This is a genomic window from Bacillus cereus group sp. MYBK95-2 (assembly GCF_051915225.1).
GTDB classification, from domain to species: Bacteria; Bacillota; Bacilli; order Bacillales; family Bacillaceae_G; genus Bacillus_A; species Bacillus_A cereus.
This window is the reverse complement of the sequence record NZ_JBQAEH010000005.1, coordinates 1-113,700: the sequence shown is the minus strand read 5'-3', so window position 1 is coordinate 113,700 and position 113,700 is coordinate 1. Positions and strand designations below refer to the sequence as shown.

Sequence of the window (113,700 nt, the reverse complement as noted above, 5' to 3'; positions counted from 1 at the left end):
TCTTCATTTGTATAATGTTCTTTTAAAATTTGTATAGAATCTTCACCACTAGAATTTAAATGTTTTCTTTCAAAAAAGAAGTGGAATAGCGCATTAGTTTGATTTTTATTAAATTGAATGCTTTGTCCGATCTTCATTTTTTTCCTTGTTACGATATGATATACGAAAAATCCTTGTTCATTCATGGTTCTCCTCCTAGTAGTAATGTTTAAATTTAGTAATTCAACATTGAAATATATAAAACCTTTATAAGTAAAAGTGAGAATTTGATTTGAAAGTAAAGAAAATATATGAAAACGTTTTAAATTTGTTCACAAAATGTTCACTTACGAAGAGGTTTCCAATATCGATATAATGACAAAGACTCAAAGAGAAAGGATGATGAATTTTGCCAACAACAAGAAAGGAAAACCTCCAATTTGGTATGATGATGTGCCTTGGGATGGTTATCGTAATGACGTTTTACAATTTACTAACGAATGGATCAGGAGGGCCAATTCATATTAAGGAGATCGCATTAGAACTACTAATTGGATTTATTATTGCGCTATTAATTGAAATATGTATCGTTGGACCTAGTGCGAAAAAAATTGTATTCATGTTGCCATTTGATAAATCGAAAAAAGTAAATATTATTATTGCGATGGCGACAGCTATGGTTATTGGAATGGTTTTCTTCATGTCGTTTTATGGAATGGCAATGATGTATTTTCATAATGGATTACATGGTGAATCTTTTGTTTCAATGTATTTCTCGATTTTTATTAAAAACTTCATTATGGCGTATCCATTACAATTAATTATTATGGGGCCGCTTGTGCGTTTCTTATTTGGAAAGTTTGTTTTGAAGAATAAACCTATTAATGTAGCGTAATTATAATTATTAAAATTATATATAATAATAAAAAGATAAAAACACATCTCAATTATTTTGAGGTGTGTTTTTTTATGGTCATTCGCAGTTATTTTCATACTGATGTGACATTTGTCCTTTTGTTTATATAGGATTATAGCTTTTAATTAAGTCAGAAATAAAAGATGAGGAGATGATTTTTTGAAAGGCATTGTATTTGCTGTATTTGCTGGCATATTTATTACACTTCAAGGCACATTTAATGCGAAACTTAGTTCACATATTGGTATATGGTCGACAAGTATTATTACGCATTTAATTGGATTCATTATTGCAACAACTGTATTTTTGTTAAAGAAAGAAGAGAAAGTAACAGATTTAAAGAGTGTGAAAAAAGTATATTTAGCAGCGGGTGCATTTGGTGGATTCATTATTTGTGCAGAAACTATGGCGATATATGCATTAGGAGTTACATTGACAGCCGGCACACTAATGGTTGCTCAATTGTTAACGGCAACAGTTATTGAAATGAAAGGACTGTTTCATATAAAAAAGATACAGATGGAGAGATATCATATTGTGGGAACAATAGTAATGATTATAGGTATTGTTGTATTTAATATGTAAATGAAAGGGGAAATGAATATGGAGGATAGATCAGGTTTAATTACGCATTATTTGAAAACCAATAAAACGCTCGAGATTTTTTCAGAAATAGATACAGCATATTTTCAATTAAATCACTTTGAAAAAGGCGAGCTTATTTGCAATATAGATGACGAAATGCATCGTTTATATTTTGTTGTTAAAGGTAAAGTAAAAGTTTATACGATTACACCTGAAGGGAAGAAACTAATTCTTCGCTTTATCAATCCATTGGCCATTGTTGGTGATATTGAATTAATTCAAAATAGCAAAGCACATAATGTCGTTGAAGCTTGTTCAGATGTTGTAGCAATCTCTATTTCTAATACGGTTATTAGAAACAAGTTATTACATGATCCTATATTTATGAAGTTCTTGCTTGAAAACATTGCGAACACATTAAAAATATCGACTCGTTTTACTGCTCTTAATTTACTTTATCCTGTAGAAGTACGTGTAGCTAGTTATTTACTTTCAATTTCAACAGATAGTAACGGAAATATGTATAAAGAGGATTTGGATGCAACTTCGGTAACGAGTATTGCGGATTTTATAGGGGTAAGTTATAGGCACGTAATACGGGTATTACAAAAATTTTATAATGAAAAATTAATTGAAAAGAGGAATGGAGTTATTGTAATTAAAGATTTTTTTAGAATGAAGGAAGTCGCTAAAGATAATATATATGAGCAATGAAAGGGAGAGGAAGATTTTGATTGGATTTAGTTTAGCTACATTGGCAGGAATATTAATTAGCTTACAATCTGTTTTTAATGCAAAAGTAAATGAAAATGTAGGACAGTGGTTAACGACTACATGTGTCCTTGGAATAGGTCTCATTAGCTCTATTCTATTTTATATCATTACAGAAAACAGTATTAACATTAAAGTGTATACTACAAATTATTTGTTTTATGTAAGTGGACTGTTTGGCATCGGGTTAATTATTTGTATAATGGGTACAATAAAGAGCTTAGGTCCAGCATATACGGTGCTAATTAGTCTTATTACTCAATTGGTCGTTGCATTATCCATTGATACATTTGGATTGTTCGGAATGGAGATCGTCCCATTACAAATAAATAAGTTAGTTGGTATAGGCTTATTAATTTTTGGAGTAGGAATTTTTAAAAATATCTTTTCGAATAAGAGAGCTATTAGAATAACTGAGGATGAGATTTAAAGGCTATAAGGATGTTAATAATCAGATTATAGATGTTTATGTATTGGGGAAGGCATTTCATACATGTCTCTGTTAGTGAAGGGTTTATATATATTTGATAAAAAAACGTGAATTAGCCATTAGTGTAGTTGAAAAGAAGACGTCAATAAGTTGAGGTCTTCTTATGTATTGTTCTGAGGTTATCTGAACTTAAGTATAAGGGGATGAGAAGTGGTTTAAGTTAAGAAGAATATGACCGAAAATAAAATATTACTAAACATATATAACTAATGAATACAATGTCTTTTTCAGTTATTAAGTTGTAAATCATTTTATGATAAAATCTTTTACATAATTTAATAAAGGGGTAGTATTCAATGGGTTATTTCTCAAATGGTTTATTAGTTTTGTTTGTGCTAATCGTATGCAGTTGTATATTTTTTGGTTGATAATATAATGAGAGTCTTACATAAAAGAAGTTATCTCAAGTGAGATAACTTCTTTTTATTTTATGTTGAGAAGGAATTCTATCTTTCTTATTGAAGTTTGTTCTAGTTATTTTCACGTCAATCGCAATTTTCATAAGGAGAATTTTATGGAACATTAACAAACTATAGAATAGGGAGTATTTACATGAAAAATAGTATACACTACACAAGTGAACATCCTACAAAATTTAATGAATTATTAGCTTTATATGAATCTTTAGGATGGAATTCTATTAAATTAACAGTGAATGAATTAGAACAAATGTGTAAACAAAGTTGGTATGCAATATACGCATTTAAAGAGCAACAATTAATTGGTATGGGGCGTGTTATATCAGATGGTGTAATAACAGGTGTTATTTGCGGTGTATGTGTAATGCCGGAGTATCAGTATATTGGTATTGGAAAAGACATAGTGAAACGATTAATCCATCACTGCGAACAAAACAAGGTTATTCCGCAACTTATGTGTGTGGAAAAATTGCAATCTTATTATGAATCTATAGGGTTTGAAGCATTCTCTATTGGGATGACAAAACATATTATGAGATAGCGGTGCTTTATATTTTCAGTTTACTCGTACATATTTTCAAACTTCAGTTATAAAGGAGAATTGCTGTATGGAGATTGCTGAAGGGGTAGAAATGTTACAACTTAAATTTCAAGAATTTATCATTCACCCAATTCTTTTATGGAATGATGAAATGGCAGTTTTAATAGATACTGGTTTTCCTGGACAATTCGAAGATATACAAGTAGAGATGGAGAGAGTTGGGGTATCTGTTGATAAGCTAAAAGTTGTGATTTTGACACACCAGGATATAGATCATATAGGTAGCCTTCCTGATGTATTGGAGAATGGTGTAAGCGATATTAAAGTATATGCGCACGAGTTAGATAAGCCATATATTGAGGGAGATTTACCTTTATTGAAAGATGTACATGTAGAGAATCCACCAAAAGGAAAAGTGAGTGGCACAGTGATTGACGGGCAAGAACTTCCGTATTGCGGTGGAATACTAATTCTCCATACTCCAGGGCATACTCCGGGGCATATTAGTTTATATTTGAAACAAAGTAAAACTCTTATTGCAGGAGACTCGATGTATAGTGTGAATGGAAAGTTAGGAGGAATTCACGCCCCAACAACTTTAAATATTAAAGAAGCGCAGGAGTCTTTGAAGAAGTATTTAAATCTAGATATTAAATCTGTAGTTTGTTACCACGGGGGATTAAGTAAGGGGAATATAAAGATTCAACTTCAAAATTTGTAAAAGTCGAAGATAATAATTTTTTGATAATGGATGCTAAAGTGTAGTCTAATTGTTGGTATATACATAAAACACTTAAATGATAAAAAAGCATGTTTGAAGAAATACAAACATGCTTTTTTATTAAAGGAAACCCATGTAATTTTAACGTCCTAATCCGTTCCAATAAAAAGAAACGATTTCTTGTGCTAATTCATCTATATTTGTAAGAATAGGATTGTCATTTTCATCTTTAAAATTCCCAATTGATAATAAATATACGAATGCATGAGCGGCAAATTTAGGGTTTCCTTTTTGGATTTCTCCAAATTGCATCGCTTTAGCGAGTGCTTTTTCTAACACTTCATACATGCTATCTTCAGCTTTTTTTAATTCCTTCAATTGTTCTTCAGATAACGACAGTTTTGCATCTTTCATAAAATTTTTCATATCGATATCCATTGTGGCATGTAAGTAAACTTTAGCAAAGTTTAATAATCTCTCTTCTAAAGTATTGTTTGTAGAGAGTATTTGCCACATATTCTCACGTATACGTACCATCATTTGAATCATAGTAGCGGTAAATAAATCTGCTTTTGTTGAATAGTAATAGTAGACGGTTGCTTTCGTAACACCACAAACTTTTGCTACTTCCTCCATAGAAACGACTTGATAATTTTGAGTAAGAAATAACCGAGTTGCAACTTCTAAAATGGTTTCTTTTGTAGATTTTGTATTTTTATTTTGACGAGGCCTTCCAAGAGTGCGTTGTTTTTGTTCCAAATCCATTCGCTCCTGACATGTATTGTTTAGATAATTATAACATAATTTTTATTCATTCTTGATTAATTAACCGACCAGTATATATAATTAATAGTGGAGGAAAAAAGGAAGGTGGGTTTTTTATGAAAAAGCACCCGTTACATATGTTAGGGAGGCTTGTAGCAGGTAAAAATACGCAATGGATCACTTTATCGGTATGGATTCTTATTACATTATTACTTTCATTTACGTTACCACAAGTAAATAGTACGAAAGAACCGAACCCGAAAAATTTACCCGAAACAGCTATGTCGCAGCAAGCGGAAGCACTTATGAAAAAAGAGTTTCCGAATAATGCAGGGAATCCTTTGTTAGTAGTATGGTATAGAGATGGTGGATTACAGTCACAGGATTATAAACTCATACAAGATGTTTATAAAGAGTTAAAATCTGGTCCTTTAAAAGAACAATCAACGTTACCACCATTTGATACAATTCCAGAGCAAGTATTATCAAAAAGTGCGTCAAAAGATGGTACATCATTTGTTACACCGGTATTTTTTAATAAATCTGCTGGTACGGATATATTAAAAGGAAATCTTGAAGAGTTTAGAAAAATAGTGAATAGTAAGGTGGATGAAGATCCATTTAAACAAAAAATAAGTGAATCTGGTTTACATGTTCGATTATCAGGACCTGTAGGTATTCAAACAGATGCAGTTAGTTTATTTAGTCAAGCAGATGTGAAATTGTTAGTGGCTACTGTACTACTAGTGTTAGTTTTGTTAATTTTACTGTATCGTTCACCAATTTTAGCGATTTTACCTATACTTGTTGTTGGCTTTGCATACGGTATTATTAGTCCTACACTCGGTTTTTTAGCTGATCACGGATGGATTAAAGTAGATGCCCAAGCGATATCAATTATGACAGTATTATTGTTTGGCGCTGGAACGGACTATTGTCTATTTTTAATTTCGAGATATAGAGAGTACTTGTTAGAAGAAGAAAGTAAATATAAAGCATTGCAACTTGCGATTAAAGCATCTGGCGGTGCAATAATAATGAGTGCGTTAACTGTTGTACTTGGATTAGGAACATTACTACTTGCTCATTATGGTGCCTTTCATCGATTTGCAGTACCATTTAGTGTTGCTGTATTTATAATGGGAATCGCGGCTTTAACAATTTTACCAGCACTATTATTAATTTTCGGTAGAATTGCATTTTTCCCGTTTATACCGAGAACAACTTCAATGAATGAGGAGTTTGCAAGAAAGAAAAAGAGGGCTGTAAAAGTTAAAAAATCAAAAGGCTCCTTTAGTAAAAAACTTGGAGATATTGTAGTACGAAGACCATGGACAATAATTATGCTAACTGTATTTGTATTAGGCGGATTGGCTTCATTCGTACCACGTATTCAATACACATATGACTTATTAGAGTCGTTTCCAAAGGATATGCCTTCTCGTGAAGGGTTTACGTTAATTAGTGATCATTTCTCAGCTGGTGAACTAGCACCAATAAAAGTTGTTGTTGATACGAAAGGCAAAGAGCTTCCTATTAAACAAGAACTAGAGAAATTTTCTTTCGTAAATACAGTGAAAGAGCCAAAAGAGGGAAAAGAAAATAAGCAAATACAAATGTATGAAGTTTCTTTAGCGGAAAATCCATACGCAATTGAAGCATTAGATCAAATTCCTAAATTGAAAAACAGTGTGGAAAAAGTATTAAAAGATGCTGGGATTAGTAATGCTGAAGAGCAATTGTGGATTGGTGGAGAAACAGCTTCATTATATGATACAAAGCAAATTACTGAACGTGATGAATCAGTAATTATTCCAGTAATGATTAGCATTATCGCTTTACTATTACTTGTCTATTTACGATCGGTTGTTGCAATGGTTTATTTAATTGTAACTGTTGTCTTATCATTCTTCTCAGCGTTAGGAGCAGGATGGATATTACTTCATTACGGTATGGGAGCGCCGGCCATTCAAGGTGCGATACCGTTGTACGCATTCGTATTTTTAGTTGCTTTAGGTGAAGATTATAATATCTTTATGGTTTCAGAAATATGGAAAAACAGAAAGACACAAAATCACTTGGATGCAGTAAAAAATGGTGTAATACAAACAGGTAGTGTTATTACATCGGCAGGTTTAATTTTAGCAGGAACTTTTGCAGTGTTAGGTACACTTCCAATTCAAGTATTAGTTCAATTTGGTATTGTAACTGCAATTGGAGTATTATTAGATACGTTTATCGTAAGACCGTTACTTGTACCCGCGATTACAGTAGTTTTAGGCCGATTTGCTTTTTGGCCAGGTAAACTTTCAAGAAAGAGTGAAGAAATACAAAAGGTGGATGCATAGTTAAAAAAGCCAAGGATATTTCCCTTGGCTTTTTTCAATGTAGTTAATTAATTTTTTGAAGTCAAATCATCAGCTGCAGCGTGATCAGCATCTTCAATTGTTGTTTCGGGCATCCCGTATAAGCCGTTCATTGCTTGTTCTTCGATAGTAAGATTTGCAGTATTATTATTTTGAATAGATGTAGTGTTTTCAGTAACATTTTCTTTTTTATTCATATTTTTGTTATTCATGTATGGATCCTCCAAATTTCATTTGATTTATCTATAGTATGTGGATGGATTTCCAGAAATATGTGAATTGATTCTTACATATGTTATATAATTAAATAAATAATTAGGGTGAATTGTAAACTGTTAGGAGTGAACAATTATGGTGAAAGCAAGGGGATTAGCCTTCTAAAATAAAAAGAAAATTTTAGGAGGCTATTAGAATGAAGTTTCATGTAATTGATAGAGAAGATTGGAATAGAGAGCGGTATTTTGAGCATTATTTAAAGTTGAAATGTACATTTAGTATGACTATGAATGTTGATATCACGATGTTATTAGAGGAAGTATATCAAAAGGGAATAAAATTTTATCCCGTTTTTATATATTTAATTTCTAGAGTAGTAAATAATCATAAAAAATTTCGAACATGTTTTAACGATGAAGGAGTTTTAGGCTATTGGGAGGAAATGATACCGAGTTATACAATCTTTCATAAAGATGATAAGTCTTTTTCAAGTATATGGACGGATTATTCAGGTGATTTCCGCACTTTCTATAAAAATTATGAAGACGATATGAGATGCTATGCTAGTGTTCATGGTTTTTTCACGAAAGAAAATATTCCGCCTAATGTATTTCCAATTTCTAGCATACCTTGGACTAGTTTTACTGGATTTAATCTTAATATTAATAATGATGAAAATTTTCTATTGCCAATTATAACTTGTGGGAAATATTTTAACGAAGGAAACAAGGTTATGCTACCAGTTTCATTACAAGTACATCATTCGGTTTGTGATGGATATGATGCGAGTCAATTTATAGAAGATTTACAGCAGTTAAGTAATACTTGCAACGAGTGGCTTAAGTAATATCTAATTTTTAATTATATAAAGTGAAACTTTAATCAGTGGGGTGTCAGCCCCCGCTGATTATTAGCCCGAACCCCACCTAACTTCTTTGCTTTCGCTGAATTTTGAGGTGGGGGTCTTACTGCCCGGCAAATAGCGGGATAAAATTGAAAATGAATAAAAGAAGAGAACATGTTTATATTACATGGTCTCTTTTTATTATTCATTAATACTAAGTAATCGTGGAAAATATAGGGTGATTTGTAGTTTAATAGTAAAGAGGGTGATTAGTGTTAATTTTCTTTGTTTTTAAAAATTTAAGGATATAAATGTTTTAATAGGGGGTAATAAAGTGAAATTCATAAGCATTGAAAAAGATGAGATCCTAATTGGGAATATGGCAAATTTGTATTGTAAAGTATTTGAGAAAACAAATTTCAATGAAATGATCGAGCGAATGAATAGGCATATAGAATATACAGGTTTTAAAGGTATAGTAGCAATAAATGATGAAAATGAAGTAGTTGGTTTTACTTATGGTTATCGCTCAATGGAGGGACAGTACTATAATCAATTAATGAGAGAAGCGTTACATCTAGAGCAAGTAGACGAATGGTTACAAGATTGTTTTGAATTTGTAGAGTTAGCAGTCCACCCAGAATATCAAAATGAAGGTCTTGGAACGAAATTACATAATGAATTACTAGAAGGGATTCCAAATAGAACGAGTGTTTTAACAACACAAATAAACAATGAAAAAGCACGTTCGTTATATGAAAGATTAGATTGGGTAAATGTATTAGAACCATTTCATCCAAGTAAAAATGATGTTCCATATGTAATAATGGGAAAAGCATTAAAAACAAAAGTGAATTGATAATTATGCCATTCACAAAAATGGTTGGTTTGTAATAATGAAGGGGAAAACGAAAATGACGAAAATATCTATAGAAAAAGCTACAATTTTAGATGCTGAGAAATTAACAGAAATAATGAAAAGAACATTTGATGCAGAAGCAAAACAATGGCTATATGGCCAAGATGATGTCATTGATTATAACATTCAACCGCCAGGATATTCTTCAGTTGAAATGATGGAATATTCCATTGAAGAATTGGATTCTTTCAAAGTTGTAATGGATAAAGAAATAATCGGAGGGATAATAGTTACGATTTCTGGTAAGTCGTACGGTCGAATTGATCGTATTTTTGTAGATCCTGTTTATCAAGGAAAAGGAATTGGATCACATGTTATGAAATTAATAGAAAAGGAATATCCGAACATAAAGATTTGGGATCTCGAAACATCTAGTAGACAAATTAACAATCATCACTTTTATAAAAAGATGGGTTACCAAATGATTTTTGAATCGGAAGATGAGTATTGTTACGTGAAAAGAATAAAAACAAGCTCAAACAAAGCGAGTGTAGTTACAAATAAAGATATGAAAAATAGTCAATACGAAAACTGTAATTTAGCAAATACAGAGTATTATCAAGTGAATTTAAAAAACAGTTCATTTGTTGGTAGCAATATAATGAATATGAATATGAGTAATTGTAATGTAAGTCAATCCAAGTTTAGAAATATAAATTTTAGATGGTCATCATATGCAGATTTAAATCTTTCTGGTAGTAAATTTAATTTGGTGACTTTAGGTGGAGTGCAATTTAAAAATACAAGTCTCGGAGATGAGAAGGAACCTATTGTATTCGATAAATGTGATTTGGAATGTAGCACTATAAGTAATAGTAATCTGAAAAATATTGAAATAGAAAATTGTGATATAGTCGGCATGAAACTAAATGGTATTTTGATTGAAAATTTGCTTGATTTATATAACAAGGTGAAAAGTTAACCAAATCCATATCCATATAGTCTTTAATCTTTTTGGAAATTAAGTATTATATCGAAATAATTATGTAAAAATGACATAAAGAAATCCGGGCGAGAAGGTCATTCGTGAACGTTTCTAGAATACACACAAATATATTGTTATTTATATGGAGGAGAGAAAGATGGGAATCAACGTTAGAGCAGTAGAAATACAAGATGCTAGAGCAATTCATCGTATATGTATACAGGATGACGTTTTACCGTATATGGTTTTCTTACCTAGCATGCGTGTAGAGGCTATGGAAAATAGAATTCGAAATTTAGCACCAAATCAATTTGAATTTGTTGCAGAATATGATGGAGAAGTTGTTGGGTTTGTAGGTTTAACACAAAGTCCGGGCCGAAGATCTCATTCAGGCGATTTATTCATTGGGGTAGACAGTGAATATCATAATAAAGGAATTGGGAGAGCACTTCTTACGAAGATGCTTGATTTGGCTGATAATTGGTTAATGTTAGAGAGAGTAGAACTAGGTGTATTAGAAACGAATCCAAAAGCAAAAGCTTTATATGAAAAATTTGGATTTGTAGAAGAGGGAGTAAAGATAGGGAATTTGAAAGCTCATGGAAAGTTTATTAATGAAATTATGATGAGTCGTTTTAGACCGAATGGTTTAATTGTACATAATGAATAGTTAAAAGCATGACAGTATACTGTCATGCTTTTTTATTAGAACTTGGCTGCAATAAAAATAATACTAAACCAATAAAAATAACGGTAATTCCTAGTCCTTGTTGTAAAGAAATGGTCTCATGTAATATAAAGTACGCTAGTATACAAGTGCCAATTGTTTCACCTAAAATACTCATTGAAATTACAGTAGCACTCATCCATTTTAATAACCAATTAAAAATGGTTTGTCCTAAAATTGTAGCAATGAAAGCTAATCCAATAAAGCACAACCAAGTTTGTGTAGAGTAATGGATGAAAGATTCTTGTTGCGTGAAAGCAAATATGCCAAGAAAGCCAGCACTACTTCCATAACTAATTACTGAATAGGGTATAAGTGACAAATCTTTACGAACGTGTTGGCTAATGAAAAAATAAGCAGTAATGATACCGGCAGCAATAAATGCTAAAATATCTCCATATAAAGCTTCTCCACTAATTTGGAAATCTTGCCAGCCAATGATGATACTACCTGAAATAGCGATGAGGCAACCAATAACCGCTCCTTTCGTAAATCTTTCCTTAAATAAAAAATAACCACCAATCATTGAGAACAAAGGTTGTAACGTTACGATAACTGTAGAGCTTGCTACAGAAGTATATTGTAATGATTCAAACCATAGTACATAATGTGCAGCTAAAAATAGCCCAGATATGAATCCGAATGTCCATTGTTTTTTCGTTAAAGTTTTTAGCTCATTTCGACTATTTTTATTAAATAGTAATAACGGTAACAGGATCAGTGTGGCAAAGAATAATCGGTAAAAAGCAATGATTGTCGCAGGAGCATCTGCCAATTTTACAAAAATTGCTGAAGTTGATAAGGCGAATACACCAAAAAATAAGATGAAATATGAAAGAATAGGTGATTTCAAAGTTTGTCCCTCCTATAGAGTGTTTATTATAATAAACTTAATACGATATAATGTACAAAGGTAAGTATATAAGTCCCGGAGATAATAGGAAAGGATTATTTGCCTTTGTTTAGTATGTCAGCACAAAGACAATGAAATATGCATTATGATGGATGAAAGGAAGTTTTACTATGATACATGATAGGCTTGGACAAACAGTATTAAGTTATCGTAAGAAAAATAATATGACAATTCGTGAATTCGCTGATTATGCAGGAATTAGTACATCACTAATTAGCCAAATTGAAAGAGGACATGCTAATCCTTCTTTAAATGTTTTGGAGTTAATTGCAAAAGCATTAAATGTACCGCTGTTTACACTTTTTATTAATGATATCGATACAGATTCGCTCATTTCTAAGAAAAAAGATCGAAAAAAAGTATATCGGGAAAACAATGATCACATTGTATATGATGTATTAACACCTGATTTTATGAAAGCACGTATTGAAATGTTAATGATGGATTTAAATAAACGAGCAAACACAACAGAAAGCCATTATTCCCATGAAGATAAGGAAGAGATTGCTGTTATTATGAAAGGGGAAGTGTATGTGGAATTGGAGGGAAAAGAATATTATTTAGAAGAAGGCGATGTTGTACGTATTCCACCGAATGTGAAGCATCGATTTTTGAATAAAAGTGATGAATCGAATCACATTTTATTTGTACTGACACCATCTTTAGGATGAAAATATAGTGATTTTTAATAGGGGAGAAAGAAAATGGAAAAAAGTATTTTGAAAGGCGGTCTTTCAATTATTTCTCAATGTAAAAAAGAAACAAATGATATTTGGCATGCACATTTTGGAGCAGCTGCAATTGCTAGTTATTTTTTTATGAAAGATAATAATATTGATGAAGAAACAGCTCGTAATATGTATTCGCAAACAAGGATGATGCTGAACAAGAAAAAAATTGGTGAGATGATTGATGATAAAAAAGAAATAGATTTTAAAATTGCGGAAAATATGATTATAAAATCTTTAGAACAAACGATTGATGAGCTTCATTGGGTGGGGCATAACGTCATTTATGCGTCATTAAGTTTATTAGCTATGAAAGAGCTACAAAAATGGGGTGATAATCAAGCAATTGAAGGGATTACTACTCTTATTTTATCATTTCGAAAAACAATTCCAGGTAGATCGTGGATTGGTTATACGACGAAAGAAGTAAAACAATTAAGTTTTGAAGAGGAGATACAAAGTGAATTGAGTAATCCAACACAAGTATCTCAGTTCATTTTAAATGAGTTATCGAAATTTAATAGTATTTATCGAGCGGAATCACATCATGATTTAATTGGGCATTTGCTTACATACTCCCACGCAATTAATATAATGTACGATTTAGGACATATAGATATATTTCAACGAGGGATACGTCCGCTGTTAAAACTAGTATACGTACTAAGAGCTAGCCAAAAGCTCAAGCTGAATACGGAAATAACTTTACACTCACCTATAGATCGATTACCTTTAATTCAATCTAAACGTGCAAATATTTTACCAACTGAAAATATATTTTGGATAAAAGACTATAGTGAATTCGATTGGGATTTTGGTCATGTATTTAAATTCTCATATAGTTATTTTAATCATATACAGAGAGCTCCAAATTATAAAGATATCACATTAGAAAAATTCCGTTATGTTATTCATTCTTAATGAACGCTAATGATCTGTAAAAGGATGTTTAATCTAGTTTCTTTTTTTGTTAGTAGTATATTATTTTTTCAAATATGTAAGATTTTACATGCGTATTTTACTTTTACTAATTATGTAAGTAGGCTATACTGAAATACATACATTTTATTTTTGGAGAGATGTAAAACGACATGGAACTAGCGAAATTGGAAAAAGTAATTGAAATAAAAAAAGAAGAACTTTTATATTTAGTATCGGATTATGGAATTCAACATGAAAAAGTATTGGCATTGAGTCAAGAACTAGACAAATTAATCAATTACTTTATGTTTTTAAAATAAAGAGAACTATGACGGGGTTTGTAAATGTTATAGTTCTTTTTTATTAGGTAATTTGAAAATATATTAAAATATATTGTCTAATTTCTTACAGAATGCGCAACTTGCTAGTCGAATATAAGGACTTTTGGTTATAATAAAAAGGAATTATTAATTGTATCGGTTAGGAGCGCAGCACATATGAAAACAGTTGTTGTTATCGGTGGAGGTATAACGGGACTTTCTACTATGTTTTATTTAGAAAAATTAAAAAAGGATTATAATATCGATTTAAATTTAATTCTTATTGAGAAAGAAGAGTATTTAGGTGGTAAAATCCATAGTGTGGAAGAAAAGGATTTCATTATGGAGTCAGGAGCGGATTCAATCGTTGCTCGTAATGAACACGTTATGCCACTTGTAAAAGATTTAAATTTAGAAAATGAAATGGTATATAATGAAACGGGTATTTCTTACATATATTCTGAAAACATGTTACATCCGATTCCTTCTGATACTATATTTGGGATACCGATGAGCGCCCAGTCGTTGTTTAGCAGTACGCTAGTCTCAACGAAGGGGAAAATCGTAGCTTTAAAAGATTTCATAACGAAAAATAAAGAGTTTACGAAAGATACATCACTTGCTTTATTTTTAGAAAGCTTTTTAGGGAAAGAGTTAGTGGAAAGACAAATTGCTCCTGTGCTTTCAGGTGTATATTCTGGTAAATTGAATGAGCTTACAATGGCATCTACATTACCGTATTTACTGGATTATAAAAATAAATATGGAAGTATTATTAAAGGTTTTGAAGAGAATAAAAAACAATTTCAATCAGCAGGAAATAAAAAATTTGTATCATTTAAAGGTGGACTATCTACGATAATTAATCGCTTAGAAGAAGTGCTGACTGAAACTGTCGTAAAAAAAGGTGCTATAACGACGGCTGTAAGTAAACAAAAAGATCGATATGAGATTTCTTTTGCAAATCATGAAACAATACAAGCTGATTATGTTGTTTTAGCAGCTCCACATGATATTGCACAAACTTTATTACAGTCTAATGAGTTAAATGAGCAGTTTAATACATTTAAAAACTCATCTCTTATAAGTATTTATTTAGGATTTGACATACTAGATGAACAACTACCAGCTGATGGTACGGGGTTTATTGTAACGGAAAACAGTGATTTACATTGTGATGCTTGTACATGGACAAGTCGAAAGTGGAAACATACATCGGGTAAACAAAAATTATTAGTTAGAATGTTTTATAAGAGTACCAATCCGGTATATGAAACAATCAAGAATTACAGTGAAGAAGAATTAGTACGAGTCGCTTTATATGATATTGAAAAGAGTCTCGGAATTAAAGGTGAACCAGAAGTAGTTGAAGTTACAAATTGGAAAGATTTAATGCCGAAATATCATTTAGAACATAATCAAGCGGTTCAAGCATTACAAGAAAAAATGACGAATCTTTATCCAAATGTATATTTAGCTGGTGCCTCATATTATGGTGTTGGAATTGGTGCGTGTATTGGAAATGGAAAGAATATAGCCAATGAAATAATGGATACATTAAATAAATAATACTGTAGAATAAATAAAAACTGTCCCTTCAGCAAAATGGAGGAACAGTTTTTATTTATTTTATTTGAATGGAAATTGTATTGTTTTTTACATTGTTTTCTTTTATTGTTAATATTATTTCTCCAGACTCTTTAAATGAATACGGTGATAGTTGATAAATATCTTTTATATCAAGTTTTTCTTGTAATTTATTTACCGGTATTGATACGATATTTGGCTTCCATGTTTCTTGTTTTCCTGAAGGATATTCTATAAGTATTACCGGATTTTTTAACTTTATTGTTTTCCAAGAGACGAAATATAGTTGTACTTCTGTATCTTTTTTTAATAATTCTTCGGAGAAATAACCGAATTCGCCTACATTACCGAAAACAGTATAGTTTTGATTTTTTAATTTAATATCTAAATAACTAGGTTGATATGTTACTGCATGATAAGTTCCATATGAAAGTGAGAGTATGGCAGCGATTAAAATACCGATTGAAAATGTCTTAAAGCTATTGCCTTTAAAGCTAGTCATCATGAATGAGTTTGGTGTAAATTTTTTTGCGAATAAAAAAATAAGTAATATGAGTAAGAGGGATAAGCCGATGAATATATACATAGATTTTTACACCTCCATAGCGTAAAATGGATTAACTATATTTTACCATAAATGTATGGGTTAGGGTGGTTGTTTAGAAGGGAAAAATGAAGAAACAAATTCTTTACAGTTCTTGATAATTTAAAATTTGATTTATGGAAATTATAGCGTCATGTTTGAGTCCCAATCAGAAGGTATCCAATTCGTGTATATAGAATAAAGAGGGAATGCGCCATTAGAAATGTTTGACTTATGGAACAATAAGGACTTTACTAATTATACATATTTTTTCTGATATAATGAATGAGTAGAGAGAAAGGAGTGATCCTATGGCATTTCCTATATTAGAAACAGAACGCTTACGTTTAGTTGAAATAGAACAATCTTATTGTCAAAAAATATATGAAATCTTTTCATTGGATGAAGTGACGTGTTATTACGGTATGAATTCTTTTACGGAGTTTGGACAAGCTTCACGTATGATCGAATCTTTTTCAAAAAATTACTTTGAGAAAAAGGCAATACGATGGGGAATTGTGTTAAAAGAAACGAACGTTTTAATAGGAACAATTGGACTAAACAATTTACAATTATGGAGTAAACGATCTGAGATTGGATATGATCTGCATCCTCGTTATTGGGGAAATGGTTACGCTTCGGAAGCAGCTCGAGAAATTATTGATTATGGATTTAAAGATTTAGGTTTGTTTAGAATTGGAGCTATTACATATCCTGAAAATGATACTTCTTGTAGAATGTTATCTAAAATTGGCTTCCAAAAGGAAGGTCTATTGCGTGGATATATTCATCAAGGAAATAAGCAACACGATGCATTATTGTATTCTATAGTACGAACTGATATTGAGAACATAAATTTATAATAAAAAAAACCTCTTAATTAAAAGAGGTTTTTTTTATTATAAATTAACCTAATTTAGGTAATAAACGTTCTCCGCTTTTCATGCTACTTTTACATAAAGGGCATTTAGGCTCTTCTTCAAATGAAAAGTTCTTTCTCATCCATCCTAAACAATCCTCTGATTCACATTCCCAAACAGGGGTTTGTTCTGGTGGTACTTCTGCTACATCGTTCTTTCGATTGCGATACATGTAACCACTCCTTTTATGTAAAAAATTTTAGTTATATATTAAAAAGGTTGTTAACCTTGCTGGTAACAACCTTTTTATTGTTTGAATTATAGCTTTACAACGTTTTTAGCTTGAGGTCCGCGGTTACCTTCTTCAACTTCGAAGCTAACTTCTTGACCTTCGTCAAGAGACTTGAAGCCGTCGCCAGTGATAGCTGAGAAGTGAACGAATACGTCGTTACCGTCTGCAACTTCGATGAAACCGAAACCTTTTTCGCTGTTAAACCATTTTACTTTACCTGTTAATGTCATGGTAATGCCTCCTAAAAGTAGAAAAATTACAATATGATCGGCCTTATTTGAATGAAAATAAAAGTTCACATATTATCAAAAATCCATAAGGAGTACAAAATGTCCCTGATTGATACTTGATAATATGCAAAGAAAATATAGTGTTAAATTGACCTTAATTACTATCTTACAACAAATGGTTGGAAATAGCAAGTGCTGGTAATACCACTGAGTAATCTGGGTGATAATAGTAAAGGCACAAAGGCACCTCTTTTATTTATATATTATTCCTAATTTGGATTTATGCAAAATCATGTAAGAAAAACTTAGAGTAAATATTAATATTGCATTTTTTATGGTAAAATATGGTTGTTGACTGGTAGTAGTTAAATATTATAAAAGGAGAAAAGAAAGTGAAAAATAATTCATTTATAATAATTGAAGCAGCAAAAGCAGGGAGAAAAAAGGTGCATCCAGTCTTTGCTGTAATATTAGCCATTATATTTTTGACTTTAGGCGAACTTTTTATGTTATTTATGTTATTTTTACCAAAAGCTGAAACGATATTCATGAAAGGTATTTATGACAATGTTAGAATGGTGTTAACGTTTGGCGGAGCTATATTTATTTTATTTATATGGGTTCGTTTTGTAGAAAAAAGACCTTTTTCATCCATTGGCTTTTGGAAAGAGAAATGGATGAGAAAGTATTTAAAAGGTGCGTTAATAGGGTTTGTATTTATTTCAACGCCAGTTATTCTACTATTATTAATGGGGAGTGTGAAATTGCAAGTACAACATATTACCTCAACAGTAATAGTAGGAATAGTAGGATCTCTAGTTGCATTTTTAATACAAGGGGCAACGGAAGAAATTATTGTACGAGGTTGGTTATTCCCGGTTCTTTCTGTTAGAAGTCGTATATGGGTTGGGATTGTTGTGACGTCTTTCTTATTTGGTTTTCTTCATTTACTTAATCCAGGTATTACAATTCTTTCAATATCGAATATAATATTAGTTGGTGTATTTGCAGCTTTTTACGTTTTAAAAGACAGTAGTCTGTGGGGGATTTGCGCATGGCATTCCATTTGGAATTGGGCACAATATAACGTCTACGGTTTTGCAGTTAGCGGGATGACCATATATTCAACTCCGCTATTTAAACCTGCAACAAATGGCCCTGAATTCCTTCATGGAGGCTCGTTCGGAATTGAAGGTAGTATCATTACAACAATCATGCTCACTATCGCTTCAATTGTTTTATGGAGAAAGTTATGGGGAAGAAAAGCGAAACAACGAAATTTTAGTTAATGAAAGAGGGGGAAACTATGGGGATAATAGCATTTGAGGGAGCAAGCGCTGTTGGTAAAAGTACCACGTGCCGTGAATTAGAAAAGAATTATGGTGCTTATATAATACCTGAAGTGAATTCTTTATTTGAAAGGCCAAAAAATGAACATAGAACATGGTATTTTGAAAAACAAGTTGAGCGCTGGAATATAGCTGTTCAGAAGTCAGAGCAATATGAATTAGTAATATTCGATGGGGATATATATCAACCACTTAGTTATAATTGGTGCTTTCATTTTGATATATTTAATCAGCCATTATCTTTAATAGAAAATTTTTATAAAGAAAAGATGATAAATAGGGAAATTGGTTTTCCGGATCAATATTTTTATTTATATACGAACGATGAAGAACTTAGAAAGCGGAAAGTATCTGATGAGACGAAAAGAAGAAGAAACTTTGAAAAACATTTACATATATCAAAATCGTTTCAGCGTTATTATGAAAATTTAAATACTGTTACAGATGGGTATTGTAAATTAATTGAGGCGAAAAGTGTAAGAAATAATGAATTAGAAATAGTGAGAAACTCAAAAAATTTGAATGTGTGTGAAGAAAGACGTTTTGATGTTTCGAGGTTAGATGCTATTACGAAGTGGTTAAAAGAAAATCGTGCATAAAGTAAAAACAACGAGTGTTGTAGAACGCGCTCGTTGTTTTTTTGTTTCTTTATAAATATAAAGGAAAAATTTGTAGAATATTTTCATTATTTAACAGAATAATCTTTCAATTTTAAAGAAAAAGAAATACAATATGAGGAAGTATATATAAATAATATGATAGGGGATGCGATGCGATATTTTGAATGAAGTAACAGTTTTTATATAAGAAATAATTAGGTAGTCAGAACAGAGATATTTGGGAGGAAACAAGCGAGATGAAAACATTTTTGAAAATAATAGGTGTTATAGCTGGTATGGCGGTAATCGGAGTAGGTTTAACATATGGTATGCTGCATTATTTAAATAATAGTAAACCAGCTGCGAAAAAGGCATCACCAGCTGCTCCAGCAGTAGAAGTATTAGCTGATAGTAACGTAAAAGCAGAAGATGCAAAGCTTTTAGAAAATGGCAATTATTCATTGCCAAATAGTGGTTTTAATAAAAATTTTAAATGGACAGATGAGAACATACAGACAGCATTACATGAAATGGCACATCAAAAAGCGAAAGCTGATCAAAAGTGGGGCTATATTTTTATTACACAAGAGCGGATTGAAAGCTTAATTGATATTGTAAAGAGTAATGATCTTGTGCAGGGAAGTACATATGTAGAAATTTTAGAACGATGGAAACAAGGGAAATATGAAAAGGTTGATGGGGATCACAATAAGATTTGGAAATTACAAAGTGGGAATTTAGGAGAAGGAAAAGGAGTAATGTCGGAAGCTGAGCAAAAAGAATTAATTAATCAATTGTTTATGGACAAAGGTACATATTCAGGTAGTAAATTAATTGCAGGTGGGGGACAGACTAATAAATAGTATACTAATTAATGAAAGAGAGTAATTGCTTATTAGGCAATTACTCTTTTTATATGTACGTCTTAATATTTTAGTCTCGTTCAAGTAAGGAAAGAAACGACTGTAACACCGGGGAAATCCATCTAGATTTATGATAGATTACATGACTTTGAATAACTGTTGGAGTTTCGATAGGCTGAAAACATAGTTGTTCTTTTTGACAACTTTCTTGTACAACGATATAAGGAAGAATTGAAATGCCTAACTCACACATAACGGATTGTTTAATGACTTCAACATTGGAAGTTTCAAATGTTTTAGCTGGAATATTCCCGCTTTGACGTAAAAAACGATCTACCATTGGCCTATAGCCGCAGCTTTGTTCTGTAAAAATGAACTGGGTGTCCTGTAATAACTGGAATGGATTTGTATGCGCAGAGGAATAAGCTGGTAAAATCCATCCAAATGTTTCATTACTAAAAGTACGCGTAATAAAATCATTATGTTCTATACTTTCTCCAATTATAAAGACAACGTCTGTTTCTCCTTCACGTAATTTTTGTAATGCTTGTTCATTTGTGTTCGTTTCAAGCATGATATTTACTTTCGGATTTTTCTGTTTATAAGTACGTAATAATTGTGGTAATCGGTATACCGCTAATGATTCATTAGATGTAATACTTAATGTACCTTCTAAATAATCTGTATTTTGGGGGATTTCTTGCGCTTTTTCATATATTGAAAGTAATTCTAATGCATAAGGATGAAATTGATGACCGGCTTTTGTAAGTAGCACTTTTTTCCCTAACCGATCGAAAAGAGGAATATGTAAATCGTTCTCTAAAGCTTTCATATGTGCTGTAACAGTAGATTGCGCATAACCTAGCGCGTGCGCAGCTTTAGAAAAATTACCATACTTCACAATGGCGCAAAATGTTTTAACATGTCTCATTTCCATAAGCGATCCCTCTTTTATTATCATGATTTGTGAATGATTATATCATGTATTTTAATTTTCCAAATGATTAAATTCTGTATAAAATGAAATTGTAGAAATATTCATTCAGGTGATATTGGAGGAGAAAAGATGATCAAAAAGGGCTATCATGTAGCTGTTGTTGGGGCTACAGGTGCGGTAGGGCAAAAAATTATTGAACTGTTAGAGAATGAAATGAAGTTTAATATAGTTGAAGTTACATTGCTTTCGTCAAAACGATCCGCTGGTAAGAAAGTAAGATTCAAAGGACGAGAGATAATTATACAAGAGGCAAAAACAACTAGCTTTGAAGGTGTAGATATTGCCTTTTTTAGCGCTGGGGGAGAAGTATCTAGACAATTTGTAACTCATGCAGTTTCTAGTGGTGCGATTGTAATTGATAACACAAGTGAGTACCGAATGGCACAAGGTGTACCGCTCGTTGTTCCGGAAGTGAATGCGCACACTTTAAAACAGCATAAAGGTATCATTGCAGTTCCAAATTGTTCAGCACTACAGATGGTAACAGCACTTCAGCCGATTCGAAAATCATTTGGTTTAGAAAGAATTATCGTTTCAACATATCAAGCTGTATCGGGTTCTGGCATTCATGCGATTCATGAATTACGAGAGCAGGCTAAGTCTATACTTGCAGGTGAAGAAGTGAAGAGTGATATATTACCGGTGAAAAAAGATAAAAAACATTATCCAATAGCATTTAATGTACTGCCTCAAGTAGATATATTTACAGACAATGATTTTACTTTTGAAGAAGTCAAAATGATTCAAGAAACGAAGAAAATATTAGAAGATGAAAACTTGAAAATGGCAGCTACTTGTGTACGTGTTCCAGTTGTATCGGGGCATTCAGAATCGGTTTATATAGAACTGGAAAAAGAAGCAAGCGTTGTGGAAATCAAGGGAATACTAATGGATGCACCAGGTGTTATTTTGCAGGATAACCCTAGTGAACAGCTGTATCCAATGCCATTATATGCAGAAGGGAAAATAGATACATTTGTCGGAAGAATACGTAAAGATCCTGATACGCCAAACGGATTCCACCTCTGGATTGTTTCCGATAACCTATTAAAAGGTGCGGCTTGGAATTCAGTTCAAATTGCAGAGACTTTAGTGGAAAAGGGGATACTTTAATATAGTTTGAAAAACTGGGGAATCGTTAATGACTCCCCAGTTTGTATTTCATAATTGTTTTCTTTATTTCGGCCGACTTTAATTAAAATTAGTCGTTATTGAATTTTTATAAATGTCTACTTTATGTGCAGTGAAGCGTAAGGTTTTGGATTCTGCATGAATTGTAAGATTAATAATAATCGATAACGGCATTTCGACCGTTTTCACAATATCTTCTATAGCAATATACTCATTTTTTGCTTCCTTATAATAAACAACAGAACGAATTACGGCCTCGTCACCTTCAATATCAATTTCACACATCATAGGGAATTTTTCACCATTATGTAAGAATAATTCGCCTAGTACGATTGAACCGTTTAATTCTTCTGTAAAATTAGTAGTTGCCGCTGGTTTTACCCATATTTCGTCATGTTCTTCGTTTTCCTCTTCATCTATTGCCCATTCCCAAATGGGGTTTTGTTTTAGGTCCTCAATAGTTAATTTATCAATTGGTTTGCAACTACTCATACATAAATTCTCCTTTTATTTTGATAAATAAGTTTTTTGATTTCATGAATTAGATGATTGCTTATAAGTGGGTTTAACAAAGTATTTTGCTCATTTGATATCCAAACTACTTTATTTTGAAATAAAGCTATTACAGCAATATTAACAAAACTTTAATTGTCTAGTAAATAATTATTAGTGGAGATATTAAAATGGGATGGTGTTAAAGAAAGATAGTAAAAAACATCAAGGATGAATGAAATCCATTTGGTACGATATGGATATATCCAATGTGAGGGGGAGTTTGATGTATCAAGTAAAGGGGTATTTTTCATCATTAAAAGGAAGTTATTATGAGATTGGAAAGCAACAAGGGGAATTCGTGAAACAAAATCCGTATCTCATCCCGCAATTTATACACGAAGAAAATGTAATATCTAATAACCATTGGACAGAATCGAGAAATATACTAAACAAACATTGTCCAGGCATAAATGAAGAAATTGAGGGGTTTTGTGAAGTGTTAAAAATTCCTTCAAAAAATATGATGTATTACTATCAAACACTATTGAAAGCAGGTTGTAGTCATTGTGCAGTATTACCTAAAAAGACCGATTTAGAGCACACATATGTATTAAGGAATTATGATTTGTCACCAGTAATAGATGATATGCGTTTTTGTTCAACTCATGTTGAAGGTGCGTATGCACATAGTGGCTTTTCTACTCAATATTTTGGCCGAACGGAAGGGATAAACGAGCATGGATTAGCTGTTACATTTTCAGCATGTGGTCAACCAGTAGGAAATATTGCAGGTTTAAGAAAGCCAATGGTGAGTGGTTTACAATGTTTTGCGGTAATTCGATTGTTGTTGGAGAAATGTAAAAATGTGCAGGAAGCTAAGTTACTAATAGAAGAAATCCCAATTGCTAGTAATATTAATTTAATAATAGCTGATCCTTTAAATGCAGCATATATTGAAATATTTGACGGTCATAAATCCACAATAATGATTGATGATGAAAAACAAGCTTTTATTGTATCAACAAACCATGCAGTTAGTTCATCAATTCAGAAATTAAATAATAGGAAATTAGAACAATCAACAAAGAGATATTACCTTTTACATGAGCATTTAAATAGATATGAACAAGTGAGCATAGAGTCTTTAAAAGAGTTAGTAGAAGAAGAATATCCTGCTGGACTAACTGTACATAACTATGAAGAATGGTTTGGAACTTTACATTCTGTATTATTCGATTTACATGATTGTACAATGAAGATTTGTTTCGGATCACCACTGTTAAACGACTGGTATTCATTGAAAGTTGGAGGAAGTATGCCGTTTTCTGAGGTGAACGTGAACTTTAAAAATAAAACTTATACTGACTTTTGGAAGGAAGATAAGAATGAATTGATACCTAAAAGATAAATGGGATAAGATGGTGATGTAAAGAGTGCGTTTATACTGGAGGGATTACAAATGCTAAAAGTTATGTTACCATTTGTTCTTATCTTTTTTCTTATTATTGCGATGTATATTGCTTATCAAAAGAGAAAAAAATCTGGGATAAAAGGATTGAAAAGTGCGTTAACTTCTATTTGCTTCTTTTCACTTGCAATCTTAAATATGTTTGCATATTGGTTTCATTTTGGCGGTGCTTTTACTTGGTTATTTTCAATTGTATTATTGCTAGTTGGTGCATATTTTACAAAATATATTCCAATATCTAAAAAGGTACATTAAAATCTATAAGAGTTTAATATAATGTTTACTTTGTTTTGAAAAGAGATTATTCTACTGGATCGTTGTGAAACGGTTTTATAGGATAATCTCTTTTGTTTAGTTTTGGAAAGAACGTACTGTGCTTTTTAGTTGCTCAATAAATTCTCGAGTTGCAGCACACATATATTTATCTTTTCTATAAATTAGCCCTATTTCAATTGTTGGAGTAGGCTTTTCTATTTTAATAGCTTGAATGTTATTATTTTGTAAAAAGTCTATATATGGTTTGGGTAACACTGTAATTCCCATTCCTTTGGAAACCATTTGGATTAAAGATTCCATCGTGCTAATTTCTAAAATTGGTCTTGGTTTAAAGTTGAATTTTTGACAATGAGATGTAATTAGTTCGGTTAAAAAGAAATTTTTAGGTAAAAGAATTAAAGGATAGTTCTGTAATTCAGCAATAGATACATGATTACGTTCAGCTAATCGATGACCAGTGGGCACGACTAATGTAAGATCGCTTTTGTATAGAGGGATGGAGATAATCTCTTTATCTTGCACTGGGAGAAATGTAATTCCAATATCTAGTTCGTTTTGTAATAATTTTTCACGAATATCTCCTGTACGAAGCCCTAATACAGAAAGCTCTATATTGGGATATAAATTATTAAAATTTAAAATAGCTGGTGGTAGTAAATAATTTACGACGGTTAACAAAGCCCCTATTGTTAAGGAACCTTGCTGTAATCCGTTTAGGTCTTGAATAGCTGAACGAGCTTGTTCGACTTCATGAAAAATGGTTTTACTATGTGATAATAAAACCTTCCCTGCTTCAGTTAAAGATATTTTTTTACCAATTCGATCGAAAAGTGGCATTCCTACTTCATGCTCTAATGCACGTATTTGTTGACTTAGTGAAGGCTGTGAAATATTTAATTTCTCAGTTGCTTTTGTGAAATGTAATTCTTTTGAAACAGCTAAAAAGTATTCAAGTTGTCGTAATTCGATTGGAATCACCTCAAGTATAATAATAGGTTATACCTATCATTATTATATAAATAATTGAATTGAACAATGATTTTAGAGGTTTTATAATCATCTTTATATAACAGAGAGGTTTGTAAAAATTAATCGAGAGAAAATACATGTAACACCTTTAAAGGAGGAAATAGAATGGCTAATGAATATCAATTATTATCTTTAAATATAGGATTACCAAAAGAGGTTACATACGGCGGAAAAGTAATTCATACAGGCATAAATAAGAAACAAGTAAAGGAACCGGTATATTTATCCTTTGTAAAATTTAATGGGGATGGACAAGCTGACTTAGTTCATCATGGAGGAGTAGATAAAGCAGTTTGTGTTTATACTGGTGATCACTATCCATATTGGGAAAAAGAATTGAATCAAGATTTTGTATATGGGGCTTTCGGAGAAAATATAACAGTTAGTGGTATGCGCGAAGAGGATGTTTGTATTGGTGATACGTTTGAGCTAGGACAGGCAATCGTACAGGTAACACAACCAAGGCAACCTTGTTTTAAATTAGCAAAAAAATATAATATTCCAAAGTTACCACTATATTTTCAAGAAACAGGATATACAGGATTTTATTTTCGTGTATTAAAAGAAGGATGGGTATCATCAGTCGATACCTTAAAAAAACTACAGTCTGATCCAAAAGGTGTTTCAGTAGCGTTTGCTAATCGTATCATGCATAAGGAAAAACAAAATATTGAAGGGGTAAAAAGGATATTAGAAGTAAATGCACTTTCATGTAGTTGGAGAAAGTCTTTTGAAAAGCGTATAAGTGGAGAAGAAATTAATACGAAGGAAAGACTTGAAGGAATAAAAGACTAAAAATATTTTATTATAAATAGTGTATTTCTATTAGTAAAAGCTAATTAGAAAGCGCTATTTTTGTATAATAAACTAATTAATATCCAGAAATCTTAATATCGTTTTATTCGACTTGTTTTCAAATAGTCAAAACATAAAATTAATTAGACTTTTTTTTTATGTTTTGTGATAGTATATTGATTGGTAAGACCTCTATTTTTAAGAGTAGGTCATATAAGTATATCTAATTTAATGGAATTTAACATTTGGAGGTACAACATGGGGAATGTTGAAAAATTGGCAAGTCTTCTAATAGAAGAACCGAAAAGAGAGCAGTTATTTCCTTTATTTGAAGAAGTGTTTGGAATTACAACTCAAACATTGAATGATTTTTCGGATAAAGGATATTGGGATGATACATATAAAGCTTTATCGTTTTTACAAGAAGATAAAGTGATTGCAAATGTTGCGGCATTTTCACTCCCATTATTAATTAATGGTGAAAAAATAAATGCGGCGGGTATTCAATCAGTAATGACACACCCTAATTTCCGTAGACAAGGGCTAATGACACAATTAATGGGTAAAATGATAGAAGAAATCGATAAGAAATGTGAATGTGCATTATTGTTTACGGAAAAACCTGAACTATATACAGCATTTGGATTTAAAGTTGTGCAGGAATATTTGATGACTATACCATATGATAAAAATATTAATAATAACGATTCACTACTTAAAAAGTTAGATTACTATAATATAGAGAATAGACAGTTAATACATGAAACTATTGATAGTAGCCAAAGACTTTCAAATAGTTTTTCAACTTTAAACTTCCATCCTTCATTTTATTTGAATATGTATGATTCGGAATGGAATGAGAAATTGTATTATTCAGAGAAACTAGATGCTTTAATCGTTTATGAGGTAGACAATGAAAAGTTGAAATTATTTGGAGTATTTGCGCCAGTAATTCCGGTTTTAGATGAATTATGTGGAGAAATCAATGAAAGGTTTACTGAAATCGAATTTTATTTTTCTCCGGATCAATTAGGGGTTGAGGATGTACAGTTTACAGAATTACAGTCTAGCAAGTATTTAATGGTGCGAAGTGATAAAGAGTTAGATTTTAAAGGTTATAAATTCCCAGTATTAGCGGAGTTTTAAATGTCTATATAAATGCTTTATTATGGAGGAGCTATGAATATATCGTATATACCAGAACGTATTGAGCAACTCACTATAATGAATGTACCTGATTACTATAAAATTAATGATAATCATGCGTTTATTGTCCGTTCGAAAGCAGAAACTGATTTTTGGCTAAAAACACATTATGGTTTTGAAGTAATGAATGGTCATGTGTTTTATAATGAGATGATGACAGACTTTCAAGCTGAAGTTCAGTTACGTATGAATCCAAATTCAAAATTCGATCAAGCAGGTCTTTTTGTTATGATTTCGGAGAACTGTTGGCTAAAAACATCTTTAGAATATATCCCCGAAGGGCCATCTCACTTAGGTGCTGTCGTAACGAATAATGGATATTCTGATTGGTCAACGCAAGATTATCCAACTGAAGCAGCTAAGCAACAACTTCGTTTTCGAATTATTCGAAAACGCGGTGATTATACAATATATGTGAAAAAGAGCCATCAATGGGAACAAATAAGAATCGCTCATTTAATGGAGGATATAGGAAATGAGCCTATTAAAATAGGTTTTTACACGTGTAGTCCTTCTAAAAATAAGGGATTTGAGACTGAGTTTTTACATTTTACAATTGAAGAAATATAGATGAAAAACCGTATTCTTTTCATTAAGAATGCGGTTTTTGTATTTACATAATATAAAGCATATGTATTGACCAGAAAGTCATTAATACTTATCATTTAATAATGTTAAATATTAATTTACATAATATAATAGAAGTAATGAAGAAATTACAAAAAATATCGCTTAAATAAGGAGGGATATGAATTATTCAGTGGTAATTTCATGGGAAAAGGAGACTATGTATGAAATCATTTCGTAAGTTATTACAGTATTTAAAACCATACATGTTCTTCGCTATTATTGGACCGCTATTTATGGTACTTGAGGTTGCGATGGACTTAATTCAACCGACTATTATGCAACATATCATTGATGTTGGGATTGCAAATCGGGATTTAAATTATGTAATAAAAATGGGGCTTCTTATGATAGGAGCAGCAGCACTCGGTTTAGTTGGAGGGCTTGGGTGTATGATGTATTCTACAAAAGCAGCTGTTAATTTCGCTACTGACATACGAAAAGATGTGTTTGCGAAAATAGAAACATTTTCTAGTAATAATCGTGATTCATTTGGAACAGGTAAATTATTAACGATCGTGACGAATGATATCACTTCCATTCAATCAGCAATGACGATGACATTACGTGTTCTCGTTCGTGGTCCGCTGTTATTTATCGGAAGTATAATTATTGTTTTTGTAACAGCAAGAGAGTTATTTCCAATATTACTTGTAGTTGTTCCGATTTTATTACTTGCGATTATTTTAATTGCAAGTAAAGCAAGTGGTACATTTAAAAAGGTGCAAGAGGCATTGGACAAAGTGAATACAAAGTTACAAGAAAATTTATCTGGTGTACGTGTTATAAAAGCGTATGTAAGACAAAAATATGAAATCGCTCAATTTGGAAGTGTAAATACAAATTTAACGAAGATAAATATTCGAGCTGTGCAGCTTATTTCTTTAATGATGCCAATCATTATGCTAGTTGTAAGTGGCGGGATTGTCGCAACATTATGGATTGGTGGAGAAAAAGTATTCAATGGAACGCTTCAAGTAGGAGCGATTTTGGCATTTATTAATTACTTGAATATCATTTTAATGTCACTTATGTCGATTAGCATGGTATTTATTCAAATTGCGCGAGCTTTTCCATCTGCGGATCGTGTACAGCAAGTGTTAAATACCGAGGTTGATATTATAAGCGAAGCGAATGCGATCAAACCTGAGAAAATTGAAGGGAATATCGAATTTAAAAATGTTAGTTATAGCTATACGAAAAATAATGAATACGTTTTAAAAGATATTTCGTTTAGCATACAAAAAGGTGAAAAAGTAGGGATTATTGGATCAACTGGAAGTGGTAAATCTACCTTAGCGAAACTGTTACCACGTCTATATGATGTGGATCATGGTGAAATATGTATAGATGGAATAGATGTTAAAAAATATGATTTGCAAAAACTCCGTGCTTCAATAGGGTTTGTACCTCAGAAGGCGTTGTTGTTCTCAGGCAGTATAGAAGAAAATTTACGTTATGGTAAAGAAGATGCAACACATGACGAGCTGGAAGTAGCAGCTGCATCAGCTTGTGCGACTGAGTTTATCAATAAGCTGGAAGAATCTTATCAATATAAATTAACACAAGGCGCGACAAATCTATCAGGTGGACAAAAACAACGTGTATCAATTGCAAGGGCACTTGTGAGAAAACCACCGATTCTCATATTAGATGATTCTACATCAGCAGTTGATGCAAAATCAGAGGCTACTATTCAAACAGCTTTAAAAACAAAATATAAAGGCACAACGACTTTATTAATCGCGTCCAAAATTTCTTCCATAATGGATGCGGATAAAATACTTGTATTAGATAATGGTGAATTAGTTGGCAATGGTACACATGAACAATTGTTAGAACGAAGTGAGGTTTATCAGGAAATTTATCTTTCCCAAGGTGGCAATTTGCATAAAGAAGGTGGGGAAGAACATGCGTAATTTTCAAGGGCAATTTGCTAATAAAGGTGGACGAAACACGCCAAAGATGGGGAAAGCTAAAAATGCTCAAGGAACTGTAATGCGGATATGGAACTATATGGGCTACCAAAAAGCTGCTCTTATGTTTGTTATATTTCTAGTCGTTGTTACTACTTTACTTGGATTATTAGGTCCCTATTTTATGGGGGTCATTATAGATCAATATATTGTACCGAAAGATTTAAGTGGTACAGCAAGAATGTGTATGTTACTTATCGCAATTTACGGTGTAACTGTACTTTTAACATGGTTACAAACATTTGTCATGATTAACGTTGCATTAAAAACAATTCAAAAAATACGACAAGATATTTTTGAGAAAATCCAAACGCTTTCTTTACGGTTCTTTGATGTGCGTTCCCAAGGTGATTTAATGAGCCGTGTGACAAATGATATAGATAATTTGAATCAAGCTTTGACACAAAGTGTTGTACAAATTATTTCATCAGCGTTAACTTTTATAGGTGTAACGATTGCGATGTTCGCTTTAAATTGGATTTTAGCAATTGTAACTTTAATTACAGTACCTATTATGTTTTACGTTACAAAAAAACTAGTTGCATATAGTGGTAAAAACTTTGCGAAGCGTCAAAAAGATTTAGGTGAATTAAATGGATTTATTGAGGAAGCAATTACAGGTGCGGATGTTACAACCTTGTATGGAAAAGAAAAAGAAACTATACAAAATTTCAATAAAATTAATGAACAGCTAAGAGTTTCAGCTACGAAGGCTGATACATTTTCAGCTTTTATTTTTCCAAGTATGAACTTTATTAATAACTTAGGTATGGGGCTTGTCATTGGGACTGGATCAGTTATGGTCTTAAACGGAATGACAACAGTAGGAGTTATTGCGGCTTTTATTAATTATTCTCGTCAATTCTCAAGACCGCTAAGTCAATTTGCGACTTTAATGAATACAATTCAAGCGGCAGTTGCTGGTGGAGAACGTGTTTTTGAGATTATGGATGAGGTACCAGAAATTCAAAATAAAAAAGACGCATTTGTTGTACAAAATTTACAAGGGCATGTTGCACTTGAGAATGTTTCATTTGGCTACGCAGAAAATAAAACAATTTTAAAAGAAGTGAGTCTTAAAGCGCAGCCAGGAGAGACAATTGCTTTAGTTGGTCCGACTGGATCAGGGAAAACAACAATCATTAATTTGTTAACTCGCTTTTACGATATACAGCAAGGACAAATTCATATTGATGGAAAAGATATAAAAGATTATGATATTAATTCTTTACGAAGTAAAATTGGAGTAGTTTTACAGGATACGTATTTATTTGCTGGTTCGATTATGGATAATATCCGTTATGGACGCTTAGATGCTACTGATGAAGAAGTTATCACTGCAGCTAAGGCAGCATCTGCACATTCTTTTATTAAGCATTTGCCAAATCAATATGAAACAGAAATTGCTTCAGAAGGATCGAATTTAAGTCAAGGACAAAAACAACTTCTTGCGATTGCACGAGCAATTTTAGCAGATGCAGATATATTAATTCTCGATGAAGCGACATCTAATATTGACACAAGAACAGAATTACAAATACAAGCAGGACTAAATAATTTAATGAGAGGTCGCACAAGTTTTGTGATCGCTCACCGACTTAAAACAATTGAAAAAGCAGATCAAATCCTTGTTATAAAGGATGGGGGAATTTTAGAAAGAGGGAATCATGAATCTCTCATGGAAGATAAAGGGTTTTATTTTGATTTGTATACGAGCCAGTTTAAAATATAGTAAAAGCATTGATATGTTGCGGTTTCTCTTGAGAGGAGAAACCGTATTTTTATATTTGTAAATGTTACTATTCAAATGGTCTTTCACTACATATTTTAACAGCATCCCCTTGTATTCTAGGAAAAACATGTGAATAACGATTTAATGTTATGAACATATCTTTATAACTGAAGTGTTTACTTACAGTCTTTGGATGTATACCTTGTTTCAAAAGTAGCGTAGCATGTGTATAACGTAAATCATAAAATCGAACCTTAAAAATTGGAATTTAAATAAAAAGAGCACTGTTAAAAGCGCTCTGAGACAAACCATATATTTAGAGAGGAATCAAGATAATATATGGATATTGTGTGAGAATGTTGTAGGTTTTAATGAAAAATAAAGCACACATATAAGTGTGCTTTTATGAACGCTTTAGATTTGTATGACTATATAGTCATACAATAAAATATGCTTGTTTAATATAAATGTGTGTCAAATCTATAAAAAGATATTGTGTATAAGGAACAATAAATGTTAATTAGCCAAGTCTTTTGTTTTTATCCTGCTATTTGCCGGGTAGTAAGACCCCCACCTCAAAATTCAGCAGAAGCAAAGAAGTTAGGTGGGGGCTGGACTGCCCGTAAAGTCCGATTGGTGAGGGCTGATTAAAGTTTCACTTTATTAACGAATTTGTGCGACTGTTAACGCTGCAGAACGAATATCTACTGTACCTATTACTTCAACGGGGACAATTTGAATTAAATCACCAGGGTTTAAGTTAATTAGAATGACACCACTTGATACATCGACTTCACCAGTTCCTATAATATTAGAACGGACTGCGGTTCCGGATCCTGCAATAACATTAGTCGATGAATTTAATGTCAAGAAAAAGCGTGCTGCTTCCGGTGCTAATGGAAAGTTATCAAGGCTAATCGTTAATGTATAGCTAATTTGATAAATACCAGCTACCTGAATTTTAATACCAGTTCCAGTACTAATTGTATCATTGATTACAGGGACAGTAATATTAGGATTTGGGCCTGTACTAGGTAATAGTAGTGGTGTAAATAATGTTGCAAATTGAGGTGAAGTAGCATTGAATGCAAAACCTAGGGCAGGTAGTGTACTAGGTGCGTGTACTTCACAATTAAAATTAGCGAATTTACGAATGGATGAGCGCATATTTTCACTCCTTTCTTGTATTTAGATTTCGTGAGTATTAACTTCACATTTTGGACAAGCATAATACAATATATGAAAATTTATAGTAGATAGTGCACAAGCTTCACTATTACGAATAAAGCAATGAATAATAATAAATACTATATGGAAAAGCAGTTAGCTAACTGCTTAGTAGGTTCTCCAAGAGCAAATAGGCGCAAAATTATTGCACTCTCAAAAAGATCAATACAGATAAGTGCTCTTTTTGAGAGTGAGTATAAATTTCTATCATTCTATCTAGTATTTGCACTGTATTATGTAGTTGCTACTAAAATTGATGTGAATTTTTAAAATTAGAGGTTTCTTTTAATGAAACCTCTAAAAAGACAACTAAATTTACGTTATAGTAAATTCAATTGCGATAGGAGTGCCGCCATCTAGGACTGCTCCTCCTACAATAGTAGCAGCTGTAGTAGTCACACCAGTAATAGTATCACCTGTTTGAATAACACCATTAATATAAAGTGTTAAAAAGGCATAAGAAGCAGGGAATGTTGTTACAGCACCAGTGTCATCAGTGAAGTCTGTGTTAGCAAAAGTTAAATCTGCTCCAGCAGCAGTTCCTGTTGCGGCTGTACTTACAAATCGTCTTCCTGCTATAAAAGGTTTAACGATAGGCATTTATATTCACCCCTTTTTGAGAATTAACTTAGACAAGTTTTTTGAAAGTTTTGTCCTGTATCGTATATTATGCTGTGCTTCTACTAAGAGATACGGCTTGTATACTAGTAAATAAATATAATTATTATGCGTTTTATAAGTTAGGTTATTATAAGTAATTAAGTGGTTAAGGTTGGATTTTGTATATGGTATGTTTATGTTAAAAAAGAGAGCTCTTTTAGAAAGAGCTCTTAATCAAATTATTATCTTAGTGTTGGAGGGAACTGGCGGCCTCAGTGACAGATGGTAGAAATAATTTACGTGGTATTGTAATACATAGCCTTTAAATCCTTGATATATAAAGGTTTTGAAGACTATGTATATATGGATTGCAAACATTTTGCAAACATTGTCATCCGAAAATGTTTTTTGCGAAGTTTTTAACAGCATCCTCTTGCATATTCGGAAGAACATGAGAATATATACTTAATGTCATAGATATATTTGAATGTCCTAATCTTTCGCTAACGATTTTTGGGTTTACACCCTGCTTTAATAATAGAGTTGCGTGTGTATGCCTTAAATCATGGAATTTTATTTTTGGCATGTTAGCTTTTTGGATTATTTTATAGAAACATTTTCGGAAATAGTCTCTGTATACAAAATTCCCACTCATTGTACAAACAATCAGATTAGAATCGCTGTATGCATTTCCAAATCTCAATTTTTCTTTTTTTATAAATAGGTGGTGTTCCTTTAAGGCATTTATAGTTTCTATCGGTATAGGTAAAGTGCGTTTAGAAGAATTTGATTTAGCGCTTTGTTTAATTTTATTATCATGACCTAATGTTTGATTAATTGTAACTGTGTGGTTATCGAAATCAACATCAACATCTTGCCAACGTAGCCCTAAAACTTCACCTAGCCTCATTCCTGTTGTTATTGCCAGAATATAGCCAGTATGATATCGTGAGTTTTGTGAATGTAACAAAAAAGTTTTTACTTCTTCCTCTGTCCAAGTTTGGATAGAGGTGCTTTCTTTTTTTGGTTTCGCTGCAAATCTAGCAGGATTTGTGATGATTAAATTTTGTGCAACAGCTTGATTTAATGCAGTGTTTAAAATCCTATGAATCAATATGATTCTACTGTTAGATAATTTTTCAGTTAAATTTCTATAAAATTGTTGAATCTGTATCACATTCAGTTTATTAAGATTGTTTTTTCCAAGCGCAGGAATAAGATGCTTTAAAACAATACATTCGTAACCACCATACGTACTTTTGTCGACTTCCATTTCTTTTACTTTTAACCACTCTAATAAATAATCCTTTAGAGTAATTTTAGACGGTTCGATAAAAGTCCCTTCATTCAACTCCGTAATCTTTTTCGCTACATCTTTTTCAGCTTCTTTTTTTGTCTTATATCCAGAGAACCACTTTTGTCTTCTTTTTCCTGTCTCCGGATCAGCTCCGATATCAATTACGATGCAATATTTATTTCCTCTTTTTCGAATATGTCCTTTCACTTGAAACACTCCTTCATTTTGTTTTGAATCATGTTGTGTAAGTCTAGTTGTAATTTTTCTGCTATGAAAATTACATAGTTGGACATATCAGCGATGGATATATTTTACCATATATGAGCAAATTCAGTTATAGGATATGATTGTCAGTCGATGTTAAATAATAGTAGAATATTAATAGAATTAGATGAAGGGGGAAGTAAGACCATGAGACAATTCACAAAGGATCCAGGTGGGCATAAAGTAACTGATCCCGGTGGTGGTTGGAAACATAATCAAGAACCTGGTACAGGGTGGAAAATGATTTCTGATCCAGGCGGCGGTGGATGGGATATAAGTTTAGACCCAGGCACGGGTATATAACAAGGGGGAGAATACCTAAATGACAAATTATATAAAGGACCCAGGGGGATGGAAAATAAGTTTAAATCCAGGAACGGAGTGTAATACATAGGAGCCTAATGGCTCTTTTTTATTGCAGAAAAAAGAGAGTATCATATGTATATGGTACTTTAAAATACGAAATGCAAAATTGCATATTTTATTCCATTGAATGCGAAGAACGTTGATATATAGCGTTTTTTGAACTTTCTCAATAATTATCAGATTACTGCATGACCGAATTTTGGGAAATTTGTGTTATTATGAAAATAATAAAATAAATGGACGTAAAAAAGACCCATGACTGTGTAAGTAGTGTTGGCTGCACTCTTACACCGTCCTCCCTAATGCGAGTAGGGAAAACATCTGTCATAAGTCTCATCCATAATTATAACATATAACCTAGATATAATGACACGTTTTCCTGTAAAGGTAAGAAATCTAGGGTAACGTGTCTTTTTGTCCAACAAGGGGGACAAAATAGTGGATAATATTCTAGTAAGTAGGGAAAAAGACCAGGTAATGACAGATTTATTAAGAAAAATAAATGACGATTTATTTGCATTAAAAATTACAAACAATGAATTAGCTTCTTATTTAGGGATTGCTAAAAGTACAGTATCTAGTATTTTGAGCGGGAAAACTGAAATTAGTTTTAATTATTTGATTAAAATAATTATGAAGATTTACAAGAAACCGTATGTTACATTAAGAGATGACATAATATCAGATTACTTAATGTATGCAAAACCCGAGAACAGAAGAGAAGCTTTAGAATACGCTGCATTCCGAAGAGAATTCGATTCTTTGAAAGTACTAATTGATATTGAGAAAAGTTCTAATACTGAAATTAATCGGGAATTCGCGAAAATATACGAAATTGTCTATAAACACTGTAAGGATGTAGAAGAATATAGCCCTGAGGATTTTTATGACGAATTAGAAGAGTGCAAAAGTCATGTTTTATCATGGGAAATGAAAGTACTAATTGATATTCTTTTATGCCAAACGTTATATCAAACGAAAGAATATAAAAAATTATTTAAGCGTATTAGTATCGCTAAAAAAAACGTAAAAGAAATAAAGAATAAATTTATTTATAATAGTTTTTTAGTCAGAATAAAAGAAGTGTTGATTGTCACTTATATGATGCAGAACGAAGTGAGGAAAGCTAGATTAACATGTATTGAATTAATGGACATGTGTGACGGAAACAGCAGTTTTTTTATGCAAAAAGCTAACTCCTATTACAACATGGGAGAATCATATATATTTGAAGATTATTCAAAGGCGAAAATGTTTTTAGAAAAAAGCTTATCAGTTCTAAGTGATGAAATGTTTACTGGGGATAAAGATATCGAAAGAAAAACGAGACGAATTAAGAGTACCATAATCTTTTTGAAAATTCATCATTACCAGGACATAAAAGAAGTGTATTCTGGATTAGATAAGGATGGTCATGTCTATTTAGAATTACAAAAAGGGAACAAGGAACAAGCAGAAATGTATTTATTAGAAATTGAAAAAGAAAACGGTGCATTAAACGAATTCCAAACTTGTTATATGGGGTTAGCTAGAAACGATAAATCGTTAATAGAAAAATCCTATATGATGTTTTTGCAAAAGAAGAGTCTTTTCTATGCAAATTTACCTAAATTATACTTGGGTGATTTTTAAAAAAATGGTATAATTATCTTTATAGAAAGAGGTGGATTTATTGAAAAAAATACCAATCCTTTTATCATTTTTAGCAATCGCTGGAGTGTTTGTTTTCTTAGTAGATAAAAAAGTTGAAGAGCCGAAACAAGAGGCAGCGAGCTATGAAAATATTATTTTGTATTCAAACGAACCAGGCGGAGGCGGCCTCTAAGGTTCTACTATATAATCAATAGAAATGCGATTGTCCTAAAAAGGATGGTCGCATTTCGTGTTTTTAAGGGGCGTTCGGTTTTTATCTAAAAATTGAGAAATCGAAACTATGTGAACAATTCACAAATTACTATAAAGAAAAAAGGATGGGGAATTTAAAATGGAGGATTGTAAACAAGGTATTCAATTGTTAATTGACATGGCTAACAAAGGAGATGAGGAAGCAACTTTAATGTTGAAGAAGATTGACAATCTTTTAGATGAATGTGAAATGGTTATGCTAAAGAAAAAAGGATGATTGTTAGTTATAGCTATCAATCATCCTTACTATTTATTTTCTTCTATGTCTAATCCAGAAATTAATGCTTTTATCTTTTTAATAGCAAATTCTTTCGTTTCATCATCGAATGTTTCTACTCGATCTATATAATACTTTAGTTCTAACATAACATCTGATGCTGAAGGTTCTTCGCTAGTTTTATTATCTGATAAACCCATAATGTAGTCGGTTGATATGTTTGCTAAATTGGAAATTTTTGAAACGGTTTCCCTAGATGGAGTCTTTTTACCTGATTCGATATAAGATACCATAGGTTTACTAATATCCACGCTATCTGCAAATTGTTGCTGCGTATACCCGAGCGACATTCTTATCTCTTTGATTCTTTTCCCAATTATATTCTCCATAAAAATCCCCTTTTTATTACCTTAGTATTACCTGATATATAAAATATAACAGAAAAGTTGACTCTGAGACAACTTAGTTTTTTTTGAAAAGATTTCTTTACACAAACTTGTTGACTTGTAGTTAACAAGTTGGTATTATGAAGACATCGAAAGAAACAAGGGTGATGCTAATGACAAAACTTAATGTAGAACGCGTGAAAGAATTAAGGATATCACTCGGTTATACACAACAATTTGTAGCTGAATATCTAAGTTGTTCTAAAAGTGGTTATTGTTATATGGAACAAGGAAAAAGGCAACCGAGTTTAGAAAAATTAGGCAAACTATCAACATTATATAATGTGGCAACTGATGAATTGTTAGAACAAAGTTAACTATAGGTTGTCCTTTTTTTAAAAAAATAAGTTAACCTGTAGTTAATTTGTGTAGGAGGGAAAAAATGAATCAATTATAAGTTGTGCAACATCTTACAGAAAGACTTCAATGAAGCGATATCATGCATAAATGCATGGCCACCGAGATTGGTATGATTATATATCTTTAATAAAATTCAGGAATTTCAAAAGGAGTAGAAGGAAAATGGGATTAGATCAAATTATTAAAGAATCAATCCGTGAAGTTGTTCGAGAGGAAATTCAAGCTGCTTTAGCACAGTTCCAACAAAAATCACAACCAAACAAGGTAATGAGGGTGAAAGAAGCAGCTGCTTATCTCAATATCGCTGTTTGTCGAATGTATGAATTGGCAAAACATCCACAGTTTCCAGTGATTAGAGATGGGCGCAAAATACTTTTCCTACAAAAGGATTTAGAAGCTTGGCTTGAAACACAAAAGGAGGTGATCTAGTGGAAGATACAACATCGTTAGTTATATTCGCAATATTTATCGCGTGTAGCTCGTTGTTACTTTACATTACTTACGAACCGATAAAAAGATGGGCTTGGAGTGACGTAAAACAAAATAAAAAGACCCACGGCAATGGGTCCTTTAAGAAAAAACAATTGTTATAAGTATATCACGGAAAGTAGGGAAATAGTACATGGATTTAATTGAATATCAAGTGCTATTACCTAATAAGTTCTGGGACTTAACAGAGAGCAAGGATGACTTAAAGAAGATGATTGAGCAGTATTTCAATGTAGGTTATCCGCATTATGAAATTCAACGGATTATTAAAAGTGGACAAGCATATGTGGCAGTCTGTACAAGGAGGTAAATGAATGGCTACTTTTCGAGTTAATAAAGATAAGAACTACACGACAATAAATAATACAGGTCTTAAAGATAAAAGATTAAGTTGGAAAGCAAAAGGGATTTTAGCGTATATTCTTACACTTCCTGATGATTGGGTTTTTTATAGAGAAGAATTATCTAGGCATGCAAAGGACGGGCTAGATAGTTTAAGAGCTGGAATGAAAGAACTAAAGGAATATGGGTATCTTAAAAGATTTCCGGTGAGAGATGATAACAACAAAATTATTAAGTGGGAAACAATCATATATGAAGTTCCGCAAAATGACCCAGTGGCGGAAAAACCACCAGTGGAGATTCCACCAGAGGTAAAGCCACCAGTGGAAAAACCACCGGTGGAAAATCCCAAGCTACTAAGTACTAAAGAACTAAGTACTAATAAACAAAATACTAATATACAAAGTAGTAGTAGCATCTTCTCTTTCTACGAAAATAATTTCGGTATTTTAAATTCATTCATAGCCGAAAGTATTTCACAATGGGTAAACGATACAAGCGAAGAACTTGTACAAGCAGCAATGGAGCGTGCTTTGAAACAGCAGAAGAAATGGAATTATGCTGAGGGGATTTTAAAACAGTGGGTTAATAAAAACATTCGTACTTTAGCTGATGTTAATGCAGCAGAAATAGAGTTTAAAAACAAAGGTAAAAAAGGAGAGAAAAACAATGCAAGCGTTAGGAAAAACAGTAGCTTCATCGAAAAATACGATTTTGAGTAAATTTGCTCAAAGTTATGTGTTGTCTCCTAATAGATGTACAAATGTTTTCTTGGTCGGGAAAGACAAAATTAAAGACGTTTGTAATAAACGCTTACTTATAGATACAAAAACGAATGCAGAGTTTTGTCCACAATGTAGATCGGTAGAGCAAGAGGACCAGCAACTTGCAAAAGAAACATTGGCCATTAAGAAGAAGAACGAAATTATTCATTTATACGATTCGTTTTCAGATAACAGTCTTATAAATCCTAAGTTGAAGCAAGCAACATTTGATAGCTATGAACCGCCTACAAAAGAATTAGCAAAGGCTAAAGAAGTAATGATGGATTTTGCTAAAAACTTTGATCCTAACAAGTCAGAAAGTATTGTAATTACAGGTGACTATAGAGTCGGAAAGAGTCATTTATGTGTAGCAGCTACAAAAGAAATTATGAGAAAAGGCTACAGTGCAATGTTCATTGAAATGAATGCACTCTTCACAAAAATTACATCTACATGGAACAAAAATAGCGAATTAACAGAGGACAAGCTAATGTCTATTCTCGCAAATGTGGATGTACTTGTATTAGATGACTTTGGAGCCGAGTTCACGGAAAAAGATGCTGAGGGAGTTACTTGGAAGAAAACGAAAACAAAGGATATTCTTGAGCGTAGGCTAGGCAGAACAAACTTATTTACAACAAACTTTAGAGTTATGGAGTTAGCTGGAATGTACGGAGAACGTGAGTTTAGTCGGATCATGGAAGATACTCAAGTATTGAAAATGTACGGTGAAAATTACAGTTTGCGTAACTTTAAAAAGGAGGAATAAGCATGTGTGCATTATGCAGTAATACAGGAATTATTCGTAAAGAAACTTATCCAGGTGTAACTCTAACGGAAGGGTGTAACTGTGAGGTAGCAAAGCAACAGCAAGAAGAAAACGATAAACGTTGGCAAGCATGGTTAATCAAATTTGAATCAATGAAACAAGAGTTGCAACGAAATCAACAACAAAAAGTAAGTTAACAAGGGGGAGCAAGGAATGAAAAACACAGGTGTTTCAAGAAAAATGGACGAGCTAGGGCGTGTGGTAATTCCAGTAGAGTTACGTAGAACTTTAGGAATTGCTGAAGGTACAGCATTAGGCTTTCATGTTGAAGGGGGAGACATTGTTTTAAGAAAACACGAAAAGTCATGCTTTGTAACTGGCAAAGTTTCGGAATCAAACATTGAATTACTGGATGGAAGAATGTTTCTAAGTAAAGAAGGAGTAACTGAATTACTGGACATTCTTGAAAAGAGTGAAATGGCACATGGCTAAACAACTAAATATTTTCGAAGTAGAGCCAGCAATTTGTGAGTTTGATGTAATGAAAGCCAATGTTAAGAAAGGAACTGGACGTAATACATACGCTGATGTACGCGTCCAAGTTCCAAAGAATGCAAAGTGCACGGATGAGTTACCACGCACAACTAAACAAGATGATCGCTATGACATCTTTGAACAATATGTAATGGCAATATGGAGATTTCAAAGAGCTGTAGATAAGTTTTTCAATTGGGATACAGCTGAAGAATTGTGTAAGGCAGCAAGGGATAAAAAAGAAATAATTCCGGTACGGATTTACTTAGGAAGTGGATTCAAACCTGATGTTGTCGAGTACATGCGGTAGTAAAAGGGAGAGGGACATATGAAAAAAATAGAAATTGATGTTAGTAGTAACAAACTTTTAATAGTGAAGGATGGAAATGTTACGGCAGTAAATCCACCAATGAGCGGATTTGGTGAGCAAGTTGCGGTTTGGATAAACGGTAAGGTTGATCGTGTGGATACTAAGTTTACTGAAAAGATAAAATAATCATTTTTAGAAAGTAGGTTCGCTTATGAGCGTAGCAAGTAATCATGAAGCGATGAAGGAATCAAGATTAAAGATTTACATCGCTTTAGAGGAAGCTAACTTCATTTGGGATGAAAGAGATGTAATTCGTTTTCGTGAAATGTGGAAACAAGGTATGAGCTTGCCAAAGATGGCAAAAGCGTTGAGGAGGCACCAGGCAGAGGTTGCGCTCCTTGTGATAGACCAGGCTGATCAGGAATTAATAACAAATCGTCCGATAGGATTAGGGATTTGCTAAATAGGAAGGGGATTTGAGTAATGAATAAAACTTTTGAATATGGATTAGGAGCAATTGCAGTAACAAATTCTAATTTAAAAACATGTAGAGAAAACTGTTTGATTGATATTACTGAATGTGTAAGTGACGATGACATATCTACAATGGATCAGAAAGAACTAGGACGTTATATAGAGTTTCTTCAAGAAGTACAGGCTGAAATGATTGAAATTGATAAGAAAGAGGGTGCAAAGTGATGAAACAAATGGAAAACGGTGTTTATGAAATTACTAAATTATTAGCGGGATCTAAAGGTGGTAAGTAATGAAAAAAGAAACCGCGGTGCAGGTGCAAAGCGAACTTGAGGTAGTAGAGGATGAGATTCGCAAAATGGAATATCACTTGGTTGGATTGGATAACGAGAAGCGGAAGACGAAGCTTTCATTGGAAGTGTTGAAGAAGCAGAAAGAGAAATTAAAAAGTTACTTATAAGGAGCGAAAAAAATGAAAAATAAAGTAATCGATCTAACTGAATTATTTAAAATGCAAAAGGTACTAGATGATGATATTAAAGCGAAGCACAAAGAAAATTATAGACGTTATGACATGATGTTTAACAAGGCATACGCATTAAAGAATGAAGTAAATGAAGCGTGGAATGTAACTAACGCTTTCAAGATGTGGTCCACAAAATTTGAACAGCCGAAAGAATCATTTTTAGAAGAAATGGTTGATATCCTTCATTTTTGGTTATCTATTGCAATGGACTTCAAGATTGAAAATACGTTACGAAAAATCACTATTACGGAAAGTAAAATTCGTGGATTTAATAAAGCGTTCCTTCATATGGACAAGATTGTAAATTATCTTGTGGGAAAAGTTGAATTTAAAGACTCTACAGGTGCAAAGAAACCGTTAATCGGAATTATGGATCTGTTCTATAAAATCATTGAGTTTGCTGGGTTTACATGGGATGACGTGGTTCGAATGTATAAAGAAAAGAATGAAGAAAATTTCAATCGACTAGCGAGCGGATATTAAGACAAAATTTGAATTTTGTACAGAAATGAGGGAATGAAGTGAATGAAGTCAAAGCGCCAATAGATGAATGTCCTCATTGTGGCTCTAGTAAGGGATATTATACAAAAGTACAAATATCTGGTTCGTCTAATTGGGAACACAATTTCGATGGAAGTGAACGTGATAACGGGGCATTTCATGATTTTCTAAATTATAAGGAAAGTAAATTTGCGTATTGTATTGATTGTAATAAAAGAATTTTTAAAATGGCTGATTTATAACAAAACCGTTATTTAATAGAATTTTGATAAAAAAGCGATGATCATTAAATCGCTCCATGATTTATGAACATCGCTTATGTATTGAAAAGTTATTCAGTTATTTGAAATATAGTTTCATCAGGTTTGGAGAATCCATACAATTTCCTTGCGAACTTTAAAATACCTTCTTCACTCTCTGTTAAAGTTTTAATATCGTTTTCAAAATAACGTCCTATAAGTTCTAATTCAGACAATTTTTTCTTTTCTTTATTAAGTGTAATTTGTTTTTCTTGAATCATTTGTTCTTGCTTATAAATGCAGATTTGTATGGAAATAACCATAGGTAGCATAAAAGCGAGGACTAATAAAAGACGACGTCTTAGCTTTTTATTCGTTTGTAGGTTGTTGTTAGGATTAATTTGTTTTTTTGGGACTAATTGTTGTGGTGGTAAATTTGGGACACTCCCCATTTTAATGCCTCCATTACTTATGTATAGAATTTAAATTGCTAAAAGTATTATATATGAAAAATAGATAATTTTGAACCTATTTAGGCAAAGAGAGGTTTTATGAAAATTAACAAAATAGTTATTTTATGATGAATAAATAAAAGAACCCGTTTGTTATAAACGGATTCTTCCCTTAAGGTGTGCAAGAAATTCAAGGTAACTTGACCAGAGTAACCCGTGGAATTCCTTTTGGTAATACTGTATGCAAAGGAATTAATAAGGTTAAAGAAATTTAAACAAAATCCTTATTGGAAAGAAAAGAGATAGGATTCACAACCCCATCTCTTCCAACAGAGCTGAGTGCAATTTTGCTTCTTCACAATTTGGATTAGTACAGTAATGAATAAACGAATGTTCATCGTGTTGTATGAGAGGTTGATCACAAGATACACATGTGTACGGTGAGAGCATTTTATATACCTCCTTACAAATTATGGGTTAATTTTAACACAGTTTTAGTTGGTTGAGGAGTAAGACAAAATCGTTATTTGAGAGAAAGGGGAATGGATATGGAAAGATATAAAGAAATTTCACTAGCTGATGTGTGTTGGTTAATTCTGAAGGGTGAGGTTGGTAATATCTATTACCAAAATTCAACTAAGGAGCTTGTGAAAGTTGATGAAAGCAGTTGGTATTTTGGATCAATCGCGAAATACAAATTTTTTAAACGTGAAGTAATCGAATAGAGGGAAACTGAACAAAAACGCTATTTTAAAAAAAATCTAGTAAAGCATGGGGGGAGATTATGAGCGATTTATTGACATTTGGTTTAGAGGAAACTCAGAAGAAGGTTGAAAAGTTAGTAGAAAAGTTAGAGGAAGCTAGAACAATATCGAATGAACTAGCTTCCTCTAAAATTTACATTCAAGATAATAGAATGAAAGACTTAGATAGCTACATTGAAGAAGTGAGGGGTGATTTTAAAAAAACTTTCCATCACGAGCCTCAAGGATACTATTTGGTAGCGGAAGGACAGAATGGACGCTGTCAGATATCTTTACCTGAAAAGAAAAAGTTTTTCTAGAAGTAACTATTTCTAAAGTGTTATTACCAATATTTACATCATCTATCTTATTGAAGTGAAAAAATAAATGTCCCCTTAAGGAAGTATATGGGGGAATATCTATTACAGGTTTTAACCATGTATCATTCACCGGAAATATTAACTTATGCTCATTTCCACTGAATGAAATGACACCATTATGTACTTCTTTTCCTGCCTTTGTAGTAATGGAATATTCATCATTGGGCTTACTATAAGAATTGAAGTTTAACTTATTGTTTAAAGTGAATTCGATAATGGAAATTGGTAGTGCACTTTCGTTGGTAATAATAACGTCTATAATTACCCTAAAGTCATTGTGCCAATATACATCAGGTGTTTTTGGGTCGATTCTATCAGGTTTAAGTATGTGAGCTGTCCAATTATCTTTAAGTTGTCTGCAATTAATGCTAGCTTTATTTCTCTGAAAGTTAGCAAGTGTGATTATAAAAGTTGCCAAGGAGATAAAAAATGCTGCGATCGGTATTATATTTAATCTCAAAAACTCAATTAGTAGGACTATAGATTCATTATTTATAGTAATCACCTCCTTTTATATCATTATACGATAGAGAGGAGTATGAGACTATTAACTTGTCAGATGAGATTAGGTACGAAAGTTATAGGTGGTTACACAATCTTAGAATGTTCCTTGGTTTGTAAAATACAAAAGTGAAGGGTGTGGAAAATTTCGGGAGATAGAATAACGGGTATTAATCATTAATTCGATGACTGTTTGGGAGCTAATTTTCAAAAATAAAGCCTCTATACTAAATTGAAAAGTATAGAGACATTTTTAAAAATTTTTATATTGTGTGATGATTAAGTGTGCGATTTGTTGCATGTGAGGAAAACTCATCAACGAAATTTAGTAAAGAATTAATGAGGATAAATAATTCGTTTTTTGAAAGAACAATAGCTTTCCAGGAACTTATTTCTAGAATTTCATTATTATTGTTTAGCACGCTGATTGAGTTATAACCAAAGCTTTTTAATGAAGATGGTTCTAGTTTGCAATTATGATGTTGAATGCAATTTCTGATAATTACATGCTTAAGCATTTCCTTTTTTAAATCATGTTGAATTTTATAATCAAATGAACTAGCGATTTTTTTCAATTTTTCATTGAAGCTTTCAAATTTGAATGAATTCCATATATCACTAATTATCATTTGGATTGTAAACCAAGAATCGTTTGGCAACTTATTATCTTTTAAAGAATGTTTACTTAAATCAATTTTTACTGCGCTTTTCTTTAATTTAAGGTTGTTACTATTACCATTATTGAATACTTCTAATAGTATTGAAAGGAAGCAGTTATCAATAAAGTCATGTAAATGTTGTATTATCATACATTGGTTATAACCTAAAATCTTGTTCTTAATTTCGTCAGTTAATTCTGTATTTGGAAGATTATCTACTGCTTGCAATTCATTATGGATTTTTATTTTGTAATCAAGTAGCTGTTTTTTAAAAAATTCCACATCGGTTTCAATAATATTTATTTCTGAATGTGTAGATTCAGTGTTTGATTCTTCTATTTTTGATTGGAAAGCATTTTGTTCTATTAGTATTTCGAAGGGAAGTTCAATGTCAGAAGCTAAAAAAGATGTCCCGTTATTGGATTGTTTTACATGAAAAACATAGTGTCCGCATGTATTTTCTATACCGATATCTACAAAAGGAGGGAGCCATATAATACCTAATTCTCCATCACCCTCCCAACCGTATCTAGAAAATAATTGCTTTAATTTAGTTGTTATTTCTTCTTGATTAGAATCTAGATATTCGTTTAGAGGTTTTATAAACGATAAATCATCTAAAAAATGATATTCATAAACTAGAAAATTTTCGATTTGCGTAAGCATAGATTTTCCTCCTGATAGTTAGGGTCATTTCATTACCATTTAATAGTATTTTATTAGTAAAATAATCGGATGTAAATGATGATATACAAAATAATCTTTTAATAAGAAAGTTAGCAGTAAGGTTAAGGGATCCATTAGCATAGTATTATAAGGTGTATAATGGATTTATATTCTATATTAATAATAGGGGGAAGAGTATATGGAACTATTTAACTTAGAGGTAAAAGAGAGTAGGTTGCATCCGAATTTTAAATATGTAGAGCAGGATACGGATTTAAGAGGGGTTTTAAATGGTTGGAGTCTTGGATTTGAAGACCGTGATAATAAGTTTGTAAAAGAGTTTCAAACAACATTTAATTCATCATTTTGGGAGTTATATTTACATGCTTCCTTTAAAAATTTAGGCTTCAAAATTGATTATGCATACCATGCACCAGATTTTTACTTGAAGTCTAGAAGAACTAAAGCAGAATTACTAGTTGAAGCAGTTGCAACCAATAATCCAAAAGATGGATTGCCAGAGCATGAAAGGTTGGGAGAACTAATACGCCTATATGAAGCTGGTGAAGATAGAACAGAAATACATAATGAAATTGTACATCTAGCAACAGAAAGAATATCTAGCAGTATAAAAGCAAAATGTGAAAAATATGAAAATAGTTATTCGAAAATGGATCATGTAAAAGGAAAGCCGTTTATATTAGCGGTAGGGAGTTTCGAACAACCACTTTCGTATCTACAAGGTACAGGGGCCATTCAAAGAGTCTTATATGGTTTGACGAAAGCGGAATATATAGATTTGATACCACATTTTGAATATACGGATCATATTATAAAAAAAGGCGGAACCGCACAAATACCTGTAGGAATATTTAATAATAATAAGTATTCATATATTAGCGGGATATTATTTAATCCAGTAGCTACGGCTGGGAAAGTACGAGCTGTATCAATTAATAAAAAAGATAATATTATATTTGAAACTCGAAATTATAATAACTATGATACTGAAGCAATACGATATGTAGTGCCACAAACCAAGTATAAAGAGTCATTATTAGATGGTACAAGTCTATACCTGAATCCATATGCAAAATATCCTATTAACGTTAAAGATTTTGATAATCCCGATATAGCCATAAACTTTAATAAAGATACTGTGAAAATGAAACATAATTTTTTGTTTTCTAGAACAGTTTTAAATTTGAAAAACGAAAGCAAAGATCCTCAAGGGATATAATTAAATATTTAAGTCCGGCTAGAAAACTAGAGGACACCTATTCCTAAAACAGTAATTAGAGCTGTTTTAGGAATAGGTGTCCTTTTTATTTTGAAAAGGGAGATGGGGAAATGAAGGTGTTAAAGGATCAGCTATGTGAGTGAAAAAAACAATAAAAACAAGTAAAGAAGAAAAATAAGAAAAAAAGAAAAGAGAAATTAAGTACTCGTTATATAGAAGATTTAATGGGAATTCGTGGACCACGTTATGAATGCAGACGTGGAGCTTTAAGACAAAAATAATAACAATGGAGGAATTTAATATGAATAAACAATTATCATTTAAAATGCCAATCGTGGATGGGAAAAGAACAAAACAAGAAATTGAAAAAGTATTCAACGAGTATCGTAAGTATTTAGCAACGATGCCATGTGATATACTGCCAAAAGTAACAGCATCATATTCTATTGTTCCTCCATCAACTACAAATGAGTCTAATAGTTCAACTGAAAATATTGCAATTGAAAGAATTGAGTATGAACAAGAAAGAAATGAATTTATGAGTTGGTTGTATGATGCTGTGAATCGTCTAAGAGATGATGAACGAGAGGTCATCGTGAAATTTTATATGGAAGATGATATTGGATACGATCCCGATATCTGGATGGATTTAGGTATAGGTAAAACAAAGTATTATAAGTTAAAAGGACGCGCGATATTACGTTTAGCTTTTAATCTAAAGAAAGAGGTATATCTAAAAACACGTAAACAAAAAGAGGGGCAAAGTGTATGAACATTGTACAACCGATTCGAGATAAAGAAATGATTAAAGAACTAAAAGAATATTTTAAGGAACAGAATGAACGTAATTACATTCTGTTCCTTCTTGGTATTAATACAGGATTACGCATTTCAGATATTCTACGTTTACGAGTACGTGATGTTGAAGGGTGGAATATTTTTATTCGTGAAAAGAAAACTAATAAAATTAAAGATGTGAAGATGCCTTCTGATTTAAAGAAAGCATTAAGAGATTATACAAAAGGAAAACCGAAGAATGAATTTCTCATTAAAAGTAGGAATGGAAAGAACAGGCCTATTACAAGATCAATGGCATATGTCATATTGAATCAGGCAGCACAAGAATTTGGATTAGAACGTATTGGAACTCATTCGCTTAGAAAGACATATGGGTACCATCATTATAAACAGTTTAAAGATGTAGTTGCTTTACAACAAATGTTAAATCATACAGATCAGAAAGAGACTTTAAGATATATAGGAATCCAACAAGATACATTAAATGATTATCAAAGGAAATTTAGAATCTAATTCTTTTTTTAATCACTTATTGAATTAGCTTTAAACTGAAAGTGTCAAATTCATTTTGCTGAAATGCTAGAAAGCTTGATAGCTCTAGGAAAAAACAGGATAGGGTAACTCAACACAATCTAGTTTATAGCTAATTCATTTTTTATTATTTTCATTTGAAAACAATAAAATGTACACAAAAAAGGGGATAAATAGTTGTTTTGATTTGGAATTTCATTCATAATTTTACATATGAAATCATTAGGGGGTTGTACTATGAAAAAGTTTATAGCACCAACATTGCATTCTGAAATATTTGATTGCCCACATTGTGAGGTAAGGGCAAAACATAAATGGTTAACAGTTTATAACGAAACGGAAAGCGTGAATTTAGTAACGGAGAAATCGCATGAGGATTTTATGAAAAAGTTTAAAAAGTCGCCAAGGTTGTCGACATCAACACCAACGCAATATATTTCATTAGTAGATTGGGAGTTTAATATTAGCGTTTGTACAGTATGTAAAGAATATATGATATGGAAGAAGGATGAAATTATATATCCTACATCTCATAACGTTGAAGAACCGAGCTCTGATATGCCAGAATTGATAAAGAGTTTATATAATGAAGCTAGGGAAATTGTCCGTCTGTCTCCTAAATCAGCTTGTGCTTTACTTAGATTATCACTAGAAAAATTGCTTGTTCATTTGGGATATCCTGAAAGTAATAGAGTGTTTGACAATATTAAGCTGTTAAAGGAACAAGGCAAAGTGGATGAATCAGTGTATGATGCGCTAGAGTCTGTGAGACTAGTGGGTAATAATGCGGTGCACCCAGGGAAAATCAACATAGATGATAACCCAAAGTACGCTTATATATTGTTTAGCTTATTAAATTATATTGTAGATGAACTTATTTCGAGACCAGCTAGGGCAAAAGCGTTTAGGGAGTCTATTCGCAGATAAGTTTTTCAAAATGCGAACTATTTGCGAACTATTTAAGGACACGTTTTGGTTTTTAACATGTTATATTTGTATTGTGAGAAGTGGCGGAAAACATTTTTCACATTCCTTTATAATTCAAATGGATCGTTAGGCTATGGGTGATGGTTGTGGATTGAATGAGATGTTGTTTCTTGTTTTCAATTCCGAAATCGAAATCTGTTGTGTGAACGGAGAAGGGCTTTTGCTCTTCTTTGAGCTAACAACATCCTAGGTAGATGGAATGAGGGAGACCTGATAAGTTCGCCAAAAGTGTCTGTCATGGTTGTTAGCTGGAAGAAGAATAAAACTTCATTTACCGGATGTTTTTTTAAAAATAAAAAAAGGGTTTACGTTTTTTCTCTTAAAACCTAGTTTAGTAACAAAAATAAAGGCTTTTAGGAGGAATTTAAAATGAAACGAAAATATTCTAAGTATGAAGAAAATGAAAATGGTAAAGTGTACATTGAAATGGAAGAAGAGTTTGTATCAACACCGTGTCAGTGTAAGTGCAAGAAACCAACCAAGAAAAAATGGATGTACAATGCATGGCAATTTCTTTTGGTAATTGCTACAGGTATGTTAGGTGCATTTGTTGTTGAACAATATCCACTGGATTTATCGGGAACTGTAACAACAATTATTGGGCTATTTTCATTAGCTGGAACATGGTTTGCTATTGAAGCAAAATACAATAAGTAAAAAGTGGGATTTACCGTCTAATATATAATGTTAGACGGTTTTTTATTTTGGAGGAGGATGAATGATGGAAAAGCGAAATAAAGTTTCAGCTCAAATCGATATTGATACGACAGAAGCGAAAGAAAATATTGAAGAACTTACATTAGCTATCAACGAATGTGTAAGTGCATTTGAGAGGTTAGAAAAGTTTATGAACAAGTATACAGGAGAAGCTGAAACCGTTGAATTATATCTTGACGGTCAAGCTGTAGCCCGAACGATAGTTTAAAGTGATGACTAAAAATAAAACAACACAACAACGAAAGTTCTACGATAAATATAAACGTGATAAAGAAGCGAAGAAGTTCTACGATAGCACAGCGTGGCGAAGGTGTAGAGAGTTAGCATTGATACGAGACAACTACCGCTGCCAAGAGTGCATGAAGCACGATCCAATGATGCCAGTACCTGCTGATATGGTTCATCATATCAAAGAAAGAACTGAGTATCCTGAACTTGCATTAACATTAGATAATTTAATTAGTTTATGTAATGCATGTCACAACAAAGAACATCCTGAAAAGGGTGGAGGAAAAAAGAAAAGTAAAAGGAAGATTCAATTCGTAAAAGTAAAAGCAAACAAAGAATTCATATAGCCCCCCTCCTTTTATTGTTGAGAGCCGTTTCCGCCCAGACCGGACGCCTCCTTCGTGGGTAGCGCAAGTGATGTTTCTAAAGGGGGGGAAAGCCTGAAAATAAGAGCTTTTTATTTCTGAATTGGTACTTTTTATCCATAAAATGTAAGTGAGGTGATATCGTGGATAAAGGATTGATTGAGAGGAAACCGCCTACGCATTTAAAAAAGGTAGGAAAAGATACTTGGATTCGTATTTGGTCTGTTTTAGAAGTTGAAGGAAAGGCTGATATCAATGATCCCATTGTAGTTGAAGCGATTGCCTTCAGTTATCAAATGTTTAGAGAGATGGCAGCTAATGTTAAAAAAGAAGGTCTGACGATGGAGTATACAAATAAAGCTGGTGCTACAAATCTGACTAAGCACACTTTGATACCAGAGATACCTAAGTATTTACAACAGATTCGACAATATTTAGGGGAGCTAGGGTTGACTGGGGCAAGCCGAAAAAAGCTTCAGGAAGAGCTAACTGGAGATTCTGATGATGATTACGACAACTTCTAAGCCCTCTGAAATAGCTAAGTGGTATAAAAATTGGCGAAATGAGCAGATACAGCATTTTAATATTTTGGTAGATCCATCTCCTGAACTAAGAACAACTTGGTATGCAGAACAAGTTGTGAAAGGAAACATAATAGCTAGTAAGAAAAATGTCTTGTCTTGTCAACGTCATCTAAACGATTTGAGGAGACAGGGGACTGAGGAGTTTCCTTGGGTTTTTGATGAAGAAAAAGCGCATCGACCTATACGATATATCGAAAAGTTTTGTCGTCCATCAAAAGGTGATTATAAAAGGTTGGTTCTTCAACCGTGGCAACACTTTGTTATAGGTTCTTTGTATGGATGGATTCATAAAGATACAGGTTATAGGCGCTTTCGTGAGGGCCTTATTTTTATTGGACGTAAAAATGGAAAAACTACAATGATTTCTGGTTTATCTAATTATGCTGTTGCTAAAGATAATGAACCAGGTGCTCGTGTTTATGTTTTAGCAAATACAAAACAACAAGCTGGGGAGTTATTTGATGAAAGTCGTGCAATGGTTCAAAAATCACCCCTTCTTCGGAAACATTTACGCGAAAATCAGAAAGGTATTTTCCATGATAAAACGCATTCTAAAATTGAACCTCGTGCATCAGATAGTAAGAAACTAGACGGATTAAATACACATCTTGGTATTTTTGATGAAATACATGAATTCAAAAACTTTAAGTTAATTAATGTTATAAAAAAATCACGTGGTGCACGTAAACAACCAATGATTGTTTATATCACTACGGCAGGATATCAGCTTGAAGGGCCACTTGTCCAATACTATGAAATTGCAACTGATGTTTTGGAAGGAGTTATCGACCAAGATAGAAAGTTTTATTTCATGGCTGAAATGGATAGCGTGGACGAAATTGAGAATCCTGAACTATGGATTAAAGCAAATCCTAATATGGGAGTTTCGCTAGATCTTCCATCGCTTATTGATGACTGGAATACAGACAAGCATACAGATGCGGAAAAGAATGACTGGATTACAAAACAATTTAACATCTTTGTTGATAATGATGAAATGTCCTTTGTGGGTATTGAGATATTAAAAAGAAATGAAGAAGTTATTGATATAAAGGCATTAGCAGGTAAAGAATGTGTTGCGGGTTATGATCTGTCTGCAACAGAAGATTTTACAAGCGCCTGTTTGGAGTTCCCTTTAGAGGATGGGAATGTTTTTGTGCTATCTCATAGTTGGGTTCCGCAGGCTAAAGTTGATCGTGATAACGAGAATATTAGTTTTAAAGAATTTAAAGACAAAGGTTGGCTCACTATTATCCCTGGTGAGTATGTGAAATATGAGTATGTGTATGATTGGTTTGTCGAGCAAGCTGAACAATATTTTATAAAGAAAATCACTTATGATCCAGCCAATGCTTACCGTTTAAATGAAGATTTAAAAGCATATGGATTTAAAACCGAACCAGTTCGACAAGGGCATTTAACTTTAAGCCCAGCATTAAAGGATGTAAAAGAATTGTTGTTGGATGGAAAAATAATTAGTAATAAAAACCGTCTTTTCCGTTGGTATATGAACAATGTAAAGCTTGTGGAAGACAGAAATGGGAACTTTTTACCATCTAAACAGAGTAAATATCGAAAGATTGATGGCTTTGCAGCGTTTTTAAACGCTCATACGGAAGTAATCCCTATGTTATCTCAATTAAAAGGTGATGGAAATATTGAATTTATATCAGTTAACGATCTTTTTAAATAGAAGGGCGGTGAGAAATTGAAATTGATTAATCGTGTTAAGGGGGCAATTAAAGGAGCTTCATTGGGATGGAAAGGTGCTGGATATGACTTCACTTCATGGTTTGGAAGGAAGTTTTGGGGTATTGATAATGCGAAGTTAGCTACAAATGAGACGATTTTTAGTGTGATTAGCAGATTATCTAATACAGTAGCATCTTTGCCATTAAAGCTTTACAAGGATTATGACACGGTTTTTAACCAAGTGTCTGATGTTGTGATGAATGAACCTAATCCAAACATGACCGGATTTGAATGGATAAATAAAATTGAAGTCTCAAGAAATGAGACTGGAAATGGATATGCAGCTATTATCCGTGATATTCGGTTTCAAGTGGAATCATTAATCCCTATTGAATCCGCTTATGTAACGCCTTTTTTAAACATTGATGATAATAATTTGTGGTATGAGGTACGTGGGATTGAAGGTACATATTACATTCACAATATGAACATGTTTCATGTCAAACACATCACAGGTATTTCAAGATGGAAAGGTATTTGTCCAATTGATGTATTGAGAAATACTCTTGAATATGATAAGGCAGTACAAGAATTTAGTTTGTCAGAAATGCAGAAGAAAGATAGTTTTATTTTGGATTATGCAACACAGGTAGATAATGACAAGAGACAAAAAATCATTGATGATTTTAGACGATTCTATCAAGAGAATGGTGGTATTTTATTCAGGGAACCAGGTGTGAATATAGAAGAAATGGAGCGGAAATACTTCGCTTCAGATACGTTAGCATCAGAACGAATTACTCGTTCAAGGGTTGCTAACGTTTTTAATGTTCCGGTTACATTTTTAAATGACACGGAAGGACAAAGTTACAGCAGTAATGAACAGTTGATGATTCAGTTTGTTCAAATGACTTTGACTCCTATTGTTCGTCAGTATGAGCAAGAAATGAATCGTAAGTTGCTGAATAAAAAAGAACGGCAAGAAGGCCATTACTTTAAATTCAACCTTGGAGGGCTGTTAAGAGGTGATACAGCTTCAAGAACAGCTTATTACCAAGCCGCAATTAGGAGTGGATGGTTATCACAAGATGATGTTCGTCAAAAAGAAGATGAACCGCCTGTGGGTGGTAATGCTTCAAAACTTTGGGTAAGTGGTGATTTATATCCGATTGATATGGACCCAACTCAACGGAAGGGGGGGGAAAACGGTGGCAAAGAACAAACAGAATAAGTTTTTTCAAATGAAAGCATCCGCCAATGGTAAAACGGCCGATGTTTTTATTTATGGAGAAATTACAAAGTATGCATGGGAAGAGTATGGAGAAGTATCTTCTATTACGTTCAAAAATGAACTTGATGAATTAGGTGACGATATTGAAACGATTAACCTTTACATCAATAGTCCAGGTGGATCTGTCTTTGAAACGATGGCTATTATCGCAATGTTACAAAGGCATCAGGCGAAAGTTATCTCTTATATTGATGGAATAGGCGCTTCATGTGCTTCAGTATTACCAATGATTTCAGACAAAATTATTATGTATGCTAATTCAATGATGATGATACACAATGCATGGACATATGCATCAGGAAATGCCGATCAGTTACGTAAAGCAGCGGATGATATTGAACGTATTAACCAATCGATGGTACAACACTATCTAACCCGTGCTGGTGACAAGTTAAATGAAGATACATTAAAACAATTACTAGATGCAGAGACATGGTTATCAGCTGAAGAAGCAATGGGATATGGACTTTGTGATGAAGTTATCTCAGCAAATAATGCAGCAGCATGTCTAGATGAAAAGTGGATGAAGGAATACAAAAATATTCCACAACAATTAGTTAATGCACAAGCTAACATATCATCAAACGAAATGTTAGAACGACAAAAAATTGCCGAAGAAGCGAAAGCTAACGCGGACTATATAAAAACAATTTTAGGAGGAATTCATTCATGAAAATGAAAAATAAATTTCGATTATCCCTTGGTAACTTTCAATACTTTTCAAAAAATACATTATTTGAATTAAAACAAAATTTATCTACTATTGGTCAACAGCTCCAAAAAGTAGAGAGTGAACTTTCTCAGAAGGCAATTGATCCATCCGCAACCATGGAAAGTCTACAAACGTTACAACAATCCAAGAAAGATCTTCAAATGCGCTTCAATGTAATTAAAGAACAACATGACACGATGGAAGCTGAACAAAAAGCACAATTTCAAACTCAAACTGGTTTACAATCTATTGAAGATCCAAAGCAAAAGGTAATTGCAGCGAAAGCAGAGTTAGTTCGCGCTACAATTCGCGGTGGTACTTTATCACAAGAAGCACGAGCAGCTCTTGGTGATAAGAACTCAACAGGTGGAGAAAAAATTCTCCCAAGCACAATGACGAATGAATTATTACATGAACCATTCGTTAAAAATCCATTAAGGGAAGTATCTACATTTACAAGTGTAACGAATCTTGAAATTCCTAAAGTTACATTTACATTAGATGATGATGATTTTATTGCTGATACAGATACAGCGAAGGAACTAAAAGCAGAAGGTGATGTTGTAATATTCGGACGTCACAAATTCAAGGTTTTTGTACCTATCTCAGAAACTATTTTAGCGTCAACAGATACAAACTTAGTACAAGTTGTAGATCAGGCGTTAGAAAGTGGTTTAGCAGCAAAAGAAAAGAAAGTGGCATTTACAACAACTCCTAAAGCTGGAGAAGAATCCATGTCATTCTATAAAGCTGGCATTAAAAGTGTTAAAGGTGCTACTTTATATAAAGCTATTAAGTCGGCAGTTGCAGATTTACATGAAGATTTCCGTGCAAATGCAACTATTGAAATGCGTTACGCGGATTATTTAGAAATAATTGAAACACTGGCTAATGGTAGTGCTACTTTATATAATGCTCAACCAGAACAAGTTTTAGGGAAACCAGTTAAGTTCTGTGATTCAGCAGTGAACCCTATTGTGGGTGATTTCAGGTATTCTCACTTCAACTACGATCCAAATATGATTTATGATCGTGACAAAGATGTGAAAACAGGCATTGAATTATTTGTTTTAACAGCTTGGGTTGATCATAAAATTAAACTGAAATCAGCATTCCGTATCGCTGAAGTACAGACTACCCCCTAATCCTCCCCAAGAACCAACAGGATTAAAAGTTGATTCTACAACAGTAACTACGGCCAACATTAGTTGGTCTCCTGTTGTGTATGATGGGGGCATTAGAGAATATCAAATATTACGTAATGGCAAACAAGTAGGAACGTCAGTAACAACAACCTATAAAGATACAGGATTAACAGGTGATACAACATATTCTTATCAAGTAAAAGTTGTTGGGAATAACGGATTAAGTTCAACGTTAAGCGTTGAATTATTAGTGAAAACAAATGCTTCAGGATCGTAGGTGATAGCATGCTGGAGCTTATAAAAGGAAAATTAAAAATTGATGGGAATGAAGAGGATACAGTTATCCAACTTCTAATCGATGGAGCAAAAGAAGCTTTACTAGGTTCTGGTGTTCCTGAAAGTGAAAAGGCCCTTTACAAAATAGCGGTAATTACACATGTTTTATTAAACTATGAGAATCAAGATAAATCATTAAATGTCCCTGTGTTAAAACAGTCATTAGAAACTACCATATTACAATTAAGGGACTATAATAACGGTGATAATCATGAATCCAAGTAAATTAAATAAAAGAATAACAATTCAACAGGAAATTACAAATGAAAAAGATGAAGAAGGGAATCCAATTCCACCAGAATGGAAAGATGTTGTCACTGTTTGGGCAAGAGCAAAAACACCATTTGGAAAGGGATTTAACTATGAAATATTCGCTGGAAATACTGAAAATGCGGTACGAACAGTGAATTTTTTTATGCGATTTCGTAGGGGAATTGATTCGAAAATGCGAGTCTTATATGATGACCGACTCTTTGAAATAAAAGCTGTTGTAGATGTTGATGAACAACATCAAGAGACATGCTTGGTGTGCGAGGAGCGATCTATATGGCAGAAGTAACAACCTTCGGAATACAAGAAGCAATTCATCGTTTTGAAGCTTTAGGAAGAAGTGTAAAAACAATTGAAAACTCAGCATTAAAGAAAGGTGCTGAGGTAGTAAGGGATGCTTTAGAGGTAGAAAGCCCAGTAAGTGCACATCCAAAGCCACCTTCACCAAAAGAATCATGGAGAACAGGTAAACATGCAAAGGACGAGGTGCTTGTCGGAAAAATAAAAACTAGAAATGGAGTCAAATCAATTAGTGTGGGGTGGGAAAGAGATGATAATTCCCCACACTTTTATATGAAATTCCAAAACTGGGGAACAAGTAAAATGCCACATCCACCACATAAAGGCTTTATTGAGAAGACAGTAACTCACACGGAAGTAAAGGCAGTTCATGAGATGCGAAATGTCTTTGCAACGGCATTGCATATCGTATGAGATTCTTAGAAAGAGATGTGTTACGTGCACTTACAACGCCTCATATTGTAGAAAAAATTGGTGGAGAATATATCTACAATATGATTCGTGGTGACGATAACGGAAAAACATGGATTACTTATTCTGAGTTAGATAATAGTGCTAGGAGATACGCGGAGGGTGCGGAATCTACTAGCATTATTTTATTTCAAGTAGACATTTGGTCTTTTAGCCCTGTTAAGGGTGATTTAAAAGAAGCAGTAAACACTTCTATGAAAAATATAGGATTTCAGCGTATTACAACAGCAAATTTATATGAACCCGATACGAAAATCTATCATTATGGTATGAGATTTCGTACAGAATTAAAAATTTAGGAGGAAAACAAATATGGCAATTGCAGTCGATTTTAGAGATTTACATTATGCGATTTTGACAGAAACACCAGATGGTAAGTTTACGTATGCAGCACCTAAGAAAATTGGAGATGCAGTAAGTGGCAAGGCTTCACCTAAAAATGAATCCGTAACGTTCTACGCAGAAGGAGGTCCACTAGCAACAGCAAGTGCCTTTGGTGGTGTGGAGATTGAACTAGAAACAGCGGATATTTCATTATCTACTTACGCTGAATTATTAGGAAAGAAACTAATTAAGGGTCAGGTAATTGATAATGTAAATGATGTTGCTCCATATGTAGCGTTATTATATCGTTTACCAAAAGATAATGGGAAAAATCGTTTTTATTGCTACTACAAAACGAAGTTTGAAATTCCTGAAGATGAACACAAGACAGCAGAAGACAAACCGACTTTCCAATCAGCTAAAATTAAATGCAAAGCGATCCAACGTTCAGATGGAAACTGGAGACATCGTTTAGATGAAGAAGAAACAGGATATGATGCAACCGTTGCATCGAACTGGTTTAAAACAGTTCCAGCACCACCAACAGAAACGGCACCATCACTTAGCAAATAAAATTATAAAAAGGGTACAGCTCAATGCTGTGCCCTTTATTTATGAAGGGAGATTCAATTATGCAAGAAAATCAAAAGACAGAATCGTTTAAATTGGTTTTAAATCTACCCACTGGTAAAAAAACTTTCTTTTTACCAACATACATTTCGTCTACTGATGGTTTTGAAGCAGCTGAATGGACAGAGAAATTGAGTGTTGAGAATGTTCACTTTGATGTACTAAAAGAAGCTACTCATTTTGTTGTTAAAGTGTTTGGAAATCGATTTACAGTGGAAGAGTTTCTTGAAGGAGTACACATTTGGTTTTTAACATCAACTATCTATGCAATTTGTTTAGCAATTGTAGGTCGTATTGCTGAGGCTGTGGCAGTTATTAATGCTATTGACTCAAAGACAAATTCGGCAAAAAAAAAGAGACAGAGAAACAGAAAGAACCATTCAAACCAACAGAAATGATGTTGGGGATATATAGCATGTTACAAGATTCTGGTATGTCCCAAACAGATATTAATCAGATGGATCTAGTACTTTTCTTTAAAACGTTAGCTTATAAGAAAAAGCAAGAAGATAAAAATGTAGTCCGAACAGCAAATCAGGCCCCAGATTGGTTATAAAGGTAGGTGAGACAAATGGCTGGAGATATGGAGATTGGTGCACGAGTTACGCTTGATACCCAACGCTTTGAAAATGGAGTAGCAGGAATTAATCGTGGTTTACGTTTGTTAGATTCAGAGTTCAATTTAACGAGTGAAAGAGCTAGATTACTTGGTAATTCTGTTGAACAGTTACAAAATAAATTAACTCATTTAAATGAAAAATTCACATTACAAGGTCAAAAGGTGGAACATTACCGCCAAAAGATTGAACAAGCAAGACAAAAACAAGAACAATTACAAGCTTCAAATTTAACATTGGCGGCATCGATGGAACGTCTTGAAACACAGTATGATCAGGCTGTACAAAATTTCGGACGTAATTCCCAAGAAGCCAAACAATTAAAGCAAGAATTAAAACAACTTCAAGCTGAATACAAATCTAACGGTCAGGCGCTTCAACGATTAAATACGCAAATCGATAACAATACGATTGCTATGAATCGTGCTGAAACAGCTCAAGAGCGAATTCAAAATGAAATAAGAGAAACAAATCGTGAATTAGCCGAGCAACAAAATCGTCTTCATCGTACCGGAGAACGGATGCGCGATACAGGAAATAAAATGCAAGATGTAGGCGGACAGGTCGGTACTACCTTTGCGGCCATGACTGGGGTTATTGGTGCTGGACTTGCGATGGCTGTAAAGGAATCTATGAATTTCGAGCAGAAGATGGCTGATATTCAAGCAGTTTCTGGTGCAACTGGCGATGAAATGAATAAAATTAGCGAACTTGCAGTACAGATGGGGGAAAAAACAAAATATTCATCTGTGGAAGCAGGGCAAGGTATTGAAGAGCTAATTAAAGCAGGGGTAAGCCTAACAGACATTATTAATGGAGGTTTAGAGGGTGCCTTGAACTTAGCGACAGCTGGGGAATTAGAATTGGGGGATGCAGCAGAAATTGCTTCTACAGCTCTAAATGCATTTAAGGATGATAATTTATCAGTAGCTCAAGCAGCTGATTTATTAGCTGGTGCAGCAAATGCTTCAGCAACTAGTGTTGGAGAAATGAAGTTTGGGCTATCAATGGTTTCTGCGGTTGCAGCTGGTGTGGGACTTAGTTTTAAAGATACAACAACGGCATTAGCTTTATTTGCACAGAACGGCTTAAAAGGTTCTGATGCAGGTACGTCATTGAAGACAATGTTAGCAAACTTAATTCCAAAATCTAATGAAGCTTACGATATGTTTAGTGATTTGGGATTAATAACAATCGATACTGGCAAAGCAATGCAGTTTCTTGGAGAAAAAGGGATTAAACCAACTTCAAATTCATTTAAAGATGTAACTGGTGCTTTATCTGAGTACGCAGCAAAACAAGCCGGTGTGAAAGTTGGTTCTGAAAAAGCAGAGAAGGCGTTTCAAAAATTAACTTTTGAAACGGGTATTATGACAAATGCTTTTTTCGATTCAAATGGTAATTTGAAAGAAATGTCCGATATTGCTGAAATTCTTCAAATGGCAATGCAAGGATTAACGGCTGAGCAAAGACAGTCGTACATGTATACATTATTTGGGTCAGATGCTATTCGTGCCGCTAATATCCTTTATAAAGAGGGCTCAGATGGTGTGAAAAATATGTATACGGAAATGTCAAAGGTAACAGCATTAGAAGTTGCTGAGACAAAGATGAATACAACAAAAGGAAAAATTGAAGAATTAAGTGGTGCTGTAGATACTCTTAAAAAGTCATTTGGTGATGCGTTATTACCTATTTTAGTTGATGTAGTATCTGGTGTTCAGGGTGTCGTAGATTGGTTTAACAATTTAGATGAATCGACACAACAAATGATTGCAAAAAGTGCTTTATTGGCTTTCGGGATAGCAGGAGTAACGACCGCTGTAGGATTTTTAGCAATGGGGATAGGTGCTTTATTAGCAAACCCGATTGCTTTAGCTATTACTGGAGCTGTTCTTGCAGTAGGGGCGCTAGGTATAGCAATAGTTGATCTGAACGAAAAATCCAAACAGGCACAAACTGATATGGATAAGTTTGGTCAAAGAGTAAGTGACGCAACGAGTAAAGCAGCTGGTGCTTATGTGGATTTAAAAGATAAAGCTATCAATAACATGATGGATTTAAAACTTAAAACAGGTGAAGAAGCGAATAAAGCAGCGGACGAAACCATTAAAGCTTTTCAAAGAATGACAAATGAAGTTATTAAAGAGTTAGAAGGAAAGAAAAGCGAATTCAATAAAATGTTTAGTCAGTTGATGGGAACTGTTCCTGAGGGTGCTAAACAAACCCTAGAACAAGTGAAAAATAACGTCATTGAATCCATTAATAAAGAGATTGAAGTTGCTACACAAGCGGAAAAGATTTTAGAAGAGGGTATTAAAAGGTATCAAGGGGATACCATGAAAATGCCAAAAGATTTCGCTCAAAAATTCGAACAAGCATTACAGGTTGCTGATAAAAACGTTCAACAATTCTACACAAAAGCAAAGGAAATCACTTCTATTTCGAAAGAAATTGAAGCAGGCGGCATGCTATCTTTAGATGCTGGAAAAAAACGGTTTGAAAGCATCATAAAGGTTTATGAAGATGGTGTTAAATCTTTAGAAAAGCAAACCAAAGGTTGGCGCGAAAATATAGAAAAAGCGTTTAAATTAGGCGAAATTAAACCGGAAGAAAGAAAAGCGACATTAGATGCTATTGCACTTTATGAATCGAAGCATGTAAATGACTTGCAGACAATTAGAAATGATGGATTTAAAGTGTTACAGCAACATATGAAGGAAGAAGATTCAGAAGTTTTGGCATCACAAGCTAAAAGGATAGAAGCAGAAGACAAGGGATGGGGCGCAAGGTTCAAAGCGGCATATGGATTCCGTGAAAAATCGGCTGATTTGGAACAACGCTTTAGAAGTGATCAAGAGAAAGCTGAAAAAGATTATCAAGATAAATTACTTCGATACGAGTTGCAATATGGCAAATCTAAAATTGAAAGTATAGGAATGTATCTTTCTGAATTACAAAAGGGTACAGAATCATCTAGATTGTTAGCCGAATCAATGGCAAAAGAAATTGATGGCAAAATGAAAATTGATTTAGGGCCAGCTGGACAATTCACAATTGATACATTCTTACAGAAGCTTCAAAAGGGTGAATTAGATTCTTCAGCTGTAGCAACCGCAAATGCTAATAAACTAAAAGAAGTTTATAAAGTGGATTTATCACAAAGTGGTATTGAATCCATGCAAAAATGGATTGATGGTATTAAAACAAAAGATACTGGTGAAGTAAGAGAATTCCTAAGTAAAAATATGCAAGGTAATACCACGATTGATTTAGGAATCTACGGGAAAATGACAATGGATTCGTGGATTACAGGACTTCAAACAGGGACCTTATCTTTTGATACTGTATTCCAATTCTTTCAACAAAACGTTAAAAACGGAATGAATGTTGACGCTACTCAAGAAGGTCAGAATAACATTCAAACTTTAATTAATGGTATGCAAATTGGGGCATTATCTTTACCACAAGTCGCACAGACTATGGGGCTAGATATTAAAAGTAATGTTCAAGTAGATCTTGGTGAAGCAGGACAATTTAATGTACAGACACTTGTTCAAGGTATGCAAAATGGCTCCATTAACGCTGAACTAGCAGCGAAAGCAATTGCTTTACTAGTTGAAAATGGAGCGAAGTTAGATTTAACACAAGTAGGATTTGATATCAGTCAAACGCAGGCTAATGGTATTTCTGGTAATACAGCTCCTGAAAATGCGGCAACAGGAAAGAAACAAGCCGTAGAGGGGATCATGGGAAGTACTACAGATGGTGGTGGTGGAAGTAAGAGTGGAAGCGAACTAGGGCAAGGGATAATAAGTCAAGATGGTTATATCAGGGGGAGCGCTTTGCAAGTGGTTGCTAGTGCTCATACCGGTTTTAACACAATCAATGGTAACCCAGCAGGTAATCAAGGTGGACAAGGCTTCGGGAGTGGTATTGTAAATCAAAAAGGTTATATCAGAGGAAGTGCTCTAGAAGCGGTTACTTCGGCTCATGCTGGTTTTAATACAATCAATGGTACTCCACAAGGTCAAAAAGGTGGTAGTCAGTTTGCGCAAGGTATGGAAAATACAAAAGGGCAAGCGAGATCGAGCGGTTCTAATGTAGCGGAAAGCGGTAATTCTGGTCTGAAAAGCGTTAGTTCAGTGAGTCCTGGTGAAGCATTTTCTAGTGGATTTGCTAAAGGTATTTCTAATGGTGAATGGAATGTACAAAATGTAGCATCTAGTTTAGCGCGAGGAGCATTCGAAGCGTTAAAGGCTACACTTAATGTGAACTCACCATCAAAGCTAACTAGAGATCAGGGCGGGAAACCTTTTAGTGAAGGGTTTGCTCTAGGTATTCAAAAAGGATCTTATATGGCTGAACGTGAGAGTCGTACGCTTGGTTCAAAGGCAAATAATGCTTTAGTAAATGAATTAGCATTAGGAAGTAGTTCGAATAAAATGCTAGTTACAGGCGTTCAAATGGCAAACGGAATTGCAGAAGGGATTAAAACGCAATATTCTGTCGTACGAGATGCATTACAAGATACAGTATCAGGAGCTGTTAATAGTGTACGTTCATTAAAACCCGAAGAAATATTTAGTTTTCAAGGTGATGACCCATTAACTAAATATTTTAATGCAATCTTTGTAGATGGAGATTGGCAAAATGATTGGATTACACATATTCCTGAAAGCATGCGTGATATGGTTAGAGAAATAGGTCGTCAAATGGAACGGTTCGAAGGGCTCTCTATTTATGATGTCGGGAACCTTTCTAGATGGAGAGAAGTGCTATCTGACAACCCTAATGTCGTTCAATATAGACCTGATAATGATAATCCAGATAAACAACCATATACAAAATCAGGCCCAACATATATTGAAATCCCAGTCATACTAGACGGAAGAGAAATAGCTCGCGTAAGCCATCCTTACGTAACTGAATATCAGAATAGAGAAAAAGAAAGAAACTCAGTCTTTTAGATTTGAGTTTCTTTTTTATAAAAGGAGGTAAATAATGAGCTCTTTTTCATTTAATGGGGAACGAAAAAGTTACATTCACATAGAAAGAGGATGGAAAAGACCAGCATGGGCACCATTAAGAAGAAATTTGTTAAATGCTCCAAGCTATCAAGGAGCGAGACTATTAAGTACAGATACTGATATGCGTGTTTTACCTGTACCTGTTGGAATTATAGCACCAAATGGCATTGGTTTAGAAAGATTAAAAGAAGAGATAGCATCCTGGTTAATTACAGAACAACCAGCAGAGCTTATTTTCGATATAGAAAATGACAGGACCTATTTAGCTGTTGTGGATGAAGAATTCAACATCGATGAATTTGTAGATATCGGAAAAGGTGTTTTGAAGTTTATTTGTCCAATGCCTTTTAAATTAGGCCCTACAAGAACCGTAGAATTTCAAGCGGATGAGCGTGGGCTAGTGGCGAATATTCAAAACAAAGGGAGCGTCGAATCTAACCCAATTATTGAAATTGAAGTAACGAAACCCTCCACTTTTCTTGATGTATGGAATGGAGATAATTATTTTCGTATTGGATGGCCGCTTAGAATGGATCAGGTGCCTGTTGAGAGAAATCAACGTGTTATGTGGGATGAAATGTCTACCATTGTAGGATGGACTAATGTCCCAAATTCAGAAGATACGATTGGAGGCGGAGCGTTCAAAGTGGATGCAGGCTCACGCCTAGTTCCGGTTTATTTAGGTGAAACAAACATAAGAGGTTGGCATGGTTGCATAGCCAAAAAGAACATTCCGCAAGGGCCGCTACAAGACTTTATTATGCAAGCGTATGTTGGGGTAAGAAGCTCTCACCCCGATCAAATGGGGCGTGTTGAAATTGGTTTGTTAGATGAAAATAGCGACTATGTAGCTCGTATTTCTATGAATGATGTCCATTGGCAAGCTGAACAAAATACAGGTTTCGCTAAACTCGGCAACAAAAAGAAACCTGTCAGCGAGCGTGTACTTATAAATGAACCAGGAGACCATCCTACTACATGGAATCAATATCGTGGTCGTTTGTGGTTAGCACGTACCGGTAATAGGTGGGAAGCGTATATTTCTAAGTTTTTATGGAATACCGAAAAGGATGACTCGGAACGTTTTGTCGTGTGGGAAGACGAAAATAACGTGAATATGGACAAAGTAGCACAAGTTCAAATCAGCATCTGTCAATTTTCGGATAACATGTTTTGTACAGATATGAGCATTGATGATTTGAAAATTTGGAAAGTCAATATGAATACCCAAGATAATCCGCCTTATATTTTTGATGTTGGAGATAAAGTAGTTATTGATACCGAGCGAAGTCTTGTATCAATCAATGGTAAAAAAGCTATTAATCTAAAAGATATATTCAGCGATTATCCAGTTATTAACAAGGGGTTAAACAAACTTGAAATTATGCCTTCCGATGTAGGAATAGCCAAAGTAACGTATAGGGAGAGATATCGATGAGAGCACCTAGCGGCACACTTCATGTCATTGATTTTAAAACAGATCAAATCGTTGCTAATATCCAGCCGCAAGATTATTGGGATGATATACGTCATTGGGAGATTAAGAACAATATCGATACGTTAGAGTTTAAAGTGTTTGATAATACAGAGCATGCAGCGACACTCATGCAACAAAATTTAGTATTAAAAGAAGTTCGTGATGGGCGAATTGTTCCGTACGTTATAAATAATGAAGCTGAAAAGGATTCAAGAGATAGATCACTTACTGTACGTGCTTCTGGAGCATGGGTTCAGATAGCAAAAGACGGTTATATCATGCCACAACGTATAGAAGGTAAAACAGTAAATCAATTCATGGATATGGCCCTTGCAGGTACGAAGTGGAAACGCGGAAAAACAGAGTATGCGGGTTTCCATACAATGACTATTGATACCATTATAGATCCTCTTACCTTTTTAAAGAAAATAGCTTCTTTATTCGATTTAGAGATTCAATACCGTGTAGAAGTAGTTGGTTCGCAGATTGTTAGCTGGTACGTGGATATGGTGAAAAAACGCGGTAGAGACACTGGTAAGGAAGTAACTTTAGGTAAAGATTTAATCGGTGTTAGACGTATTGAGCATTCTAGGGATGTTTGCACTGCCTTAGTTGGATTTGTCAAAGGTGAAGGGGATACTATTATCACAGTTGAGAAAATTAATGATGGTTTACCTTACATTACTGATAGTGATGCTTTTCAACGGTGGAATGAGAAGGGGAAGCATAAATTTGGTTTTTATTCTCCAGAGACAGAAGAACAAAATATGACGCCGCAACGTCTTTTAACTCTTATGAAAACAGAGTTCGCAAAACGCGTTAATACTTCTGTTGTTTACGATGTAGAAGCAGCGGCTATAGGGCGTGTATTCGGACTATCTCACGAGCTAATTAATGAAGGTGATACAATCCGAATTAAAGATACTGGATTTACACCGAAACTTTATTTAGAAGCACGTGCAATCGTTGGTGACGAATCACATACTAATCCTTCACAAGATAAATACGCGTTTGGTGATTATCGTAAAATTACTGATCCAAATGAAGAAATGCGGAAATTATACAATAGAGTACTTGCTTCTTTAGGTAATAAAGCCAATAAAGAACTATTAGAACAACTAGAAAAGTTAGCAGAAGAAGCGAAGGGTACAGCCGAACAAGCTCAAAAAGAAAGTAAAGCGGCAAAGGATATAGCAGAAAAGGCTAAAGATTATATGGATCAAAACCTTGTAGATATTATAGAGGGAGCTAATCCACCTACTACTAATCTCAAACCAAATAAAACACTATGGCGTGATATTAGCAACGGTAAGCCTGGTATTTTGAAAATATGGACAGGCACAGCGTGGGAACCTGTCGTCCCTGATACAGGACCATTACAGCAAAGTATTAAGGATGTTCAAAAAGATATTGAAACTACTAAAACGGAATTGAGCCAAAAGGTTCAAGACGCACAAAATCAGACGACAGGACAATTCAACGAAGTAAAAGAAAGCTTACAAAGTGTTAGTCGCACAATTTCTGATGTGCAAAATGAACAAGGTAATATTAATAAAAAAGTAACTCAAATAGAGCAAACCGCAGATGGATTTAAAACTTCTATTGAATCGTTAACAAAAAAAGATACTGAAATCAGTAATAAATTAAATACAGTCGAACAAACCGTAGAAGGCACAAAGAAGACAATTTCTGATGTGCAGCAAACAACAAGTGAGCTTAAGAAAACAACAACTGAAATTAAAGAGCAAGCAGGGAAAATCAGCGAGAAGCTAACAAGTGTAGAAACGAAAGTAAACAACATCAATGATGATGTAACCAATTTACTAGTTGACTCAGGTACTTACGAAGGAGCTCTATACGATGCTTCTAAGAGTCCTAGATGGCACTTGAAAGGATCAGGAGCTAGAATTTCTACAGATTCTTACAACGGTAATGCAGTCTTTGAGGTTCAGTCTTCGTGGTCAGGAATAGGTTACAACTTTAGAGATTTAGTTAACAGAGGCGTTATCAAAGTAGGGGACAAAGTAAATTATTCACTTTATGCTCGCATGAAGGGACTTCCTAACGGGGAATCCCGTGAGCATGTATTCTTCTTTAGACCTCCCGCAACAGGTCTCCGCTTCCCAGCTGTAACTAATGAATGGAAACGAGTAGGGGTAAGCTTTACAGTTACGGCTGATATGATGGCAACTAGTGGGAGTGTAGTAGAGAGCTTTTTCCGTACTGAGATAGAAGTTAACGCAGGTGGCTCGAACTGGTATCAACAAAGTCAACATCAATTAACTGTAGGAGATAAGGTTTACACTTGGAGGCCAGCGCCAGAAGACTTAATAACAAATGGTGAATTCACCAAGAAAACAACCGAGATAGAAAAAAGTGTGGATGGCGTAAAAACTACTGTATCAACTGTTCAAAAAGATCAAGGTACAATGCAAACTACCTTGAATCAAGTTAAACAAGCAACGGATTCTAATTCACAAACCATTACAACTCTATCTCAAACGCAAGGCAAACAAGGAGAAATTATACAACAAAACACGAGTGATATCACACAGTTGAATAATCAAATTAAATTCAAAGTAACAGATACTCAAATGCAGGAATATGTAGGTGGATTAGGTTCTACTAATATGTTACTTAATACTGCATTTGAAAAGAGAGATATAGATAAGAACTCTGGTGCAATTACCAATCGTACTCCTAGTATGGATAAATGGAATATTGCAAATCCCTCAGGAACAACTGTAGTAGCTGAGACTGTACGAAACCGAGAAGGATATAACTCAGTTAAGATTGAAGACTTGACGGCTACAGTAAACCGCTACACAGGTGTAAAACAGAGCATTCCTGCTTCTATCTCTAGTGGGGACTATGTAGCTTCTGTATGGGTGTATACGGACGATAAGACGACAATTAACCAAGGAGGACAGTTATACCTACAGTTCTATAATGGAGCTACAGCAGTAGTAGGACAGCAGGGTGTAGATATTACAGCGTCACTTGTTAACGGTCAATGGAAGCTATTTACTGTCAAGATTACTGCTCCTGCTGTGACAATCACTACTTTACAGTTTGAGTTATGGGTGAGACAAAAAGGGCGTATATGGGTTTCTCAGCCTATGCTACAACAGGGCTCAACTCGTTCTACATTTATGGAAAACCCTAAAGATATAGGAAACTATGACGCTCTAGTTGGTGAGATTGCTAAAAAAGTAGCTACTAGTGATTTCAACAATAAAGTCACTCAAATGGAAACTACAATCAATCAGCAATCTAATCGTATAGACCTAAAAGCAGAGAAAACGGATGTATACACCAAAACAGAAGCAAATGGTCAATTTGGAAGTAAAGCAATGGTGGAAAAGCATGAAAGCTCTATTACATTAATGTCTAATCAAATTAATTCTACAGTCAAAAAAGGCGATATTATCTCTTCTATCAATCAAACGGCAGAGCAAATAACAATTGATGTTTCAAAGCTTGCTATTAACGCAGCGACAATTGTAAAGTGGCTTACGGCTGAAGGAATTGATACCAACTTTATATCTGTTCGTGGTGATAAAATTACCATCGATAAAAATGGTGTAACTGTTAAAATGCTAGACTTCCTTTTTGAAGATGAATGGGGAACGAAAACAACCGTTATACCGAAACGAAATTTAATAGCCGATCATGATTTTTCTAGTGTTCCAAAATTGAACATAGGTACCCCAAATTATCAGGGGTTTGGTGCTGGATATGGTCTACCTTGGAAAGTACAAGGAAACGGTGTAGTGATAGAAAATAACACTTTTATATTTAACTATGAACAAATGGTAAATGCAGTACGTGTCGACACGTATAATTACCCAGAAACAAAAGTTCAAAACGGGATTCATCCAGGAAACTCTTATACATTGTCAGCACATTATAGAACCGCACAGATCAATGGTGTGCGTACAACTGCCAAACCACGATTGCAGGTATGTTTTGTTACACCACTCGATGATGTAACCTATAAAATTTGGCATGAAATATATAAAGATTTTCCAGATCCATCTACATTTTATGGTGAAATTAGAAGGTATCATTTCACATTTACCGTTCCTAACAATTACAATCCACAAGAACACATGATTGTAGTTAAAGTTACAGCTGCAAATGCGCAAGTTTCTGCTGGTAGAGCTGTTTGTGTGAGTGGGATAACATTGGTAAGTGGTAACTACGCTTGTGTATATCACTGGGATCGTGCAGGTTCTGAAAGAGCAGACGGTCTTCAACCGTTTAATAGAATTGCTATAGGCAGCGTAAATAACAACATAGGTCCAGCTGATCATGGGCAGACCTTTGATATAATTACAGAAAAGGATGTATTCATAAATCAACCTATTCTAACGCAGGGAATAAATTTAGGGCGTAATAAGATGGGCCAAGCTGGGTCCATTCGTTTCTTTGATGGTGGTCAAGGCTATGGGTTTTATTTTATGGGAATGGCAGGACAATGGTACAAGCTACCTAACGTTTAGGAGGAAAATATATGGATGATTACAAAGATTTACAAGGTTATCCCTTACAAGCGGGGCAAGGCGCTCCGTTTGCTGGTAGGTTAGTAGATTCAGAAAGAAACGAAAACGGAGTATTTGTACGAATTCCTTTTGATATGCTAAACAATGCCGGTTTATATGGCACGAACAAAGTAGAGGTGTGGGGGGAAACAGATGGAACGATATATTTCCGTATTGCAACAAGATGCGAGATATGTAAACGTGGAGCTCGTCTGTACGCACTGGATATGGGGTTTGCGAAAAAGAATATTTGTTTAGAGTGTTATACATCACTTACAGGGAATTATCCATCACAGCAACCACCAACTAATGAAAATAACACACAAACAGAGCAGGAGCAGCAATAGCTGGTCTTTTTTTATTTTGTATAAAATACGGCTTTTATAAGAAAAGAGGGACAAATAGATGTCTCTCTTTTTATTTTGAAATGAGGTGGTCAAAGTGGAAGGATTACAAGAAGTAAGAAGTGATGTTCAAGAAATAAAGCAAGATATTAAGGACATTCGCTTAGAGATTAAAAGTTTAGAAATGCGGACAACAGGTAACGAGAAAGACATTATCAATATCAATAAGCAATTAGATAAGATTAGCGCTAATACTACCTGGATCTTGCGACTTATTGTAGGTGGAATTATAGGCGCAGCACTCACTTTCTTAATGAAAGGAGGTGGTATGTAATGTTTGAAATTACTGTAATGATTGGAATTGTAGTTGGTCTTTCACAGATTGGAAAAACAATTGGATTACAAACAAAATATGTTCCGTTATTAAATTTAACGCTTGGCATTGTGCTAGGCGTTTTATTTTTGGGCGGAGATATCAAAACAAATGTATTTCAAGGAATCATCATTGGATTGTCAGCAAGTGGATTATTTGACCATACAAAAATTATGAAAAAGGATGTTGATGCTAAATGAAAAACACAATGAAACATATTACCTCTTTACTTATGATTCTAGCACTTGCTAGTTCTTTTGCTACAAGTGCTTTTGCTGATAGAACGCTTATTATTCCTGATTTACCGAAACAACCATACCGTTATGGTGTAGGTGCTTATGAGGGGGTTGTAGCACATTCTACAGCAACTCCAGAAGCTCCAGCTATTAACATTCAAAAATATGAGTCTCGAACATGGAGAAATGCATTTGTTCACTATGCAGTCGATTGGGATGAAACAATCCAAATTGCTGACACAAAATACATTGCTTATGGTGGCGGTCCTGCTGCTAATAAACGATTTGTACATGTAGAGTTATGCGAAACAGCGGACTATACAAAATTCAAACGCAGCTATGATAAATATGTTAAGTTACTAGCTAAAATCTTACGTGACCGAGGGTTATCTGTAGAAAAAGGATTGTGGACACATAGCGATGTAACTCATTACATTGGCGGTACGGATCATGAAGATCCAATTGATTACTTAAAGTCTCATGGCGTTTCAGAAGCTCAATTTAGAGCAGATGTACAACGAGCATACAATAATTCTAGTGTAGATGTTTCTGTTCCTGAGAAGCCATCTAAACCATCGGAAGTACCAACAGCAGTAACAGACGGTATCGCCTATATTGAAGGTTATAACGTTAACTTACGTAAAGGACCAGGTACAAGCTATTCTAAAATTCGTCAACTAAACAAACCAGAATCTTATATTGTATGGGCGGAAAAGGATGGTTGGTTAAATCTTGGTGGAAATCAGTGGATTAAGAAAGATCCATCTTATGTGAAGTTTAATAAGAAAAGTACAGTAGATTCTTCCATTGTTGGAAAGCGCGTTGTTTCAAAAGTTAACAATCTACGTTTCTATGGTGCTCCATCTTGGCAGGATAAAGATGTGGCTGGTTCTGTAGATGCAGGATTAGGATTTACAATTGATGCGAAAGTAAATGTAAATGGTTCACCGCAATATAAAGTGCACAATAGCAAAGGAAAAACATACTATGTAACAGCAAGTGAAGCCTACGTGTATGTGAAGTAGAAAAATCAATTTTTAATTGAAGCGCACCTCCAATTGTTATCTGTATCTAAAAATTGGAGGGGCGCTTTTTATGAGTAAATTAAACAAGCCTATTTAAAAAGTTTCTAGGGATTGAGTTATAAGTGAATAGACTTTCCTCTATACGTCTTTCAAACAGATTAATAAATTGTTTAGGAATATTGTTTCGTGTAATACTGATTCGCGCTATTGTAGGATTAAGATTTCCGATTCTTTTTAAGGTTACATTTTCACAATAATATTGTGTAATGCCAGGACCATGGAAAGTTTCTAAGGGTAGAGGATTTTTTGCATTTGGGTTATGGAATACAAATAGTCCATCCGTTAAAGCTTCTTGGGATTCTGGACTAATAAGACTTACTTTGTATGGTTCATTTTCATCAAGAAAATCCCTATAAAAATTATATACTAACTTCTTATTGTAATCTTGGTTATGCGACGCTACAGTAGCAGTCAGTTTCCCCATAGTAGTTGTAGTTGAAAAAATAACTGCAGATACATCAGTATAACTCTCATCAAAAAATAAACCTAAATCAATCTTTGCTGTTGTAGATTCATTCTTAATTATACTTCTCTTGAGAGTGAAATCATTATCTTCTGGAATAAAATATAGACCATATAACAAAGCCATAATTCCATATATATAATCTCTTCCATAATCAACTTGGGCGTAAGAACCTAGTGCGATTACATATGGGTTCTCTGGAGTTACCCAATCACATTTTAAATATTTATGATACATATTTTTTTTTGCAAGAATTGAAGATGCGTAACGAGTAATTGCTTCCTTCAGTTCGTAATCAAAGTTGGGTTGAAGAAGTGGATGAGTAAACATATTTAAAATATTTGGTAAACCTCTCGTATTCTCTTGAACTCCACCTTGCTTAATATTAGAAACTGTAGCTTCCACCATAATGTTTGGCTTGTTTTTTAAGATGAAATCAGGTCTATTATGGCTAAAATCGATTTCATAGCCCATATTTTTAAATACCGCAAAAAGATATATTTCCCATAAATAAGGATGGAAATCTTTTTGAAAGTCTGATGCCATATTATTATCCCTATCGACGAAACCATCAAACCATTTCTCTAATTGTTCTTTTTCATTTTTAAAGGAAGGGTTATCCCTCAAATTTAAAAATTTAGGGTGGAGTTTTTGTTTTATATTTAATTCTTCAAAAAGCTTTGATTTCATAATATTTAGCACCCCTGTTATAATTATATATAAATATATTATAAATGAGTTGTTTGTATATTTCACGAATTGTTGAATGAAATAATATTTCTAGTGTATATTCACAAATTTATCAAACTTATTATAATTTATGCATCTAAAATACAATATGTAAATGTAAAATAAAGTAAGTAATATTAAGAGAAATAGCCAACTTATTTGAACAGGATTTTTCCGGTAATTATCGAAATAGTTTTTTTACATTTTACTTTTATATTTAAGTATAATATTATATTTAAATATAAAAGTAGTTTGGTTAGAGGTTTTTATTTAAATATAAGAAAAAATTAAGATTAATATTTATTAATTCTAATATTTTATATTTTATATTTTGTGTTATTAATATGATATGTTAGGGGACATTGATTCAATATGAAAAAAGTATATGTTGTAAAAACATTAAGTGAATATATTGAAAAGGTTGGAGAATGTAAAGGAATTATAGAATCAAGAAACAATGGAAATAATGAAATGTGGTTTAGGGGACAGGCAAGTCGTAATTATGAACTTCTGCCAAAAGGACTTAGAGAGAATAAGGTTTTGATTAAAAGAAAGCAATATAAACGTCCTGGAATAGATGTTGAAATTTTAGATTTAAAAAAGATGCTTGCCGAATTTAAGAGGAAATCATTAGGGATGATTAACGATAGACCTAAAAATGATTTTGAGTGGATGTTCCTTGCGCAACATTATGGATTGCATACAAGACTCTTAGATTGGTCAACAAATGCACTTGTGGCATTATACTTTTCCATACCGAAAAAAATAGAAATAGACATTAAAAGTGAAGATTATTTAAATCTCTCTGAAGAATACAGTGTGGATTTAAATAACTATAGTGAAGAGAAGATGGAGAAAGCAATTATTAGTGCGATATATTCCCAATCTGAGATAGCAGATAACTTTATCTCTACGGTTCATATATTAAACCCTTCCGAGATAAATAAGCACACAATTGGGGTAGAAGAAGCTATAGATATTTCTGAGGATAACAATAATTATAAGGAGTATTTGAACCCAATAAACATAGAACATACTAAAAATGAATTTCCGATATGTGTACAATCACCATACATAGATAAAAGAATTACCTCGCAATCAGGATGTTTTACACTTCATGGTTATTATTGCGATCAACTTGACTTCTATGAAGTGATAGATGAAAATATGTTTGAAATTGCAATTCCTCATACCTCTTTATTTAAAATTAAAAAAGAGCTAAATCTTATGGGGATAAATGAACATTTTATTTATCAAGATCTACAAAGTTTAGCTGAAACTATTGGTGAAGCTAAAATTGATGATTTTTATCGGAAATAAAGAAAGTAAATGGTTGACTATACTCAATTAGCTTTTTTAAACTAATTTCTAGTTAGATTAGGTGTTTGGATTTTCACTATAATACTGAATAAAATTCTAATTGATATTAATCTACGACCTTTGAGAAAAAATCCGATTACAAGAAATCATTATAATCTCAATAGACAAGCCTGTTATATGGACGGATGAAGTTAGGAAAAAATACACTTTTGAATGTATAGATGTAATTGATATAAAACAAAGCCGACTCTTATGAGTCGGTTTTTATTTTTCCTATTTTAAAAAGGTAGCGAAGTAAAGGTTGAATATTAAGATTGATGTTATAATTTAGAGTAAAGGGATTTACGATATAGGGAGGAAAAAATGAAACGAAAAATATCAAATGTCACAGGGGAAATAATTTTATCTTATAAAGAAAATGGTTATCAAGTAGTATTGGATGAGTTCCATCATGCAAAATGTATTAATATTGTAACTTATAATATCAATACATATGAATATAATTCAATATTGATAAAAGAACTTAGGAAATTGAAAGAATCCACGAAGATAACAATCATCCTGAATATTCCGGATGGTAGTTATTTGAAAAATTTTAAAAATGGTATAGACCAAGACGATATTAACAAGGTTAAATTCAAGATTAAAAGGGCTTTGAGTGTTTTGGAACAAGAGAAATTTGGAAGTTTAGAGGTATATATCAATCTTGAGAATCACGCGAAATTAATTATGACTGATAGCATTGCTTATATTGGTTCACAGAATTTTTCTGATGCTAGTGAAGGGAAATTTGAATTAGGTTTTTTAGTAAAAGATCCAAAAGTAATCCTAAATATTGAAAGAAAGATTTTTGCGGAGATTAAAAGTAAATCAATACACTGTGTCACCTCTGAATATAGGGCTACCATGGAAGAGATATCTGTGAAAATGAGAGATGAGTTGCAAAATATTCGAGAGGATATTTTAACGTGGTATGGAGGTGATTTATTAATTCCTGAACAAGAGATATTTTTAATTGATGAAGCTTATTTTAATAGAGAAAGATGGGATGAATTTAGTGGATTTCATTATAAATTTGAAGATATAATTGAAAAATTAATAGATGAGTATCCTTCTGAATTTAAAAAAGAAGATGCAAGAAGAAAAGTTAAATCTCTAAGGAGATTAGTGAAACTGCTTGTTTCTGAATTAGATGATCTAGCTAATTTTAAAACAAAAAAAGCAGATAGTATGATGTGGGATAAGTTTCATCAACTAGATGAAGGTGAGAATATGGAGGAAGCTCTAGAGGATGCCATGTCATATGTGAAAAATTATAAAGAAGAAAACTTTGGAGAATTAGAATATAGAGGGGAAGAGTTGATTGAAACATTTGATAATATAGAAAAGTGTATAAAGGATATTGGAAAAATTATTGAGGAAATAAAGGATGCCATGATACAAAAAGCTCTCAGTGAAAATATAAAGAAAATTATGAAAGATATTAAAGGTAAATAATATAGAAGAAATATAAAAAAGTGCTAACAAGTTTGCAAACGAACTTGCTAGCACTTTTAAGAAATAGATATAAAATATCACTGATATGTCATCTTTAAAAATAGCCTTATTCAGTTAAATCACACTTATACGAAATGCTCATAAAAGCAGTCTTAATATCAAGAATTCTATTGAGACAGGAGAAAAATTATAATAAGAAATTTCTAGAATCTTATCAGGTAAACAAGGATGCTGAGGCAATTAAATGACCTCCTTTTTCATTTGTTTTTTATACTTTAAATATTTATTAATAGAATGGGTATCTTATGTAAGAGGAAATGAATTTTTTTATTAGGAGGCTGTACTATGTCACATCAACAAATAATGAGACTAATCATGAGACCAGAAATAGGATATTCAGAAGTAAAAGAGCTATCAGTTGCTCAACCTTTTTCAATTCTAGAAGAGAATGGAAACATAGCTGTATATTTAACCCATGACATAGATGATGATAGATGGAAGCGAAAAGAAGAGTTTATAGTATTGGGAACAGGAGACATACCAGAGCCAGATTATGGTCCTATAGGTACAGTAAAAATTGGTAACGACATATTTCATGTAGGTTATCGATCAATTGAACAAAACCAATGATTAAGATTCCTCTTAGATATTACGCGTAAAGAAAAAATATTTATATACTTAAAAAAGAAAAAACTGCTAATAATTAAACAGCGTTTTTTTCTTTTTTAGGTATATAAATTGTCAACTTCGCAGCCTAATATTTCGGCAAGTTTAAAAGCTTTATCTCTGGTAGGATATGAACATCCTTGCATGTAATTACTTATTTAGTTTGGACTAATATTTAATTGTTGCGCTATCCGTCTTTTTTTTTTTAGCCTCTTTTTGTATTAAATCCTCAATATTGCTTTTTAATTCAACCATTTACATCACCTATTATTATATTCACTAAAAGATAAAAAAACTGTTAAGTATAATTTGTATAAAAGCTCAATTAAATTGTATATACAAGCAATTTCTAAGTATAAAAAAGAATATGTATATTACTTAAATAAAAAAGGTTGTGCATTCTTTGATGGTACTGAAAAAATAGTACTAAGAATTCGATTAGCATACAGCCTCATGAGAAATGAAGCATGGATCTATTTGTCTTGTTCGATGACTGACATATAGAAACACCTATACGTTTATAAAGTAAATGATAATAAGAAGACAATTATTCCAGATGTGAAATTCCGAGATGAAGAAGGAATTTTAAATGCTGTAGAAATAGATCGAACTCAGATGATGAATATAAACAGTGAGAAAATGAAAAGGTATGGTGAGTTTACAACTTACTACAAAAATAAATATAAGAGTAAAATACCAATCGTTCATTTTTTACTGTAACAGAATAAAGGCAAAAAACTTTAGAGCAGTTTGCAATGAAGAATGGCGTTTATGTGAAGGCGTATGTTGTCCCGGAATTTCAATAAAAAAAGCTGAATGAAAATCCAGCTCTTTTGCCCCCTTTTTCTTAGTTACGCCCCACCTTTGCACCACTTTGTAGAAAAAGATAGAAAACATTTAGAAAAGGTGTTGAGTAAAAATGTTGATATAACAGGATATTTACAAGGATAAAAAACAAACAAAAAGGGGTGTATCTATATTTAGGGCGAGTACAATAAAAGAAATGAAAAAAGTGCTAACAAGTTTGCAAACGAACTTGCTAACACTTATACGGAATAGGCATAAAATATCGCTGATATGTCACCTTCAATAATAGTTAAAATCAATTAGAAAACACTAAACCGAAATGCTTATAAAATCAAATTGAATATACGTGGTATTGTAATAAATTCAAGCGCAATTTGCTTTGGATAAAAAAGTATTTGAGTTAAATCTAGAGCATGTATTAATAGTATCATGAAGCTTGTAAGAATGATAAAACTACCCCAAAAGAAACTTTTTGAAGTGTTGCGGAAATCTTTTATTAAAGAAAAGAATGAAAAAAATGCGGTAACAATGAGAATAAAAAATTTATACTTATCAGCCATTGTGATCCTCCTAAAGAACAGTAATTTATATTATATTGTATTTTTCAATATTATTATAAAAAGATTTTAAAGTGAATAATAAGAAAAAAATAAAGCCATAACTTAAAATCTTAGTTTAGGTTCTATTGTTTGAATTCTTTGTTTTAGAAGGTATAAAATCTGAAATTGAAAATTTTCCAAATGAACTACCATTTTTTATTTCTAATCCAACATCAAGTGCTTAATGAAATGGTATGAAAGATTATAGGCTAGTGATACGAGATTAAATAAGAGGAATTTCCGTGCAGCAAGAGTTCTAGCTCAGATTTCTACTAGAGAAAAGTATTTAGTTGGAGTTGGTATGTTAATAAAAAACGGATGGATGTCGAAACTAAATATTCATGACATTAAGGACAAAGATCAGGAAATATAATTTGGTATTCTGGGAATAACCGGAGATCCGTAGTTAAGGTTGCATAGTATTTGTATTTTTTTTCTAATTTTTCAATTGTTGTTAAGTGATGAGAACCTAATCCGCGTCGTACACTATGTTGAGAAAGAGTAGGCCCGATTTGTAATTTTCGTTTTTTCATTGCATCGTTCCATGGACTATAAAAAAATTTAAAAATAAAAGCAGGTTCCATGTAAATGCTATAAGGATAATGCGAACCATGTCTCCCGACTCTATAGTTCCCGTGCGAATTATTGTGAATTAATCTACCGTTAAGATATAGTTGGTTTGGATTAGGTTGAATTATTATGCCGTGATAACGTTGTTTAACAAGCGGAGAGCTATATCTTGGATTAGTGTAGCCATGAGTCGGTTCATCAATCATCATAATCATTCTTATTGAAAACATATTGCCGCCCATAGTGTTAAGTGATTTGAAAAATTGTTCTTTATTATAACAGCACAGGAATTCTGTCGTATTCAATACCATTTTCCATCCTGTAATTTCTCTTTCAATTTCCATAACTTCTTGATCAACTAAATAAGCATCAAATTCGAATGATTTTGAGTTTCGTATTTCCCAATTAGGAGCGAATGTTTTACAGATTTCAACTGAACGATCAGTGGATCCACGGTTAATAAGAATGCCATGATCAAATAGCTTTGTATGGTGCATTAACCACCACGGAAGTAAATATTCTTCATTGTAAAAATGAGAAATTAAAGTAGTCTTAATCAAAATCACCTCCGTATTTAACCTGCTTCTTATTTAATATGATATGGAAGGAAACCTATTGTTAGAAGGTTTCCTCTTAAAAGTTTTAAACCACATAGGGTATGTGGATGGATTAGTATGTAAAGTAGTCTGAATGATAAAGAGTGGTATTAAAAAGTACAAAATCTAAAATGAGCATCGAATTAGTGTATAACGATTGAAACGGCACTGAAAACTAATAAAACAGCCATAATGATGTTAAATAATTGATTATGTTTTAATAAAAGTTTTTGGAACATGGAACCAAAAAGGCTCCAACTAAATGTACTCAGTAAACCGACTATACCTAGAAATAATGAGAAAAGTAGAAAACTTGAATATGAATTGTAGTAAGGGAGTATAAAAGTAGAGACTACTGTGAGTCCGAATAATATTCCTTTAGGGTTAACAAATTGAAGGGAAATTGACAATTGACATAAACGATTGTCAATATACGTTAAATAATGGAGACTCAATTCGCTTTAAGGCGGATAGACCGCATACTTATACTAATTCAGGAAGAACATTAACGCGGTTAAGTATGACTATTTATTATCCAGCTTTATAAGCTGGCAATAATATAAAGAGTAAATGTGTATTGTTAAAACCATCTATAAGAGATGGTTTTATTTTTTGAATATAAAAAAAGACACTCAATTGAGTGTCAATATAGTATTGCTCTCGCGTATAGGATTGGAGATGTTCCTCAAATACATATTGAGATGGTCTGTAAAGAAGAAACGATCTTCATCTTTAATGTAACACCGACATGGGGGAAGTGTAAATTGATAATATATATACGGAAAATTTAGTATAGATGTTTTCTACTATGGATATAGTACAATTTATTTTTATTACGTCATCACTCTCGTAATATTTACCAATTGAGTATTTAGATTGTTTATTATAAAAAGAATGAATCATTTTTTAATCAATTCGTATAATTGTAAGAGAGGCACCTGTTGATCCACCTCCAACTAAATTCACGACAGATAATATACCAAATAATTGTAGTGAAATTGTATTACCAGCATTTAAATTAGTAATTAAATTATTACTATAATTTGAAGTTGATAAAGCGGGAGAAAAAATAGAGCCAGGAATTGGCGTAGAAGCGTTTAATAGTAGTCTAGTTCCAGCAAGTAGAGCGGTTGTCGTATTAACTTGATAGGTTAAATGATATCTTCCAGTTACAGGAATTGTAAATACGTCATTTGAAGCGTTAACTGTAAAATTACCAAGACTTTGGTTATTTGAAAGTGGAATGTTTGTTCCTCCTAATATGACTGAAACAGGACCACCTGATGTATTATTAGCGAACATAGAGTTTGTTGTAACGATAGACCCAGTACTTCCGGTAGGCCCAGTACTTCCGGTAGGCCCAGTACTTCCGGTAGGCCCAGTACTCCCGGTAAGCCCAGTACTTCCAGTAGGCCCCGTAGGTCCAGTAAGCCTGTAAGGGAAAATAATGTCAAGGGCCATTGACATTATTTCTTTTTTTCTAATTTCATTATTATCTTGAATATAAATCACCTCATCTTTTTAAATAAGAATGTAATAGATTTAGTACTTTTTAAATAGAATGATTAATTTATTATATTAATTAAAGCGGTTATAGCAACGGTAAAATGTTTAATATATGTAATAATTCTTTGGGAAGAAAAAAGAGAATAGTTATAAAGTTATTCTTTAATGATAGGGTCATAATGATGTGTATGAATTAAAAAACATGTGGAATGAGGTATTAAATTGAAACGCAATGACAATTTATCATTGAATAAGGGGATGATAGGCCCAGAAAATATTGGACCTACATTTCCGATTCTTCCACCAATTTATATTCCAACCGGAGCAACAGGCCCGACTGGAATAACGGGGCCGACCGGAGAAACGGGGCCGACCGGAATAACAGGCCCAACCGGAGTAACAGGCCCAACCGGAATAACGGGCCCGACCGGAGCAACAGGTCCAACTGGAGAAACGGGCCCGACTGGAATAACGGGACCAACCGGAGCAACAGGCCCAACCGGAATAGCGGGCCCGACCGGAGCAACAGGTCCAACTGGAGAAACGGGACCAACCGGAGAAACGGGGCCGACCGGAGTAACAGGCCCGACTGGAATAACAGGCCCAACCGGAGCAACAGGCCCGACTGGAATAACAGGCCCAACCGGAGCAACAGGCCCAACCGGAATAACGGGCCCGACCGGAGCAACAGGTCCAACTGGAGAAACGGGCCCGACTGGAATAACGGGACCAACCGGAGAAACGGGCCCGACTGGAATAACGGGACCAACCGGAGCAACAGGTCCTACTGGGGGCATTGGTCCTATAACCACAACCAATTTGTTATATTACACTTTTGCAGATGGAGAGAAACTTATATATACAGATGCTGACGGGATACCTCAATATGGTACAACGAATATTTTGTCTCCTAGTGAAGTTTCTTATATTAATTTGTTTGTTAACGGAATACTGCAACCACAACCATTATATGAAGTGAGTGCTGGTAAATTAACTTTATTGGATACGCAACCACCATCGCAAGGATCTTCAATTATATTACAATTTATCATTATTAATTAAAAGGACAGTTCCTTAATGAAAAGGAATCTGTCCTTTTTGTTTTATATTTGAATAGTTAAAATTAAGTGAAGGTACATTCAATTTCTAGCTGTTATAAATGGTTGAATGATAGGAATTTTAACTTCAATCCTTTTCGTAGTGTATTGGAATAAAATATAAAATGAATTTTTCAATATAGTATATGAGAGTTCTCTATAATACAAACGGCTTCATGTTTAAAAAAGAGAACACAATCTTAGTAAAAAAATAAGGTATATTTATATGAAAAAAATGGCACTGTTAATTGTTGAGTATATTCAAATTAATATGTGTATTTAAACCTAAGAGATAAACGTGGAAAAATAAAATAAACTCTTAAGTTTAGGTATTTAATCTAAGCAGTCAATTATTAAAAACATATAATTAATATGTGAGTCATGAACATAATTAAATTACGTTTTCAAGTTTAATTATATTTCATGTTTCCTATTTTAAGCCAATATATAACACATACTCTTTTACAACTTTATGATCCTTATAATAGGAAAAACTCAAATATAAAACAAGTAAGGAGGACATAAATGACAAATAATAATTGTTTTGGTCATAACCACTGCGATAATCCGATTGTTTTCACTCCAGATTGTTGTAAAAATCCACAGTCAGTTCCTATTACTAGGGAACAATTAAGTCAATTAATTACTTTACTAAACTCATTAGTATCAGCTATTTCAGCATTTTTTGCAAATCCAAGTAATGCAAACAGATTAGTGTTACTCGATTTATTTAATCAATTTTTAATTTTCTTAAATTCCTTATTACCTTCTCCAGAAGTTAATTTTTTGAAACAATTAACTCAAAGTATTATAGTTTTATTACAATCTCCAGCACCTAATTTAGGACAATTGTCAACATTATTGCAACAATTTTATAGCGCCCTTGCACAATTCTTCTTCGCTTTAGATCTTATCCCTATATCCTGCAACTCAAATGTTGATCCTGCAACTTTACAACTTCTTTTTAATTTATTAATTCAATTAATCAACGCTACTCCAGGGGCGACAGGTCCAACAGGTCCAACAGGTCCAGCCGGAACCGGAGCAGGTCCAACGGGAGCAACAGGAGCAACAGGTCCAACGGGAGCAACAGGTCCAACAGGAGCAACAGGCCTAACAGGAGCGACAGGTCCAACAGGAGCAACAGGCCCAACAGGAGCAACAGGTCCATCAGGAGTAACAGGAGCAACAGGCCTAACAGGAGCAACAGGTCCAACAGGTCCAACAGGCCCAACAGGAGCAACAGGTCCAACAGGAGCAACAGGTCCAACAGGAGCAACAGGCTTAACAGGAGCAACAGGTTTAACAGGAGCAACTGGTGCAACTGGTGGCGGAGCTATTATTCCATTTGCTTCAGGTACAACACCATCTGCGTTAGTTAACGCGTTAATAGCTAATACAGGAACTCTTCTTGGATTTGGATTTAGTCAGCCTGGTGTAGCTTTAACTGGTGGAACAAGTATCACATTAGCATTAGGTATAGGTGATTATGCATTTGTAGCACCACGCGCAGGGGTTATTACGTCATTAGCTGGTTTCTTTAGTGCAACAGCTGCATTAGCTCCAATATCACCTGTTCAAGTGCAAATACAAATATTAACTGCACCTGCAGCAAGCAATACGTTTACAGTACAGGGCGCACCTCTTTTATTAACACCAGCATTTGCCGCAATAGCGATTGGTTCTACAGCATCAGGAATCATACCTGAAGCTATTCCAGTAGCAGCTGGGGATAAAATACTGTTATATGTTTCATTAACAGCAGCAAGTCCAATAGCTGCAGTTGCTGGATTTGTAAGTGCAGGTATTAATATCGTTTAATTTGTTACATTTAGTAGGAAATTAAACAGGGGTTTGTATATAGTCCTTCCTAATAAATTTAGGAAGGACTATATTTTTTTGAGAAATAAGTAATAAATCCATTGAACAATTACTCTTTGTTAAGTTCGTATAAAAAAGTATAAGTTACCCTTTCTCATTTAAGGAATAAGTTATGTAACTTTAAAAATTTCCGATCAGCAAAAAAAGATGAATTCTTTTAAAAGAATTCATCCATAAAATAAACTATTTATTTTTATTACAGTTACATCCTTTTTTCTTTACATAGCCTTGCTCGGCTAAGTCTCTTTGCGATTGGGAATTGGAAGATTGAGAGGATGCTGAAGAGCTACTATTTTTATTATAAGAGTAGTTTTTTCGATAGTTATAATTACTCATAGTACTATCACCTCCAATTTAATATATAAATATTATATGTATGTACACTATCAATTGTTACTATTTTTAATAGGAAGAGAAGATATAATAAAAAAATCTCCTTGGTATTTTCCTAGGAGATAAATGATGATTCTTTTGAAAATTTACAAATTAATAGCCCCAGTAAAGAGGAAAGTAATAAGAATCTTGGTGATACGGATTATGTTGTTGAGCGAGGGGCTGGGTTGGATAATTTTTCATTTCACGGTTTTGATTGCAGTTTGCCGGAGGACCAATTACTGTAGTGGATTGAATAGGGGAAACCGCTTGTTTCCATTGTTGTTCATTGAGACAGTAAGTATGGGCCATCATATGAGCTGGAGTTAACCTTAAAATGTCAGAGCCGAAAATAACTTCTGGAGTTGGAGCATTAAAAATAGCTAATAAATGAGTATTATCTGCTGTAGCAATTTCATAATGCCACCACGCTTGTGGAATGTTGGCAACTTGCCCGGGTTTTATCGGTAAGTTTAATATTTGATTCGTAAATGGATTAAGTAAAGAAACAACAGCAGACCCTGAAATACAATAAACAAGTTCAGCTGCATTTTGATGAATATGTGGTTCTACAACATTTCCTGTACTTAAATAAATATCTAATAAAGAAGTATTTTCTAAAGTATTTAATTGTTTAATACCAAGTACATTTATATAATTTTGGGCATCTTTCCGAAAAAAATTACTTTTATTTACATCATAAGTAAAATTGGTTGAGGGGGAGGTATAGTCGATGTTGGCAGTCAATTGTATTATCCGCCTTTCTATAGGTAAGTTAGGTTACAAAATTAGGATATGTGTCTAGTCTTTGTTTTGTGCTGTTGTTGGTAGCTTAATAAATTCACTTATTCCATAAAGAATAAGGTGTTAAGACCAAACTATATTCGTATTCCCATTCATACTTTGGATTGATGGAAAAAAGTAATGAAAATGTTAATTTAAAATTACATCAATTATTTATAAGGAGTGAATGTTCATGTCATTTAGTGAAATGATTAGAAATGAAGTACTCAGCTGGGCAGGTGTTTCTGAAAAACCGCATCGATTTGGTGGTATTGAAATAAATTATGGCAAGAAAGAACTTGGCCATCTTCATGGTGATAAATTAGCTGATTTACCATTTCCGAAGTTAAAGCGAGATGAATTAGTGAAGCAAGGCTTGGTAAAACCACATCACGTATTACCTGAATCAGGATGGATCAGTTATTATTTAAAGAGTGAGGAGGATATTCCATTTGCAATTGAGTTATTTCGTATGCAATATGACCGAATTAAAAAGTAATGAAATAAAGTAGGATAATAAAAATTTATTTTTATGTCACATCCCTCCTTATCGTTCGTCTTGTATGTAGAACGATAAGGAGGGATTTTATTATGAATACATTTGATATAGCAATTGTTGGCGGTGGGCTTGCTGGATTAACAGCATCTATATATTTAGCGAAAGCTGGAAAGAAAGTGATTGTATTAGAAAAATCCAGTCAATTCGGTGGCCGAGGGATGACTATAAATAAAAATGGAATCTGCATGAATCTTGGTGCACATGCTTTATATAGAGGCGGGGCAGCGTTTATAACTTTTAATGAGCTCGGTATGAATCTTCCAGGTGGAATACCATCTACAAAAGCACATGGAATATGGAAAGGGGATATATTCACCATCCCAACAGATTTTCGCTCAATTTTATCAACACCACTACTTTCTTGGTCTGCAAAAGTACAATTCTCACGTCTTATGATTCGTTTAGGAAATTTAGATGTAGGAGAAGTTCCGAAAATGAGTCTAACTACATGGGTAGAAAATGAAATAAAAGATCCAATGGTTCGCAATATATTTTATGCGCTATGCCGGACAACAACATATACGTTTGCTCCTACAATACAATTAGCATCATCTGTACTAAAACAAATACAGCTTTCTATAAAAGAGGGAGTGCTTTATGTAGATGGTGGTTGGGAGACGATAATAACAAAATTAAGAGCTATAGCGAATGATATCGGGGTACAGTTTTTGGCTAAAAAGCATGTTGTGGAAATTGAGCATTCCGAAGGTAAACAAAGAATACATTGTGTTGATGATGAGGTTTTTGAAGTAGGCGCAGTCATCGTGACGACTCCGCCGAAAGAAGCTTGTAAAATAATAAAAGGTGCAGAAGGAACAAGTTTGCATAGATGGAGTGAACAATCGGTATCGGTTACTGTTGCTGCATTAGATATTGGCTTGAGACAATTACCCAATCCTACACATCAATTTGTATTAGGATTAGATCAACCTATATTTTTCACAAATCAATCGAGAGCAGCTAAATTAAGTGAAAATGGATCAATTGTAGTGAGTCTAATTAAGTACTATAATCCTGTACTTGAGATGAATCATATTCGTGATGATAAAGAACAGTTGGAAAGTACGATGGAGTTGTTACATCCAAATTGGAAAAGAGAAGTTGTTGCACAGCAATATTTACCGAAAATAATAGTAGTACATGATTTTCCTCATATTGACCGTGTTGAAAAACCGGGCCCTAATATACCTGAAATGCCAGGTGTTTATGTTGCAGGAGATTGGGCAGGGCATGATGAAATATTAGCTGATGCTGCGGTAGCAAGCGGGAAACGTGCAGCGTTACACATTTTAAAGCAATATGAAAGTGAGGCAGTTCATCATGGAAACGGAGCAGTTATATGAAGCGTATCAACCATTATTATTTTCGTTAGCATACAGAATCCTTGGGAGTGTTATGGATGCTGAGGATATCGTTCAGGATGTATTTATCTCGCTAAATAATATAGAAAATCCTCAATCTATAGAAAATATGAAAGCATATTTATGTAAGATGGCGACAAATCGTTCAATTGATAAATTACGATCGGCAGCGCATAAACGTAACGTGTATGTAGGGATGTGGTTGCCAGATCCAATTGTAGAAGAGAGTGATGAGCCATCAAAGTCATTTATAATGAAAGAATCCCTTTCCACCGCATATTTATTACTTTTACAACAATTATCTGAGGTAGAAAGGATTGTTTTCATATTAAGAGAGGTTTTCAGTTATGAATACGAAGAAATAGCTTCAATTGTTGATAAGAGTAGTGTGAACTGCAGGAAAATCTTTCAACGTGCTCGAAAAAGCATGTTGGAGAAACCGAAGCAATCAAAATTAAGCACGGAGAAAATGGCTTCTTATGTTGAAAAGTTTGTATCATCATTACAGTGTGGGGATGCGGAAGGTATGTTAGAAGTATTAAAAACAGATGCTATACTCAAAGCTGATGGTGGTGGTAAAGTTACGACTGCTATTAACCCGATTTATTCTGCGGATCGAATTATACGTTTGTTCTTTGGGATTGCACAACGATTGACAGAAGAGTACACTGTTGATTTCAAAATGGTCAATGGTATACCAGGAGTTATAGTTACAATAAATAATAAAGTAACTTATGTTCTTTCGTTTGCATTTGAGGATGAGAAAATTTCAAATATTTATATGATGGTTAACCCTGAAAAACTTATGCATTTAAATGTAAAAATATAAAAAAGCGCATTTCTGAAGAAATGCGTTTTTTATTATTTTTCTAACATTTCAAGAGGTACATCTTTTTCGCCAGCTACCTCAAATTTAATTTCCCCGTCTTCTTCATAAATACGTGTAATAATCGGTATAGTAATCATTAATTTTTTATGCTGCTTTCGTTTTCGAGCAGCATCTAAGCTAATCACGTTCATTTGTAAGCATCCTTTCTTCTGGAAATATATAAACAAAGAAAATGCGTCCGAAAAGGGCGCTTAATTGAATTTGAAATACCGATTCATTTAAATGGGGTTTATATAATTTAATAACTGCAATTTTAATATGAAATAATATGAATGGAATAATTGCACGTAGAAATTAACTTTACCAAAAAACGAAACAATATGCTATAAAAAAAATCAAATCTTTGTCATATAACAGGAAAAAGGTTTTTGTTTCGCATATAATAAAAAGTAGACGGGCAGCAAGAGCTTTTTCATCATATTGCTTTGGAAAGGCGATGAAAAAAATGGATACGTTAGATTCATTATTATTTCAACTTGAACAATATGGAGAAGAGCATGATCGAAATAAAAAAACACGGGAAGAAAAATTACGGAATATTACTCGTGAGATGGGGCAATTTTTATCAATTTTAGTAAAAGGGTGTAGCGCAAAAAATATCTTAGAAATTGGAACTTCTAATGGTTATTCTACATTGTGGTTAGCTAATGCGGTAGAAGAAACAAATGGAAATGTAACAACTGTAGAGCTTTCTTCAGAACGAGTTGGAGAGGCACTTGTCAATTTTGAAAAGGCAAACCTTTTACAAAGGATTGATGTTCATAATCAAGAAGCAGGGGCATTTTTAGATGCGCAATTAGATCATTCATTTGATTTTATTTTCCTAGATTCAGAGCGTACGCAATACATGTGGTGGCTTGAGCATATAAAACGCATTTTACAACCAAAGGGTTTTCTTGTTGTTGATAACGCAACCTCTCATGCAAATGAATTAGCCGAGTTTAGAAAAATGATAGAAGAAGATGAAATGTTTGAAACGGTTTTATTGGCATTTCAAAATGGAGCATTTGTAGCACATAAGAAGAAATAGGGTATAGCGTAATATAATTATCACATTGAAAAAGGGTGTATGTCAAAAGATTGAGTACAGTAGGATAGGAGAACATAATTTATAGTAACATACGAAGAATCCGCCTTCAGCATGTCGTTCTCTAGGTCTTAAGTCTGAGGAAAATTATGTTGATTACAGGTATACTTATAGTAAGAAACAGGGAATGACTGCATAAACAGGCATTTCTAAAAAAATCGATTTCAAGCAGTCAGAATGTATATGAAATACGATATAATTGATGAAATATAGTGCATATAAATTCGCACATATAAATAAAGGAGCGATTTTGTTGACTGAACTCGAGAAAAAAGAACCTGTATCCATTGTGAAAGATAATAATGTAGAAGTAGTAGTTGATACAGTTATAAAAGATGAAGAATTAGAGGAACTAAATAAAGAAGCTGATCTTTATGTACAAAAGTTAAATAGCGAGCAAAATACAGATTTATCAAAAGTATTGTCGCAGCTAGGAGATTTAGGGGATAAAGAGCAACAGGCAGCAGGACAAACGTTATCAGCTTTAAAACGCCCTGTAACAGCGATGATGAATGGGAAAAATGAAGAAATTCCAAATACATTGTTAGAATTACGAAAAGTGGTATCAGAGCTTGATCCCAATTCACTTAAAGCAAGTGGTATGAAGAAAATAATGTTTAAAGTATTCAAGAAAAATCCACTTGAAACATACGTGCATAAATACCAATCTATAGATAAACAAATCGAGGAAATCATTAGATCCCTTCTAATTGGCCGTGATAACTTACAAGAGGATACAGTGGGTCTTGAAATGTTAAAAGAACAATCGCACGATAAAATTCATGCGCTTGATAAACAAGTATACTTAGGGAAAAAGCTTGCTGGCATGCTTGAAGCTGAGAAACAAAACCCAGAGCGTCAAAGAGATATTCCATTAATTAACGATGCGTTAGAAAAGATACTTGTACGTACACGTAATATGCAGCAAGCGAAAAGTGTATTATTACAATCTATAGCTTCTGTAGACATCATTAAGAAAAATAACGAAAAGCTAACAGAAGCAATACGTAATGCAATTACGATGACGCAAAACGTTGTAACAGTTTCAGCTGCTATTCAGCTAGCATTAACGAATCAACGGAAAACAATTGATGCAGTGAATGCGACAAATGAAGCAATTGAATCGATGGTATTAAGTAATTCTCAAGCGTTAAAACAAAATACAGAAGAAACGACAAAATTGCTTGAAAACCCTGCTATTAGCATGGATAAATTACGTGAATCATTCCAAAATGTGTTCGCTGCAATTGAAGCATCTGAAAAATCGTCAGAACGTATTATCGAGTCAAGTAAGAAGTTCGTTATTGAACTAGACACATTTAATGATGAGATGAAGCAGAAACTCATTCAGCGTCCAAGGAAATAACGGATTATTAGAGGAGGTGAACAAATGAGTTTCATTCAAACAGTATTATTACTACTCGGTACATTGCTTTTAATAGCATTTACTGTCGTTGTTTTAGTCGTATATTTCGGACGGAAGCTGTATTTTTCATGGACGAAGCCATATAAAAGAGCGCAAGATTCTTTAGACAAGTTATCAAACAAATCAATACCGTTTCTACAAGAATTTACACAACATCCACTGTTTTATCGCTGGATTCGCACTGAAGGAAAGAAAGAACAAAATACATTAAATACTCTATTTTGTGCATCAGGTCAACGTACGAGAGAACAAGTCTTCTCGATGTTACCGAAAGAAAAGCAGAAAAAAGTGCATGTAATGGCAAAAACTACGAAAAAGCTTACGAATGAAGATATTGATGTAGCTGCGATGAAAGTGAAAGATTTCTTAAGACAAGAAACACAGCAAACTGTAAAACCGACAGACTTATCATTTTACAAATTGTATTTTTATGACCGTTATCCAGACGCATTAAATACAATTCAAGCGTATAAACGCTCAATAAATCCTTCATTACAAAGAACGGTTGATGATATTACAATTTCAGTATTGAATGCACTTCCGTACTATCAAGAGCAACGCATGTTTGAACAACAACATAAACTTGAAACATTCTTAATGAAAGATTTAACGGCCATGTTATCGTTGGTAGTACAATTACCACCTTCACAAAGACCAGAGAAGGAAGAAGAACTGAAGATCTACTTGGAAAATTTCAAAAAAGAAATGGAAGTAGTAGAGCGAGATATTCGCGACTCAATTGATCACGATTTAAATGTGAAGATGAGAGCAGCGACTGAGAAGTTTAAGAATAAATAACAAAAAGCGCCTTAAAAGCTAAGTATCACGGCTTTAAGGCGCTTTTTTTATGAGGTTTTATTTTGCTCTAACGGTAGTATGACTAGAAGCCACACTTTCATTATGCAATCGATCAACTGCAGTTACGACATACGTATACGTTTCTCCGGAAATAGCGGTTTTATCTACATAAATTTCTCCAAGTTTTGTTTTTCTTACAGCAGTAAGTAAATTTTTTGGGTTTTGTATATCCACTTCATTTTTCCCATTCACGCGGTAAATAGCGTAATAAGCAGAATCATTATCTCTATTGTCAATGATACCAATTGCAATACCTTCATCTCTTGGAATGGCGCCTTTTAAAGTCGGTTGTTTTGGTGGATCATGATCAAGCCAAGGCATAGGCGGGATTAATGCAGGATGTTTATATATGTTTTTTGAAAGGCTATCTTTAACTCCGAGTGGATTGTTATTAATATCTTTTAAGCTAAAATGCATACTACCTTTTATATCAGGATATAGCCGGTTTAATGCAATTTGTTTTGGATATTCTTCTGGATCAGACCAAGCAGGGACGGAGTTATTATTAATTTTATAGGCCGCTTGACCGATGTATAGGTGAAGCGGTTTGTTATTTGTTTCTTTAACCCACCAATCTACTAATATGTCATATGCAGCTGGGGTGAAACCTATATTCCAATATATTTGCGGTGTAATGTAGTCAATATATCCTTTTTGTATCCACTCACGTGTGTCAGCATAAAGGTCATCATAGTTTCTTTGGCCTGCGGTTGTGTTAGAGCCAGTGGGATCGTCAGCTATATTTCGCCATACGCCGAACGGACTAATGCCAAACTTTACATATGATTTTTCTTGTTTTATAGCAGTATTTAAATCTTTTACAAGTTCATTTACATTATTACGTCGCCAATCTTCTATATTTGTAAATCTACCATTATTATATGTTTCGTATGTTTTCTGATCTGGAAATTCTTCACCGGCTACTTTATATGGGTAAAAATAATCATCCATATGCAGCGCATCAATATCGTAATTTTGTACGATTTCTAAAGCGCCTTCTGTTATAAATTTTTTCACTTCCGGAATACCGGGATTGTAATATAACTTTCCGCCATAAGGGACAACCCAATCGGGATGTTGCCTTGCAGGGTGATTATTTGATAATCGATTTATATCGGTGTGATTCATCGTTATTCGGTATGGGTTAATCCAAGCGTGGAATTCTATATTTCTTTTATGAGTTTCTTCAATCATAAATGCGAGCGGGTCATAACCAGGATCTTTTCCTTGTGTTCCTGTAATGTATTCAGACCAAGGACCGTAATTTGAAGGATAGAAAGCATCAGCGGTTGGTTTAATTTGTACAACAACTGCATTCATACCAGTGCTTTTTACATCGTCTAATAATCTTATAAATTCTTGCTTCTGTTTTTCAATAGGTAAGCCAGTTTTTGAGGGCCAATCAATATTCAGAACTGATGCGATCCATACAGCACGTAATTCATGTTTTTTGTACGTAGTATTTACTTCAGCATAAGTAGAGTGAGGGGGAATGAAAGAGAAAGGGATGAACAAGATAACGATACAACATATCATTAATAAACGTTTAACGATCATTTATACGCCTCCCTATCATATGATTATTTAAAATAATATCTGAGGCGAGGTTGACCTTGCAATAGAGAAAATTGCATATTGAAACATTAATTTAATAGGAAAAATATTTTTAATGAAATTTACTTTCATTATAACTAAATTCATTTACTACTTCATATGCTTGTTAGTAAAGTGAAACTTCCTTTCATTTGAAGGGTAATAAATTATAAGTATAGGAGGATTAATAAATGAAAGTTTTGTTCGTCTGTTCTGGAGGAATGTCCAGTGCAATTGTTGTAAACGCTTTAAAAAAAGAAGCGGAGAAAAATGGTGTGAACATGGAAGTGCATGCAATTGGAACGAATGAGGTAGAGGAAGAAGTGAAGAATGGCTGGGATGTCGTAATGGTGGCACCTCAAATAAGACACCGATTTGACTCTGTAAAAAAATTTGCAGAGGAGGAAACTATTCCGTGTGGCATCATACCGCCGCAAGCATACACACCGCTTGGCGGCCCGACTTTATTAAAAACTGTAAATGAATTAATCAGTTAGGGGGAAACGTTATGAATAAGTTTGTCACGTTTCTTGATAAAAACTTATCTGGACCGATGGCAAGGCTTTCTGAGCAGAGACATTTACAAGCAATCCGTGATGGAGTTATTTCGGCGTTACCATTTATTATAGTAGGAAGCTTCTTTTTAATAGTAGCATTTCCACCACTGCCGAAAGATAGTTTTATATCAGTTTGGGCATTAAAGAATCAAACAAGTATATTGATACCATATCGTTTAACCATGTTTATTATGTCCTTATATATCGCATTTGGAATAGGATATAATTTAGCGAAAAGTTATAAATTAGATGCTTTATCAGGAGCACAGCTCGCGGTATGTTCACTACTTTTAACATTAACGCCTGAGTTAATTGATAAAAAAGGATTCATGCTTCCGATGACAAATCTCGGAGGTCATGGATTATTTGTGACGATGATTGTTTCTATTTTATCCGTAGAGATTTTAAGGTTTTGTAAGAAGAAAAATGTAATGATTAAAATGCCAGAACAAGTACCGCCATCTGTATCGCGTTCATTTGAAGCACTTATACCTGCAGCATTCGTTATTATTATAATGAGTCTAGTAACTGTCGTTTTTAGCATTGATTTACACCATGTTGTTGATAAATTAGCAGCACCATTAGTAAAAGCTGGGGATAGTTACTTCGGTGTAATGATTCCAGTGTTTTTAATTACGTTTTTTTGGTCATTCGGAATCCATGGTGTGTCGGTTGTTGGAACTGTTGCTCGGCCATTATGGGAAGTATACCTAGGGAAAAATGGTGAAGCAGTTGCTAGTGGAGCAGATCAGTTGCCATTTATTTCACCAGAGCCGTTATATCAATGGTTTATATGGATTGGCGGTTCTGGTGCGACGTTAGGGCTTGTATTAGCTATGATTGTATTTGGTCGATCGAAATATTCGAAAGCATTGTCAAGAACTTGTATTGTTCCGGGTATTTTTAATATTAATGAACCAGTCATATTCGGATTACCGATTGTACTAAATCCAATTTTAATTATCCCATTTATCATTACACCACTTGTAACAGCAACTGTTGCATATTCAGCAACTGCGATGGGATTTGTAACACCAACGCATATTATGCCGCCATGGACACTACCTGCTCCAATTGGTGCATATTTAGCAACAGGAGGAGATTGGCGTGCGATTGTATTAGTTTTTATAAATATAGCAATATCGTTCCTTATTTATTTACCATTCTTTAAAATGTACGACAAAAATATGCTTGAAATTGAAAAAAATGGTGACGGGGAATCTGTTAATCCTTAATCTGCACGCTGTTATTTTGAGTGATAGACTTTTTGTCTATCACTTCTTTCACATTAAAACTAGAAAGGGGGAAATAGAATGAATATAAAATTTAGTTATAAAGGCGTATTTTTATTATTATTTGGAGTGATTTGTGCAAATTTACTTTTTGTCCCTTTATTAGGCATGCTAAATCTATCACAAATGCATAGTATCTGGCTTGTTACAAGTATTGCGGCAAGCGTTTTGCTTACGGTAGTTGTTTCTTTCATTGATGGATCGTTTGCATCGAAAGCTCAGTTGTTTTTTAGATTTATATTGTTTTCGATTGGTTGTACGTTCGTTACTTACATGATTGTTTTTTAGTAAATAGGAGGTCATGCACGTTATGTATGTTGCAGGGGTAATGTCTGGTACTTCATTAGATGGAATAGATGTAGCGCTCGTTCATATAGAAGGAAGTGGTGTAGATTCTAAAATCCAACTCATCCATTTTACTACTGTTCCATTTTGTAATGATATGAAAAATGAGATCCAACAAGCGTTATCAATTGAAACTTCGAATGTCCAACTTATATGTAGTTTAAATTTTAAACTTGGTTTATGCTTCGCCAATGCTGTAAAGGAAGTTTGTAAAGAGGCCAATTTTCCTTTGAGACAATTAGATTTAATAGGCTCTCACGGACAAACGATTTATCATCAGCCAAAGCAAGAAGGGAATATTATTTCTTCAACATTGCAAATTGGGGAACCAGCAGTAATAGCATATGAAACGAACACGACGGTTATCTCGAATTTCCGAACGATGGACATGGCGGCAGGGGGACAAGGTGCACCACTTGTACCATATTCAGAGATTATTTTATATCGGCATCAAACTAAAAATAGACTACTACAAAATATTGGTGGGATTAGTAATGTTACAGTGGTTCCAAGTAAACGAAGTAAAGAGAGTGTTATTGCTTTCGATACTGGACCAGGCAACATGGTAATCGATGAAGTATGTCAAAGATTATTTCATGTACCATATGATCAAAATGGTTGGATTGCAAAGCAGGGGGTAGTTGTAGATGAAATTTTAACATACTGTATGAACCATCCATTTTTGAACATGAAACCACCAAAATCAACAGGTAGAGAACAGTTTGGAGAAGCGTTTGTGACTGAATTATTGAATCGATTTAAAAAGCATAGTAAAGAAAATATATTGGCAACTGTCACGATGTTTACAGCATGTTCAATTGTTCATCATTATAAGGCGTTTATTTTGCCGTATTATGAAATTGATGAGGTGATTTTAGGTGGTGGTGGAAGTTATAATAATACACTTGTTGAAATGTTACGGAATGGATTAAGAGAAGAGAAATGTAGCATATGTATACAAGAAGATATTGGTCATTCTTCAGCAGCGAAAGAAGCAATTGCATTTGCTATTTTAGCAAACGAAACGTATCATCGTAATCCGAGTAATGTGCCGAGCGCAACAGGTGCTAAGAATTCCATAATTTTAGGGAATATAACATTCCCTCCATACGCAAATGAAAATGAGGCGAACATATGAAGTATATGATTGGAGTAGATGGCGGGGGAACGAAGACCGAGGCAATTGCATTTGATAAAGACGGAAATGAACTTGTAAGAGCTACCAGTGGTTTTGGAAACATATTAATAGATTTTGAAGAAGCTCTTGTGCATATTATGGAAGCAATTAATCAATGCCAGAAGGGTTTAATAAATGGGCATTGTGTTTGTGTTTGTTTAGGATTAGCTGGTATAAGCGGAGCGAATACAAATGAATTAACATTACGTTTAAAAAAGAAATACGGAACAAAGATTGAAATTTTTAATGATGCAATGATCGCACATGCAGCTGCTTTAAAAGGTAAGGATGGAATATTAACTATAGGTGGTACAGGTGCAATTTGTATAGGAAAAAAAGGAGAAGTATATCAGTATAGCGGTGGATGGGGACATATTTTAGGAGATGAGGGGAGCGGATATTGGATTGCATTACAAGCTTTAAAGAAAATGGCAATTCAGTTCGATCAAGGAATCAGTCTTTGTCCATTGAGTTTGAATATTCAAAGCCAGTTTCAACTTTTGACACCGTCTCATATAAAAAGCTTAGTATATACTTCTTCTAAAGATAAAATTGCAGCAATCGCCCCATTAGTTATTCAGGAAGCGAGAGATGGCAATGATGATGCGCATGAAATTATGATGCAAGCTGGAAAGGAATTAGCAAGGATTACAGTAAATGTTTATAACAAGTTGAACTTTAAGCACTCAACGCCAATTGCAGTAAGTGGCAGTATATTGCGTTTAGTTCCTGAAATATTTGCTGTATTTAAGAAATGGTGTGAAGAAAGTATGAAAGAAATTACATTCGTATCACAAGCAGAAATGGCAGTGAAAGGAACATATTATTTAATGAGGGATATATATTTTTAAAAATAGGTATGAGAATTTTTGTATGATTTGTAAAAATATGATGTTAAAATGTATAAAGGGATGTATGTTAAAAACGTACAATATACGTAGTAATTGAATATTGTATATGTATTCCCATGTAGAAAGTGAATGATTACATGATTAATAGTATGCAGTTTTTATATTTGGTGGCTTCTTATTTAATTGGAAACATATTGACCGCTTATATAGTAACAAAATTGAGACATAACGTTGATATTAGGGATGAAGGAAGCGGAAATCCTGGCGCAAGAAATATGGGGCGCGTATATGGAAAAGGGTATTTCATCGCTACATTTTTAGGTGATGCAATTAAAGGGGCAATCGTTGTTGCTGTAGCAAAATACCTTTTTGAAGATCCTACATTCGTAATGTTAACATTATTGGCCGTTATTATTGGACATATTTATCCAGTTTTATTTAAAGGCAAGGGCGGTAAAGGTATTTCAACATTTATAGGAGGACTAATCGCATTTGATTATTTGATAGCGCTTACCCTCTTAGGCATTTTTATTGTATTTTATTTAATATTTAAAGGGTTTACGAAGCCAGGACTAATTACGATTGCTTGTTTACCAATTTGTATGATTCTTTATTCTTATTCTATTGTTACCACTATATTAAGTGGAATAATTATTGTACTCATTCTATATGTAAATCGAGAATAAAATGAATGTTTAATAAGTGGGGATAATCTCCACTTATCATTTTTTATTAAATAGATAAAGGAGATAAGGCATGGGGTTAATTTATAAAGTTGCTGATCAAGATTGGGAATTTGAAAGTATACATAAATTGAATTATAAAACTTTTGTAGAAGAGATACCACAACATGAAGAAACGAAAGAACGGTTTCGTATAGATCGGTTTCATAAAGAAAATACATATTTAATTTGTTTAGATGAGGATAGATTAGTAGGTATGGTCGCAGTGCGGGGAAAACGACCATTCTCGTTAGATTATAAAATTTCAAATTTAGATATTTATTTGCAAGAGCATGGAGAAAAAGTGTATGAAATTCGTTTACTTTCAGTAGAACGTGAATATAGAAATGGAAGAGCGTTGTTAGGATTAATTCGTTTTCTACATCGTTATTTGCTTCTAAATGGATATGAATTAGCACTCATTTCTGCAACAACACGTGAACTAGCTTTATATGAGCAAATGGGATTCAAATCTTTCCATACGTTAGTTGGTACAGAAGAAGCAGCCTTCCAGCCAATGTATGTTACCCCTGCTATGTTTGAAGAGTCGAGTGTTGGGGGGATTATGACGAAAGAATATACGTTTTTACCTGGTCCAGTAGATATTGAAGAGAACGTTCGAAAGGCATTTTCTACGCGACCTATTTCCCATCGCTCTAAGTCATTTCAAGTGATGATGGACAATGTGAAAAAACGGTTACTTCACATGACAAAAGCAAAACATGTACAGCTTATGTTAGGAACAGGGACGTTAGCAAATGATGCGATTGCTTTACAGTTACGTTCTTTAAAAGGGAAAGGACTAGTATTAACAAATGGGGAATTTGGTAATAGATTAGTTGGACATGCAAAACGAGCACGGTTACATTTTGATACGTATAAAAAGGAAATGGGAGATCCATTTATTTATACCGAATTAGAAGAAATTATGACAACTGGAAATTATGAATGGATTTGGTTTGTTCATCATGAAACATCTACTGGAATGTTAAACGATTTAAACGAGCTAAATACTCTTTGTAACGAGAATCAAATGAAACTGTGTGTAGATTGCATAAGCTCAATTGGAGCAATACCATTAGACTTGAAGGATGTGTATTTTGCAAGTGGTGTTAGCGGTAAAGCGATTAAATCATATACAGGAATTTCTTTCGTTTTTCATAACCACATTGTAAAAATAAACGAGGCTGTGCCGGCCTATATGGACATTGGCATGTATGAAGAAAATGAAAGTATTCCATACTCACAATCATGGAATTTAATTTATGCATTGCAAGAAGCGTTGAAGAGATTTGAAGATGAAAAGGCATTTGTAAAAATCAAAGAGACATATGATTATGTTGAAGAAGTTATTACTGATATGGGTTTAAAGCTTGTTTCACCTAAAGAACATGCCGCGCCAATTATACTTACTATTGTATTGAGCGAAGATTATTCTTCTAAAGTAGTAGGCGATACATTAGCATTACAAGGATACATCGTTCATTATGAGTCATCTTATTTACAAAAGAATAATTGGATCCAAATTGCATGTTTAAATCATTATAAAGAACGCGATATGAAGAGGATGTTAAATTGTTTGCAAATGTGTTTATTTCAGAGTGGGGTACATATATAAAGACTTTTTCTTTTCGTATAAAGGAGCTACGACTTACGAAAACTTAGGAATAGAACATTGGAAGAGGTGTCAGTATGATAACTAGAAAACTACCATTACATATAGACGATATTAAAAAAGCTCACAAAATTCTAGATAGAAATGCTCGTAAAACGCCATTAGTAAAATCTTTTTACTTGACTAGTAAAACGGGTGGAGAAATTCATTTGAAATTAGAAAATATGCAATTAACGGGTTCTTTTAAATTTCGTGGCGCATTTAATAAAATGTCGCGGCTCACGGATCAAGAAAAAGAAAGAGGTGTAATTGCATGTTCAGCAGGTAATCATGCACAAGGAGTTGCATTATCTGCTCATTTACTCGGTATTAAGAGTAAAATTGTTATGCCAATTTCTGCACCTCAGGCAAAAGTTGAAGCAACAAAAGGATATGGATCTGAAGTGATTTTACATGGTGAAACCTTTGATGATGCAAAGGTAAAATGTGAAGAAATTATAAGGGAAACAGGTGAAACATACTTACATCCATATGATGATGTAGAGGTAATGGCTGGTCAAGGTACAATTGGATTAGACATTCTTGATGATATGTGGGATGTAGATACTGTCATTGTACCAATAGGTGGAGGCGGAATTATTTCTGGTATTTCTGTAGCATTGAAATCTTTTAATCCATCCATTAATATAATTGGTGTCCAAGCAGATAATGTTCATGGAATGAAGGCATCTTACGATAAAGGAGCAATCGTAGAACACTATGAGGCGCCTACTATTGCAGATGGTTGCGCAGTTAAAATACCAGGTGAATTAACATTTGAAATTGTAAAAGAATTAGTAGATGATATTGTAACTGTATCAGAAAAAGAGCTGGAAGTAGCGATGAAAGATTTATTACAACGTGGGAAAGCTGTTGTAGAAGGTGCAGGTGCATTAGCAACTGCTGCACTTCTTGCAGGAAAAGTTGATAGTTATATAAAAGGGAAAAAAGTAGTGGCTGTTATATCTGGTGGGAACGTGGACTTACAGCGCATATCAAGTGTATGTGAGCACTTTTTTGTCGCTAATGAAGTGAAATAGTTTTATGAAAGAAGAGCTAAGAGAAATGATCTTAGCTCTTACTTTTTGTCTACCGTTTACTGTAAGTAGAAATAGACTTGCAAAATTTGCTGTTTAAAAATTATTTTATTTAAGCGCCTATTTTTACACATATCTTTAATGTTATAATAATTATTTCAATATTGTCGAAACGTAAGCAGAAATTTAATATAATAGTTTTAATGTGCTAATGAGCGGTGAGGAGGGCAGGGCATGAATAAAGAAGAACAGGTCATGAACGGTTTCAGGGAATTATATAATAAGCTGGTTTGGCTTAATAAAGATAAGATGGAAGAGGGTCTTAAAGGTTTTAAGTCTTCTGAAGTCCACTGCATTGAATATATTGAAAACAATGCAGATTCTAACGTGACACAACTCGCAGAGGCTTTTTATGTGACTCGCGGTGCTATAAGTAGAATGACTAAGAAGCTCATACAAAAAGGCCTTGTTGAAAGCTACCAAAAGTCAGAAAATAAGAAAGAAATTTATTTTAGGCTTACCGAACAAGGGAAAGAAATTTATAAAATCCATGAAAATTTGCATAAAGAGTTTCAAGAGCGAGATAAAGCTGTATTTGAACAAGTGACTGAAGAAGAATTCAACAGTATAATTAGCTTTGTGGAAAAGTATAGTAGACATTTGGATGCAGAAATAAAGAAACAAGGTATACATATTAAATCGTAATATATTTTAATAATAAAGTGAAACTTTAATCAGTGGGGGGCTTCATCTCCACTGATTATCAGCCCTCACCAATCGGGCTTTTACGGGCAGCCTTACTCTAATGAGAATAGGCTGCTTTTTTATTATTTTATTTTTGTTGACTAATCAACAAAATAGAGTTATTATTTTGTTGACAAAGCAACATTTTTTTAGGAGAGAAGTTAAATGTCTATATTTAGATTGAAAAATGAAAGGGGAACTGAAAAAAGCATAGATAAACATGCTTTACTATTCGGACTTATTTCTGTATTTCTTTGTGGTATAGGTTTCAGTATCATCATGCCTGTAGTCCCATTCTTAGTACAGCCATATACAAGTAATCCGGAAGAACAAGCATTGGTTGTTACACTACTAACTTCCGTATATGCGGCCTGCGTGTTTTTAACTGCACCAGTACTCGGAGCTTTAAGCGATAAGTATGGCCGTCGTCCATTACTTTTAATATGCTTATTTGGTTCTGCAATTGGGTACTTAGTTTTGGGAATAGGAGGAGCTTTATGGGTACTATTTGCTGGACGCATAATAGAAGGTATAACAGGTGGGAGCATAAGTACTATCTTCGCATATTTTGCAGACATCATTCCAAAAGAGCAGAGAACGAAATACTTTGGATGGGTGAGTGCAGTTGTAGGTGCGGGAACTATCATTGGCCCAACCATTGGGGGGGTACTTGCCAAGTTTGGTGATACTGTACCTATGTATTTTGGTGCAATCATAACGTTAATAAATGTTGTATATGGGATCAAATATATGCCTGAGAGCCTTGACAAAAATAATAGGTTGAAAGAGATTACGTTTGTAAGGTTAAATCCTTTTGCGCAGCTAGCAAACATACTTTCCATGAAAAATTTAAAGTGGTTACTTGTCTCAGCGTTTTTACTTTGGATACCTAACGGATCTTTACAATCAATTTTCACGCAATTTACAATGGATACTTTCAGTTGGAAACCTGCATTAATCGGACTTATGTTTTCAATTTTGGGCTTTCAAGACATTGTTTCACAAAGTTTTATCATGCCAAAGCTTTTGATCAAGCTTAGTGATAAACAAATAGCAATTCTTGGGATGGTTTCGGAGATTATAGGATACAGTTTTATTGCGGCATCAGCTTTGTTTTCACTCTATCCACTACTTATCATTGGGATGCTGATGTATGGTTTTGGGGATTCAATTTTCGGACCTTCATTCAACGGGATGCTTTCAAAGTCTGTCAGTTCTAGTGAACAAGGAAGGATTCAAGGTGGAAGCCAATCTATTCAAGCTTTAGCAAGAATGATTGGTCCTATTCTTGGAGGACAAATCTATGTATCACTTGGTCATGCCGCACCTGCTTTTATGGGTATGATTCTTATAGTAGCGGCAATAGCAGTTTTATATAAGGGAACGCATGAAACTGTATAACAGATAGATATAAGAATAAATAAAAGGGAGTCAGAACTTAGGAACAAGTGCTGATTCCCTATTTGTTTACGGTTTGAGGACTAAGAGAAATTCTTTTACTGTTTAGGAATTTATTCTGCAATGCTCTCATGGTAAATGACTAGATAGTTTCATTATGCTTGTGCTGAAGTAAATAATGACTCCATCTTTACTTTGCTCTTCTCTCGAATTTCAGCATCTGCGTGTCTCATCACGTATTTATGCGCTACAGCGATTGCTAAAACATCATCTAATAAGCCGATCCCAATAATAGCAGCTATATCTGGAATGAAATCGATTGTTAATACGTAATAAGATAAAGCGGCTAATATTATGAATTTCGCTTTAGTAGGTAATTCTTTCTTTTTCATTGTGTAGAATAAAATAATACTTTCATATACGCTAGATTTACCGAGGTTTACAGAGCTTTTTTTGAACTTTTTCCAAAGTGTCTGTTTCTCCATATAAACACTCCTTTTACAAAACATAGATTTTTTAAAAGGATGGACAAAGAAGTGAGAGATTAATCAATTTTATTGTTTTTCTTAATTATATATTTCCATAAAAATAGGGGATTACCTGTTTAAAATAATATAATGTGGATTATACAATGATTCACATTGTTCCGTTACATAGTATATATATTGTAAGATGTATGTGGATGATTTAGTTATTATTATGCATTTTATAAGCGGTATGGGGGAAGAAAAATGAAAATAATAGAACTACCAATTGAATTCGAATTTAACGGGCAAAAACAATGTGTTTATCCAAGTTTAATTATAGTACATAATGAATTAACATTAGTCGATACAGGATATACAAGTTTTTTACCTTTAATTGAAAATGCAATATTAAAACATGGATATGAGATGAAAAACTTGAAAAATATAATTATTACTCATTATGATGATGACCATATAGGGTCTGTATACGATTTTAAAGTGAAATATCCTCACATTAATGTTATTGCTAGTGAAATTGAATCTAACTATATTAGTGGTGATATAAAATCAGAGAGGTTAGTTCAAGCTGAAGAAATGTTAGAACGTATGCCAAATGAAGAAAAAGAATTTGGTAAATGGTTTATACAACAGTTAAAAAATATAAAACATATTTCCGTCGATGAAAAAGTGCATGATGGTCAAATGATTTTGAATAATGAATGTCAAATAGTAGCGACGCCAGGACATACTTCGGGGCATATTTCATTATATTTTCCGAATTTAGACTGTGTAATTACGGGAGATGCGGCTGTTCAAGAGAATCGTGAGTTAGTAATAGCTAATCCGAATTTTTGTTTGGATATAGAAAAAGCGAAACAGTCTTTAAATAGGATTAAAAGTTTTAAAGCAGCACAGTATTATTGCTATCATGGAGGAAAGCTTACTGTATAAATTAATGAAAACCGGTCTTTCCTAAATCGAAAAGATCGGTTTTTTAGTTCATATATTTTGCGATTTCAACCAAATCAGTAACATTATATTTCGGTAAAATTGAAATATATATGTAAAGAAGAATATATATAATTTGAGCAAGAGTATAGGGGGGAGAAAATGGGTTCGTTATTTGATGTAATAGCAGATATCATTTTATTTTATCCTCGAAATGACATGAAATTGAAACACCATATCGCAAAATTAAGTGAATTAGAGTGGTTTCGAAATCTAAATGAAGATCCGAAGTATACAAGTTTAATTTGGAGTAATAGAAAAATTAAAAAGTATATTTTGTCTTCTACTAACATGGAAGCATTAATAAAATCTGAGAAAAAGCAAAAAGAATTTGTTCATCTAGTACAGGATGAATATAAAAAAAGAAGATAAGAATTTTTTTATTTTTCATATTTGGCGAAACAAATGGTACAATGAAAGCTAATGTGAAAAATAAGGAAAAGAAGTGGTCTATTTGAAAAACTTTTTAGAATTAGGAATTAGTGAAACTTTTAATCATACATTACGTGAAAATGGAATTACAGAAGCAACACCAATTCAAGAGAAGGCAATTCCAGTTATTCTGTCAGGTAAAGATATTATTGGGCAGGCGAAAACAGGAACGGGTAAAACGTTAGCATTCGTGTTACCGATTTTAGAAAAAATCGATCCAGAATCTAGTGATGTTCAGGCCTTAATTGTTGCACCAACAAGGGAACTAGCTCTGCAAATTACAACTGAAATTAAAAAAATGCTTGTTCAAAGAGAAGATATTAATGTACTAGCGATTTATGGTGGGCAAGATGTAGCACAACAATTGAGAAAATTAAAAGGTAATACACATATTGTTGTTGCAACACCAGGACGATTATTAGATCATATACGACGTGAAACAATTGATTTAAGTAATCTTTCAACGATTGTACTAGATGAAGCGGATCAAATGCTTTATTTTGGTTTCTTATATGATATTGAAGATATTTTAGATGAGACACCAGGTAGTAAACAAACGATGCTATTCTCAGCAACGATGCCAAAAGATATTAAAAAATTGGCGAAGCGTTATATGGATGAACCGCAAATGATTCAAGTACAAAGTGAAGAAGTAACGGTTGATACAATTGAGCAGCGTGTCATTGAGACGACAGACCGTGCAAAGCCAGATGCACTTCGTTTTGTTATGGATCGTGATCAGCCATTTTTAGCTGTTATTTTCTGTCGTACAAAGGTTAGAGCAAGTAAGCTTTATGATAATTTAAAAGGACTAGGTTATAATTGTGCTGAACTTCATGGTGATATACCTCAAGCGAAACGTGAAAGAGTTATGAAGAGTTTCCGCGAAGCTAAAATTCAGTACTTAATCGCAACGGATGTAGCAGCTCGTGGACTTGATGTAGATGGTGTAACGCACGTATTTAACTATGATATCCCTGAAGATGTAGAAAGTTACATTCATCGCATTGGCCGAACAGGACGTGCAGGTGGATCAGGTCTTGCAATTACGTTCGTTGCAGCGAAAGATGAAAAACATTTAGAAGAAATTGAAAAAACGCTTGGTGCACCAATACAAAGAGAAATAATCGAACAACCGAAGATAAAACGTGTAGATGAAAATGGAAAACCGGTACCAAAGCCGGCTCCGAAGAAATCAGGTCAAAATCGTCAAAGAGATAGCCGCGAAGGTTCAAGAAGTGAATCAAGAAGTGATTCGAGAAATAGCTCGAGAAGTGATTCAAGAAATAGTTCGAGAAATGAAAATAACCGATCATTTAATAAGCCAAGTAATAAAAAAGGTAGTACAAAGCAAGGTCAGCAAAGACGTGGTCGTTAAATAGTTATAATTGTAAAAGAGTCCCGAAATATTGTGGCTCTTTTTTTGTTTGTATACAACAAGGATGATGGCAAAAAAAATTTCATTCACCGTATTTGAAATTTATAAAGGGAATTTTATAGTTCAAAACCAGTAGAGAAAGGGTATTACTGTCATTCAGCAGAACACTTTGGTTAAAAGAAAAGGTATTGAAGCGAGCGAGTATTTTCATTATACATTCCGCAATTATCGAAATAGAACAAGAGAAGTTTATGAAGGATTAAACTCGTATTGGTGTACGATCGTTGGAAACTGGAAAACTAATTTGTTAGTTTTTATCGATGAGGAACTCGAGAAGCACCACTGCCATCCTTATGGGGAAATTGCTTACGACGACGATGAAGGTAATGTAGTGATAATATGCGAAATAAGAAAAAAGGACTAGCAGTCGTACCTGCCGTCCTTTAATAGGAGAAAAAGTAATCTTGTTTAGAACTGCGCATAAACAGAAAATCTGCTTGTAATTAGTTTTAACCTAAATATACGTGTCTATACAAAAAAGGGATAAGTAAAAAATACTTATCCCCGGAAGGGAAATCCCAAGTACCAAAATGGCTCGTATTGGTCTGCAGGTTCAAAAGTAGTATATGTAAAACGAAAAATCTCATACAAAAAGCAGACAACGATTTTGGTTGTCTGCCAGTGAGTTCAATGAGTTAGCTAATTGTGATAATTTGCATCCCCATTGCGAGAAGAGTGAAGCTGCTAGTTCAAACAGCTTGTTGGTATTATTTTCGATTTCTTAAAAAATATACATCAAAAGAAAGAGGTATTAGCCATGGACACGGCAGCTTGAAAGTAGTATGTATTTTTATTTGAAAAATATTCAAGGGGTGAAGAAACATGGAATGTTTAATAAAGGTGTTTGTTTTATTAATCAGTTAATTAATAAAACAAAATAGTTATTTGGGAGAAAGGGAAAATGAATATGAGATGAATTGAAGCTGTTGAAAAATTACTTGAAGTGATGAAAGAATGCTTTTGGAACGGAACATCTTTAAAGGGTGAAGCTAATGATTTTAATATTGTATCTTGGCTGATTGAAGAAGCGACGCGTAAAACAAAATAAAAATTTCATTTTGTAGCAAAGGGGAATAGATATGTGTACTTATTGGGGAAAAGTAGATAAAGAGTTCTTTAAGAGGCAAGAACCGGAACAAAATAAAAGAGCAGCTAGCAAAAGCTAACTGCTCAATACAAGGAGATACAGAGAAGACTACTTTAAATGAATGTTGGCATACAGCCCACATTCAGTATTGACCGAATATTTATTTTAAATTCAATTTATTTAAAGTAAACATCCCAACAGATAAAATGGTTGCGCCTGCTACAGAACCTAGCCAGTCTCTCCAGCCTAATGTATTTAAAGATACATATGTTAAATCCGTAATTAAGAAGATAGCAAACATTAATACACCAAATGCTAAGCATCCCCAAAATGTTTGCAAATATTTAATCATCTTCTTTCGGAACTTGCTCATATAAATCACCCTTATTAATAATTTGTATTTTTATAAATAAATTATTATATATAAAAATATAAAAGTACGAAATATGCAATATTACATATTGGAACTCAACAAAATACTCCATTGATAAGTACATAGATCGAACGGAGGCATCGTTCTTTTCCTAAAATGAAAGGTGACGATAAGAAACATGAGATACGTTTTAAACAAATTGAGCGGACGTTAAAAAATAAAAATTTATAAAGGAAATAGAAAGTATGGTGTTGTATATGTACGATAATAGGAAACTTTTTGCAAACTAAACATATAATTTTAATAGACCGACAGTCGGTCTGGTGGGAAGGAGAACTTGAATGCGAATTGTAAAGGAGTATGAGGAGCGTAGAAAGGAAATTTTAGAAACAGCTGAGCATTTGTTTCTTACGAAAGGTTATACGAAAACAACCGTGAATGATATTTTAAAAGAAATTGGTATAGCAAAGGGGACGTTTTATCATTATTTTAAGTCGAAGGAGGAAGTAATGGATGAAATCATTATGAGGATTATTAAAGAGGATGTCACTAAGGCGAAAAGGATTGTCTCCAATCCCGATATCCACGTTTTAGATAAGTTATTTAAAATTTTAATGGAACAATCACCAAAATCAGGAGATGTCAAAGAAAAAATGATTGAACAATTCCATCAACCAAATAATGCAGAAATGCATCAGAAAAGTTTAGTGCAATCCATTATACATTTATCTCCTGTATTAACGGAAGTTTTAGAGCAAGGAATAGAAGAAGGCATATTTTATACTCCATACCCACAAGAAACAATTGAATTATTACTCTCTTCAGCACAAGTCATATTTGATGATGGTTTATTTCAGTGGAAACCGGAAGAAATGATGAGAAGAGCTAAGGCTTATATTAAAATGATGGAAGTATCTGTTGGAGCGAAAGAAGGGTCCTTTGATTATATGATCGAGGTTTTAATGAAACAGAAATAGCTTTTTTCTGTTTGGGTGTTATAGACCGGCAGTCGGTCTAGACTAAATGAAGGATGTGATGAGGATGCCAGCAAGTATTCAATCTTCCTTGAAAGATTTTCACTTAATGGTAAGTGGTCAAATTATTACTATTTTAGGTTCAACACTATTACGTTTTGCACTGTCTTTATATGTGCTAGATATAACAGGACGTGCCGATATATTTGCAGGGTTATATGCCATAACGAGTATCCCGTTTTTGTTAGCTCCTCTTGGCGGAGCGATAGCAGATCGTTTCAACCGCCGTAATGTAATGGTCATTTTGGATTTTATAAACGCTGCTATTGTATTAAGCTTTATAGTTTTGTTATTAACTGAATCGGTATCTATTTTATTGATTGGAACAATTATGTTTTTACTAGCAGTCGTTAGTGCAATGTACGCACCAGTTGTTATGGCAAGTATTCCGCAATTAGTCCCAGAGAAAAAGTTAGAACAAGCGAACGGTATCGTAAATGGTGTGCAAGCATTATCTAATATAGTTGCACCTGTACTAGGAGGACTATTATACGACATAATTGGTTTAAAAATGCTCGTAATAACAAGTTGTTTTGCTTTCTTTTTATCTGCGATTTTAGAAATGTTTATTACAATACCATTTATAAAAAGAATAGAGGAAGGCCATATCGTACCGACAATTGTAAAAGATATGAAAGAAGGTTTTCTTTATGTTTTAAAGCAACCTTTTATTTTGAAGGCTATGTTACTTGCAGCTTTATTAAACTTAATTTTGACACCGTTATTTGTTGTTGGAGGACCTATTATGTTAAGAGTAACTATGCAGAGTAGCGATACGATGTATGGAATTGGAATGGGATTAATTGATTTTGCAACTATATTAGGTGCATTGTCAATCGGTTTCTTTGCTAAAAAGTTACAGATGAAAACATTATATAATTGGATGCTTATCATAGCTTTATTAGTCATACCAGTGGCACTATCAGTTACACCGTTTACTCTTAATTTAGGATACTATCCACCATTTATCCTCTTTATACTTTCTTCTCTTCTAATCGCAATGATTATGACAATTGTATCCATCTATGTGATTACTGTAGTCCAAAAGAAAACACCAAATGAAAATCTAGGAAAAGTAATGGCAATTATAACAACGGTATCTCAATGTATGGCACCAATTGGGCAAGTCGTATATGGTTTTATGTTTGAAGGATTCAGTACGAAAATTTATTTACCTATATTAGTTATTAGTTTCATAATGATATTACTAGCGGTTGTGACGAAGAAAATACTATCTAATGAAGGGAACTAGCTTTATATGATTAGGAGAATATTAAAAAGAGATTTCTCTCAAAATAAAATGATAATTACCATTTTATTCATGTTTATCATGTTATCAAGTCTTTTAATGGCTAGTGCTTCAAGTACCGTTTTAAATCTATTGAACTCAATGGAGCGATTGGTTAAAGTATCAAACGCACCGCATTTCGTACAAATGCATGCCGGAGAAGTAAATCAAAAGTCAATTAATTCTTTTGTAGAAAAAACTCCGTTTGTAAAAAAGTAGCAAACGGCAGAGATAATCCAAGTACAAGTAAACGGGTATAACATTTTTATACAAAATAAAAATAAGGCGAACATAATAGCGTAATAGATATTAGTTCCGTGAAACAAAACGCTAATTTTGATTTTTTATTAGATTTAAATAATAAAGTGATACAGATTAGTAAAGGGGAAATAGGTGTACCGATTTATTTTATGCAAAAATACAATTTGCATATTGGAGATGAAATATGGATTATAAAAAATAATATGGAACAAGAATTTACGATATCAGCATGTGTTCGTGATGTTCAAATGAATCCATCAATCGTTAGTTCAAAGCGATTTGTAATAAGCAATGAAGACTTAGAAAGATTAAAACGAAATTTGGGAGAAAGAGAATATCTTATTGAATTTCAGTTAACAGATGTAAATTAGATAAATGAATTTGAAGATTTATACCAGTCATCGAACTTACCTCAAAAAGGATTAGGAATTTGCTAAATAGGAAGGGGAAAATAAAATGAACGCTATGGAAAACGGTGTATATGAAACAACCAGATTAGTTAGTGAATCAATGGAATGACAAGCTGTAATGAATATCAATCAAATTTGTGAATTAGATCAATATCAAGAAGCGACATTATGTACATGGAATACAAATAACGATTTTGGTAGAGTTGTTTTAAATGCAGCATTAGGGCTTACGGGAGAAGTTGGTGAGGTTGCTGATGTTGTAAAAAAAGCAATTTTTCATGGTCATGGATTTGATCCAGCTTATTGTCCAGGAGAAGAAGAAGGAAATACACATAAAATCGCTTTAGAGATAGGGGACATCTTGTACTACATTTCAATCATGTCTCACGAAAGGGAATATACCCTAGGAGATATTGCTCAAATGAATATATCTAAATTAGCAACAAGATATCCAGACGGACTTAGTCGAGAAGCTAGTCAAAATCGTGTAGATGTGAAATGAAAATCGTAATAAAAAAGAGCCATGAGTGGAAAGGCTCATGGCTCCTTATATAAGGGTAATGATTTTATAGGTAAATATTATTATGAAATCCCAAAAAATTAAATATAAGTCAATTAATTGGTATAGAATTTGGATTTTATTTAAAAGAAGGAACGGAGGAATATGTAAAAGACTTTGAAAGGTCCATAAAAAAGAATTCAGTAAAACTCTGAATTCTTCTACACGTGATTTTAATTGTTAATCCATTTAGAAATAATAGGATAATGAAACTCTTTTTCTTGTAGCGCATATAAAATCCCTTTTATAGGCCCGAAAATTAACAAAAGGAACAGTATTAGATATAAAGGAGCTATGCCGAAAATAATCAAAGTATTATTTGAAGTCAAGTCTAAATTAGACAAGGATAGCATTAAGATTCTTATTGCGAAGAGATTCCAAATTACTGTAATTATCCAAATGAATAGTTGATAAAACACAGCTTCAAGGATATTTTTTCGAATGTTTTGTGATTTGTATACAAAATAAAAAATCAACGGTATATAAAAAATTGTGATGCTAAAGAAAATAAGAATAAAAAAAGATAATAAGGTAAGAAAATGCATAATTAATTTTATGTTCTTTTCTTGAGCTAGAATCATTAAGGTCCTCCTATATGTATGAGATTTGTTGTAGCTATTATATTTTAAGATTTTCATTATGGTAATAATGCGCCACTAAAAAAAATTACTACTGCCTACAGTTAAAGTTCCGCTTTCTGCTGCAGAAAATTGTATATCTATTGTTTGGCTAGCAACGGATACTAAATTTTTTCTTATAGTTATTCTTAGAGTAGAAGTCGTACCTAAAGTTGGATTAAATCCTATACTGGCACTGAATAAATAGATACCATTTATAGGGGCTGTAAATGTATTCGTTACTGAAGAATACCCTCCACCATTATTAAATATTATATTACCATACGATACTCGAATATCTGCAGGAGGAGTAAAAGACTGTGCAACATTTTTTTCTGCACGAAAATTAATGTTAAATGTGGGTCCGGTAGGTCCAGTGTCGCCGGTAGGCCCAGTGTTGCCAGTAGGTCCGGTAATGCCAGTAGGCAGAGTAAATGATGGGATTGGTGGGAAAGTAGGCCCGACTAGGTCGGGAGAAATTGAAATTTCAGATTTTATTTTAGGTGAATTGAATCTGTCTTTTCTAGACATATGTATATCATCCTCTCTAAGAATATCAGATTATATCCAGTAGATGCATGATATGAATTGGGTGTGATTGTATTTTGAGATAATAAGAAACAAATTTATCTAATCTAACTATAAAAATTAGAACTAAACAAAAGCGTTAATTGTGCGACACGTTTCCCTATAAGTGTATAAACACGAAATGGGAGGGTTATCAATTTTGATGACAACAACGGATTGACCGAAAGTAGGAATGAAAGCCGT

The 113,700-nt window shown here is 33.5% G+C and carries 128 protein-coding genes and 7 pseudogenes (1 of these 135 only partly in view); 106 read left to right on the top strand and 29 right to left on the bottom strand.

Annotation, left to right across the window (positions count from 1 at the left end):
* A protein-coding gene (locus ACTFN4_RS18075) for a DUF2441 domain-containing protein (RefSeq protein WP_439962641.1) crosses the window boundary here: on the bottom strand, positions 1-185 show its 5' end (the start). 418 nt of this gene lie to the left of the window's left edge; only the first 185 of its 603 coding nucleotides appear in the window; it begins with the start codon at positions 183-185; its stop codon lies off the left edge, out of view.
* Between the two features lie 203 nt (positions 186-388).
* On the opposite strand from ACTFN4_RS18075, the gene ACTFN4_RS18070 reads away from it, so the two are divergent.
* From ACTFN4_RS18070 to ACTFN4_RS18045, 6 genes are all read left to right on the top strand, one after another.
* Positions 389-874, top strand: a complete 486-nt coding sequence (locus ACTFN4_RS18070) for a hypothetical protein (protein ID WP_001143427.1) — start codon at positions 389-391, stop codon at positions 872-874.
* Positions 875-1,054: 180 nt separating this feature from the next.
* The gene (locus ACTFN4_RS18065; protein ID WP_000676414.1) at positions 1,055-1,480 is read left to right on the top strand and encodes a DMT family transporter; all 426 of its coding nucleotides are present in this window, start codon (positions 1,055-1,057) and stop codon (positions 1,478-1,480) included.
* Between the two features lie 18 nt (positions 1,481-1,498).
* A complete protein-coding gene (locus tag ACTFN4_RS18060) occupies positions 1,499-2,194 on the top strand; it encodes a Crp/Fnr family transcriptional regulator (protein WP_000390196.1) in 696 nt (231 codons plus the stop codon).
* Positions 2,195-2,210: 16 nt separating this feature from the next.
* On the top strand, positions 2,211-2,681 hold the full coding sequence (locus ACTFN4_RS18055; protein ID WP_439962640.1) for a DMT family transporter: 471 nt from the start codon (positions 2,211-2,213) through the stop codon (positions 2,679-2,681).
* A gap of 612 nt (positions 2,682-3,293) precedes the next feature.
* Positions 3,294-3,701, top strand: coding sequence for a GNAT family N-acetyltransferase (locus ACTFN4_RS18050; protein ID WP_061457169.1), 408 nt, complete (start codon positions 3,294-3,296; stop codon positions 3,699-3,701).
* Between the two features lie 67 nt (positions 3,702-3,768).
* The gene (locus ACTFN4_RS18045) at positions 3,769-4,422 is read left to right on the top strand and encodes an MBL fold metallo-hydrolase (RefSeq protein ID WP_000401455.1); all 654 of its coding nucleotides are present in this window, start codon (positions 3,769-3,771) and stop codon (positions 4,420-4,422) included.
* A 141-nt stretch (positions 4,423-4,563) separates the two neighbouring features.
* Here ACTFN4_RS18045 and ACTFN4_RS18040 read toward each other — a convergent pair whose 3' ends face one another.
* Complete coding sequence (locus ACTFN4_RS18040) at positions 4,564-5,181, bottom strand: TetR/AcrR family transcriptional regulator (protein WP_439962639.1); 618 nt, start codon at positions 5,179-5,181, stop codon at positions 4,564-4,566.
* Between the two features lie 122 nt (positions 5,182-5,303).
* On the opposite strand from ACTFN4_RS18040, the gene ACTFN4_RS18035 reads away from it, so the two are divergent.
* On the top strand, positions 5,304-7,535 hold the full coding sequence (locus ACTFN4_RS18035) for an MMPL family transporter (RefSeq protein WP_439962638.1): 2,232 nt from the start codon (positions 5,304-5,306) through the stop codon (positions 7,533-7,535).
* Between the two features lie 47 nt (positions 7,536-7,582).
* Here the strand turns inward: ACTFN4_RS18035 and ACTFN4_RS18030 are convergent, their stop codons facing one another.
* Positions 7,583-7,765 (bottom strand): DUF4021 domain-containing protein, encoded by a 183-nt coding sequence (locus tag ACTFN4_RS18030; protein WP_001060657.1) that lies wholly within the window; start codon positions 7,763-7,765, stop codon positions 7,583-7,585.
* 200 nt (positions 7,766-7,965) lie between these two features.
* Here ACTFN4_RS18030 and catA point away from each other — a divergent pair, with 200 nt between their 5' ends.
* From catA to ACTFN4_RS18010, 4 genes are all read left to right on the top strand, one after another.
* On the top strand, positions 7,966-8,616 hold the full coding sequence (catA, locus tag ACTFN4_RS18025) for a type A chloramphenicol O-acetyltransferase (protein WP_000668542.1): 651 nt from the start codon (positions 7,966-7,968) through the stop codon (positions 8,614-8,616).
* A 331-nt stretch (positions 8,617-8,947) separates the two neighbouring features.
* Positions 8,948-9,472 (top strand): GNAT family N-acetyltransferase, encoded by a 525-nt coding sequence (locus ACTFN4_RS18020; RefSeq protein WP_000668806.1) that lies wholly within the window; start codon positions 8,948-8,950, stop codon positions 9,470-9,472.
* A gap of 37 nt (positions 9,473-9,509) precedes the next feature.
* Positions 9,510-10,454 carry a GNAT family N-acetyltransferase gene (locus tag ACTFN4_RS18015; RefSeq protein WP_002025165.1) on the top strand — a complete coding sequence of 315 codons (945 nt, stop codon included), beginning with the start codon at positions 9,510-9,512 and terminating at the stop codon, positions 10,452-10,454.
* Positions 10,455-10,614: 160 nt separating this feature from the next.
* Positions 10,615-11,127: a GNAT family N-acetyltransferase gene (locus ACTFN4_RS18010; RefSeq protein WP_000512619.1), complete on the top strand. Its 513-nt coding sequence runs from the start codon at positions 10,615-10,617 to the stop codon at positions 11,125-11,127.
* A 22-nt stretch (positions 11,128-11,149) separates the two neighbouring features.
* On the opposite strand, the gene ACTFN4_RS18005 is transcribed toward ACTFN4_RS18010, so the two are convergent.
* Complete coding sequence (locus tag ACTFN4_RS18005) at positions 11,150-12,037, bottom strand: DMT family transporter (RefSeq protein ID WP_000841810.1); 888 nt, start codon at positions 12,035-12,037, stop codon at positions 11,150-11,152.
* A 170-nt stretch (positions 12,038-12,207) separates the two neighbouring features.
* On the opposite strand from ACTFN4_RS18005, the gene ACTFN4_RS18000 reads away from it, so the two are divergent.
* The 4 genes from ACTFN4_RS18000 to ACTFN4_RS17985 all read left to right on the top strand — a co-directional run bounded on the left by ACTFN4_RS18000 (position 12,208) and on the right by ACTFN4_RS17985 (position 15,635).
* Positions 12,208-12,768, top strand: coding sequence for a helix-turn-helix domain-containing protein (locus tag ACTFN4_RS18000; RefSeq protein ID WP_000581032.1), 561 nt, complete (start codon positions 12,208-12,210; stop codon positions 12,766-12,768).
* A 33-nt stretch (positions 12,769-12,801) separates the two neighbouring features.
* The gene (locus ACTFN4_RS17995) at positions 12,802-13,746 is read left to right on the top strand and encodes a hypothetical protein (RefSeq protein ID WP_000415694.1); all 945 of its coding nucleotides are present in this window, start codon (positions 12,802-12,804) and stop codon (positions 13,744-13,746) included.
* A 170-nt stretch (positions 13,747-13,916) separates the two neighbouring features.
* A complete protein-coding gene (locus tag ACTFN4_RS17990) occupies positions 13,917-14,066 on the top strand; it encodes an aspartyl-phosphate phosphatase Spo0E family protein (RefSeq protein ID WP_000417698.1) in 150 nt (49 codons plus the stop codon).
* A 177-nt stretch (positions 14,067-14,243) separates the two neighbouring features.
* Positions 14,244-15,635 carry a protoporphyrinogen oxidase gene (locus ACTFN4_RS17985; RefSeq protein WP_000860352.1) on the top strand — a complete coding sequence of 464 codons (1,392 nt, stop codon included), beginning with the start codon at positions 14,244-14,246 and terminating at the stop codon, positions 15,633-15,635.
* Between the two features lie 55 nt (positions 15,636-15,690).
* Here the strand turns inward: ACTFN4_RS17985 and ACTFN4_RS17980 are convergent, their stop codons facing one another.
* Positions 15,691-16,239: a hypothetical protein gene (locus ACTFN4_RS17980; protein WP_000275240.1), complete on the bottom strand. Its 549-nt coding sequence runs from the start codon at positions 16,237-16,239 to the stop codon at positions 15,691-15,693.
* Between the two features lie 308 nt (positions 16,240-16,547).
* Between ACTFN4_RS17980 and ACTFN4_RS17975 the strand changes: the two genes are divergently transcribed.
* Entirely contained in the window at positions 16,548-17,099 is a 552-nt protein-coding gene (locus tag ACTFN4_RS17975; RefSeq protein WP_000885397.1) for a GNAT family N-acetyltransferase, read from the top strand.
* A 43-nt stretch (positions 17,100-17,142) separates the two neighbouring features.
* Here the strand turns inward: ACTFN4_RS17975 and ACTFN4_RS17970 are convergent, their stop codons facing one another.
* Complete coding sequence (locus ACTFN4_RS17970) at positions 17,143-17,328, bottom strand: cold-shock protein (protein ID WP_000286203.1); 186 nt, start codon at positions 17,326-17,328, stop codon at positions 17,143-17,145.
* 86 nt (positions 17,329-17,414) lie between these two features.
* Positions 17,415-17,618 (bottom strand): cold-shock protein CspD, encoded by a 204-nt coding sequence (gene cspD / locus ACTFN4_RS17965; protein WP_000176366.1) that lies wholly within the window; start codon positions 17,616-17,618, stop codon positions 17,415-17,417.
* Between the two features lie 392 nt (positions 17,619-18,010).
* On the opposite strand from cspD, the gene ACTFN4_RS17960 reads away from it, so the two are divergent.
* The 3 genes from ACTFN4_RS17960 to ACTFN4_RS17950 all read left to right on the top strand — a co-directional run bounded on the left by ACTFN4_RS17960 (position 18,011) and on the right by ACTFN4_RS17950 (position 20,429).
* On the top strand, positions 18,011-18,907 hold the full coding sequence (locus tag ACTFN4_RS17960; RefSeq protein ID WP_000794823.1) for a CPBP family intramembrane glutamic endopeptidase: 897 nt from the start codon (positions 18,011-18,013) through the stop codon (positions 18,905-18,907).
* A complete protein-coding gene (locus ACTFN4_RS17955) occupies positions 18,907-19,566 on the top strand; it encodes an AAA family ATPase (RefSeq protein WP_002024134.1) in 660 nt (219 codons plus the stop codon). The genes ACTFN4_RS17960 and ACTFN4_RS17955 overlap by 1 nt, the downstream gene beginning before the upstream one ends.
* 257 nt (positions 19,567-19,823) lie before the next feature.
* On the top strand, positions 19,824-20,429 hold the full coding sequence (locus ACTFN4_RS17950; protein WP_439962637.1) for a PRK06770 family protein: 606 nt from the start codon (positions 19,824-19,826) through the stop codon (positions 20,427-20,429).
* Positions 20,430-20,499: 70 nt separating this feature from the next.
* Here the strand turns inward: ACTFN4_RS17950 and ACTFN4_RS17945 are convergent, their stop codons facing one another.
* Positions 20,500-21,366 (bottom strand): LysR family transcriptional regulator, encoded by an 867-nt coding sequence (locus tag ACTFN4_RS17945; protein ID WP_439962635.1) that lies wholly within the window; start codon positions 21,364-21,366, stop codon positions 20,500-20,502.
* 129 nt (positions 21,367-21,495) lie between these two features.
* Between ACTFN4_RS17945 and ACTFN4_RS17940 the strand changes: the two genes are divergently transcribed.
* A complete protein-coding gene (locus tag ACTFN4_RS17940) occupies positions 21,496-22,539 on the top strand; it encodes an aspartate-semialdehyde dehydrogenase (protein WP_439962634.1) in 1,044 nt (347 codons plus the stop codon).
* A gap of 78 nt (positions 22,540-22,617) precedes the next feature.
* Here the strand turns inward: ACTFN4_RS17940 and ACTFN4_RS17935 are convergent, their stop codons facing one another.
* The gene (locus ACTFN4_RS17935) at positions 22,618-23,049 is read right to left on the bottom strand and encodes a hypothetical protein (protein ID WP_439962632.1); all 432 of its coding nucleotides are present in this window, start codon (positions 23,047-23,049) and stop codon (positions 22,618-22,620) included.
* 286 nt (positions 23,050-23,335) lie between these two features.
* Here ACTFN4_RS17935 and ACTFN4_RS17930 point away from each other — a divergent pair, with 286 nt between their 5' ends.
* Positions 23,336-24,460, top strand: coding sequence for a C45 family autoproteolytic acyltransferase/hydolase (locus ACTFN4_RS17930; protein WP_439962630.1), 1,125 nt, complete (start codon positions 23,336-23,338; stop codon positions 24,458-24,460).
* A 51-nt stretch (positions 24,461-24,511) separates the two neighbouring features.
* Entirely contained in the window at positions 24,512-24,775 is a 264-nt protein-coding gene (locus tag ACTFN4_RS17925; RefSeq protein WP_016122487.1) for a hypothetical protein, read from the top strand.
* 96 nt (positions 24,776-24,871) lie between these two features.
* Here the strand turns inward: ACTFN4_RS17925 and ACTFN4_RS17920 are convergent, their stop codons facing one another.
* Entirely contained in the window at positions 24,872-25,774 is a 903-nt protein-coding gene (locus ACTFN4_RS17920) for a LysR family transcriptional regulator (RefSeq protein ID WP_439962629.1), read from the bottom strand.
* 156 nt (positions 25,775-25,930) lie between these two features.
* Between ACTFN4_RS17920 and ACTFN4_RS17915 the strand changes: the two genes are divergently transcribed.
* The 5 genes from ACTFN4_RS17915 (at position 25,931) to ACTFN4_RS17895 (ending at position 32,161) form a co-directional block, all read left to right on the top strand.
* A complete protein-coding gene (locus ACTFN4_RS17915) occupies positions 25,931-26,620 on the top strand; it encodes an MOSC domain-containing protein (RefSeq protein WP_001262990.1) in 690 nt (229 codons plus the stop codon).
* 258 nt (positions 26,621-26,878) lie between these two features.
* Positions 26,879-27,766 carry a GNAT family N-acetyltransferase gene (locus ACTFN4_RS17910; protein ID WP_017674074.1) on the top strand — a complete coding sequence of 296 codons (888 nt, stop codon included), beginning with the start codon at positions 26,879-26,881 and terminating at the stop codon, positions 27,764-27,766.
* 33 nt (positions 27,767-27,799) lie between these two features.
* Positions 27,800-28,396, top strand: a complete 597-nt coding sequence (locus ACTFN4_RS17905) for a DUF1349 domain-containing protein (protein WP_061457181.1) — start codon at positions 27,800-27,802, stop codon at positions 28,394-28,396.
* Positions 28,397-28,617: 221 nt separating this feature from the next.
* A complete protein-coding gene (locus ACTFN4_RS17900) occupies positions 28,618-30,372 on the top strand; it encodes an ABC transporter ATP-binding protein (RefSeq protein WP_439962628.1) in 1,755 nt (584 codons plus the stop codon).
* Positions 30,365-32,161 carry an ABC transporter ATP-binding protein gene (locus ACTFN4_RS17895; RefSeq protein WP_439962626.1) on the top strand — a complete coding sequence of 599 codons (1,797 nt, stop codon included), beginning with the start codon at positions 30,365-30,367 and terminating at the stop codon, positions 32,159-32,161. The genes ACTFN4_RS17900 and ACTFN4_RS17895 overlap by 8 nt, the downstream gene beginning before the upstream one ends.
* Before the next feature lie 663 nt (positions 32,162-32,824).
* On the opposite strand, the gene exsF is transcribed toward ACTFN4_RS17895, so the two are convergent.
* The 3 genes from exsF to ACTFN4_RS17880 all read right to left on the bottom strand — a co-directional run bounded on the left by exsF (position 32,825) and on the right by ACTFN4_RS17880 (position 35,492).
* Positions 32,825-33,328 (bottom strand): exosporium protein ExsF, encoded by a 504-nt coding sequence (exsF, locus tag ACTFN4_RS17890; RefSeq protein ID WP_439962624.1) that lies wholly within the window; start codon positions 33,326-33,328, stop codon positions 32,825-32,827.
* Between the two features lie 375 nt (positions 33,329-33,703).
* Positions 33,704-33,988 carry a DUF4183 domain-containing protein gene (locus ACTFN4_RS17885; RefSeq protein ID WP_001123247.1) on the bottom strand — a complete coding sequence of 95 codons (285 nt, stop codon included), beginning with the start codon at positions 33,986-33,988 and terminating at the stop codon, positions 33,704-33,706.
* 391 nt (positions 33,989-34,379) lie between these two features.
* The gene (locus ACTFN4_RS17880; protein WP_439962623.1) at positions 34,380-35,492 is read right to left on the bottom strand and encodes a tyrosine-type recombinase/integrase; all 1,113 of its coding nucleotides are present in this window, start codon (positions 35,490-35,492) and stop codon (positions 34,380-34,382) included.
* Between the two features lie 204 nt (positions 35,493-35,696).
* On the opposite strand from ACTFN4_RS17880, the gene ACTFN4_RS17875 reads away from it, so the two are divergent.
* From ACTFN4_RS17875 to ACTFN4_RS17860, 4 genes are all read left to right on the top strand, one after another.
* Positions 35,697-35,852, top strand: a complete 156-nt coding sequence (locus ACTFN4_RS17875; RefSeq protein ID WP_439962621.1) for a hypothetical protein — start codon at positions 35,697-35,699, stop codon at positions 35,850-35,852.
* A gap of 501 nt (positions 35,853-36,353) precedes the next feature.
* Positions 36,354-37,547: an AimR family lysis-lysogeny pheromone receptor gene (locus tag ACTFN4_RS17870; RefSeq protein WP_439962620.1), complete on the top strand. Its 1,194-nt coding sequence runs from the start codon at positions 36,354-36,356 to the stop codon at positions 37,545-37,547.
* 40 nt (positions 37,548-37,587) lie between these two features.
* Positions 37,588-37,740, top strand: coding sequence for a hypothetical protein (locus tag ACTFN4_RS17865; protein ID WP_322360072.1), 153 nt, complete (start codon positions 37,588-37,590; stop codon positions 37,738-37,740).
* A 159-nt stretch (positions 37,741-37,899) separates the two neighbouring features.
* The gene (locus ACTFN4_RS17860) at positions 37,900-38,037 is read left to right on the top strand and encodes a hypothetical protein (RefSeq protein ID WP_000389115.1); all 138 of its coding nucleotides are present in this window, start codon (positions 37,900-37,902) and stop codon (positions 38,035-38,037) included.
* Positions 38,038-38,066: 29 nt separating this feature from the next.
* Here the strand turns inward: ACTFN4_RS17860 and ACTFN4_RS17855 are convergent, their stop codons facing one another.
* Entirely contained in the window at positions 38,067-38,426 is a 360-nt protein-coding gene (locus ACTFN4_RS17855; RefSeq protein ID WP_000427704.1) for a helix-turn-helix domain-containing protein, read from the bottom strand.
* 170 nt (positions 38,427-38,596) lie between these two features.
* Here ACTFN4_RS17855 and ACTFN4_RS17850 point away from each other — a divergent pair, with 170 nt between their 5' ends.
* From ACTFN4_RS17850 to ACTFN4_RS17780, 15 genes are all read left to right on the top strand, one after another.
* On the top strand, positions 38,597-38,800 hold the full coding sequence (locus ACTFN4_RS17850; protein ID WP_044797971.1) for a helix-turn-helix domain-containing protein: 204 nt from the start codon (positions 38,597-38,599) through the stop codon (positions 38,798-38,800).
* A gap of 205 nt (positions 38,801-39,005) precedes the next feature.
* Entirely contained in the window at positions 39,006-39,272 is a 267-nt protein-coding gene (locus tag ACTFN4_RS17845) for a helix-turn-helix domain-containing protein (RefSeq protein WP_000522022.1), read from the top strand.
* Positions 39,272-39,436, top strand: coding sequence for a hypothetical protein (locus ACTFN4_RS17840; RefSeq protein ID WP_000390297.1), 165 nt, complete (start codon positions 39,272-39,274; stop codon positions 39,434-39,436). Before ACTFN4_RS17845 ends, ACTFN4_RS17840 begins: the two co-directional genes overlap by 1 nt.
* Before the next feature lie 29 nt (positions 39,437-39,465).
* Complete coding sequence (locus tag ACTFN4_RS17835; RefSeq protein ID WP_044797974.1) at positions 39,466-39,642, top strand: hypothetical protein; 177 nt, start codon at positions 39,466-39,468, stop codon at positions 39,640-39,642.
* A 4-nt stretch (positions 39,643-39,646) separates the two neighbouring features.
* A complete protein-coding gene (locus tag ACTFN4_RS17830; protein WP_089148514.1) occupies positions 39,647-40,396 on the top strand; it encodes a DnaD domain protein in 750 nt (249 codons plus the stop codon).
* On the top strand, positions 40,344-41,207 hold the full coding sequence (locus ACTFN4_RS17825; protein ID WP_439962618.1) for an ATP-binding protein: 864 nt from the start codon (positions 40,344-40,346) through the stop codon (positions 41,205-41,207). The genes ACTFN4_RS17830 and ACTFN4_RS17825 overlap by 53 nt, the downstream gene beginning before the upstream one ends.
* A 2-nt stretch (positions 41,208-41,209) precedes the next feature.
* Positions 41,210-41,404 carry a hypothetical protein gene (locus tag ACTFN4_RS17820; RefSeq protein WP_439962617.1) on the top strand — a complete coding sequence of 65 codons (195 nt, stop codon included), beginning with the start codon at positions 41,210-41,212 and terminating at the stop codon, positions 41,402-41,404.
* A gap of 16 nt (positions 41,405-41,420) precedes the next feature.
* Positions 41,421-41,699, top strand: a complete 279-nt coding sequence (locus tag ACTFN4_RS17815) for an AbrB/MazE/SpoVT family DNA-binding domain-containing protein (protein ID WP_439962616.1) — start codon at positions 41,421-41,423, stop codon at positions 41,697-41,699.
* A complete protein-coding gene (locus ACTFN4_RS17810) occupies positions 41,692-42,051 on the top strand; it encodes a hypothetical protein (protein ID WP_001118821.1) in 360 nt (119 codons plus the stop codon). Before ACTFN4_RS17815 ends, ACTFN4_RS17810 begins: the two co-directional genes overlap by 8 nt.
* An 18-nt stretch (positions 42,052-42,069) precedes the next feature.
* Positions 42,070-42,237: a DUF3954 domain-containing protein gene (locus ACTFN4_RS17805; RefSeq protein WP_000717825.1), complete on the top strand. Its 168-nt coding sequence runs from the start codon at positions 42,070-42,072 to the stop codon at positions 42,235-42,237.
* Between the two features lie 25 nt (positions 42,238-42,262).
* Complete coding sequence (locus ACTFN4_RS17800; protein WP_000109543.1) at positions 42,263-42,514, top strand: hypothetical protein; 252 nt, start codon at positions 42,263-42,265, stop codon at positions 42,512-42,514.
* A 20-nt stretch (positions 42,515-42,534) separates the two neighbouring features.
* Positions 42,535-42,750, top strand: coding sequence for a hypothetical protein (locus ACTFN4_RS17795; RefSeq protein WP_059303850.1), 216 nt, complete (start codon positions 42,535-42,537; stop codon positions 42,748-42,750).
* Positions 42,751-42,817: 67 nt separating this feature from the next.
* On the top strand, positions 42,818-42,985 hold the full coding sequence (locus ACTFN4_RS17790) for a hypothetical protein (RefSeq protein WP_000712303.1): 168 nt from the start codon (positions 42,818-42,820) through the stop codon (positions 42,983-42,985).
* Positions 42,986-42,997: 12 nt separating this feature from the next.
* Positions 42,998-43,534 carry a dUTP diphosphatase gene (locus ACTFN4_RS17785; protein WP_439962615.1) on the top strand — a complete coding sequence of 179 codons (537 nt, stop codon included), beginning with the start codon at positions 42,998-43,000 and terminating at the stop codon, positions 43,532-43,534.
* Positions 43,535-43,572: 38 nt separating this feature from the next.
* A complete protein-coding gene (locus tag ACTFN4_RS17780) occupies positions 43,573-43,794 on the top strand; it encodes a hypothetical protein (RefSeq protein WP_053565501.1) in 222 nt (73 codons plus the stop codon).
* An 89-nt stretch (positions 43,795-43,883) separates the two neighbouring features.
* Here ACTFN4_RS17780 and ACTFN4_RS17775 read toward each other — a convergent pair whose 3' ends face one another.
* Positions 43,884-44,243, bottom strand: a complete 360-nt coding sequence (locus tag ACTFN4_RS17775; protein WP_053564388.1) for an FtsB family cell division protein — start codon at positions 44,241-44,243, stop codon at positions 43,884-43,886.
* A gap of 548 nt (positions 44,244-44,791) precedes the next feature.
* Between ACTFN4_RS17775 and ACTFN4_RS17770 the strand changes: the two genes are divergently transcribed.
* On the top strand, positions 44,792-44,968 hold the full coding sequence (locus ACTFN4_RS17770; RefSeq protein WP_439962614.1) for a hypothetical protein: 177 nt from the start codon (positions 44,792-44,794) through the stop codon (positions 44,966-44,968).
* A 59-nt stretch (positions 44,969-45,027) separates the two neighbouring features.
* Positions 45,028-45,306 (top strand): hypothetical protein, encoded by a 279-nt coding sequence (locus ACTFN4_RS17765; RefSeq protein WP_439962613.1) that lies wholly within the window; start codon positions 45,028-45,030, stop codon positions 45,304-45,306.
* Between the two features lie 824 nt (positions 45,307-46,130).
* Here ACTFN4_RS17765 and ACTFN4_RS17760 read toward each other — a convergent pair.
* Positions 46,131-47,192, bottom strand: coding sequence for a hypothetical protein (locus tag ACTFN4_RS17760; protein WP_439962612.1), 1,062 nt, complete (start codon positions 47,190-47,192; stop codon positions 46,131-46,133).
* A 199-nt stretch (positions 47,193-47,391) separates the two neighbouring features.
* On the opposite strand from ACTFN4_RS17760, the gene ACTFN4_RS17755 reads away from it, so the two are divergent.
* From ACTFN4_RS17755 to ACTFN4_RS17625, 27 genes are all read left to right on the top strand, one after another.
* Positions 47,392-48,432, top strand: coding sequence for a hypothetical protein (locus tag ACTFN4_RS17755; protein ID WP_439962611.1), 1,041 nt, complete (start codon positions 47,392-47,394; stop codon positions 48,430-48,432).
* Positions 48,433-48,733: 301 nt separating this feature from the next.
* Complete coding sequence (locus ACTFN4_RS17750) at positions 48,734-49,204, top strand: ArpU family phage packaging/lysis transcriptional regulator (RefSeq protein WP_439962610.1); 471 nt, start codon at positions 48,734-48,736, stop codon at positions 49,202-49,204.
* Positions 49,201-49,743: a site-specific integrase gene (locus ACTFN4_RS17745; RefSeq protein ID WP_001028525.1), complete on the top strand. Its 543-nt coding sequence runs from the start codon at positions 49,201-49,203 to the stop codon at positions 49,741-49,743. Before ACTFN4_RS17750 ends, ACTFN4_RS17745 begins: the two co-directional genes overlap by 4 nt.
* 255 nt (positions 49,744-49,998) lie before the next feature.
* The gene (locus ACTFN4_RS17740) at positions 49,999-50,688 is read left to right on the top strand and encodes a DUF4145 domain-containing protein (RefSeq protein WP_439962609.1); all 690 of its coding nucleotides are present in this window, start codon (positions 49,999-50,001) and stop codon (positions 50,686-50,688) included.
* A 429-nt stretch (positions 50,689-51,117) separates the two neighbouring features.
* Positions 51,118-51,405, top strand: coding sequence for a hypothetical protein (locus tag ACTFN4_RS17735; RefSeq protein WP_439962608.1), 288 nt, complete (start codon positions 51,118-51,120; stop codon positions 51,403-51,405).
* 64 nt (positions 51,406-51,469) lie between these two features.
* Positions 51,470-51,673: a hypothetical protein gene (locus tag ACTFN4_RS17730; protein WP_333724432.1), complete on the top strand. Its 204-nt coding sequence runs from the start codon at positions 51,470-51,472 to the stop codon at positions 51,671-51,673.
* A 4-nt stretch (positions 51,674-51,677) separates the two neighbouring features.
* Positions 51,678-52,040 (top strand): HNH endonuclease, encoded by a 363-nt coding sequence (locus tag ACTFN4_RS17725; protein ID WP_439962607.1) that lies wholly within the window; start codon positions 51,678-51,680, stop codon positions 52,038-52,040.
* A 161-nt stretch (positions 52,041-52,201) separates the two neighbouring features.
* Complete coding sequence (locus ACTFN4_RS17720; RefSeq protein WP_000357492.1) at positions 52,202-52,582, top strand: phage terminase small subunit P27 family; 381 nt, start codon at positions 52,202-52,204, stop codon at positions 52,580-52,582.
* The gene (locus ACTFN4_RS17715) at positions 52,563-54,335 is read left to right on the top strand and encodes a terminase large subunit (protein WP_439962606.1); all 1,773 of its coding nucleotides are present in this window, start codon (positions 52,563-52,565) and stop codon (positions 54,333-54,335) included. The genes ACTFN4_RS17720 and ACTFN4_RS17715 overlap by 20 nt, the downstream gene beginning before the upstream one ends.
* A gap of 15 nt (positions 54,336-54,350) precedes the next feature.
* A complete protein-coding gene (locus ACTFN4_RS17710) occupies positions 54,351-55,565 on the top strand; it encodes a phage portal protein (protein ID WP_439962605.1) in 1,215 nt (404 codons plus the stop codon).
* Positions 55,543-56,298 (top strand): head maturation protease, ClpP-related, encoded by a 756-nt coding sequence (locus ACTFN4_RS17705; RefSeq protein WP_439962604.1) that lies wholly within the window; start codon positions 55,543-55,545, stop codon positions 56,296-56,298. The genes ACTFN4_RS17710 and ACTFN4_RS17705 overlap by 23 nt, the downstream gene beginning before the upstream one ends.
* Entirely contained in the window at positions 56,295-57,482 is a 1,188-nt protein-coding gene (locus ACTFN4_RS17700; RefSeq protein WP_059303835.1) for a phage major capsid protein, read from the top strand. The genes ACTFN4_RS17705 and ACTFN4_RS17700 overlap by 4 nt, the downstream gene beginning before the upstream one ends.
* Positions 57,460-57,759 carry a fibronectin type III domain-containing protein gene (locus ACTFN4_RS17695; protein ID WP_439962685.1) on the top strand — a complete coding sequence of 100 codons (300 nt, stop codon included), beginning with the start codon at positions 57,460-57,462 and terminating at the stop codon, positions 57,757-57,759. Before ACTFN4_RS17700 ends, ACTFN4_RS17695 begins: the two co-directional genes overlap by 23 nt.
* A gap of 8 nt (positions 57,760-57,767) precedes the next feature.
* The gene (locus tag ACTFN4_RS17690; RefSeq protein WP_439962603.1) at positions 57,768-58,043 is read left to right on the top strand and encodes a head-tail connector protein; all 276 of its coding nucleotides are present in this window, start codon (positions 57,768-57,770) and stop codon (positions 58,041-58,043) included.
* Entirely contained in the window at positions 58,030-58,377 is a 348-nt protein-coding gene (locus ACTFN4_RS17685) for a phage head closure protein (RefSeq protein ID WP_439962602.1), read from the top strand. Before ACTFN4_RS17690 ends, ACTFN4_RS17685 begins: the two co-directional genes overlap by 14 nt.
* On the top strand, positions 58,365-58,802 hold the full coding sequence (locus tag ACTFN4_RS17680; RefSeq protein ID WP_439962601.1) for an HK97-gp10 family putative phage morphogenesis protein: 438 nt from the start codon (positions 58,365-58,367) through the stop codon (positions 58,800-58,802). Before ACTFN4_RS17685 ends, ACTFN4_RS17680 begins: the two co-directional genes overlap by 13 nt.
* Positions 58,799-59,158, top strand: coding sequence for a structural protein (locus ACTFN4_RS17675; RefSeq protein ID WP_439962600.1), 360 nt, complete (start codon positions 58,799-58,801; stop codon positions 59,156-59,158). Before ACTFN4_RS17680 ends, ACTFN4_RS17675 begins: the two co-directional genes overlap by 4 nt.
* Positions 59,159-59,171: 13 nt before the next feature.
* A complete protein-coding gene (locus ACTFN4_RS17670; protein ID WP_136999395.1) occupies positions 59,172-59,756 on the top strand; it encodes a major tail protein in 585 nt (194 codons plus the stop codon).
* Between the two features lie 59 nt (positions 59,757-59,815).
* Positions 59,816-60,211, top strand: coding sequence for a phage tail assembly chaperone G (gene gpG, locus ACTFN4_RS17665; protein WP_277498176.1), 396 nt, complete (start codon positions 59,816-59,818; stop codon positions 60,209-60,211).
* A gap of 17 nt (positions 60,212-60,228) precedes the next feature.
* Positions 60,229-60,369, top strand: a complete 141-nt coding sequence (locus ACTFN4_RS17660) for a hypothetical protein (protein ID WP_000938714.1) — start codon at positions 60,229-60,231, stop codon at positions 60,367-60,369.
* 15 nt (positions 60,370-60,384) lie between these two features.
* Positions 60,385-65,400: a phage tail tape measure protein gene (locus tag ACTFN4_RS17655; protein ID WP_439962599.1), complete on the top strand. Its 5,016-nt coding sequence runs from the start codon at positions 60,385-60,387 to the stop codon at positions 65,398-65,400.
* A 34-nt stretch (positions 65,401-65,434) separates the two neighbouring features.
* Complete coding sequence (locus ACTFN4_RS17650; RefSeq protein WP_439962598.1) at positions 65,435-66,898, top strand: distal tail protein Dit; 1,464 nt, start codon at positions 65,435-65,437, stop codon at positions 66,896-66,898.
* Entirely contained in the window at positions 66,895-71,442 is a 4,548-nt protein-coding gene (locus tag ACTFN4_RS17645; protein WP_439962597.1) for a phage tail spike protein, read from the top strand. Before ACTFN4_RS17650 ends, ACTFN4_RS17645 begins: the two co-directional genes overlap by 4 nt.
* An 11-nt stretch (positions 71,443-71,453) precedes the next feature.
* Positions 71,454-71,828: a hypothetical protein gene (locus ACTFN4_RS17640; RefSeq protein ID WP_439962596.1), complete on the top strand. Its 375-nt coding sequence runs from the start codon at positions 71,454-71,456 to the stop codon at positions 71,826-71,828.
* A gap of 94 nt (positions 71,829-71,922) precedes the next feature.
* A complete protein-coding gene (locus ACTFN4_RS17635; RefSeq protein WP_000398737.1) occupies positions 71,923-72,159 on the top strand; it encodes a hemolysin XhlA family protein in 237 nt (78 codons plus the stop codon).
* Entirely contained in the window at positions 72,159-72,398 is a 240-nt protein-coding gene (locus ACTFN4_RS17630) for a hypothetical protein (protein WP_000461725.1), read from the top strand. The genes ACTFN4_RS17635 and ACTFN4_RS17630 overlap by 1 nt, the downstream gene beginning before the upstream one ends.
* The gene (locus tag ACTFN4_RS17625) at positions 72,395-73,459 is read left to right on the top strand and encodes an N-acetylmuramoyl-L-alanine amidase (protein WP_439962595.1); all 1,065 of its coding nucleotides are present in this window, start codon (positions 72,395-72,397) and stop codon (positions 73,457-73,459) included. Before ACTFN4_RS17630 ends, ACTFN4_RS17625 begins: the two co-directional genes overlap by 4 nt.
* Positions 73,460-73,538: 79 nt before the next feature.
* Here the strand turns inward: ACTFN4_RS17625 and ACTFN4_RS17620 are convergent, their stop codons facing one another.
* Positions 73,539-74,672 carry a hypothetical protein gene (locus tag ACTFN4_RS17620; RefSeq protein ID WP_439962594.1) on the bottom strand — a complete coding sequence of 378 codons (1,134 nt, stop codon included), beginning with the start codon at positions 74,670-74,672 and terminating at the stop codon, positions 73,539-73,541.
* Positions 74,673-75,083: 411 nt separating this feature from the next.
* Here ACTFN4_RS17620 and ACTFN4_RS17615 point away from each other — a divergent pair, with 411 nt between their 5' ends.
* The 4 genes and pseudogenes from ACTFN4_RS17615 to ACTFN4_RS17600 all read left to right on the top strand — a co-directional run.
* Complete coding sequence (locus ACTFN4_RS17615; protein WP_439962593.1) at positions 75,084-76,031, top strand: FRG domain-containing protein; 948 nt, start codon at positions 75,084-75,086, stop codon at positions 76,029-76,031.
* 363 nt (positions 76,032-76,394) lie between these two features.
* On the top strand, positions 76,395-77,528 hold the full coding sequence (locus tag ACTFN4_RS17610; RefSeq protein ID WP_439962592.1) for a phosphatidylserine/phosphatidylglycerophosphate/cardiolipin synthase family protein: 1,134 nt from the start codon (positions 76,395-76,397) through the stop codon (positions 77,526-77,528).
* Between the two features lie 345 nt (positions 77,529-77,873).
* Complete coding sequence (locus tag ACTFN4_RS17605) at positions 77,874-78,158, top strand: hypothetical protein (RefSeq protein WP_322360104.1); 285 nt, start codon at positions 77,874-77,876, stop codon at positions 78,156-78,158.
* Between the two features lie 390 nt (positions 78,159-78,548).
* Positions 78,549-79,000 (top strand): annotated as a pseudogene (locus tag ACTFN4_RS17600) (replication-relaxation family protein); the annotation flags it as partial.
* Between the two features lie 324 nt (positions 79,001-79,324).
* On the opposite strand, the gene ACTFN4_RS17595 reads toward ACTFN4_RS17600, so the two are convergent.
* From ACTFN4_RS17595 to ACTFN4_RS17585, 3 genes and pseudogenes are all read right to left on the bottom strand, one after another.
* Entirely contained in the window at positions 79,325-79,561 is a 237-nt protein-coding gene (locus tag ACTFN4_RS17595; protein ID WP_000774113.1) for a hypothetical protein, read from the bottom strand.
* A gap of 386 nt (positions 79,562-79,947) precedes the next feature.
* On the bottom strand, positions 79,948-80,730 hold the full coding sequence (locus tag ACTFN4_RS17590) for a glycosyltransferase family 2 protein (protein WP_000598280.1): 783 nt from the start codon (positions 80,728-80,730) through the stop codon (positions 79,948-79,950).
* Between the two features lie 179 nt (positions 80,731-80,909).
* Positions 80,910-81,170 (bottom strand): annotated as a pseudogene (locus ACTFN4_RS17585) (lysine transporter LysE); the annotation flags it as partial.
* Between ACTFN4_RS17585 and ACTFN4_RS17580 the strand changes: the two are divergent.
* Positions 81,161-81,313, top strand: a pseudogene (locus ACTFN4_RS17580) (cupin domain-containing protein); the annotation flags it as partial. The pseudogenes ACTFN4_RS17585 and ACTFN4_RS17580 overlap by 10 nt on opposite strands.
* A 359-nt stretch (positions 81,314-81,672) precedes the next feature.
* Here ACTFN4_RS17580 and ACTFN4_RS17575 read toward each other — a convergent pair.
* A complete protein-coding gene (locus ACTFN4_RS17575; protein ID WP_439962591.1) occupies positions 81,673-82,278 on the bottom strand; it encodes a BclA C-terminal domain-containing protein in 606 nt (201 codons plus the stop codon).
* Between the two features lie 216 nt (positions 82,279-82,494).
* Between ACTFN4_RS17575 and ACTFN4_RS17570 the strand changes: the two genes are divergently transcribed.
* A complete protein-coding gene (locus tag ACTFN4_RS17570; protein ID WP_439962590.1) occupies positions 82,495-83,334 on the top strand; it encodes a DUF4183 domain-containing protein in 840 nt (279 codons plus the stop codon).
* A gap of 560 nt (positions 83,335-83,894) precedes the next feature.
* The gene (locus ACTFN4_RS17565; protein ID WP_439962589.1) at positions 83,895-85,190 is read left to right on the top strand and encodes an exosporium glycoprotein BclB-related protein; all 1,296 of its coding nucleotides are present in this window, start codon (positions 83,895-83,897) and stop codon (positions 85,188-85,190) included.
* Between the two features lie 546 nt (positions 85,191-85,736).
* Here the strand turns inward: ACTFN4_RS17565 and ACTFN4_RS17560 are convergent.
* On the bottom strand, positions 85,737-86,369 hold the full coding sequence (locus ACTFN4_RS17560; RefSeq protein WP_071714824.1) for a cupin domain-containing protein: 633 nt from the start codon (positions 86,367-86,369) through the stop codon (positions 85,737-85,739).
* A 229-nt stretch (positions 86,370-86,598) separates the two neighbouring features.
* Here ACTFN4_RS17560 and ACTFN4_RS17555 point away from each other — a divergent pair, with 229 nt between their 5' ends.
* The 3 genes from ACTFN4_RS17555 to ACTFN4_RS17545 all read left to right on the top strand — a co-directional run bounded on the left by ACTFN4_RS17555 (position 86,599) and on the right by ACTFN4_RS17545 (position 89,154).
* Complete coding sequence (locus ACTFN4_RS17555; RefSeq protein ID WP_000010319.1) at positions 86,599-86,904, top strand: luciferase domain-containing protein; 306 nt, start codon at positions 86,599-86,601, stop codon at positions 86,902-86,904.
* A gap of 92 nt (positions 86,905-86,996) precedes the next feature.
* Positions 86,997-88,307 (top strand): phytoene desaturase family protein, encoded by a 1,311-nt coding sequence (locus ACTFN4_RS17550; protein ID WP_439962587.1) that lies wholly within the window; start codon positions 86,997-86,999, stop codon positions 88,305-88,307.
* On the top strand, positions 88,285-89,154 hold the full coding sequence (locus ACTFN4_RS17545; protein ID WP_069604977.1) for a sigma-70 family RNA polymerase sigma factor: 870 nt from the start codon (positions 88,285-88,287) through the stop codon (positions 89,152-89,154). The genes ACTFN4_RS17550 and ACTFN4_RS17545 overlap by 23 nt, the downstream gene beginning before the upstream one ends.
* A 32-nt stretch (positions 89,155-89,186) precedes the next feature.
* Here the strand turns inward: ACTFN4_RS17545 and ACTFN4_RS17540 are convergent, their stop codons facing one another.
* Complete coding sequence (locus tag ACTFN4_RS17540) at positions 89,187-89,345, bottom strand: hypothetical protein (RefSeq protein WP_001100984.1); 159 nt, start codon at positions 89,343-89,345, stop codon at positions 89,187-89,189.
* A gap of 305 nt (positions 89,346-89,650) precedes the next feature.
* Here ACTFN4_RS17540 and ACTFN4_RS17535 point away from each other — a divergent pair, with 305 nt between their 5' ends.
* The 3 genes from ACTFN4_RS17535 to ACTFN4_RS17525 all read left to right on the top strand — a co-directional run bounded on the left by ACTFN4_RS17535 (position 89,651) and on the right by ACTFN4_RS17525 (position 92,525).
* Complete coding sequence (locus ACTFN4_RS17535; protein ID WP_016109961.1) at positions 89,651-90,244, top strand: O-methyltransferase; 594 nt, start codon at positions 89,651-89,653, stop codon at positions 90,242-90,244.
* A gap of 310 nt (positions 90,245-90,554) precedes the next feature.
* Entirely contained in the window at positions 90,555-91,667 is a 1,113-nt protein-coding gene (locus ACTFN4_RS17530; RefSeq protein ID WP_000137407.1) for a toxic anion resistance protein, read from the top strand.
* Between the two features lie 24 nt (positions 91,668-91,691).
* Positions 91,692-92,525: a DUF3974 domain-containing protein gene (locus tag ACTFN4_RS17525; RefSeq protein ID WP_000008377.1), complete on the top strand. Its 834-nt coding sequence runs from the start codon at positions 91,692-91,694 to the stop codon at positions 92,523-92,525.
* Positions 92,526-92,582: 57 nt separating this feature from the next.
* Here the strand turns inward: ACTFN4_RS17525 and ACTFN4_RS17520 are convergent, their stop codons facing one another.
* Positions 92,583-94,142, bottom strand: coding sequence for a glycoside hydrolase family 10 protein (locus ACTFN4_RS17520; RefSeq protein ID WP_439962586.1), 1,560 nt, complete (start codon positions 94,140-94,142; stop codon positions 92,583-92,585).
* Positions 94,143-94,369: 227 nt separating this feature from the next.
* Here ACTFN4_RS17520 and ACTFN4_RS17515 point away from each other — a divergent pair, with 227 nt between their 5' ends.
* The 10 genes from ACTFN4_RS17515 (at position 94,370) to ACTFN4_RS17470 (ending at position 103,958) form a co-directional block, all read left to right on the top strand.
* Complete coding sequence (locus tag ACTFN4_RS17515) at positions 94,370-94,675, top strand: PTS sugar transporter subunit IIB (protein ID WP_439962585.1); 306 nt, start codon at positions 94,370-94,372, stop codon at positions 94,673-94,675.
* 11 nt (positions 94,676-94,686) lie between these two features.
* Positions 94,687-95,970, top strand: a complete 1,284-nt coding sequence (locus ACTFN4_RS17510) for a PTS sugar transporter subunit IIC (RefSeq protein WP_001032280.1) — start codon at positions 94,687-94,689, stop codon at positions 95,968-95,970.
* A 78-nt stretch (positions 95,971-96,048) separates the two neighbouring features.
* Positions 96,049-96,315: a hypothetical protein gene (locus ACTFN4_RS17505; RefSeq protein ID WP_001021963.1), complete on the top strand. Its 267-nt coding sequence runs from the start codon at positions 96,049-96,051 to the stop codon at positions 96,313-96,315.
* Between the two features lie 22 nt (positions 96,316-96,337).
* Positions 96,338-97,510: an anhydro-N-acetylmuramic acid kinase AnmK gene (anmK, locus tag ACTFN4_RS17500; protein WP_439962583.1), complete on the top strand. Its 1,173-nt coding sequence runs from the start codon at positions 96,338-96,340 to the stop codon at positions 97,508-97,510.
* Complete coding sequence (locus ACTFN4_RS17495) at positions 97,507-98,400, top strand: BadF/BadG/BcrA/BcrD ATPase family protein (protein ID WP_439962582.1); 894 nt, start codon at positions 97,507-97,509, stop codon at positions 98,398-98,400. Before anmK ends, ACTFN4_RS17495 begins: the two co-directional genes overlap by 4 nt.
* A 137-nt stretch (positions 98,401-98,537) precedes the next feature.
* Positions 98,538-99,086, top strand: coding sequence for a glycerol-3-phosphate 1-O-acyltransferase PlsY (gene plsY / locus ACTFN4_RS17490; protein ID WP_000610870.1), 549 nt, complete (start codon positions 98,538-98,540; stop codon positions 99,084-99,086).
* A gap of 70 nt (positions 99,087-99,156) precedes the next feature.
* Positions 99,157-100,740 carry an aminotransferase class V-fold PLP-dependent enzyme gene (locus ACTFN4_RS17485; RefSeq protein WP_000523061.1) on the top strand — a complete coding sequence of 528 codons (1,584 nt, stop codon included), beginning with the start codon at positions 99,157-99,159 and terminating at the stop codon, positions 100,738-100,740.
* A 74-nt stretch (positions 100,741-100,814) separates the two neighbouring features.
* Positions 100,815-101,816, top strand: coding sequence for a bifunctional threonine ammonia-lyase/L-serine ammonia-lyase TdcB (tdcB, locus tag ACTFN4_RS17480; protein WP_000632959.1), 1,002 nt, complete (start codon positions 100,815-100,817; stop codon positions 101,814-101,816).
* Positions 101,817-102,047: 231 nt separating this feature from the next.
* Positions 102,048-102,518, top strand: coding sequence for a MarR family transcriptional regulator (locus ACTFN4_RS17475; RefSeq protein ID WP_001030904.1), 471 nt, complete (start codon positions 102,048-102,050; stop codon positions 102,516-102,518).
* Between the two features lie 204 nt (positions 102,519-102,722).
* Positions 102,723-103,958, top strand: a complete 1,236-nt coding sequence (locus ACTFN4_RS17470; protein ID WP_000021786.1) for an MFS transporter — start codon at positions 102,723-102,725, stop codon at positions 103,956-103,958.
* 152 nt (positions 103,959-104,110) lie between these two features.
* Here ACTFN4_RS17470 and ACTFN4_RS17465 read toward each other — a convergent pair whose 3' ends face one another.
* Complete coding sequence (locus tag ACTFN4_RS17465) at positions 104,111-104,440, bottom strand: YkvA family protein (RefSeq protein WP_000415089.1); 330 nt, start codon at positions 104,438-104,440, stop codon at positions 104,111-104,113.
* Positions 104,441-104,686: 246 nt separating this feature from the next.
* Here ACTFN4_RS17465 and ACTFN4_RS17460 point away from each other — a divergent pair, with 246 nt between their 5' ends.
* The 3 genes from ACTFN4_RS17460 to ACTFN4_RS17450 all read left to right on the top strand — a co-directional run bounded on the left by ACTFN4_RS17460 (position 104,687) and on the right by ACTFN4_RS17450 (position 107,240).
* A complete protein-coding gene (locus tag ACTFN4_RS17460) occupies positions 104,687-105,373 on the top strand; it encodes an MBL fold metallo-hydrolase (protein WP_000691172.1) in 687 nt (228 codons plus the stop codon).
* 159 nt (positions 105,374-105,532) lie between these two features.
* Positions 105,533-105,802, top strand: a complete 270-nt coding sequence (locus tag ACTFN4_RS17455) for a hypothetical protein (protein WP_000535038.1) — start codon at positions 105,533-105,535, stop codon at positions 105,800-105,802.
* Positions 105,803-105,875: 73 nt separating this feature from the next.
* Positions 105,876-107,240, top strand: coding sequence for a DEAD/DEAH box helicase (locus ACTFN4_RS17450; protein ID WP_439962581.1), 1,365 nt, complete (start codon positions 105,876-105,878; stop codon positions 107,238-107,240).
* A gap of 1,307 nt (positions 107,241-108,547) precedes the next feature.
* Here the strand turns inward: ACTFN4_RS17450 and ACTFN4_RS17445 are convergent.
* Positions 108,548-108,760, bottom strand: coding sequence for a hypothetical protein (locus ACTFN4_RS17445; protein ID WP_000033160.1), 213 nt, complete (start codon positions 108,758-108,760; stop codon positions 108,548-108,550).
* A gap of 341 nt (positions 108,761-109,101) precedes the next feature.
* On the opposite strand from ACTFN4_RS17445, the gene ACTFN4_RS17440 reads away from it, so the two are divergent.
* The 4 genes and pseudogenes from ACTFN4_RS17440 (at position 109,102) to ACTFN4_RS17425 (ending at position 112,255) form a co-directional block, all read left to right on the top strand.
* Positions 109,102-109,737, top strand: a complete 636-nt coding sequence (locus ACTFN4_RS17440) for a TetR/AcrR family transcriptional regulator (protein ID WP_439962580.1) — start codon at positions 109,102-109,104, stop codon at positions 109,735-109,737.
* Positions 109,738-109,801: 64 nt separating this feature from the next.
* A complete protein-coding gene (locus tag ACTFN4_RS17435) occupies positions 109,802-111,046 on the top strand; it encodes an MFS transporter (protein ID WP_439962579.1) in 1,245 nt (414 codons plus the stop codon).
* 6 nt (positions 111,047-111,052) lie between these two features.
* Positions 111,053-111,774, top strand: a pseudogene (locus ACTFN4_RS17430) (ABC transporter permease); the annotation flags it as partial.
* Between the two features lie 25 nt (positions 111,775-111,799).
* Positions 111,800-112,255 (top strand): annotated as a pseudogene (locus ACTFN4_RS17425) (nucleoside triphosphate pyrophosphohydrolase family protein).
* Between the two features lie 230 nt (positions 112,256-112,485).
* Here ACTFN4_RS17425 and ACTFN4_RS17420 read toward each other — a convergent pair.
* The gene (locus ACTFN4_RS17420) at positions 112,486-112,893 is read right to left on the bottom strand and encodes a DUF4870 domain-containing protein (protein WP_439962578.1); all 408 of its coding nucleotides are present in this window, start codon (positions 112,891-112,893) and stop codon (positions 112,486-112,488) included.
* 75 nt (positions 112,894-112,968) lie between these two features.
* Complete coding sequence (locus ACTFN4_RS17415; RefSeq protein WP_439962684.1) at positions 112,969-113,280, bottom strand: C1q-like domain-containing protein; 312 nt, start codon at positions 113,278-113,280, stop codon at positions 112,969-112,971.
* 7 nt (positions 113,281-113,287) lie between these two features.
* On the opposite strand from ACTFN4_RS17415, the pseudogene ACTFN4_RS17410 reads away from it, so the two are divergent.
* Positions 113,288-113,404, top strand: a pseudogene (locus ACTFN4_RS17410) (glutamine synthetase); the annotation flags it as partial.
* Here the strand turns inward: ACTFN4_RS17410 and ACTFN4_RS17405 are convergent.
* A pseudogene (locus ACTFN4_RS17405) lies at positions 113,374-113,460 on the bottom strand (exosporium leader peptide-containing protein); the annotation flags it as partial. The pseudogenes ACTFN4_RS17410 and ACTFN4_RS17405 overlap by 31 nt on opposite strands.
* Positions 113,461-113,700: the final 240 nt, after the last annotated feature.

What these genes read in the sequence shown, in the direction of transcription:
- ACTFN4_RS17460 (WP_000691172.1), top strand. Translation starts at nt 104,687, where the DNA reads ATGAAAATAATAGAACTACCAATTGAATTCGAATTTAACGGGCAAAAA.
- ACTFN4_RS17655 (WP_439962599.1), top strand. Translation starts at nt 60,385, where the DNA reads ATGGCTGGAGATATGGAGATTGGTGCACGAGTTACGCTTGATACCCAA.
- ACTFN4_RS18015 (WP_002025165.1), top strand. Translation starts at nt 9,510, where the DNA reads ATGAAGGGGAAAACGAAAATGACGAAAATATCTATAGAAAAAGCTACA.
- ACTFN4_RS17950 (WP_439962637.1), top strand. Translation starts at nt 19,824, where the DNA reads ATGAAAACATTTTTGAAAATAATAGGTGTTATAGCTGGTATGGCGGTA.
- ACTFN4_RS17440 (WP_439962580.1), top strand. Translation starts at nt 109,102, where the DNA reads ATGCGAATTGTAAAGGAGTATGAGGAGCGTAGAAAGGAAATTTTAGAA.
- ACTFN4_RS17995 (WP_000415694.1), top strand. Translation starts at nt 12,802, where the DNA reads ATGGAAAAAAGTATTTTGAAAGGCGGTCTTTCAATTATTTCTCAATGT.
- ACTFN4_RS17510 (WP_001032280.1), top strand. Translation starts at nt 94,687, where the DNA reads ATGAATAAGTTTGTCACGTTTCTTGATAAAAACTTATCTGGACCGATG.
- ACTFN4_RS17805 (WP_000717825.1), top strand. Translation starts at nt 42,070, where the DNA reads ATGAAAAAAATAGAAATTGATGTTAGTAGTAACAAACTTTTAATAGTG.
- ACTFN4_RS17625 (WP_439962595.1), top strand. Translation starts at nt 72,395, where the DNA reads ATGAAAAACACAATGAAACATATTACCTCTTTACTTATGATTCTAGCA.
- ACTFN4_RS17685 (WP_439962602.1), top strand. Translation starts at nt 58,030, where the DNA reads ATGAATCCAAGTAAATTAAATAAAAGAATAACAATTCAACAGGAAATT.
- ACTFN4_RS17765 (WP_439962613.1), top strand. Translation starts at nt 45,028, where the DNA reads ATGAGCGATTTATTGACATTTGGTTTAGAGGAAACTCAGAAGAAGGTT.
- plsY (WP_000610870.1), top strand. Translation starts at nt 98,538, where the DNA reads ATGATTAATAGTATGCAGTTTTTATATTTGGTGGCTTCTTATTTAATT.
- ACTFN4_RS17640 (WP_439962596.1), top strand. Translation starts at nt 71,454, where the DNA reads ATGGATGATTACAAAGATTTACAAGGTTATCCCTTACAAGCGGGGCAA.
- ACTFN4_RS17435 (WP_439962579.1), top strand. Translation starts at nt 109,802, where the DNA reads ATGCCAGCAAGTATTCAATCTTCCTTGAAAGATTTTCACTTAATGGTA.
- ACTFN4_RS17680 (WP_439962601.1), top strand. Translation starts at nt 58,365, where the DNA reads ATGGCAGAAGTAACAACCTTCGGAATACAAGAAGCAATTCATCGTTTT.
- anmK (WP_439962583.1), top strand. Translation starts at nt 96,338, where the DNA reads ATGTATGTTGCAGGGGTAATGTCTGGTACTTCATTAGATGGAATAGAT.
- ACTFN4_RS18035 (WP_439962638.1), top strand. Translation starts at nt 5,304, where the DNA reads ATGAAAAAGCACCCGTTACATATGTTAGGGAGGCTTGTAGCAGGTAAA.
- gpG (WP_277498176.1), top strand. Translation starts at nt 59,816, where the DNA reads ATGCAAGAAAATCAAAAGACAGAATCGTTTAAATTGGTTTTAAATCTA.
- ACTFN4_RS17770 (WP_439962614.1), top strand. Translation starts at nt 44,792, where the DNA reads ATGGAAAGATATAAAGAAATTTCACTAGCTGATGTGTGTTGGTTAATT.
- ACTFN4_RS17675 (WP_439962600.1), top strand. Translation starts at nt 58,799, where the DNA reads ATGAGATTCTTAGAAAGAGATGTGTTACGTGCACTTACAACGCCTCAT.
- ACTFN4_RS18030 (WP_001060657.1), bottom strand. Translation starts at nt 7,765, where the DNA reads ATGAATAACAAAAATATGAATAAAAAAGAAAATGTTACTGAAAACACT.
- ACTFN4_RS17700 (WP_059303835.1), top strand. Translation starts at nt 56,295, where the DNA reads ATGAAAATGAAAAATAAATTTCGATTATCCCTTGGTAACTTTCAATAC.
- ACTFN4_RS17755 (WP_439962611.1), top strand. Translation starts at nt 47,392, where the DNA reads ATGGAACTATTTAACTTAGAGGTAAAAGAGAGTAGGTTGCATCCGAAT.
- ACTFN4_RS17725 (WP_439962607.1), top strand. Translation starts at nt 51,678, where the DNA reads ATGACTAAAAATAAAACAACACAACAACGAAAGTTCTACGATAAATAT.
- ACTFN4_RS17455 (WP_000535038.1), top strand. Translation starts at nt 105,533, where the DNA reads ATGGGTTCGTTATTTGATGTAATAGCAGATATCATTTTATTTTATCCT.
- ACTFN4_RS17915 (WP_001262990.1), top strand. Translation starts at nt 25,931, where the DNA reads ATGGCTAATGAATATCAATTATTATCTTTAAATATAGGATTACCAAAA.
- ACTFN4_RS17885 (WP_001123247.1), bottom strand. Translation starts at nt 33,988, where the DNA reads ATGCCTATCGTTAAACCTTTTATAGCAGGAAGACGATTTGTAAGTACA.
- ACTFN4_RS17525 (WP_000008377.1), top strand. Translation starts at nt 91,692, where the DNA reads ATGAGTTTCATTCAAACAGTATTATTACTACTCGGTACATTGCTTTTA.
- ACTFN4_RS17670 (WP_136999395.1), top strand. Translation starts at nt 59,172, where the DNA reads ATGGCAATTGCAGTCGATTTTAGAGATTTACATTATGCGATTTTGACA.
- ACTFN4_RS17740 (WP_439962609.1), top strand. Translation starts at nt 49,999, where the DNA reads ATGAAAAAGTTTATAGCACCAACATTGCATTCTGAAATATTTGATTGC.
- ACTFN4_RS17875 (WP_439962621.1), top strand. Translation starts at nt 35,697, where the DNA reads ATGAGACAATTCACAAAGGATCCAGGTGGGCATAAAGTAACTGATCCC.
- ACTFN4_RS17645 (WP_439962597.1), top strand. Translation starts at nt 66,895, where the DNA reads ATGAGAGCACCTAGCGGCACACTTCATGTCATTGATTTTAAAACAGAT.
- ACTFN4_RS17835 (WP_044797974.1), top strand. Translation starts at nt 39,466, where the DNA reads ATGGATTTAATTGAATATCAAGTGCTATTACCTAATAAGTTCTGGGAC.
- ACTFN4_RS17940 (WP_439962634.1), top strand. Translation starts at nt 21,496, where the DNA reads ATGATCAAAAAGGGCTATCATGTAGCTGTTGTTGGGGCTACAGGTGCG.
- ACTFN4_RS18010 (WP_000512619.1), top strand. Translation starts at nt 10,615, where the DNA reads ATGGGAATCAACGTTAGAGCAGTAGAAATACAAGATGCTAGAGCAATT.
- ACTFN4_RS17735 (WP_439962608.1), top strand. Translation starts at nt 51,118, where the DNA reads ATGAAACGAAAATATTCTAAGTATGAAGAAAATGAAAATGGTAAAGTG.
- ACTFN4_RS17785 (WP_439962615.1), top strand. Translation starts at nt 42,998, where the DNA reads ATGAAAAATAAAGTAATCGATCTAACTGAATTATTTAAAATGCAAAAG.
- ACTFN4_RS18000 (WP_000581032.1), top strand. Translation starts at nt 12,208, where the DNA reads ATGATACATGATAGGCTTGGACAAACAGTATTAAGTTATCGTAAGAAA.
- ACTFN4_RS17945 (WP_439962635.1), bottom strand. Translation starts at nt 21,366, where the DNA reads ATGGAAATGAGACATGTTAAAACATTTTGCGCCATTGTGAAGTATGGT.
- ACTFN4_RS17900 (WP_439962628.1), top strand. Translation starts at nt 28,618, where the DNA reads ATGAAATCATTTCGTAAGTTATTACAGTATTTAAAACCATACATGTTC.
- ACTFN4_RS17815 (WP_439962616.1), top strand. Translation starts at nt 41,421, where the DNA reads ATGAAAAACACAGGTGTTTCAAGAAAAATGGACGAGCTAGGGCGTGTG.
- ACTFN4_RS17540 (WP_001100984.1), bottom strand. Translation starts at nt 89,345, where the DNA reads ATGAACGTGATTAGCTTAGATGCTGCTCGAAAACGAAAGCAGCATAAA.
- ACTFN4_RS17605 (WP_322360104.1), top strand. Translation starts at nt 77,874, where the DNA reads ATGTCACATCAACAAATAATGAGACTAATCATGAGACCAGAAATAGGA.
- ACTFN4_RS17955 (WP_002024134.1), top strand. Translation starts at nt 18,907, where the DNA reads ATGAAAGAGGGGGAAACTATGGGGATAATAGCATTTGAGGGAGCAAGC.
- ACTFN4_RS17830 (WP_089148514.1), top strand. Translation starts at nt 39,647, where the DNA reads ATGGCTACTTTTCGAGTTAATAAAGATAAGAACTACACGACAATAAAT.
- ACTFN4_RS17800 (WP_000109543.1), top strand. Translation starts at nt 42,263, where the DNA reads ATGAGCGTAGCAAGTAATCATGAAGCGATGAAGGAATCAAGATTAAAG.
- ACTFN4_RS18060 (WP_000390196.1), top strand. Translation starts at nt 1,499, where the DNA reads ATGGAGGATAGATCAGGTTTAATTACGCATTATTTGAAAACCAATAAA.
- ACTFN4_RS17850 (WP_044797971.1), top strand. Translation starts at nt 38,597, where the DNA reads ATGACAAAACTTAATGTAGAACGCGTGAAAGAATTAAGGATATCACTC.
- ACTFN4_RS17775 (WP_053564388.1), bottom strand. Translation starts at nt 44,243, where the DNA reads ATGGGGAGTGTCCCAAATTTACCACCACAACAATTAGTCCCAAAAAAA.
- ACTFN4_RS17820 (WP_439962617.1), top strand. Translation starts at nt 41,210, where the DNA reads ATGTGTGCATTATGCAGTAATACAGGAATTATTCGTAAAGAAACTTAT.
- ACTFN4_RS18050 (WP_061457169.1), top strand. Translation starts at nt 3,294, where the DNA reads ATGAAAAATAGTATACACTACACAAGTGAACATCCTACAAAATTTAAT.
- ACTFN4_RS17630 (WP_000461725.1), top strand. Translation starts at nt 72,159, where the DNA reads ATGTTTGAAATTACTGTAATGATTGGAATTGTAGTTGGTCTTTCACAG.
- ACTFN4_RS17690 (WP_439962603.1), top strand. Translation starts at nt 57,768, where the DNA reads ATGCTGGAGCTTATAAAAGGAAAATTAAAAATTGATGGGAATGAAGAG.
- ACTFN4_RS17795 (WP_059303850.1), top strand. Translation starts at nt 42,535, where the DNA reads ATGAATAAAACTTTTGAATATGGATTAGGAGCAATTGCAGTAACAAAT.
- ACTFN4_RS17730 (WP_333724432.1), top strand. Translation starts at nt 51,470, where the DNA reads ATGGAAAAGCGAAATAAAGTTTCAGCTCAAATCGATATTGATACGACA.
- ACTFN4_RS17495 (WP_439962582.1), top strand. Translation starts at nt 97,507, where the DNA reads ATGAAGTATATGATTGGAGTAGATGGCGGGGGAACGAAGACCGAGGCA.
- ACTFN4_RS17505 (WP_001021963.1), top strand. Translation starts at nt 96,049, where the DNA reads ATGAATATAAAATTTAGTTATAAAGGCGTATTTTTATTATTATTTGGA.
- ACTFN4_RS17975 (WP_000885397.1), top strand. Translation starts at nt 16,548, where the DNA reads ATGGCATTTCCTATATTAGAAACAGAACGCTTACGTTTAGTTGAAATA.
- ACTFN4_RS17650 (WP_439962598.1), top strand. Translation starts at nt 65,435, where the DNA reads ATGAGCTCTTTTTCATTTAATGGGGAACGAAAAAGTTACATTCACATA.
- ACTFN4_RS17565 (WP_439962589.1), top strand. Translation starts at nt 83,895, where the DNA reads ATGACAAATAATAATTGTTTTGGTCATAACCACTGCGATAATCCGATT.
- ACTFN4_RS17515 (WP_439962585.1), top strand. Translation starts at nt 94,370, where the DNA reads ATGAAAGTTTTGTTCGTCTGTTCTGGAGGAATGTCCAGTGCAATTGTT.
- ACTFN4_RS17615 (WP_439962593.1), top strand. Translation starts at nt 75,084, where the DNA reads ATGAAAAAAGTATATGTTGTAAAAACATTAAGTGAATATATTGAAAAG.
- ACTFN4_RS17535 (WP_016109961.1), top strand. Translation starts at nt 89,651, where the DNA reads ATGAAAAAAATGGATACGTTAGATTCATTATTATTTCAACTTGAACAA.
- ACTFN4_RS17935 (WP_439962632.1), bottom strand. Translation starts at nt 23,049, where the DNA reads ATGAGTAGTTGCAAACCAATTGATAAATTAACTATTGAGGACCTAAAA.
- ACTFN4_RS17620 (WP_439962594.1), bottom strand. Translation starts at nt 74,672, where the DNA reads ATGAAATCAAAGCTTTTTGAAGAATTAAATATAAAACAAAAACTCCAC.
- ACTFN4_RS17715 (WP_439962606.1), top strand. Translation starts at nt 52,563, where the DNA reads ATGATTACGACAACTTCTAAGCCCTCTGAAATAGCTAAGTGGTATAAA.
- ACTFN4_RS18045 (WP_000401455.1), top strand. Translation starts at nt 3,769, where the DNA reads ATGGAGATTGCTGAAGGGGTAGAAATGTTACAACTTAAATTTCAAGAA.
- ACTFN4_RS17445 (WP_000033160.1), bottom strand. Translation starts at nt 108,760, where the DNA reads ATGAGCAAGTTCCGAAAGAAGATGATTAAATATTTGCAAACATTTTGG.
- ACTFN4_RS17610 (WP_439962592.1), top strand. Translation starts at nt 76,395, where the DNA reads ATGAAACGAAAAATATCAAATGTCACAGGGGAAATAATTTTATCTTAT.
- ACTFN4_RS17970 (WP_000286203.1), bottom strand. Translation starts at nt 17,328, where the DNA reads ATGTATCGCAATCGAAAGAACGATGTAGCAGAAGTACCACCAGAACAA.
- ACTFN4_RS17485 (WP_000523061.1), top strand. Translation starts at nt 99,157, where the DNA reads ATGGGGTTAATTTATAAAGTTGCTGATCAAGATTGGGAATTTGAAAGT.
- ACTFN4_RS17855 (WP_000427704.1), bottom strand. Translation starts at nt 38,426, where the DNA reads ATGGAGAATATAATTGGGAAAAGAATCAAAGAGATAAGAATGTCGCTC.
- ACTFN4_RS17925 (WP_016122487.1), top strand. Translation starts at nt 24,512, where the DNA reads ATGCTAAAAGTTATGTTACCATTTGTTCTTATCTTTTTTCTTATTATT.
- ACTFN4_RS17860 (WP_000389115.1), top strand. Translation starts at nt 37,900, where the DNA reads ATGGAGGATTGTAAACAAGGTATTCAATTGTTAATTGACATGGCTAAC.
- ACTFN4_RS17550 (WP_439962587.1), top strand. Translation starts at nt 86,997, where the DNA reads ATGAATACATTTGATATAGCAATTGTTGGCGGTGGGCTTGCTGGATTA.
- ACTFN4_RS17905 (WP_061457181.1), top strand. Translation starts at nt 27,800, where the DNA reads ATGAATATATCGTATATACCAGAACGTATTGAGCAACTCACTATAATG.
- ACTFN4_RS17825 (WP_439962618.1), top strand. Translation starts at nt 40,344, where the DNA reads ATGCAAGCGTTAGGAAAAACAGTAGCTTCATCGAAAAATACGATTTTG.
- ACTFN4_RS17790 (WP_000712303.1), top strand. Translation starts at nt 42,818, where the DNA reads ATGAAAAAAGAAACCGCGGTGCAGGTGCAAAGCGAACTTGAGGTAGTA.
- tdcB (WP_000632959.1), top strand. Translation starts at nt 100,815, where the DNA reads ATGATAACTAGAAAACTACCATTACATATAGACGATATTAAAAAAGCT.
- ACTFN4_RS17520 (WP_439962586.1), bottom strand. Translation starts at nt 94,142, where the DNA reads ATGATCGTTAAACGTTTATTAATGATATGTTGTATCGTTATCTTGTTC.
- ACTFN4_RS17930 (WP_439962630.1), top strand. Translation starts at nt 23,336, where the DNA reads ATGTATCAAGTAAAGGGGTATTTTTCATCATTAAAAGGAAGTTATTAT.
- ACTFN4_RS17545 (WP_069604977.1), top strand. Translation starts at nt 88,285, where the DNA reads ATGGAAACGGAGCAGTTATATGAAGCGTATCAACCATTATTATTTTCG.
- ACTFN4_RS17745 (WP_001028525.1), top strand. Translation starts at nt 49,201, where the DNA reads ATGAACATTGTACAACCGATTCGAGATAAAGAAATGATTAAAGAACTA.
- ACTFN4_RS17990 (WP_000417698.1), top strand. Translation starts at nt 13,917, where the DNA reads ATGGAACTAGCGAAATTGGAAAAAGTAATTGAAATAAAAAAAGAAGAA.
- ACTFN4_RS17810 (WP_001118821.1), top strand. Translation starts at nt 41,692, where the DNA reads ATGGCTAAACAACTAAATATTTTCGAAGTAGAGCCAGCAATTTGTGAG.
- ACTFN4_RS17555 (WP_000010319.1), top strand. Translation starts at nt 86,599, where the DNA reads ATGTCATTTAGTGAAATGATTAGAAATGAAGTACTCAGCTGGGCAGGT.
- ACTFN4_RS17660 (WP_000938714.1), top strand. Translation starts at nt 60,229, where the DNA reads ATGTTACAAGATTCTGGTATGTCCCAAACAGATATTAATCAGATGGAT.
- ACTFN4_RS17475 (WP_001030904.1), top strand. Translation starts at nt 102,048, where the DNA reads ATGAATAAAGAAGAACAGGTCATGAACGGTTTCAGGGAATTATATAAT.
- cspD (WP_000176366.1), bottom strand. Translation starts at nt 17,618, where the DNA reads ATGACATTAACAGGTAAAGTAAAATGGTTTAACAGCGAAAAAGGTTTC.
- ACTFN4_RS17985 (WP_000860352.1), top strand. Translation starts at nt 14,244, where the DNA reads ATGAAAACAGTTGTTGTTATCGGTGGAGGTATAACGGGACTTTCTACT.
- ACTFN4_RS17465 (WP_000415089.1), bottom strand. Translation starts at nt 104,440, where the DNA reads ATGGAGAAACAGACACTTTGGAAAAAGTTCAAAAAAAGCTCTGTAAAC.
- ACTFN4_RS17910 (WP_017674074.1), top strand. Translation starts at nt 26,879, where the DNA reads ATGGGGAATGTTGAAAAATTGGCAAGTCTTCTAATAGAAGAACCGAAA.
- ACTFN4_RS17895 (WP_439962626.1), top strand. Translation starts at nt 30,365, where the DNA reads ATGCGTAATTTTCAAGGGCAATTTGCTAATAAAGGTGGACGAAACACG.
- catA (WP_000668542.1), top strand. Translation starts at nt 7,966, where the DNA reads ATGAAGTTTCATGTAATTGATAGAGAAGATTGGAATAGAGAGCGGTAT.
- ACTFN4_RS17845 (WP_000522022.1), top strand. Translation starts at nt 39,006, where the DNA reads ATGGGATTAGATCAAATTATTAAAGAATCAATCCGTGAAGTTGTTCGA.
- ACTFN4_RS17750 (WP_439962610.1), top strand. Translation starts at nt 48,734, where the DNA reads ATGAATAAACAATTATCATTTAAAATGCCAATCGTGGATGGGAAAAGA.
- ACTFN4_RS17420 (WP_439962578.1), bottom strand. Translation starts at nt 112,893, where the DNA reads ATGATTCTAGCTCAAGAAAAGAACATAAAATTAATTATGCATTTTCTT.
- ACTFN4_RS17470 (WP_000021786.1), top strand. Translation starts at nt 102,723, where the DNA reads ATGTCTATATTTAGATTGAAAAATGAAAGGGGAACTGAAAAAAGCATA.
- ACTFN4_RS17760 (WP_439962612.1), bottom strand. Translation starts at nt 47,192, where the DNA reads ATGCTTACGCAAATCGAAAATTTTCTAGTTTATGAATATCATTTTTTA.
- ACTFN4_RS17980 (WP_000275240.1), bottom strand. Translation starts at nt 16,239, where the DNA reads ATGTATATATTCATCGGCTTATCCCTCTTACTCATATTACTTATTTTT.
- ACTFN4_RS17595 (WP_000774113.1), bottom strand. Translation starts at nt 79,561, where the DNA reads ATGGCTGATAAGTATAAATTTTTTATTCTCATTGTTACCGCATTTTTT.
- exsF (WP_439962624.1), bottom strand. Translation starts at nt 33,328, where the DNA reads ATGCGCTCATCCATTCGTAAATTCGCTAATTTTAATTGTGAAGTACAC.